111 protein-coding genes, 1 tRNA gene and 1 riboswitch (1 of these 113 running past the window's edge) are annotated in these 112,718 nt (G+C 61.3%); of the genes, 51 read left to right on the top strand and 61 right to left on the bottom strand.

Annotated features, from left to right (window positions below):
- Nucleotides 1-245, top strand: a 245-nt coding sequence (locus HJB83_RS27430) for an electron transfer flavoprotein subunit alpha/FixB family protein (protein WP_221131706.1), incomplete at its 5' end; no start/stop codon positions are given.
- A 252-nt stretch (nt 246-497) separates the two neighbouring features.
- A complete protein-coding gene (locus tag HJB83_RS27435) occupies nt 498-1,379 on the top strand; it encodes a 3-hydroxybutyryl-CoA dehydrogenase (protein WP_207581986.1) in 882 nt (293 codons plus the stop codon).
- A 383-nt stretch (nt 1,380-1,762) separates the two neighbouring features.
- Here the strand turns inward: HJB83_RS27435 and tlpA are convergent, their stop codons facing one another.
- Entirely contained in the window at nt 1,763-2,425 is a 663-nt protein-coding gene (tlpA, locus tag HJB83_RS27440; protein WP_207581987.1) for a thiol:disulfide interchange protein TlpA, read from the bottom strand.
- 26 nt (nt 2,426-2,451) lie between these two features.
- Between tlpA and argH the strand changes: the two genes are divergently transcribed.
- The 4 genes from argH (at nt 2,452) to HJB83_RS27460 (ending at nt 8,519) form a co-directional block, all read left to right on the top strand.
- Entirely contained in the window at nt 2,452-3,855 is a 1,404-nt protein-coding gene (gene argH / locus HJB83_RS27445) for an argininosuccinate lyase (RefSeq protein ID WP_221115546.1), read from the top strand.
- Nucleotides 3,856-4,005: 150 nt separating this feature from the next.
- Entirely contained in the window at nt 4,006-4,200 is a 195-nt protein-coding gene (gene lptM, locus HJB83_RS27450) for an LPS translocon maturation chaperone LptM (RefSeq protein ID WP_221131705.1), read from the top strand.
- An 11-nt stretch (nt 4,201-4,211) separates the two neighbouring features.
- Nucleotides 4,212-5,480: a diaminopimelate decarboxylase gene (gene lysA / locus HJB83_RS27455; RefSeq protein WP_221131704.1), complete on the top strand. Its 1,269-nt coding sequence runs from the start codon at nt 4,212-4,214 to the stop codon at nt 5,478-5,480.
- A gap of 369 nt (nt 5,481-5,849) precedes the next feature.
- Nucleotides 5,850-8,519: a TIGR02302 family protein gene (locus HJB83_RS27460; protein ID WP_221131703.1), complete on the top strand. Its 2,670-nt coding sequence runs from the start codon at nt 5,850-5,852 to the stop codon at nt 8,517-8,519.
- A 204-nt stretch (nt 8,520-8,723) separates the two neighbouring features.
- On the opposite strand, the gene HJB83_RS27465 is transcribed toward HJB83_RS27460, so the two are convergent.
- From HJB83_RS27465 to HJB83_RS27475, 3 genes are all read right to left on the bottom strand, one after another.
- A complete protein-coding gene (locus tag HJB83_RS27465; RefSeq protein ID WP_003582627.1) occupies nt 8,724-9,083 on the bottom strand; it encodes a response regulator in 360 nt (119 codons plus the stop codon).
- Nucleotides 9,084-9,235: 152 nt separating this feature from the next.
- Nucleotides 9,236-9,778, bottom strand: coding sequence for a hypoxanthine phosphoribosyltransferase (hpt, locus tag HJB83_RS27470; protein ID WP_207581992.1), 543 nt, complete (start codon nt 9,776-9,778; stop codon nt 9,236-9,238).
- Nucleotides 9,779-9,913: 135 nt separating this feature from the next.
- On the bottom strand, nt 9,914-10,564 hold the full coding sequence (locus HJB83_RS27475; protein WP_221131702.1) for a hypothetical protein: 651 nt from the start codon (nt 10,562-10,564) through the stop codon (nt 9,914-9,916).
- Nucleotides 10,565-10,770: 206 nt separating this feature from the next.
- Here HJB83_RS27475 and ftsE point away from each other — a divergent pair, with 206 nt between their 5' ends.
- The 4 genes from ftsE to HJB83_RS27495 all read left to right on the top strand — a co-directional run bounded on the left by ftsE (nt 10,771) and on the right by HJB83_RS27495 (nt 14,216).
- Nucleotides 10,771-11,430 (top strand): cell division ATP-binding protein FtsE, encoded by a 660-nt coding sequence (gene ftsE, locus HJB83_RS27480; protein WP_003567051.1) that lies wholly within the window; start codon nt 10,771-10,773, stop codon nt 11,428-11,430.
- A complete protein-coding gene (locus tag HJB83_RS27485) occupies nt 11,423-12,436 on the top strand; it encodes an ABC transporter permease (RefSeq protein WP_221115544.1) in 1,014 nt (337 codons plus the stop codon). The genes ftsE and HJB83_RS27485 overlap by 8 nt, the downstream gene beginning before the upstream one ends.
- A 67-nt stretch (nt 12,437-12,503) precedes the next feature.
- A complete protein-coding gene (locus HJB83_RS27490; RefSeq protein WP_221131701.1) occupies nt 12,504-13,220 on the top strand; it encodes a YdcF family protein in 717 nt (238 codons plus the stop codon).
- A 198-nt stretch (nt 13,221-13,418) separates the two neighbouring features.
- Nucleotides 13,419-14,216, top strand: coding sequence for a 1-acyl-sn-glycerol-3-phosphate acyltransferase (locus tag HJB83_RS27495; RefSeq protein ID WP_207581996.1), 798 nt, complete (start codon nt 13,419-13,421; stop codon nt 14,214-14,216).
- Nucleotides 14,217-14,275: 59 nt separating this feature from the next.
- On the opposite strand, the gene HJB83_RS27500 is transcribed toward HJB83_RS27495, so the two are convergent.
- Complete coding sequence (locus tag HJB83_RS27500) at nt 14,276-14,806, bottom strand: gamma-glutamylcyclotransferase (protein WP_207581997.1); 531 nt, start codon at nt 14,804-14,806, stop codon at nt 14,276-14,278.
- 50 nt (nt 14,807-14,856) lie between these two features.
- On the opposite strand from HJB83_RS27500, the gene HJB83_RS27505 reads away from it, so the two are divergent.
- On the top strand, nt 14,857-15,873 hold the full coding sequence (locus HJB83_RS27505) for a DUF2125 domain-containing protein (protein ID WP_207581998.1): 1,017 nt from the start codon (nt 14,857-14,859) through the stop codon (nt 15,871-15,873).
- A gap of 13 nt (nt 15,874-15,886) precedes the next feature.
- On the opposite strand, the gene HJB83_RS27510 is transcribed toward HJB83_RS27505, so the two are convergent.
- From HJB83_RS27510 to HJB83_RS27525, 4 genes are all read right to left on the bottom strand, one after another.
- On the bottom strand, nt 15,887-16,306 hold the full coding sequence (locus HJB83_RS27510; RefSeq protein WP_207581999.1) for a GNAT family N-acetyltransferase: 420 nt from the start codon (nt 16,304-16,306) through the stop codon (nt 15,887-15,889).
- Between the two features lie 9 nt (nt 16,307-16,315).
- Nucleotides 16,316-17,242: a prephenate/arogenate dehydrogenase family protein gene (locus HJB83_RS27515; RefSeq protein ID WP_207582000.1), complete on the bottom strand. Its 927-nt coding sequence runs from the start codon at nt 17,240-17,242 to the stop codon at nt 16,316-16,318.
- Nucleotides 17,239-18,336: a histidinol-phosphate transaminase gene (gene hisC, locus HJB83_RS27520; protein WP_207582001.1), complete on the bottom strand. Its 1,098-nt coding sequence runs from the start codon at nt 18,334-18,336 to the stop codon at nt 17,239-17,241. The genes HJB83_RS27515 and hisC overlap by 4 nt, the downstream gene beginning before the upstream one ends.
- A gap of 88 nt (nt 18,337-18,424) precedes the next feature.
- Nucleotides 18,425-19,201: a class I SAM-dependent methyltransferase gene (locus HJB83_RS27525; protein WP_207582002.1), complete on the bottom strand. Its 777-nt coding sequence runs from the start codon at nt 19,199-19,201 to the stop codon at nt 18,425-18,427.
- A gap of 53 nt (nt 19,202-19,254) precedes the next feature.
- Here HJB83_RS27525 and gloB point away from each other — a divergent pair, with 53 nt between their 5' ends.
- Together gloB and HJB83_RS27535 are read left to right on the top strand one after the other, a co-directional pair.
- Nucleotides 19,255-20,025: a hydroxyacylglutathione hydrolase gene (gloB, locus tag HJB83_RS27530; RefSeq protein ID WP_164007856.1), complete on the top strand. Its 771-nt coding sequence runs from the start codon at nt 19,255-19,257 to the stop codon at nt 20,023-20,025.
- Nucleotides 20,025-20,447 (top strand): cupin domain-containing protein, encoded by a 423-nt coding sequence (locus HJB83_RS27535; protein WP_221131700.1) that lies wholly within the window; start codon nt 20,025-20,027, stop codon nt 20,445-20,447. Before gloB ends, HJB83_RS27535 begins: the two co-directional genes overlap by 1 nt.
- Nucleotides 20,448-20,449: 2 nt before the next feature.
- Here HJB83_RS27535 and HJB83_RS27540 read toward each other — a convergent pair whose 3' ends face one another.
- Together HJB83_RS27540 and HJB83_RS27545 are read right to left on the bottom strand one after the other, a co-directional pair.
- Entirely contained in the window at nt 20,450-21,337 is an 888-nt protein-coding gene (locus HJB83_RS27540; RefSeq protein WP_221131699.1) for a DMT family transporter, read from the bottom strand.
- Nucleotides 21,338-21,367: 30 nt separating this feature from the next.
- On the bottom strand, nt 21,368-22,144 hold the full coding sequence (locus tag HJB83_RS27545; protein ID WP_207582005.1) for a DUF3108 domain-containing protein: 777 nt from the start codon (nt 22,142-22,144) through the stop codon (nt 21,368-21,370).
- A gap of 241 nt (nt 22,145-22,385) precedes the next feature.
- Here HJB83_RS27545 and rpmB point away from each other — a divergent pair, with 241 nt between their 5' ends.
- Nucleotides 22,386-22,691, top strand: coding sequence for a 50S ribosomal protein L28 (gene rpmB / locus HJB83_RS27550; protein ID WP_007632672.1), 306 nt, complete (start codon nt 22,386-22,388; stop codon nt 22,689-22,691).
- A 111-nt stretch (nt 22,692-22,802) separates the two neighbouring features.
- Entirely contained in the window at nt 22,803-23,438 is a 636-nt protein-coding gene (locus HJB83_RS27555; RefSeq protein WP_207582006.1) for a VUT family protein, read from the top strand.
- Between the two features lie 129 nt (nt 23,439-23,567).
- On the opposite strand, the gene HJB83_RS27560 is transcribed toward HJB83_RS27555, so the two are convergent.
- The 5 genes from HJB83_RS27560 to HJB83_RS27580 all read right to left on the bottom strand — a co-directional run bounded on the left by HJB83_RS27560 (nt 23,568) and on the right by HJB83_RS27580 (nt 29,061).
- Nucleotides 23,568-24,134, bottom strand: coding sequence for an adenylate kinase (locus HJB83_RS27560; protein ID WP_221131712.1), 567 nt, complete (start codon nt 24,132-24,134; stop codon nt 23,568-23,570).
- Between the two features lie 57 nt (nt 24,135-24,191).
- A complete protein-coding gene (locus tag HJB83_RS27565; RefSeq protein WP_221115538.1) occupies nt 24,192-25,211 on the bottom strand; it encodes an esterase-like activity of phytase family protein in 1,020 nt (339 codons plus the stop codon).
- A 16-nt stretch (nt 25,212-25,227) separates the two neighbouring features.
- Nucleotides 25,228-27,129, bottom strand: a complete 1,902-nt coding sequence (gene cobT, locus HJB83_RS27570; RefSeq protein ID WP_221131698.1) for a cobaltochelatase subunit CobT — start codon at nt 27,127-27,129, stop codon at nt 25,228-25,230.
- Between the two features lie 12 nt (nt 27,130-27,141).
- Complete coding sequence (gene cobS, locus HJB83_RS27575) at nt 27,142-28,134, bottom strand: cobaltochelatase subunit CobS (protein WP_221115536.1); 993 nt, start codon at nt 28,132-28,134, stop codon at nt 27,142-27,144.
- Nucleotides 28,135-28,443: 309 nt separating this feature from the next.
- Complete coding sequence (locus HJB83_RS27580; RefSeq protein ID WP_221115535.1) at nt 28,444-29,061, bottom strand: J domain-containing protein; 618 nt, start codon at nt 29,059-29,061, stop codon at nt 28,444-28,446.
- A gap of 102 nt (nt 29,062-29,163) precedes the next feature.
- On the opposite strand from HJB83_RS27580, the gene HJB83_RS27585 reads away from it, so the two are divergent.
- A complete protein-coding gene (locus tag HJB83_RS27585; protein ID WP_221115534.1) occupies nt 29,164-29,448 on the top strand; it encodes a BolA family transcriptional regulator in 285 nt (94 codons plus the stop codon).
- Nucleotides 29,449-29,600: 152 nt separating this feature from the next.
- Here the strand turns inward: HJB83_RS27585 and HJB83_RS27590 are convergent, their stop codons facing one another.
- Genes HJB83_RS27590 through HJB83_RS27600 form a run of 3 tightly spaced genes read right to left on the bottom strand, consistent with a single transcriptional unit; the run spans nt 29,601 to nt 32,628 of the window.
- Nucleotides 29,601-30,914, bottom strand: coding sequence for an HlyC/CorC family transporter (locus HJB83_RS27590; RefSeq protein ID WP_207582013.1), 1,314 nt, complete (start codon nt 30,912-30,914; stop codon nt 29,601-29,603).
- Nucleotides 30,911-32,041 (bottom strand): 3-dehydroquinate synthase, encoded by a 1,131-nt coding sequence (gene aroB, locus HJB83_RS27595; RefSeq protein ID WP_207582014.1) that lies wholly within the window; start codon nt 32,039-32,041, stop codon nt 30,911-30,913. The genes HJB83_RS27590 and aroB overlap by 4 nt, the downstream gene beginning before the upstream one ends.
- A complete protein-coding gene (locus HJB83_RS27600) occupies nt 32,038-32,628 on the bottom strand; it encodes a shikimate kinase (protein ID WP_207582015.1) in 591 nt (196 codons plus the stop codon). Before HJB83_RS27600 ends, aroB begins: the two co-directional genes overlap by 4 nt.
- Nucleotides 32,629-32,776: 148 nt before the next feature.
- Between HJB83_RS27600 and HJB83_RS27605 the strand changes: the two genes are divergently transcribed.
- The 5 genes from HJB83_RS27605 (at nt 32,777) to HJB83_RS27625 (ending at nt 36,751) form a co-directional block, all read left to right on the top strand.
- A complete protein-coding gene (locus HJB83_RS27605; protein ID WP_204330089.1) occupies nt 32,777-32,953 on the top strand; it encodes a hypothetical protein in 177 nt (58 codons plus the stop codon).
- A 5-nt stretch (nt 32,954-32,958) separates the two neighbouring features.
- The gene (xerD, locus tag HJB83_RS27610) at nt 32,959-33,912 is read left to right on the top strand and encodes a site-specific tyrosine recombinase XerD (protein WP_207582016.1); all 954 of its coding nucleotides are present in this window, start codon (nt 32,959-32,961) and stop codon (nt 33,910-33,912) included.
- Between the two features lie 62 nt (nt 33,913-33,974).
- Complete coding sequence (locus HJB83_RS27615) at nt 33,975-34,928, top strand: acetyl-CoA carboxylase carboxyltransferase subunit alpha (protein ID WP_221115533.1); 954 nt, start codon at nt 33,975-33,977, stop codon at nt 34,926-34,928.
- A 348-nt stretch (nt 34,929-35,276) separates the two neighbouring features.
- Nucleotides 35,277-36,521 (top strand): murein L,D-transpeptidase family protein, encoded by a 1,245-nt coding sequence (locus HJB83_RS27620; protein WP_221115532.1) that lies wholly within the window; start codon nt 35,277-35,279, stop codon nt 36,519-36,521.
- 5 nt (nt 36,522-36,526) lie between these two features.
- Nucleotides 36,527-36,751 (top strand): sulfurtransferase TusA family protein, encoded by a 225-nt coding sequence (locus HJB83_RS27625; RefSeq protein ID WP_221115531.1) that lies wholly within the window; start codon nt 36,527-36,529, stop codon nt 36,749-36,751.
- On the opposite strand, the gene HJB83_RS27630 is transcribed toward HJB83_RS27625, so the two are convergent.
- Together HJB83_RS27630 and HJB83_RS27635 are read right to left on the bottom strand one after the other, a co-directional pair.
- On the bottom strand, nt 36,748-37,911 hold the full coding sequence (locus HJB83_RS27630; RefSeq protein ID WP_221131697.1) for a GTP-binding protein: 1,164 nt from the start codon (nt 37,909-37,911) through the stop codon (nt 36,748-36,750). The two genes, HJB83_RS27625 and HJB83_RS27630, sit on opposite strands and share 4 nt — an antisense overlap.
- Nucleotides 37,912-37,935: 24 nt before the next feature.
- Nucleotides 37,936-39,069 (bottom strand): D-alanyl-D-alanine carboxypeptidase family protein, encoded by a 1,134-nt coding sequence (locus HJB83_RS27635; RefSeq protein WP_221131696.1) that lies wholly within the window; start codon nt 39,067-39,069, stop codon nt 37,936-37,938.
- 184 nt (nt 39,070-39,253) lie between these two features.
- Between HJB83_RS27635 and HJB83_RS27640 the strand changes: the two genes are divergently transcribed.
- From HJB83_RS27640 to HJB83_RS27655, 4 genes are all read left to right on the top strand, one after another.
- Complete coding sequence (locus HJB83_RS27640; RefSeq protein WP_221131695.1) at nt 39,254-40,417, top strand: M20 aminoacylase family protein; 1,164 nt, start codon at nt 39,254-39,256, stop codon at nt 40,415-40,417.
- Between the two features lie 53 nt (nt 40,418-40,470).
- A tRNA-Arg gene (locus tag HJB83_RS27645) sits at nt 40,471-40,547 on the top strand.
- 217 nt (nt 40,548-40,764) lie between these two features.
- Nucleotides 40,765-40,944 carry a hypothetical protein gene (locus HJB83_RS27650; RefSeq protein ID WP_221131694.1) on the top strand — a complete coding sequence of 60 codons (180 nt, stop codon included), beginning with the start codon at nt 40,765-40,767 and terminating at the stop codon, nt 40,942-40,944.
- Between the two features lie 3 nt (nt 40,945-40,947).
- Nucleotides 40,948-41,328, top strand: a complete 381-nt coding sequence (locus HJB83_RS27655) for a hypothetical protein (RefSeq protein WP_221131693.1) — start codon at nt 40,948-40,950, stop codon at nt 41,326-41,328.
- A 234-nt stretch (nt 41,329-41,562) separates the two neighbouring features.
- On the opposite strand, the gene HJB83_RS27660 is transcribed toward HJB83_RS27655, so the two are convergent.
- A complete protein-coding gene (locus HJB83_RS27660; protein WP_221115524.1) occupies nt 41,563-42,081 on the bottom strand; it encodes a DUF2937 family protein in 519 nt (172 codons plus the stop codon).
- Nucleotides 42,082-42,327: 246 nt separating this feature from the next.
- Between HJB83_RS27660 and HJB83_RS27665 the strand changes: the two genes are divergently transcribed.
- Nucleotides 42,328-42,594 carry a hypothetical protein gene (locus HJB83_RS27665; protein WP_221131692.1) on the top strand — a complete coding sequence of 89 codons (267 nt, stop codon included), beginning with the start codon at nt 42,328-42,330 and terminating at the stop codon, nt 42,592-42,594.
- 144 nt (nt 42,595-42,738) lie between these two features.
- Here the strand turns inward: HJB83_RS27665 and aac(6') are convergent, their stop codons facing one another.
- Nucleotides 42,739-43,191: an aminoglycoside 6'-N-acetyltransferase gene (gene aac(6') / locus HJB83_RS27670; protein WP_221131691.1), complete on the bottom strand. Its 453-nt coding sequence runs from the start codon at nt 43,189-43,191 to the stop codon at nt 42,739-42,741.
- A 260-nt stretch (nt 43,192-43,451) separates the two neighbouring features.
- On the opposite strand from aac(6'), the gene HJB83_RS27675 reads away from it, so the two are divergent.
- Nucleotides 43,452-43,604 (top strand): hypothetical protein, encoded by a 153-nt coding sequence (locus HJB83_RS27675; RefSeq protein ID WP_207582037.1) that lies wholly within the window; start codon nt 43,452-43,454, stop codon nt 43,602-43,604.
- Nucleotides 43,605-43,650: 46 nt separating this feature from the next.
- On the opposite strand, the gene HJB83_RS27680 is transcribed toward HJB83_RS27675, so the two are convergent.
- A complete protein-coding gene (locus tag HJB83_RS27680) occupies nt 43,651-43,941 on the bottom strand; it encodes a BON domain-containing protein (RefSeq protein ID WP_221131690.1) in 291 nt (96 codons plus the stop codon).
- 89 nt (nt 43,942-44,030) lie between these two features.
- Nucleotides 44,031-44,681, bottom strand: a complete 651-nt coding sequence (locus HJB83_RS27685) for a hypothetical protein (RefSeq protein WP_221131689.1) — start codon at nt 44,679-44,681, stop codon at nt 44,031-44,033.
- Here HJB83_RS27685 and HJB83_RS27690 point away from each other — a divergent pair.
- Entirely contained in the window at nt 44,680-44,820 is a 141-nt protein-coding gene (locus HJB83_RS27690) for a hypothetical protein (RefSeq protein WP_221131688.1), read from the top strand. The two genes, HJB83_RS27685 and HJB83_RS27690, sit on opposite strands and share 2 nt — an antisense overlap.
- Nucleotides 44,821-45,063: 243 nt before the next feature.
- Nucleotides 45,064-46,254 (top strand): 1-deoxy-D-xylulose-5-phosphate reductoisomerase, encoded by a 1,191-nt coding sequence (gene dxr / locus HJB83_RS27695; protein WP_221115519.1) that lies wholly within the window; start codon nt 45,064-45,066, stop codon nt 46,252-46,254.
- Between the two features lie 51 nt (nt 46,255-46,305).
- On the opposite strand, the gene HJB83_RS27700 is transcribed toward dxr, so the two are convergent.
- From HJB83_RS27700 to hemA, 7 genes are all read right to left on the bottom strand, one after another.
- Nucleotides 46,306-47,391, bottom strand: coding sequence for an ABC transporter ATP-binding protein (locus HJB83_RS27700; protein ID WP_221131687.1), 1,086 nt, complete (start codon nt 47,389-47,391; stop codon nt 46,306-46,308).
- 11 nt (nt 47,392-47,402) lie between these two features.
- Nucleotides 47,403-49,325: a glycoside hydrolase family 127 protein gene (locus HJB83_RS27705; RefSeq protein ID WP_207582042.1), complete on the bottom strand. Its 1,923-nt coding sequence runs from the start codon at nt 49,323-49,325 to the stop codon at nt 47,403-47,405.
- Between the two features lie 19 nt (nt 49,326-49,344).
- On the bottom strand, nt 49,345-50,208 hold the full coding sequence (locus HJB83_RS27710) for a carbohydrate ABC transporter permease (protein ID WP_221115516.1): 864 nt from the start codon (nt 50,206-50,208) through the stop codon (nt 49,345-49,347).
- Nucleotides 50,205-51,122 carry a carbohydrate ABC transporter permease gene (locus tag HJB83_RS27715; RefSeq protein WP_207582044.1) on the bottom strand — a complete coding sequence of 306 codons (918 nt, stop codon included), beginning with the start codon at nt 51,120-51,122 and terminating at the stop codon, nt 50,205-50,207. The genes HJB83_RS27710 and HJB83_RS27715 overlap by 4 nt, the downstream gene beginning before the upstream one ends.
- A gap of 75 nt (nt 51,123-51,197) precedes the next feature.
- A complete protein-coding gene (locus HJB83_RS27720; protein ID WP_207582045.1) occupies nt 51,198-52,436 on the bottom strand; it encodes a sugar ABC transporter substrate-binding protein in 1,239 nt (412 codons plus the stop codon).
- A 40-nt stretch (nt 52,437-52,476) separates the two neighbouring features.
- Nucleotides 52,477-53,454: a LacI family DNA-binding transcriptional regulator gene (locus HJB83_RS27725; RefSeq protein ID WP_207584390.1), complete on the bottom strand. Its 978-nt coding sequence runs from the start codon at nt 53,452-53,454 to the stop codon at nt 52,477-52,479.
- 359 nt (nt 53,455-53,813) lie between these two features.
- On the bottom strand, nt 53,814-55,028 hold the full coding sequence (gene hemA / locus HJB83_RS27730) for a 5-aminolevulinate synthase (protein ID WP_207584391.1): 1,215 nt from the start codon (nt 55,026-55,028) through the stop codon (nt 53,814-53,816).
- A gap of 130 nt (nt 55,029-55,158) precedes the next feature.
- On the opposite strand from hemA, the gene HJB83_RS27735 reads away from it, so the two are divergent.
- The 4 genes from HJB83_RS27735 to HJB83_RS27750 all read left to right on the top strand — a co-directional run bounded on the left by HJB83_RS27735 (nt 55,159) and on the right by HJB83_RS27750 (nt 64,299).
- Nucleotides 55,159-55,356, top strand: coding sequence for a hypothetical protein (locus HJB83_RS27735; RefSeq protein WP_221131686.1), 198 nt, complete (start codon nt 55,159-55,161; stop codon nt 55,354-55,356).
- The gene (locus tag HJB83_RS27740; RefSeq protein WP_007632613.1) at nt 55,353-55,610 is read left to right on the top strand and encodes a YMGG-like glycine zipper-containing protein; all 258 of its coding nucleotides are present in this window, start codon (nt 55,353-55,355) and stop codon (nt 55,608-55,610) included. Before HJB83_RS27735 ends, HJB83_RS27740 begins: the two co-directional genes overlap by 4 nt.
- Before the next feature lie 170 nt (nt 55,611-55,780).
- A complete protein-coding gene (locus tag HJB83_RS27745) occupies nt 55,781-57,709 on the top strand; it encodes an autotransporter assembly complex family protein (RefSeq protein ID WP_207582047.1) in 1,929 nt (642 codons plus the stop codon).
- Between the two features lie 167 nt (nt 57,710-57,876).
- The gene (locus HJB83_RS27750) at nt 57,877-64,299 is read left to right on the top strand and encodes a translocation/assembly module TamB domain-containing protein (RefSeq protein WP_221159693.1); all 6,423 of its coding nucleotides are present in this window, start codon (nt 57,877-57,879) and stop codon (nt 64,297-64,299) included.
- A 6-nt stretch (nt 64,300-64,305) separates the two neighbouring features.
- Here the strand turns inward: HJB83_RS27750 and HJB83_RS27755 are convergent, their stop codons facing one another.
- Nucleotides 64,306-64,743 carry an Lrp/AsnC family transcriptional regulator gene (locus tag HJB83_RS27755; RefSeq protein WP_207582048.1) on the bottom strand — a complete coding sequence of 146 codons (438 nt, stop codon included), beginning with the start codon at nt 64,741-64,743 and terminating at the stop codon, nt 64,306-64,308.
- 123 nt (nt 64,744-64,866) lie between these two features.
- Here HJB83_RS27755 and rocF point away from each other — a divergent pair, with 123 nt between their 5' ends.
- From rocF to HJB83_RS27775, 4 genes are all read left to right on the top strand, one after another.
- Nucleotides 64,867-65,802, top strand: a complete 936-nt coding sequence (gene rocF / locus HJB83_RS27760) for an arginase (RefSeq protein ID WP_221131685.1) — start codon at nt 64,867-64,869, stop codon at nt 65,800-65,802.
- 14 nt (nt 65,803-65,816) lie between these two features.
- On the top strand, nt 65,817-67,016 hold the full coding sequence (gene rocD / locus HJB83_RS27765; RefSeq protein WP_207582050.1) for an ornithine--oxo-acid transaminase: 1,200 nt from the start codon (nt 65,817-65,819) through the stop codon (nt 67,014-67,016).
- Between the two features lie 248 nt (nt 67,017-67,264).
- Nucleotides 67,265-67,741, top strand: a complete 477-nt coding sequence (locus HJB83_RS27770; RefSeq protein WP_007632607.1) for a chemotaxis protein CheW — start codon at nt 67,265-67,267, stop codon at nt 67,739-67,741.
- 283 nt (nt 67,742-68,024) lie between these two features.
- Complete coding sequence (locus HJB83_RS27775; RefSeq protein WP_221131684.1) at nt 68,025-69,794, top strand: PAS domain-containing methyl-accepting chemotaxis protein; 1,770 nt, start codon at nt 68,025-68,027, stop codon at nt 69,792-69,794.
- A gap of 148 nt (nt 69,795-69,942) precedes the next feature.
- Here HJB83_RS27775 and HJB83_RS27780 read toward each other — a convergent pair whose 3' ends face one another.
- The 9 genes from HJB83_RS27780 to soxR form a co-directional block, all read right to left on the bottom strand.
- Entirely contained in the window at nt 69,943-70,188 is a 246-nt protein-coding gene (locus HJB83_RS27780; protein WP_164007762.1) for a formate dehydrogenase subunit delta, read from the bottom strand.
- The gene (gene fdhD / locus HJB83_RS27785) at nt 70,178-71,002 is read right to left on the bottom strand and encodes a formate dehydrogenase accessory sulfurtransferase FdhD (RefSeq protein ID WP_164007760.1); all 825 of its coding nucleotides are present in this window, start codon (nt 71,000-71,002) and stop codon (nt 70,178-70,180) included. The genes HJB83_RS27780 and fdhD overlap by 11 nt, the downstream gene beginning before the upstream one ends.
- 37 nt (nt 71,003-71,039) lie before the next feature.
- On the bottom strand, nt 71,040-73,919 hold the full coding sequence (gene fdhF, locus HJB83_RS27790; RefSeq protein WP_221131683.1) for a formate dehydrogenase subunit alpha: 2,880 nt from the start codon (nt 73,917-73,919) through the stop codon (nt 71,040-71,042).
- A 66-nt stretch (nt 73,920-73,985) separates the two neighbouring features.
- On the bottom strand, nt 73,986-75,542 hold the full coding sequence (locus tag HJB83_RS27795; protein ID WP_221115511.1) for an NADH-quinone oxidoreductase subunit NuoF: 1,557 nt from the start codon (nt 75,540-75,542) through the stop codon (nt 73,986-73,988).
- Nucleotides 75,539-76,018, bottom strand: a complete 480-nt coding sequence (locus HJB83_RS27800; RefSeq protein WP_221131682.1) for a formate dehydrogenase subunit gamma — start codon at nt 76,016-76,018, stop codon at nt 75,539-75,541. The genes HJB83_RS27795 and HJB83_RS27800 overlap by 4 nt, the downstream gene beginning before the upstream one ends.
- A 136-nt stretch (nt 76,019-76,154) precedes the next feature.
- On the bottom strand, nt 76,155-77,048 hold the full coding sequence (locus tag HJB83_RS27805) for a LysR family transcriptional regulator (protein ID WP_221131681.1): 894 nt from the start codon (nt 77,046-77,048) through the stop codon (nt 76,155-76,157).
- Between the two features lie 172 nt (nt 77,049-77,220).
- Nucleotides 77,221-77,562: a helix-turn-helix transcriptional regulator gene (locus HJB83_RS27810; protein ID WP_221115509.1), complete on the bottom strand. Its 342-nt coding sequence runs from the start codon at nt 77,560-77,562 to the stop codon at nt 77,221-77,223.
- A 102-nt stretch (nt 77,563-77,664) separates the two neighbouring features.
- A complete protein-coding gene (locus HJB83_RS27815) occupies nt 77,665-78,435 on the bottom strand; it encodes an SDR family NAD(P)-dependent oxidoreductase (RefSeq protein ID WP_207582058.1) in 771 nt (256 codons plus the stop codon).
- A 110-nt stretch (nt 78,436-78,545) separates the two neighbouring features.
- Nucleotides 78,546-79,010 carry a redox-sensitive transcriptional activator SoxR gene (soxR, locus tag HJB83_RS27820; RefSeq protein ID WP_207582059.1) on the bottom strand — a complete coding sequence of 155 codons (465 nt, stop codon included), beginning with the start codon at nt 79,008-79,010 and terminating at the stop codon, nt 78,546-78,548.
- Nucleotides 79,011-79,093: 83 nt separating this feature from the next.
- Here soxR and HJB83_RS27825 point away from each other — a divergent pair, with 83 nt between their 5' ends.
- The 7 genes from HJB83_RS27825 (at nt 79,094) to HJB83_RS27855 (ending at nt 85,639) form a co-directional block, all read left to right on the top strand.
- The gene (locus HJB83_RS27825) at nt 79,094-79,669 is read left to right on the top strand and encodes an NADPH-dependent FMN reductase (RefSeq protein WP_207582060.1); all 576 of its coding nucleotides are present in this window, start codon (nt 79,094-79,096) and stop codon (nt 79,667-79,669) included.
- Nucleotides 79,670-79,831: 162 nt separating this feature from the next.
- Nucleotides 79,832-79,945: riboswitch (TPP riboswitch) on the top strand.
- Nucleotides 79,936-80,568 carry a YkoF family thiamine/hydroxymethylpyrimidine-binding protein gene (locus HJB83_RS27830; protein ID WP_207582061.1) on the top strand — a complete coding sequence of 211 codons (633 nt, stop codon included), beginning with the start codon at nt 79,936-79,938 and terminating at the stop codon, nt 80,566-80,568. It overlaps the preceding riboswitch by 10 nt.
- A gap of 89 nt (nt 80,569-80,657) precedes the next feature.
- Nucleotides 80,658-81,464 (top strand): ABC transporter permease, encoded by an 807-nt coding sequence (locus tag HJB83_RS27835; RefSeq protein WP_207582062.1) that lies wholly within the window; start codon nt 80,658-80,660, stop codon nt 81,462-81,464.
- Entirely contained in the window at nt 81,461-82,267 is an 807-nt protein-coding gene (locus tag HJB83_RS27840; protein WP_207582063.1) for an ABC transporter ATP-binding protein, read from the top strand. Before HJB83_RS27835 ends, HJB83_RS27840 begins: the two co-directional genes overlap by 4 nt.
- Before the next feature lie 74 nt (nt 82,268-82,341).
- Entirely contained in the window at nt 82,342-83,352 is a 1,011-nt protein-coding gene (locus HJB83_RS27845; RefSeq protein ID WP_207582064.1) for an ABC transporter substrate-binding protein, read from the top strand.
- 161 nt (nt 83,353-83,513) lie between these two features.
- Nucleotides 83,514-84,734, top strand: coding sequence for an acyltransferase (locus HJB83_RS27850; protein WP_221131680.1), 1,221 nt, complete (start codon nt 83,514-83,516; stop codon nt 84,732-84,734).
- Between the two features lie 167 nt (nt 84,735-84,901).
- On the top strand, nt 84,902-85,639 hold the full coding sequence (locus HJB83_RS27855) for a sugar transferase (RefSeq protein WP_207582066.1): 738 nt from the start codon (nt 84,902-84,904) through the stop codon (nt 85,637-85,639).
- A 115-nt stretch (nt 85,640-85,754) separates the two neighbouring features.
- On the opposite strand, the gene HJB83_RS27860 is transcribed toward HJB83_RS27855, so the two are convergent.
- The 8 genes from HJB83_RS27860 to HJB83_RS27895 form a co-directional block, all read right to left on the bottom strand.
- The gene (locus tag HJB83_RS27860; protein ID WP_207582067.1) at nt 85,755-86,162 is read right to left on the bottom strand and encodes a F0F1 ATP synthase subunit epsilon; all 408 of its coding nucleotides are present in this window, start codon (nt 86,160-86,162) and stop codon (nt 85,755-85,757) included.
- Entirely contained in the window at nt 86,162-86,401 is a 240-nt protein-coding gene (locus HJB83_RS27865) for a hypothetical protein (RefSeq protein WP_207582068.1), read from the bottom strand. Before HJB83_RS27865 ends, HJB83_RS27860 begins: the two co-directional genes overlap by 1 nt.
- Nucleotides 86,401-87,837 (bottom strand): F0F1 ATP synthase subunit beta, encoded by a 1,437-nt coding sequence (atpD, locus tag HJB83_RS27870; protein ID WP_207582069.1) that lies wholly within the window; start codon nt 87,835-87,837, stop codon nt 86,401-86,403. The genes HJB83_RS27865 and atpD overlap by 1 nt, the downstream gene beginning before the upstream one ends.
- 23 nt (nt 87,838-87,860) lie before the next feature.
- Nucleotides 87,861-88,745 (bottom strand): F0F1 ATP synthase subunit gamma, encoded by an 885-nt coding sequence (locus HJB83_RS27875; RefSeq protein WP_207582070.1) that lies wholly within the window; start codon nt 88,743-88,745, stop codon nt 87,861-87,863.
- Nucleotides 88,746-88,773: 28 nt separating this feature from the next.
- A complete protein-coding gene (gene atpA / locus HJB83_RS27880) occupies nt 88,774-90,303 on the bottom strand; it encodes a F0F1 ATP synthase subunit alpha (protein WP_207582071.1) in 1,530 nt (509 codons plus the stop codon).
- On the bottom strand, nt 90,303-90,869 hold the full coding sequence (locus tag HJB83_RS27885) for a F0F1 ATP synthase subunit delta (RefSeq protein ID WP_207584393.1): 567 nt from the start codon (nt 90,867-90,869) through the stop codon (nt 90,303-90,305). Before HJB83_RS27885 ends, atpA begins: the two co-directional genes overlap by 1 nt.
- A gap of 255 nt (nt 90,870-91,124) precedes the next feature.
- The gene (locus tag HJB83_RS27890; RefSeq protein WP_207582072.1) at nt 91,125-91,514 is read right to left on the bottom strand and encodes a DUF4345 family protein; all 390 of its coding nucleotides are present in this window, start codon (nt 91,512-91,514) and stop codon (nt 91,125-91,127) included.
- 77 nt (nt 91,515-91,591) lie between these two features.
- Nucleotides 91,592-93,808 carry a primosomal protein N' gene (locus tag HJB83_RS27895; RefSeq protein ID WP_221115506.1) on the bottom strand — a complete coding sequence of 739 codons (2,217 nt, stop codon included), beginning with the start codon at nt 93,806-93,808 and terminating at the stop codon, nt 91,592-91,594.
- 212 nt (nt 93,809-94,020) lie between these two features.
- Between HJB83_RS27895 and HJB83_RS27900 the strand changes: the two genes are divergently transcribed.
- Nucleotides 94,021-94,953: a dihydrodipicolinate synthase family protein gene (locus HJB83_RS27900; RefSeq protein WP_221115505.1), complete on the top strand. Its 933-nt coding sequence runs from the start codon at nt 94,021-94,023 to the stop codon at nt 94,951-94,953.
- Nucleotides 94,954-94,971: 18 nt separating this feature from the next.
- Here HJB83_RS27900 and HJB83_RS27905 read toward each other — a convergent pair whose 3' ends face one another.
- Together HJB83_RS27905 and HJB83_RS27910 are read right to left on the bottom strand one after the other, a co-directional pair.
- Complete coding sequence (locus tag HJB83_RS27905) at nt 94,972-95,448, bottom strand: GNAT family N-acetyltransferase (protein ID WP_221115549.1); 477 nt, start codon at nt 95,446-95,448, stop codon at nt 94,972-94,974.
- An 81-nt stretch (nt 95,449-95,529) separates the two neighbouring features.
- Nucleotides 95,530-96,480 carry a GNAT family N-acetyltransferase gene (locus HJB83_RS27910; protein ID WP_221131679.1) on the bottom strand — a complete coding sequence of 317 codons (951 nt, stop codon included), beginning with the start codon at nt 96,478-96,480 and terminating at the stop codon, nt 95,530-95,532.
- A 139-nt stretch (nt 96,481-96,619) separates the two neighbouring features.
- Between HJB83_RS27910 and HJB83_RS27915 the strand changes: the two genes are divergently transcribed.
- The gene (locus HJB83_RS27915) at nt 96,620-97,555 is read left to right on the top strand and encodes a tyrosine recombinase XerC (protein WP_221131678.1); all 936 of its coding nucleotides are present in this window, start codon (nt 96,620-96,622) and stop codon (nt 97,553-97,555) included.
- A gap of 136 nt (nt 97,556-97,691) precedes the next feature.
- Nucleotides 97,692-98,765: a TraB/GumN family protein gene (locus HJB83_RS27920; protein WP_221131677.1), complete on the top strand. Its 1,074-nt coding sequence runs from the start codon at nt 97,692-97,694 to the stop codon at nt 98,763-98,765.
- An 8-nt stretch (nt 98,766-98,773) separates the two neighbouring features.
- Here HJB83_RS27920 and HJB83_RS27925 read toward each other — a convergent pair whose 3' ends face one another.
- The 7 genes from HJB83_RS27925 to HJB83_RS27955 all read right to left on the bottom strand — a co-directional run bounded on the left by HJB83_RS27925 (nt 98,774) and on the right by HJB83_RS27955 (nt 105,923).
- Complete coding sequence (locus HJB83_RS27925; protein WP_207582078.1) at nt 98,774-99,274, bottom strand: cytochrome b; 501 nt, start codon at nt 99,272-99,274, stop codon at nt 98,774-98,776.
- 176 nt (nt 99,275-99,450) lie between these two features.
- Nucleotides 99,451-100,197 (bottom strand): ribonuclease activity regulator RraA, encoded by a 747-nt coding sequence (locus HJB83_RS27930; protein ID WP_221115502.1) that lies wholly within the window; start codon nt 100,195-100,197, stop codon nt 99,451-99,453.
- Between the two features lie 21 nt (nt 100,198-100,218).
- On the bottom strand, nt 100,219-101,382 hold the full coding sequence (locus HJB83_RS27935; protein ID WP_207582080.1) for a mandelate racemase/muconate lactonizing enzyme family protein: 1,164 nt from the start codon (nt 101,380-101,382) through the stop codon (nt 100,219-100,221).
- 33 nt (nt 101,383-101,415) lie between these two features.
- Nucleotides 101,416-102,513, bottom strand: a complete 1,098-nt coding sequence (locus tag HJB83_RS27940) for an ABC transporter ATP-binding protein (RefSeq protein ID WP_207582081.1) — start codon at nt 102,511-102,513, stop codon at nt 101,416-101,418.
- Nucleotides 102,514-102,524: 11 nt separating this feature from the next.
- Nucleotides 102,525-103,415 carry a carbohydrate ABC transporter permease gene (locus HJB83_RS27945; protein ID WP_207582082.1) on the bottom strand — a complete coding sequence of 297 codons (891 nt, stop codon included), beginning with the start codon at nt 103,413-103,415 and terminating at the stop codon, nt 102,525-102,527.
- Complete coding sequence (locus tag HJB83_RS27950; RefSeq protein ID WP_207582083.1) at nt 103,415-104,371, bottom strand: carbohydrate ABC transporter permease; 957 nt, start codon at nt 104,369-104,371, stop codon at nt 103,415-103,417. Before HJB83_RS27950 ends, HJB83_RS27945 begins: the two co-directional genes overlap by 1 nt.
- A 73-nt stretch (nt 104,372-104,444) precedes the next feature.
- Complete coding sequence (locus HJB83_RS27955; protein WP_207582084.1) at nt 104,445-105,923, bottom strand: sugar ABC transporter substrate-binding protein; 1,479 nt, start codon at nt 105,921-105,923, stop codon at nt 104,445-104,447.
- Nucleotides 105,924-106,129: 206 nt separating this feature from the next.
- Here HJB83_RS27955 and HJB83_RS27960 point away from each other — a divergent pair, with 206 nt between their 5' ends.
- Genes HJB83_RS27960 through HJB83_RS27975 form a run of 4 tightly spaced genes read left to right on the top strand, consistent with a single transcriptional unit; the run spans nt 106,130 to nt 110,685 of the window.
- A complete protein-coding gene (locus HJB83_RS27960; RefSeq protein WP_207582085.1) occupies nt 106,130-106,840 on the top strand; it encodes a GntR family transcriptional regulator in 711 nt (236 codons plus the stop codon).
- 48 nt (nt 106,841-106,888) lie between these two features.
- Entirely contained in the window at nt 106,889-108,055 is a 1,167-nt protein-coding gene (locus HJB83_RS27965) for a mandelate racemase/muconate lactonizing enzyme family protein (RefSeq protein ID WP_221131676.1), read from the top strand.
- A gap of 51 nt (nt 108,056-108,106) precedes the next feature.
- Complete coding sequence (locus HJB83_RS27970) at nt 108,107-109,468, top strand: mandelate racemase/muconate lactonizing enzyme family protein (protein WP_221115501.1); 1,362 nt, start codon at nt 108,107-108,109, stop codon at nt 109,466-109,468.
- Between the two features lie 17 nt (nt 109,469-109,485).
- On the top strand, nt 109,486-110,685 hold the full coding sequence (locus HJB83_RS27975; RefSeq protein WP_221115500.1) for a mandelate racemase/muconate lactonizing enzyme family protein: 1,200 nt from the start codon (nt 109,486-109,488) through the stop codon (nt 110,683-110,685).
- Between the two features lie 197 nt (nt 110,686-110,882).
- Here HJB83_RS27975 and lpdA read toward each other — a convergent pair whose 3' ends face one another.
- On the bottom strand, nt 110,883-112,289 hold the full coding sequence (lpdA, locus tag HJB83_RS27980; protein WP_221115499.1) for a dihydrolipoyl dehydrogenase: 1,407 nt from the start codon (nt 112,287-112,289) through the stop codon (nt 110,883-110,885).
- 26 nt (nt 112,290-112,315) lie between these two features.
- Nucleotides 112,316-112,718, bottom strand: partial view of a LysE family translocator gene (locus HJB83_RS27985; RefSeq protein ID WP_221115498.1) — the 3' portion only. 236 nt of this gene lie beyond the right edge of the window; the window shows 403 of its 639 coding nt (coding positions 237-639); its start codon lies off the right edge, out of view; its stop codon occupies nt 112,316-112,318.

The raw sequence follows: 112,718 nt of genomic DNA on the forward strand, positions 1-112,718 counted from the left end.
CTGCCGTCGATGCCGGTTATGCGCCGAACGACTGGCAGGTCGGCCAGACCGGCAAGGTGGTGGCGCCTGATCTTTACATTGCCGCCGGCATCTCCGGCGCCATCCAGCATCTGGCCGGCATGAAGGATAGTAAGGTCATCGTCGCCATCAACAAGGACGAGGAGGCGCCGATCTTCCAGGTTGCCGACTATGGCTTGGTCGCCGACCTGTTCGAGGCCCTGCCGGAATTGGAAAAGGCGCTCTGAGCGCATGCCGCGCAAAACTGTGCAGCGGTTTTGCGGATAACGACATGCGTAAAGCGAAGACCTAAAGCGCGAGAAGCGAATCGAAAGATTCGCAACGCGCTTTAAACGCGTCAAATGCTTTTCTTTCGCACTTGCGAATGACTGGAAAATTATCTTTTATCGGGCTACTACTGCTGCCGGGCGATCCTTCGTCCGGCAGTATTGCTAAAAAATGCGGCAGCGCGGGGGCGAATGCCGTGCGGGGGTTTGGAGATGAATGCGGTGTTGAAGAATATTGGTATTATCGGTGCCGGCCAGATGGGCTGCGGCATCGCGCATGTTTCGGCCGCCGCAGGTTACAGGGTTCACATTTACGATCTCTCCCAGGATCGCATCGAATCCGGCCTTGCCACCGTCAACGGCAACCTTGCCCGCCTGGTGACGAACGGCAAGATGACCGAAGAGGAACGCAAGTCGACTTTGTCGCTCATCACAGGCTCGTCCGATGTCAATGATCTCGCCCCGTCCGATCTCGTCATCGAGGCCGCCACCGAGGATGAAACGGTCAAGCGCAAGATCTATGCGCAGGTTTGTCCGGTCCTGAAGCCCGAGGCGCTGCTTGCCACCAACACCTCTTCCCTTTCCATCACCCGGCTAGCTGCCGCCACTGACCGCCCCGAACGCTTCATGGGCATACATTTCATGAACCCGGTGCCGGTGATGAAGCTGGTCGAACTGGTGCGCGGCATCGCGACCGATGAAAAGACCTTCTCGGCCGCCAGGGAATTCGTCGGCACGCTGGAAAAGACCATCACCGTGGCCGAGGATTTCCCGGCCTTCATCGTCAACCGCATCCTGCTGCCGATGATCAACGAGGCGATCTATACGCTCTATGAAGGCGTCGGCACGGTCGATGCCATCGATACGGCGATGAAGCTCGGCGCCAACCATCCGATGGGGCCGCTGCAGCTTGCCGATTTCATCGGCCTCGACACCTGCCTTTCGATCATGCAGGTGCTGCACGACGGCCTGGCGGACTCGAAATACCGTCCCTGCCCGCTGCTGGTGAAATATGTCGAGGCGGGCTGGCTCGGACGCAAGTCCGGACGCGGCTTCTATGACTATCGGGGTGAAGTGCCGGTCCCGACGCGCTAGAGCTTGAAGCCGAAAAGTGTGAGCGGTTTACTTATGACATCATGCTCTAGCTCTTTAATGTAGAACGATGATTTTAGGCCGACCGGGCCTAAAATCATCCTGTTCTAAGCGGGTGTCGCCCGAAAGGGCGAATGGACGGCCCGCCCGCGAAATGCTTTCTTGCCGTGAACGGGAGGGAACGCCATGTCGACTGAAACACCAATGTTCCTGCTGCAATGCTGCGTGCTCATCGGGCTTGCGGGTGTCTTCCTCATTAAAGGAGACGGAGACTCCTGACGGGCTCCTTAATGCATGCCGCCCGGAAGTGTAAGCGATTCGCAACGACATGCATCAAAACAAAGAGCTAAAGCGCGCCGCATGAATCAAATTTGATGCGACGCGCTTTAGGATCCGATCGCGCCCTTGATCAGCGTCTTGGCATCTTCGCTGTCCCAGGCAGCCGGGCCGTTCATCGCTGAAATCAGGCAGCCCTTGTCGTCGAGCAGCAGCGTCACCGGCAGGCCGAAAGCGAGACCTTCCTTCTTTAAGCTATTGAAGACGCCGATCGTATTGTCGCGGTAAAGCTGCAGCGCATCGACGCCGATCTCGCTCAGGAAGGCCTTCGGCTTCTCGTCGTCACCGGTATCGATATTGACCGGTACGACCTGGAACTTGTCGCTCCCCATACCCTTTTCCAGCGCGTTCAGCGCCGGCATCTCCTCGCGGCAGGGCACGCACCACGTGGCCCACAGATTGAGAAGCACAGTCTTGCCAGTAAAATGATCGAGCGTCATCGCCTTGCCGTCAGGGCCGTTGAATGTAACCGCAGTCAGCTTGCGCGGTTCGTTGGCGGCGACCATGGCGGCGACCTGCCCCTTCATCAGCGGCGTCAGATTGGCAGCGCGTTCCCTAGCCAGCGCGCATTCGGCCGAAGCGGTATTGCCGATGCCATTGCCAATCCCCGTCTCCTTCACGTATACCGCTGCCGCACCGGCAACAACGCCTGCAACGGCGGCGATTGCGATCAATTTTACGGACGGCAGGCCGAAGGGTTTTCTCGTCGTCATTTCATTCTCCAGGACGGGCATCTTCCATGGCCGAGAGCAAAACCGAAACCAAATCCTCCAACCAGATGTGGGGCGGGCGCTTCGCTTCCGGCCCGGACGCGATCATGGAGGAGATAAATGCCTCGATCGGTTTCGACAAGAAGCTATTCGCGCAGGATATCCGCGGCTCGATCGCCCACGCGACCATGCTCGCCCATCAGGGGATCATTTCCGCTGACGATAAGGACAAGATCGTTCACGGGCTAAACACGATCCTGTCAGAAATCGAAAGCGGCAATTTCGAATTCTCGCGACAGCTCGAAGACATTCATATGAATGTCGAAGCGCGCCTGGCGACGCTGATCGGACCGGCAGCCGGCCGGCTGCACACCGCCCGCTCGCGCAACGATCAGGTAGCGCTCGACTTCCGCCTCTGGGTGAAGGAAGAGCTTGAGAAAACTGAACGGATGCTGACCGGCCTGATCGCCGCCTTCCTCGACCGCGCCGAGGAACATGCCGAAAGCGTCATGCCGGGCTTCACCCATCTGCAGACCGCCCAGCCCGTGACCTTCGGCCATCACTGCATGGCCTATGTCGAAATGTTCGGCCGTGACCGCTCGCGCGTGCGCCACGCCATCGAGCACCTGGACGAAAGCCCGATCGGCGCGGCAGCCCTTGCCGGCACCGGTTATCCGATCGACCGCCATATGACTGCCAAGGCGCTCGGTTTCCGCGAGCCGACCCGCAACTCCATCGATACGGTCTCCGACCGCGACTTCGCCATCGAGTTCCTGTCGATCGCCGCAATTGCTGGTATGCACCTTTCGCGTCTGGCGGAAGAGATCGTCATCTGGTCGACCCCGCAATTCGGTTTCGTCCGTCTCTCCGACGCCTTCTCGACCGGCTCCTCGATCATGCCGCAGAAGAAGAATCCGGATGCCGCCGAACTGGTGCGCGCCAAGACCGGCCGCATCAACGGCTCGCTGGTGGCCCTTCTGACGATCATGAAGGGCCTGCCTCTCGCCTATTCCAAAGACATGCAGGAAGACAAGGAACAGGTGTTCGACGCGGCCGAGAGCCTGGAACTGGCGATTGCCGCCATGACCGGTATGGTGCGCGACATGACCGTCAACACCGCGCGCATGAAGGCGGCGGCCGGTTCCGGCTACTCGACGGCGACCGATCTTGCCGACTGGCTGGTGCGCGAAGCGGGCCTCCCCTTCCGTGATGCCCATCACGTCACCGGCCGCGCCGTCGCACTTGCCGAAAGCAAGAGCTGCGACCTTGCCGAACTTCCGCTCTCCGACCTGCAGGCGATCCATCCCGACATCACCGACAAGGTCTACGACGTGCTGACCGTCGAGGCCTCGGTCGCCAGCCGCAAGAGCTTCGGCGGCACGGCGCCGTCCGAGGTACGCAGGCAGATCGCCTTCTGGCGCGCCCGTAACTGAAATGTCAGGCGGCGAAAGCCGCCGCGATCTTGTCGTCTACGCGGGAAGACCGTCCAACAATCAGGGTGCACAAGGCGGATAAACTTCGCTATGAAGATCTCCATCATCCGCCATGAATGATGCCATCAAATGCCGCCGAAGAGGATATCCATGCAGAAGAGCTTGCCGCACCTCATCCGCCTGACGGCGGTTCTCGCCGTCATCGGCCTTGCCGTTGCCGGATGCGGGCGCAAGGGCGACCTCGATCCGCCGAGTGCTGCGGCAACCAAGGAAGGTGACGTTTCCAAGCCGACGAAAAGGCCGGGAACCGTCGACAAGCCCTTCCTTCTCGATCCCCTTCTTTAAGGCACAAGCCCGTGAACCATTTCGAGTACCGCGACGGCGTCCTATATGCCGAGAACGTCCCCGTTCCCGAGATCGCCAAGGCGGTCGGCACACCCTTTTATGTCTATTCAACCGCAACGCTGGAGCGCCATTACCGCGTCTTTTCGGAAGCCTTCGCGGACATGGACTCGATGGTTTGTTATGCGATGAAGGCGAACTCGAACCAGGCGGTGCTGAAGACACTCGGCCGCCTCGGCGCCGGTATCGACGTCGTCTCCGAGGGCGAGCTGCGCCGCGCGCTCGCTGCCGACATTCCCGCCAGCCGCATCATGTTTTCGGGTGTCGGCAAGACGCCGCAGGAGATGGATTTCGCTCTCGAGGCAGGCATCTACTGTTTCAACGTCGAATCCGAGCCCGAGCTCGAAATCCTCAATCAGCGCGCCATCAAGGCAGGGACGAAAGCGCCGGTCTCCTTCCGCATCAACCCTGACGTCGATGCAAAAACCCATTCCAAGATCTCGACCGGCAAGAAGGAAAACAAATTCGGCATCTCCTGGGAGCGTGCCCGCGCCATCTATGCCCATGCCGCCAAGCTGCCGGGCATCGAGGTCACCGGCATCGACATGCACATCGGCAGCCAGATCACCGAATTGCAGCCCTTCGACGACGCCTTCAGGCTGTTGCACGATCTTGTCGCGACGCTGCGCGCCGACGGCCACACCATCGATCACGTCGATATCGGCGGCGGTCTCGGCATCCCCTATAAGGACGACAACAATCCGCCGCCGCTGCCGGATGCCTATGCGGCCATAGTCAAGAACCAGTTGCGCGGCCTCAACTGCAAGATCATCACCGAACCCGGCCGCCTGATCGTCGGCAATGCCGGTATCCTGGTGACCGAGGTTCTCTATGTGAAGGATGGCGGCGAAAAGACCTTCGTCATCGTCGATGGCGCGATGAACGATCTCATCCGCCCGACGCTCTACGAGGCCTATCACGAGATCCGCCCGGTGACGATTTCGGCGGCGAACGCCCCGCGCATCCGCGCCGACGTCGTTGGCCCCGTCTGCGAGACCGGCGATTATTTGGCACTCGACCGCGAGATGGCGATGCCGAAGCCCGGCGACTTGATGGCCGTCAGCACTGCCGGCGCTTACGGCGCGGTCCAGGCCGGCACTTATAATAGCCGGCTGCTGGTGCCCGAAGTTCTGGTCAGAGGCAGCGATTTCCATACGATTCGCCCGCGCAGAACCTATGCCGAACTGATCAGCCTCGACTCCGTTCCGGCCTGGCTCGATTAAAGCATGATGCCGAAAAGTGTGTACGGTTTTCTCATGACATCGTGCTCTAACTATTTAATTTAGAACAGGATTCAGATTTTAGGCCGAGTGGGCCTATCATCACCCTGTTCTAAAGCGTGTCGCGCAAGAGTGTGCAGCGCACGACTGCGTAAAACAAAGACCTAAAGCGTGGGGAGCAATCTGAAAGATCGCGACGCGCTTTAACCAGCCATCACTTTTTGGCGAATTAACGTGAAAAGCCGGTATGGCCGGTCGCTCGCCCTCGCCTTCGCCACAAAGAGTGTTATCCTTGTCAGCCATGAGCGTATTGCCCTGCAATCGCCGGAAGCGCCCTCTGTTTCAGAACGCCAGATCGCGGAGACCGGACCGATGACAAGCCCCTCAAGGCAGAGGAAAGGTGCATTTGCGCTCCGCCCCTCGCTTGCCCGGCTGGTGACGACAAAACGCCTGCTGGCGCGTGTTGTGCTGTTTTTCGAGCAGTTGCTGCCACCTTTGATGCCGGTTCTGGCAGTGATCGCCTTCTATCTCTCCGTCTCCTGGTTCGGCATCTTTCGCAGCGTGCCTGACTGGCTGCGCATCCTGCTGCTGATTGCCTTTGCCGCTGCTTTTGTCGTCTCGCTCCTGCCCTTCCGCACTTTGCGCTGGCCGAAGGTCGCCGAAGCCGACCGCATGCTGGAAGAGCGCAACGGCCTGCCGCACCAGCCGGTCACCGTCCAGGAAGACGAGCCGGCCTTCGATACGCCCTTCGCCCGGGCGCTCTGGCGCGAGCACCAGACGCGCATGGCCGAAAAGATCGCGGCACTCGATGCCGGACTGCCGCGGCCTGATATCGCCGTGCATGACCGTTTCGCGCTGCGCGCCGTGCCGGCGCTGCTGCTGGTCACCGCCTTTGCCTATTCACTGTCGATCAACGGCGGTTCGATCGGTGACGCGTTGCAGGCAGCACCCGAGCACGTCACCGTCGATCCGGCCGTGCGCATCGACGCCTGGGTGACGCCGCCCTCCTACACCGGCCGCGCCCCGGTCTATCTGACCGCTGACGGCAGCGAGCAGGGGTCGATCGGCATTCCGCAGTTTTCCGGCCTCACCGTGCGCGTCAGCGGCGGCAAGACAGCCGAAAAGGTCGTATTCCGCAAGGCAAACGGCGAGGCGCAGGATATCGCCGTGCAGGCGGATACCAAGCCGCAGCAGGCGGCGGCATCCGGCAGTCAACAGCCGAATACGGTCCCAACCGGCCAGGTCCCGGCCAACCAGGCTCCCGTCGCCCAGACCCATGTGATGAAGCTCGAGGAGAATGGCGCCCTCGAAGTCAACGGTCGCCGCTGGAGCTTCGAGGTTCTCCCCGACAAGGCGCCGGAAATTGCTTTCGACGGTATGCCGAAACCCAGCGTCAACGGCGCGCTTGAAATCGGCTTTACCGTCAAGGACGACTACGGCGTCCAGGAGGCGCATGCGGAGATCGTTCCCGTCGAAACCGATCCGACGGCGACGCCGCTCTATCCCTTGCCGGAATACCGGCTGGATATTCCCCGCCGTAACGCCCGTGACGCCAAGGGCGTGACCAGCCGCAACCTGACCGAACATCCGCTTGCCGGAAAGCGCGTGCGCGTGACGCTCGTCGCCAAGGATGGCGCCGGCCAGACCGGCCGCAGCCCGCCGTATGAGATGACCTTGCCGTCGCGGCCCTTCAACGAGCCGCTTGCCGCCGCCGTCGCCGAAGAACGGCAGGTTTTCGCGCTCGACACCCGCAAGATGCCGCAGGCGATCGCACTGAACGAGGCGCTGACCATCCGTCCCGAGGAGACCATCCCCAAGCTCACCAACTATCTCCTGCTGGAATCCGCTTTGACGCGCATGAAGCTCGCAAAGGGTGAGGATGCACTCAAGGATACGGCCCAATATCTCTGGGAGATTGCACTCGGCATGGAGGACGGCGATCTTTCGCTTGCCGAGCGCAAGCTGCGCGAAGCCCAGCAGAAGCTTGCCGACGCATTGGACCGCAACGCCCCCGACGCCGAGATCAAGAAGCTGATGGATGAGCTGCGCAAGGCGATGCAGGACTATATGACCGAGCTTGCCCAACGCATGCAGAACGCGCCGATGCAGCCGAACCAGAATGCGCAGAACATCCTGCGCCAGCAGGATCTGGAACGGATGATGGACCAGATCGAGAATCTCGCCCGCTCCGGCAATCGTGACGCCGCCCAGCAGATGCTGTCGGAATTGCAGCGGATGATGAACAATCTGCAGGCCGGCCGCCCGCAGCGCGGCCAACAGAGCCAGGAAAACAGCGAGGCCCGAAAGCAGATCGACAAGCTCGGCGAGATTCTGCGCGACCAGCAGAAGTTGATGGATCAGACCTTCCGCCTCGATCAGCAGCTCAGGGACCGCATGCAACGCGGCGAACCCGATATGGGTGAAAACGATCCGCTGCTCGACGAGATGAACCCCGGAGAAAACGGCGAACCGCAGGATCAGCAGCAGGGCCAGCAAGGCAAAGACGGCCAGCAGCCCTCCGACCAGATGACCGCCGAGCAGTTGCGCGAGGCATTGAAGCAGCTGCGCGCTCAGCAGGATGCGCTCGGCAGGCAGCTCGGCGAATTGCAGAAGGGCCTCGGCGAGATGGGCATGAAGCCTGGCCCGGGCTTCGGACAGGCGCAACGCGAGATGGAAGGCGCCGGTCGCGAACTCGGCCAGGGGCATGGCCAGCCGGCCATCGAAGGCCAGGGCCGCGCGCTCGAAGCACTTCGCCAGGGCGCCCGCGACATGATGAACCAGATGATGCAGGCGCAACAGGGCCAGCAAGGGCAGGGTCCGAACGGCCAGATGAGCCAGGGCGGCGACCAAAATGGCCGCGACCCGCTCGGCCGGCCACGCCCCCCGGGACCGGATTTCGGCGACAACAGCGTGAAGGTTCCCGACGAGATCGACGTTCAGCGCGCCCGAGAAATCCTCGACGCGATCCGCGAGAAGCTCGGCAACAATCCGCCGCAGGAAATGGAACGGCGGTATCTCGAACGGTTGCTGGACATCCAGTAAGCTGACGCCACCGTGACATGACACGCGCACCGGCGCAGGGATTTTAGGCCGGATCGGCATAAAATTTGAATCCGGATCTCATCAAGAAAACGAGCGGAATACCGTCCAAAAACCGTACTCAGTTTTCACCGTCATGCTCTGATACATGTCATCACGACGTGTGCAGCTGTTCCGGGATGACGACATGCATGAAAATAGAGAGCTTTAAGCGACCAGCGCTCGGGCGACCGCTTTGCGGATATCGGGAAGCGCGAATGGTTTGGCGACGACGTCGATAATCTTTTCGGCAAGATCGTCGGCCCGTTCGCGCTGCTCGGCATAGCCGGTCATCAGCAGGATCTTCAGGCCGGGAAAGGCGTCTTTTGCCTGATGGGCGAGTTCGATGCCGTCCATCACGGGCATGCGGATATCTGAAAGCAGCAGATCGTAGACCCCTTCCCTGAGCTTCTCCAGGCCCTCGGCCCCGTCGGCCGCCTCATCGGTCTCGTGGCCATCAAGCCGCAGGGCTCGGGCTACGAAGGACCGCAGGGAGTCCTCGTCTTCCGTGATCAGAATTCTTGCCATATGTGCATTGCTCCGTGGTCAGCCCCGCGACGGAAATCACCAGGATTTCCTTTTCGATCGGTAAAGATCAGGAAGCGATGGACGAGATGGTTAACAACCCGTCTCGGGCGGCAAGGCAGCGGCGGACGTCTTTCGAACCACTTTGAAGTCGCTCAGGCGTCCCCGGTAACCACGCCGACGAAGGGCAGTTCGCGAAAGGCATAGGCGACATCCATGCCGTAACCGACGACAAAATAGTCAGGGCATTCGAAGCCGACATAATCGGCCTCCAGCTTTTCCTTGCGCTTGACGCGCTTATCGAGCAGCACGGCGATCGTGACGTTGCGCGCGCCGCGCTCGAACAGCAATTCCTTGGCAAACAGCAGCGTCCGGCCGGATTCGAGGATATCGTCGATCAACAGGACGTCGCGGCCATGGACGTCGCTGTCGATATCCTTGACGATGCGCACGCCCTGCGAAACCGTGCCGATGCCATAACTCGACAGCGTGATGAACTCGACCTCCGGTGCAAGCCCGCTATCGTGCAGGGCGCGGATCAGGTCGGCGGCGAAGATGAACGAACCCTTGAGCACGGCGATGACAAGCAGGTCCTGGGTCGGGCCATTGGCGATCTCCCGGGCCATCGAATGATTGCGCTCGGCGATCTGCTCGGCAGTAAAGAGCGGCTCGATATTTTTTCCGCGCACGACAGGCATAAGGGCTTGCTCCATGAAAAGAAGGGTAAGCCGTTAGCACATATGCGAGCGTGAAACAGCCTCACCCGCCATGAAATTAACCAGATTGGCGCGCGTTGCGGCGGGAAAATCACCCAATCCACGTTCGAGCGCTCTCTATGGCAGGAACGACAGCCGGACCTCCGGCAGTTTTCCGCCGGCATGCTGGACACGGGCCGAGAAACCCCGGCTCTGGCCGCCATAAATGACATCGGCCGGCGGATTGATGATGATGCTTGCGGTCAGTCGCTCGTCGGTCACGAGATCGGCACGGATCGGACGCACCGTCTGCGTCGTGCCGCTGTCATTTTCGAGGATGCCGTTGATGACCAGCACGCGCATGCCGTTCGCGTCGCGCGGCGCCACCGTCACATGGGTGAAATGCAGCGGCGCTCCGGAATAGGCCCGCTCGGCGGCAAGGCCGGAAAAGCCGCCCGCAAGCCCGAAGACCAGCACGGCGAGCGCCAGCACCAGCCCTGCGAAGCTCCGCATCGACGCGCGCTGCAGGAAGGCTTCCACGTCCCGCAGAACAGTTGCAGTCACTGGCGTCAGCGGCGGCTGTGCTGCGTGTGCGCCAGCAGCGCGCTTGCGGTTGTCGTTATAGGTTCTTGCGGTAAATTCCTTCGGTCGGACTTTGCCGAGCGTCACGAATTCGGCGTCGGAAATATCGGCAGGACGCGCCGCACGGTACTGGCGGGCGGCGGGTTCCGGCGGCAGGAAATCATAGGCCTGGCCCGGTGTCCGGCGACTGAAGGAGGATGCTTCCATGGTGGCTGCCTCGCAGATGTCCACATGGTTTCGCTGCCAGGGGAAATCTTGGCATTGAAACGAATCCCGCTCAGTCGTAAATTTTAATGGTTAATGCTTCGCAAAGATCGCCATCAAACGGGCGTCTTTCCGGCAAAATTTACCGGCTGTTAACGGTGTTGGTTAACAAGTCACGCGGTGAAACCCACAACAGACTGAGCTGCACGTTGATCCATTTCGAGAATGTCGGTTTGCGCTATGGCATGGGCCCGGAAATCCTCCGGGACCTGACCTTCGACATTCCGAAGAAATCCTTTCAGTTCCTGACAGGCCCATCGGGCGCAGGCAAGACGTCGCTGCTGCGGCTGCTGTTCATGTCGCTGCAGCCGACGCGCGGCCTGATCCGCATGTTCGGGCGCGACATTTCCGAAATCCCCCGCCCGGAACTGCCGTTGCTGCGCCGCCGCGTCGGCATCGTCTTCCAGGATTTCCGCCTCCTCGATCATCTGACAACCTATGAGAATGTCGCTTTGCCCTTACGCGTGCGCGGTAAGGATGAGAGCTCCTACAAGACCGACGTCCTGGAACTGTTGAAATGGGTCGGCCTCGGCGAACGCATCAACGTGCTGCCGCCCGTGCTCTCGGGCGGCGAGAAGCAGCGCGCCGCGATCGCCAGGGCGCTGATGGACCGGCCGGAGGTGCTGCTTGCCGACGAACCCACCGGCAATGTCGACCCGCCGATGGCCAAGCGCTTGCTCAATCTTTTCCTCGAGCTGAACCGCCTCGGCACCGCAGTTGTGATCGCCACGCATGACCTGGCGCTGATGGAACAGGTGGAAGCTCGCCGCATGATCCTCTCGGGGGGGCATCTCGATATCTATGACTGAGCTCCCATCCAGAAACCCGGACAAGGCGCCTGGTAAGGCTGAGCAGAAACGACCGGAAATGCGCGTGCGTCCGACCGCGCCGATCCTGCCGCCATCCAACATCCAGGGCAGCGCGTTGATGGTGGTCATCGCAATCATGGCCTTTCTCGCCTGCCTGACGCTCGGCGGCGTCAGCATGGTGCGCTCGACGGCAGCAAGCTGGGAGAGCCAGATCTCCCGAGAGATCACCATCCAGATCAAGCCGGACGACAATCTCGACATGGAAAAGGCGCTGACCCAGGCACGCGACCTGGCGCTGACCTTCGTCGGCACCAAGAGCGGCCAGATCGTCGACGAGGCGGCGACCGCCCGCCTGCTCGAACCCTGGCTCGGCCCCGGTCTCGATCTCAAGGATCTGCCCGTTCCCCGCCTCGTCATCATCACCATCGACGAGAGCAATCCACCGGATTTCGATTCGATGCGGGCGTTGCTGAAAGACAGCATCCCGCAGGCAAGCCTCGACGATCACCGCACCTGGGTCGACCGGCTGGTGTCCATGGCGCACACGACCGTCATGATCGGCACAGGCATCCTGCTGCTGGTTTTCACGGCGATGGTGCTCACCGTCGTCTTCGCCACGCGCGGCGCGCTGTCGGGCAATCGTCACGTCGTCGAAGTGCTGCATTTCGTCGGCGCCGAAAGCTCCTTCGTCGCCACCGAATTCCAGAAGCATTTCCTGAAGATCAGCCTCAAGGGCTCGGCAATCGGCAGCGCCCTTGCCGCCCTCTTCTTCGCCACCGCCGGTTTCTGGCAGAGCCGCACGCTCGCCACCCCGGAAACGGACCAGGCGACGGCGCTCTTCGGCACCTTCTCCGTCGGCGTGCTCGGTTATGCCGGCATCTTCGCAACGATGATCGTCATTGCGCTCCTGACCACTATCACCGCGCGACTGACCGTCATGCAGACGATCTACGAAATCGATACATTACGCTCGGACCCGACACGCACCGACGGCATCGCGAGTTGATCGTGACCATGCCGTTTTGCCATGAAAGCGTCTGTTCCGTGCCGCAATCAGCGTATAGTCACGATTCATGACCATGGGAGATACGACACCCAACCCGATTCATCAGGACCCCGAGCTTGACCGCCCGGCGGGTTTGCAGCCGCGGCGCGGGCTGATCCGCCGCCTGCTGCGTTGGGGCGGCTTTGCCTGCGTGCTGGCGATCGCCCTGTTGTTCGGCGGTTTCCTGCGTTTCGCCGATTCCGTGACGACGCTTAAGCCTCCGGCCGAGCCGAAGGCAGATGCGATCGTCGTGCTGACAGGGGGTTACCAGCGCATCGATCAGGCCGTGGAGCTGCTGCAGAAAGGTGCCGGCAAGCGTTTGCTCATTTCCGGCGTCCACCCGACGACCACCCCGGCGCAGATCCGCAAGATGACGCAGGGCTCGGCCGATCTCTTCTCCTGCTGTGTCGATATCGGCCACGATGCGATCGACACGATCGGCAATGCCGAGGAAGCTTCGAACTGGATCCACGCCAAGGGATACCGCAGCGTCTTGATCGTCACCAACAACTACCACATGCCGCGAAGCCTCGCGGAGCTCTCCTATGTCGATCCCGATATCGAGTTCATCGCTTATCCCGTGGTCAATTCGGATTTGAAGAGCCGCAACTGGTTCACCGACCCGAATGCGATGCGTGTCATGCTTGCCGAATATGTAAAAGTGCTGCTGACCGGCGCCCGCAACATCACCGGCTTCGGTCGCCACACCGGGCTGCGCTCGGCAAGCGCGTCGAGCGAGAACTGACGCTTTTGCTAGAGCATGATGCCGAAAAGTGTGAGCGGTTTTCTCACGACATCATGTTCCAACTCTTTAATTTAGAGCAGGATTCAGATTTTAGGCCCGGCCTAAAATCTGAATCCTGTTCTGGGACGTCATCAAACGCTTTTTATGCCGAGCAATATCGTGTAGGCCGGTCGCGTGAGCATGCCTCGGGAAAGTTTCATGATCGCCCTGCGTTCCGTCCTCTTCAACACGATCTTCTACGCCAACCTCATCATCCGGATGATCGTTCTCTCGCCATACTATTTCCTCGCGCCGCGCCTGACCGCCTATGCGATCCCGAAGAATTGGGCACGCTCCAACCACTGGCTGATGCGGGTGATCGTCGGCACCACCTTCGAGATCGAAGGCCTGGAGAACCTCCCGGACGGCAGCTACATCCTGGCGCCGAAGCACCAGTCCTTCTGGGATACCTATGCGCTGCTGCCCTGGCTGAAGGACCCGGTCTACATCCTGAAGCGCGAGCTGATGTGGATTCCGCTGTTCGGCTGGTATGCGAAGAAGCAGCGGGTGATCCCGGTTGATCGCGGCGCCCGTGGCAAGGTGATGGTGGAGGTGTTGAAGCGCACGAAACAGGAGCTTTCGACCGGCCGCCAGCTGATCATCTATCCTGAGGGCACCCGTCGCCCGCCGGGCGCCGAGCCGGTCTATAAGTATGGCATCGCCCGCATGTACCGTGATCTCGCCATCCCCGTAGTGCCGATCGTCATGCATCCCGGTCTCTTCTGGCCGCGGCGCAGCATTCGTCGTTATCCCGGCCATTTCAAGGTGAGGATCCTGCCGCCGATCATGCCGGGAATGGATCCGGACGCGTTTTTCGCCCATCTGATCGAGGTGTCGGAGCGGGCAAGCGACGCGCTTCTGCTCGAAACTGTCGAGGCAAATCCGCATCTGCCGCTGCCGCCGACGGCGGTCGAAAGGCTGGCCGAGCTGCGCAGGCTCAAGACGGCGACCGCCTGAAGCATGTCGCGCAAACTGCGCAACGGTTTTTGCGATAATAATCGCGACGCGCGTGAGGATCAAGCGGCGCGCAGCCGCTCCACTTCGTCGACGACCTGCTCCAGCCAATGGTCGCGAATGCCCATCTGCTTCAGATGCATCGCGGTGTTGAAGACATAGGCATCATTCGGGCCTGACTGACCCTTGGCCTGGCTCACCACCCTCGCCGCCTCAAATGCGTCGAGCGTACCGGCATATTGCTCATGGTCGCGATCAGCAATGTAGGTAACCGCCTCCACCCTGCAGCCTCCCGCAAGCTGCAGCCGCACTCGGCGCTCCAGGTAGACATTGGTAACCAGTTCGCGGGCGCGGAGATAATCGATCACCTCATCCCATTTTTCCGGGGAAATGCGGAAAGCCATGCCGCGGCAGGCGCCGCCTCTGTCGAGGCCGAGAACCAGGCCCGGACTGTCGCGCGTACCGCGATGGACAAAGGAACGGACGCAGAGCGAACGCCTGTAGCCGTAGATCAGAGCCTCTGCCCGCTCCATGAACTCGAAGCCCGGATTCCACATCAGCGAACCGTAGCCAAATACCCAAATTTCGTCCATATCGCACGCCAGACCGGAATCACATTTGCGATTCACCATTGGAGAACATCATGGCAGCGTCAAGCCAATCCGGTAGCAGCCAATCCAGCAGCAGCAAGAAATTCTGGTTGCTGGGTGGCGGCGTCCTCCTGGTGATCGCGCTTTATACCGGCGGCTGGTTCTATGCGGCATCGACGCTGAAGACCACGGTGCTGAAGGCGATCGCGCCGCGCGACCAGGCAGGCGTCAGCGCCGAATGCTCCGATATCGAATTCCGCGGCTATCCTTTCCGTATCGGCCTGTTCTGCTCCAAGATCGATGTCGACGACCATGTCAACGGCGTCTCGGCCACCTTCGGCGCGTTGCGTTCGGCAGCGCAGGTCTACGCGCCCGGCAATATCGTCTGGGAGCTCGATTCGCCGGCCGCCATCCGCACCAGCAATGGCCTTTCGATCTCGGCCCAATGGGCAAACCTGCAAGCGAGCCTGGCGACGAGGTTGCGGGGCATTAACCGCAGCTCAACGGTCATCGAGGGCCTGAAGGCGACGGCGGTTTCCTCCTACACCGGCCAGACCATCAGCTTCGATGCCGCTCGCACCGAAATTCATCTGCGTCAGAACGGTGCCGATCTCGACGGCGCGATCTCCGTGCAGGATGCCAACACCGCGATCAAGGACTGGCCGCAAATCTTCCCGAAGCTGTCGGCCAGTATCGATCTGACCGTCGCCGGTAAAGCCGGCCTGATCGACGGCAGTGATCCGAGCGGCCTCAACGGTGCCGCCGGTGAGCTGCGCCGCATCGTCGCCGACATCGGCGACGGCAAAGTGATGACGCTGACCGGCCCCTTTTCCTTCGACGAGCAGGGTCTGCTCTCCGGAAAATTCAAGCTGGAAATCGAACAGCTCGGCCCCTGGGGCGACAGCCTGAAACAGGCCTTTCCGGATATCGCCTCGACCGTCAACACGGCGACCAAGCTCTTGAAATCGCTTGCCGGCGGCAAAGACAAAGTCTCCGTCGATCTTGTCGTCGATCACGGCAACGCCACCGTCAGCGGCTTCATCCCGCTCGGCCGGATACCGCCGATCTGACCTATGGCGCCTCTCAGCTTATCCGCTTGACGAAGAAGACCTCCGCCACCGACTGCAACCCAGGCAGCTCGATCGCGCCGGTTTCGGTAAATCCGTTGCGGCGATGCCAGTCCTGAGGTCGGCTTTCGTCGCATTCGCTCGAGGTCATCAGCAGGCGGGCGCCGTCGCCGCGCATCGCCCCTTCCCAGGCAACAAACAGCGCCGTTCCGACGCCTGAACGGCGGTGGCCGGGAAGGACGCGGATCATCTCCATGTAGGGAATTCTGCCCCAGAAGCGGGAGAAGCGCAGGAAACCGACGATCTCGCCGACTTTCCTGGCAACGAGATATTCGCCAAGCGCCACGCATCGCGACACCCAGGCTTCACCAGCGCTGGCATCCTCGCGAACGAGCCAATCGATATCCGCCTGGCTGGCGCGCGCCACCTCAACCATCGCGGATGGCTACTTCTTGTTATCCAGCGCGTGGCGGCCGAAATCAGGCGCGTCGACATCCTGGCCGGCCTGGACGATCGAGCGGCGGATGGCGCGCGTGCGGGTGAAAAGTTCGAAGATTTTGTCGCCCTCGCCCCAGCGGATCGCGCGCTGCAGAGAGGCGAGATCCTCCGAGAAGCGCGCCAGCATTTCGAGGATCGCATCACGATTGTGCAGGCAGACGTCGCGCCACATCGTCGGGTCGGAAGCCGCAAGTCGGGTGAAATCGCGAAAGCCCGAGGCGGAGTATTTGATGACTTCCGACTCGGTCACCGTCTCCAGATCGTCGGCGGTGCCGACGATGTTGTAGGCGATGATATGCGGCAGGTGCGAGACGATCGCCAGCACCTTGTCGTGATGCTCCGCATCCATTTCGTCGACCTTCGAACCAAGCGTTTCCCAGAAGCTGCGCAGACGCTTCAGCGCCGTCTCGTCGGTACCGGCGACCGGCGTGAAGATGCACCAACGGCCTTCGAAGAGTCCCGGGAAGCCGGCATCGGGGCCGGATTTTTCGGTGCCGGCCAGTGGATGGCCGGGGATGAAATGCACATTATCAGGCATATGCGGCAGCATCTGCGCGATGACCGAGGCCTTGGTGGAGCCGACATCGGTGACAACAGCCCCGGACTTCAGGCTAGCCGCTATCTCCTTCGCCACGCTTTCCGAAGCGCCGACCGGCACCGAGACGATTACCAGATCGGCATCCCTGACGGCATCGGCCGAAGACGTCGTGTAGCGGTCGCCGAGACCGAGCTCCTCGGCACGCTTCAGCGTATCGGCGCTACGCGTCGCGACGACGATCTCCCGTGCAAGACCAAGCCGCCTGATGTCGTAGGCGAGTGAAGAGCCGATCAGGCCGATACCGATCAGCGCGATACGATCGAACTGGACGTTCATGCCTTGCGTCCCATGAATTCGGTGAGCGCGGCGATGACGCCACGGTTGGCCTCTTCGGGGCCGATGCTCATCCGGAGCGCATTGGCAAAGCCATAGCTGCGCACGGCGCGCAGGATGTAGCCGCGGCTCGTCAGGAGATCGTCGGCATCGGCGGCGCGCTTGCCGTCGATCTCGGGGAAATGAATGAGGACGAAATTGGCGACGGACGGCGTCACCTTCAGGCCGATCGCTTCGAGCGCCTGGGTCAGCGTCTCCACCCACATCTGGTTGAAGGAGACGGCCTGCTGGATGAAGGCCTGGTCGCGGATCGCCGCGGCACCGGCGGCGATTGCCGGCGCGTTCAAATTGAAAGGCCCGCGCACGCGGTTCACAGCGTCGACGATCTCGGCCGGCGCATACATCCAGCCGACCCGCAGCGCCGCCAGTCCGTAGGCCTTCGAGAAGGTGCGGGTCATCACCACGTTGGCATTGGAAGACACGACCTCGATGCCGGCTTCATAATCGTTGCGGCGCACATATTCGGCATAGGCGGCATCGAGCACCAGCACGACATGCTTCGGTAGCCCGGCCTGCAGGCGGCGGATCTCGCTGACTGGGACATAAGTGCCGGTTGGATTGCCGGGATTGGCGATGAAAACGATCTTGGTCTTTTCCGTCACCGCGGCAAGGATCGCATCGACATCGACGGTGTGATCTTTTTCCCTGACGACGACAGGCGTGGCGCCGGCGCCCTGGATCTGGATCTTGTAGACCAGGAAGCCGTGCTCGGTGATGATGCCCTCGTCGCCGGCGCCGAGATAGACATGGCAGAGCAGGCCGAGCAGTTCGTCGGAACCGTTGCCGCAGAGAATGTTTGCCGGGTTGAGGCCGTGCACGGCAGCGATCGCCTCGCGCAATTCAACCGCCTGCCCGTCGGGGTAACGCTCCAGATTGTCGGCAACCGCCTTGAACGCATCGATCGCCTTCGGACTGGCGCCGAGTGGCGTTTCGTTGGACGAAAGCTTGTAGACGCGGGCAACACCCGGTGCATGTTCCTTGCCCGGCACATAGGATGCGATATCGAGAATACCGGGACGCGGAACAGGCTTGCTCATCTCAACGCTCATGGATCGACCTTGGAACTGCCGGAAATTACCAGTCGCATTAAAGCGGAATGCGGTTCTTGTCGAGAGCCGGGCGGCGTCACCGGCTGCGTGTGGTCGGCACGCCATGGGGTGCCAGAACCGGCACGAAGACGCGGCGGGAGGCTCGCGCCGCAACCGGCAGCCCCTGATAGAGCCGCTTCTGCGCCTCGACGATGATGACGCCTGAGAAAGCCGGCCACAACGTCCGCCCGATCCGCTCGAAGGCGCGGCGAAGGCGCAGGATGGTCCTGAGCTTCGAGGGCGGGAAGAACAGCGCTTCGGCCGTCGCGCCCGGGGTGAAATTCGTTTCGCGCAGCAGATGCGTCAGCTGACCGCGGGAATAGGGCCGGCCCGAGCCGAACGGCGTGTGTTCCATCCGCGCCCAGACGCCGCGTCGGTTCGGCACGACGATGACAAGCCGTCCGCCTGGCGCCAGCACCCGCCAGAGTTCCTTCAGCGTCTCGCGCGGGCTTTCGGCGAATTCCAGCGAATGCACCATCAGCACCCGGTCGATCGAGGAATCCGGCAGTGGCAGTTCCTCGTCGAAAATCAGCGCCGTCGACGAGAGCGATCCCATCGGCCAGTTCACCGCGCCCTGCCCGGCCGGCATGAAGGCGAAGGTGCGCTCGGTATCGGCCTGGAAGCGGTCGAGGAAGGGCACGGCATAGCCGAGACCGACCAGACGCTCCTGCGGCAGCCGCACCCAGAGCGAAGACAGCGCCATGGCGATCGACTGCTCGGCAAGGCGCCCAAGCTCGGAGTGGTAGAACTGGCGTAGGTCGACGATATCGGCGTGCATTGCGATAAATGTTATCAGCGGGCGGTTGGACTTCAAGGCCGGAACCTCTACATTTCCGCGAGACTCGCATGACAAGGGATTATTGAACGATGAAACCTTTGGAATTAGACGTTTTTCTCTGCCGCACCGACAATTTCGGCGTTCTCGTCCACGATCCGGAGACAGGCTTTACCGCGGCGATCGACGCGCCGGAAGAGGCGCCGATCCTGCAGGCGGCGACGCGCCGCGGCTGGAAAATCACCCATATCTTCACCACCCATCATCACACCGACCATGTCACCGGCAACCTGGCGCTGAAGGAGCAGTTCGGCTGCGAGATCATCGGCCCGATCAACGAGGCGATCGCCATTCCCGGCCTCGACCGGACGATGGCCGATGGCGACAGCTTCCTTTTCGGCGATCACACGGTCAACGTCATCGAGACGCCCGGCCACACCGCCGGCCATATCTGCTATCACTTCGTCGACGACAAGCTGCTCTTTGCCGCCGATACGCTGTTTGCGCTCGGCTGCGGCCGGCTGTTCGAACGCCCGGCCGCCGACATGTGGCATTCGCTGCAAAAACTGGCCGTGCTGCCCGATGAGACCGCCGTCTATTTCGGCCACGAATACACCCTGTCCAATGCCCGCTTCGCACTGACGGTCGATCCCGACAACGAACGCCTGAAGAGCCGCGCCGCCGAGATCGAGGCCTTGCGCGCCGACGGCAAATTCACCATCCCGACGACGCTGGGGCTGGAAAAGGAGACCAACCCGTTCCTGCGCGCCGCCGATCCGGCGATCCGCCGCAATCTGCTGATGGAAGGCAAGACCAACGAGGAAGTCTTTGCCGAGATCCGCAAGCGCAAAGACAATTTCTGATGTCTCCCGAAGACATCATCCGCGAACTCGCCATGCAGCCGCATCCGGAAGGCGGCTGGTACGCTGAGACGTTCCGCGATACGGCGGGCGGAGAACGCGGCCACTCGACGGCGATCTATTATCTCCTGACCAGAGGACAGCGCTCGCACTGGCATCGCGTCCATGATGCGGTGGAGGTCTGGCATTATTACGCCGGCGCGCCGCTCTCGCTGCATCGCTCTGAAGATGGAACGGCAAGCGAGGCCCTGACGCTTGGAACCGACCTGGCGGCCGGCGAGCGGCCGCAGGTGATCATTCCGGCCAATTGGTGGCAGTCGGCCGAAAGCCTCGGCGATTTCACCCTGGTCGGCTGCACTGTCTCACCGGGCTTTACGTTTTCGAGCTTCGAGATGGCGCCATCAGGCTGGACGCCCGGCGGCTGAACTCATTCCGCCGCAGCCGGCGGCTGGATCTTGCGGCGGAACATGTCCTGGGCGGCGAGCACCGCCCCGCCGGTGACGAGCAGGCAGGCAAGCGCGATGCGCCAGCTCGGCTCGGCAAATCCGAACAGCGTCAGGATCAGCGTCGAAAGCAGCGGTGCGGCATAACTCGCCGCGCCGAGGATCTGGATATCGCCGTTCTTGACGCCGTAATCCCAGGCGTAAAAGGCAGCCCCCACCGGCAGGAGCCCGAGCCCGGCGACGGCGAGCCATTCGAAACCCGTTGCCGGCCAGACCGTCGTCTCCAGGCCGAGATGGCAGAACAGCGACAGGATCGAGGTCGCAAGGCAGAAGCCGGTGACGACATCGGTGGAGACGGCGTCGAAACGCCGGGTCAGTAGCGAGTAACCGGACCAGGTGAAGGCGCAGAGAAAAGCGGCGGTGTAACCGACGGCATAGGCGCCGTTAAAATCGATGCCGTTGCGGCCGACGATCAGGAAGGTGCCGCACAGCCCGGCAAGCGCACCGGCCACATGATGCCAGCGCAGCCGTTCGCCCGGCAGCAGCGCCGAGCCGACGACGATCAGCAGCGGCCAGAGATAGGCGATCAGCCCCGCCTCCACCGCCGGTGCGTTTCTGAGCGCGGTGAAATAAAGGAAATGATAGCCGAACAGCCCCGAAATACCGGTCACCCAGACCTTGGCCGGCTGCTTCAGCAGCGTCAGCCGTGACGGGTTGAGGGCAAGCACGGCGAGGCCGGGAATGCTGCCGATCGCAAAGCAGACGGCCGAAAGCTGGAACGGCGGCATCTTGCCGGAGGCGGCCGTCAACAGCGCCAGGAACGACCACATCAAAATGGCGGTAAAACCGATCAACGTCGCGCGAAGCTTCACCCATCCCCCTTTGACGGAGGATGATCTCCGTCAGCTGCTGCCGTATTTGACGGCAGTGATCGTCACCATTCCATATTCGGTCGGAATGCGCACGTAGACGGGAGCGTATACATTTGCCGCGTCCGACTTGGCAAACCAGATTTCCATCCGGTCGCTCTTGCTGAGATAGACGATGTCCTTGCGGCCCTTCTTGTAGCCCGAGCGTGGCACGAAGCGCACGCTGCAGACGGTCGCCTTGCCCTTGAAGCCGTTGGTCGAGAAATCCTCGTCGCCCTTCGGCGACAGCACCAGATCCATGCGCGTCTCGCCGTCGAAGATCGGCAGCGTCTGCGAGCAGACCTTGGTGTCGCCGGTGAAGATCAGGCCGGAGATCGGATCGAGCACCGAGCGCATGTCGCGCGGCGTCACGTCGATCCAGTTCTTCGGACGCTTCGGCGGCGGTGTCGTCGTCGCCGAGACGATGTTGCCGTCGCGGTAGCTGACCTCGTAGACCCGGGCCTTCTTGCCGCTCTTGTAGTAGAGCGAATATTTCGACGCCTGCAACTTGTCGTCGCGCACGACGCCGGTGACACTTGTTTTGGCCGAAATCGTCGTGACCAGATCGGCAAGCCCGGCGGAGTTGATGCTGCCGGCGATCTTGTAGCTATGATCGTCCTCGATCTGCGTCAGGAACGCGGCGCGGGCGATCGGCAGGCCGGCAAGCGTCACCCGGTATTCCGTCCGATGCTGGATTTCGGCCGCCGCTGCCGGTATGGCAAGCAGCGCGGCGATCGCCGAAATGAAAATCCGTCTGCTCGAATGAGCCATGAATCAAGCCTTGTCTTGCCGCGCGCTGGCAGCCTTCGCTCAGCGCTCTATACTCCTGCCGCGAAGGGAAGAAAACAGCAGCTTTTTGACAGAATTGCGGGAAAGGCCAAGGTTTGGCTTGACGCGCGCAGCCTGCCTGACTATAGAACCGCAACTTTCCAATCATGCCCGTTGGATTGCGCGCCCGGTTTTGACCGGGATGGCAATTCGATGGCCCGACAAAAACAAGAATAGGTGTTCCATGTCCCGCGTGTGCGAATTGACCGGCAAGGCCGTCCTGACTGGTAACAATGTCAGCCATGCCAACAACAAGACCAAGCGCCGGTTCCTGCCGAACCTGTGCCAGGTCACGCTGATTTCCGACGCCCTCAACCAGCGTTATCGTCTTCGTGTTTCGGCTGCTGCTCTTCGCTCCGTCGAGCATCGTGGCGGCCTCGATGCCTTCCTGCTGAAGGCCAACGAAACCGAACTGTCGATGCGCGCGCGCCTGCTGCGTCGTCAGATCGTCAAGAAGACCGCCGAAGCAGCTGTTGCTGTTGCTGCGTAAGCTTCTGCCCTTCTTTCATACGGCTTTAAAGGCTTGAACGGATGATACCGGACAAGCCTTTTGCTTTGCCGGATCGTCGCTCCAACTGGTGGCATCACCCAGGATAAAAAAATGCCGAAGACCCGCTATACCATCGCCTATGTCGCGCTGATGACACTCGTCGTCGTCGCTTCCAACTTCCTCGTCCAGTTTCCGCTGAACGCCGAAGTCGCCGGCGTCAACCTTGCCGACATCCTGACCTGGGGCGCCTTCTCCTATCCGATCGCCTTCCTGATCACCGATCTGACCAACCGCCAGTTCGGCCCGCAGGCAGCCCGCAAGGTCGTCCTTGCCGGATTCGTCGTCGGCGTGACGCTCTCCTTCTTCACGTCAGTGCCGCGCATCGCCATCGCCTCCGGCTCTGCCTATCTCGCCGGCCAGCTGCTCGATATCGCCGTCTTCAACCGCCTTCGCCGCCAGGCCTGGTGGCGCGCGCCGCTCGTCGGCTCGCTGATCGGCTCGGCGCTGGATACGGTGATGTTCTTCTCGCTGTCCTTCGCCGCGTTTTTCGTCTTCCTCGGCCCGAACGAGCCCTTCGCGCTGGAAGCAGCCCCCGTCCTCGGCGTCTTCGCCACCGAGGCTCCGCGCTGGATTTCCTGGGCGATCGGCGATTTCGCCGTCAAGATGATCGTCGGCCTCGTCATGCTCTTGCCCTACGGCGCGCTGATGAACGTGCTGCGGCCGATGCAGGCAGCCCGCGCCAGATAAAGCGCGTCGCGATCCTTCAGATTCGCTCTTGGCGCTTTAGCCCATTGTTTTTACGCATGTCGTTGCGGCAAAAGCGCTTCGCGCTTTGAAAACCGCTGCACACTTTTGCGCGACATGCTTTCATTCAACTCACCGACGCCGCCGGACCGCACCGGCAGCGATGGCCGGATGCAGAAGGACCGCTGCAGCCAGCTCGTCGATACCAAGCGACGAATCGAGCCGCAACACCGGCGCCGTCTGCGTTTCCAGCCATTGCTCATGCGCCGCAAGGCTGCGGCGTTCGGGACCGGCTGTGTCGTAACTTGCCGCCCATTCCAGGAATTGCCCGCTTTTTACTTCCATGTCGCCGCCGGGCCCAATCCTGTTTCCATATCGGGCCACCTCCCGCGCGCGGATGCGCGCCATACGAAGCTCCGGCTCGATCCTGAGGAACACGATCAGATCGTAGAGGGGCTCCAGCGGGGTGCCCCACTTCAGCGCCGATCCGGAAAGAACCCAGCCACCAGGCCGTCGCTTCTCCTCAAGCAGCAGCCGAATGCGCTCACCGGCATCCCTCGGCGTCGTGAACGGCGGATCGGTTGGCAGCCAAAAGAAATCGTCTGTATCGAGATGGGCGATATCGAGCCTTACGGCCAACGCACCGCCGAGCGATGTCGTGCCGGAACCGGACGCACCCATGACGTGGATATGCACTATGATGTCCTCCGAAGGCTGCCGACCGATGCTCCGGCATGACCGCCGACGCGTATGACGTCAGTCTGACGCTTTGTGTGCGGTCTGTTCGGTCAGCCGGAATTCCAGCATTAGATTGCGCTGTAGGATCGAATGATTGTCGTCCGACACCAGGACGATATGGGTGGTACCGTCGGCGGCCTGGAACGTGTCCAGCCCTTCCATATTGTCGATCTGAGAATTGAAATTGCCTTCGAGCAGCAATTCGCCGTCGACGACGGCGCCGGGCCTGATATCGCCGCCCTTGATGCGCCGAATCCGCATGCCGATGCCTTCGGCCATATTGAAGCGACGTTCCAGCAGCAGCAGGTCGCCGTTCGGCAGGAAGGCGCCGTCGGTGATGTCGAAGCTGCCGTCCCGCGCCACTGAGAAACGCCCTTTCAGCGGGCCGTTCAGAATAGCCGCGACCCGGTTGCCGTCGCTATCGAGACCGCGTTCGGAGACGATAACAACGCCGCCCTTGAGCGGGCTCGATGCCGGCGCCACGGCAATGGTCTCGATGCCGCGGTTGTCGCTCAGCATCTTCCGCGGGATGAGGATGGGCAGAGTGGCGATCGCGCCGGAATCGGCAAAACCCGGATCGGGATAGATATCGACGCGGTGATCCTGCTCGAAGGAGACCAGGATCCTGTTACCATCGAGCGCCAGGCCCTCGGCATCCATATGCCCCTTGCCCTCGAAGCTGCGCCCGGCGATGTTCTTCATCGGGGTGATCTCGACATTGGAGAGACCGGAAAGCCTGCCCTTGAGGTCGCGCTCGATGCTGCCCGTCAGCCATTGACCGGTATCGAGCACGACGACGAAATGTTGCTGGTCCGGCCGGAAGCGGATGGCGGAAAGCGAGCCGAACAGGGCTCGGCTGGAAACCATCTCCAGTCCGCCGAGAAATTCCAGCGACCCGAAGTTCGTCTGCGAAGAGCCGATCCTGAAATCAGAGATTTGCCGGCTAATGACAGGCACGTCGCGCGCCGATGCGGGGCACGCGCCAGCGGCGATGCAGAGGGCAATCGACACTGCGCGGTAAAGGCGCTTACCAGCCATGCTTCCTTCCAGCCGGTCAACCGGCACGGCGTATCCGGCTGCCACGCGACGGGGCGGATTTATCTTCGAACAGCGAGGCAAGCTGCTCGGTCATCGCGCCGGCAAGCTCGTCGGCATCGACGATCGTCACGGCGCGGCGATAGTAACGTGTCACATCGTGACCGATGCCGATCGCCAGCAGTTCGACAGGCGAGCGCGTCTCGATCTGCTCGATGACGGCGCGCAGGTGCCGCTCGAGATAATTGCCTGGATTGACCGACAGCGTCGAATCGTCGACCGGCGCCCCGTCCGAAATCATCATCAGGATGCGGCGCTGCTCGCGGCGTGCGAGCAGACGATTATGCGCCCAGATCAGCGCCTCGCCGTCAATATTTTCCTTGAGCAGGCCCTCGCGCATCATCAGCCCGAGATTGGCCCGTGCCCGCCGCCACGGCGCGTCGGCCGATTTGTAGATGATATGGCGCAGGTCGTTGAGGCGACCCGGCGTCTGCGGCTTGCCGCCGGCAAGCCAGCCCTCACGTGCCTGCCCGCCTTTCCAGGCCTTGGTGGTGAAGCCGAGGATCTCGACCTTGACGCCGCAGCGCTCCAGCGTGCGGGCGAGAATATCGGCGCAGGTGGCGGCAACCGTGATCGGCCGGCCGCGCATCGAGCCGGAATTGTCGATGAGCAGGGTGACGACGGTGTCGCGGAACTGCGTGTCGCGCTCCATCTTGAAGGACAGCGCCTGCATCGGATCGATGATGATACGCTGCAGCCGGGCCGGATCGAGATAACCCTCTTCCAGATCGAAATCCCAGGAGCGGTTCTGCTGCGCCATCAGCCGGCGCTGCAGCCGGTTGGCCAGGCGGCCGACCGCGCCCTGCAGATGCGCCAGCTGCTTGTCGAGGAAGGCGCGCAGGCGCTCCAACTCGGCGGCATCGCAGAGTTCCTCGGCGGTGATGATCTCGTCAAACGCTTCGGTAAAGACGTGATAATCGACCTTCTCGTTGAAATCGGCAAAAGGCGTGTTCGGACGGCGGGTCTCGCCCGGCGTTTCCGAATCGTCCTCGCCCTCTTCCATCATGTCGTCGTCGGAAATTTCGGCGCCTTCGGTCTCGCCGTCCTCCATCTGCTCGTCGGCGACTTCACTGTCTTCGACGGGGGCGGCGTCGGTGCCGGCATCCTCGTCGACCTCGTCCTGATCCTGCTCGTCGCCGCTCGGCTGGTCTTCCTGATCCGACTGGTCGTCATTATCGGCGTCGCTGTCGTCGTCGCCGTATTCCTCGGCCATTTCCATGGCCGACAGCATGTTGCGGATGACCTTGGCGAAGGCCTGCTGGTCGTTGATCGCGCTCGACAGATTGTCGAGTTCGGACCCTGCCTTGTCCTCGATGAAGCCGCGCCAGAGGTCGAGCACCTTGCCGGCGGAGGCGGGCGGGCGCTGGCCGGTCAGCTTCTCGCGCACCATCATCGCAACGGCTTCACCGACCGGTGCGTCTTCCTGGCGTTCGATGCCGGTGAAATTCGCCTTGGAATATTTCTCTTCGGTCATGGAGCGCAGGTTCGACGCCATGCCCTCCATGCGCAGCGCGCCGATCGATTCGACGCGCGCCTGCTCGACGACATCGAAGATCGCCCGGGCGTCCGAGCCCTGCGGCGCCATCGTCGAATGCACCTTTTCGTCATGACAGGCGAGACGCAGCGCCATGGAATCGCCAAGCCCGCGGGTGACCGCCAGCTCATGCGCCGTCGGCCGCTTGGAAAGCTCCGGCAGCCGGATGCGCTCGCCGGTCATCCCCGGTCGTTCATTGGCGAAGGTCACCTCGACATCGCCGTCGCCGGCGATCGAGCGCACGCAGCCGGTTATCGCCCGGCGTAATGGCTCGACGTCGACAGGGGCGCCGGGCTTTGCTTTCGAATTGTCACCGCGAGCTGCCATGATCGGTCGGTCTCAGGCTCCGAGAACGATATTGGCGGCACTTTCCTTCAGCTCGACGCCGAAGGCCCGCTGATAATGCTCGGCGACCAGAGGGCGCTCCAGCTCGTCGCACTTGTTGAGGAAGGTGACGCGGAACGCGAAGGCGAGATCGCCGAAGATCTCGGCATTCTCGGCCCAGGTGATGACGGTACGCGGGCTCATGACCGTGGAGAGGTCGCCATTCATGAAGGCAGCGCGCGTCAGGTCGGCGACGCGGACCATCTTCGACACGGTGTCGCGACCTTCCCTGTCCTTGCCGAAGCTCTTCACCTTGGCGGCGACGATATTCACTTCATGATCATGCGGCAGATAGTTCAGCGTCGTCACGATCGACCAGCGGTCCATCTGCGCCTGGTTGATCTGCTGCGTGCCGTGATAGAGGCCGGTGGTATCACCGAGGCCGATCGTATTGGCGGTCGCAAATAGGCGGAAGGCCGGGTGCGGCCGGATGACGCGGCTCTGGTCGAGCAGCGTCAGGCGGCCGGAGGATTCGAGCACGCGCTGGATGACGAACATCACATCGGGACGGCCGGCATCATATTCGTCGAACACCAGCGCGACATTGTGCTGATAGGCCCAGGGAAGGATGCCGTCCTTGAATTCGGTGACCTGCAGCCCGTCCTTGACGACGATCGCATCCTTGCCGACAAGATCGATACGGCTGACATGGCTGTCGAGGTTGATGCGCACGCAGGGCCAGTTAAGCCGTGCGGCCACCTGCTCGATATGCGAGGACTTGCCCGTGCCGTGATAGCCGGAGATCATCACGCGGCGGTTATGGGCGAAGCCTGCGAGAATGGCGAGCGTCGTGTCGCGGTCGAACAGGTAGTCGGTGTCGAGGTCCGGCACATAGGCGTCGCCCTTGCTGTAGGCGGGAACGCGGATGTCGGAATCGATGCCGAAGGCCTCGCGGACCGAAACGGTGGTATCGGGCAGTTCTGAAATATCAAGTTCGATCTTGCTCATCATGTCTCCAAGGCGGGTGAAGCCACCCGGCCATACTGTCTCAGGCCATGTCGCAACCGTGACGCCGCGATTTTATTCCGCGCTCGTCCAGGTCGGAACGTCGGCGATGCTTCTCCGGGACTGAAACGAAACCTCGGCGGGATAATGACCGCGTGCGAGCATTCTTGAAAGAGTCCCGGACAAGAAACGCCGCGTCCGGAAGGTCGGCGGAGGCGATGTCGGGAAAACGCACAAATATGAGCCGCGTTTGCCTGCGGCCTCAGCCGATTTGGACCATACCCGATTGAAGCCTAAGAGCAAGGACGGGAACTAACAAAAACCGTTCTGCTTCAACAATTGATAGGCCTGGATGACGGCGCGGAAACGCTCTTCCGAGCCGCGGTCGCCGCCATTGGCATCCGGATGGTGCTTCTTGACCAGTTCCTTGTAGCGGCTCTTGATCTCCGCCGACGTCGCATTGGCATTGAGGCCCATCGTATCGAAGGCCTTGCTTTCCAGCGATTTCAGCTTGCGCGCCTGGGGAAAACGCGGCCCGCTGCCCTTGCCGCCTTCCTTGACGAAGCCGAAGGGATCGCGAACGCGTGTATAGGCGCCGGAGCGAACCTCCGAATGCAGCGGACTGTCCTTCGCCGCCTTGTTGACGCCGACGGTCCATGTCGGCCGGTGGCCGGTGATCGCCTCTTTCTGGTAGCGAGCGATCTCGCCGTCCGAAAGACCGGAGAAATAATTATAGCCCTTGTTGTAGTCCTTGACGTGCGCGAAGCAGAACAAAAAGAACTGGCCTTCCGCATTGCGTCCGACAGGAGCGCGATGCACGCCTTTCTTGTCGCAGCCGTCCCACTGACAGGTAGGCGGAGCCTCCTCTGCCTCAGGCTCGCGTTTGCGACTTGTTCGGATGCGATCGAAATATTTGGAATCAAGTGTCATGACGGCGCTAATTATGGGGCTGTCGCGACGCGACAACAAGAATTGACAAATGGGTTTGTTGCTGGCTTGGTGGGAACCTTTTTCGCGAAACAGCAAGATCGGATGATGACCCTGAGAACCCGCATCGAAGAAAAGCTTGTCGAAGCCTTCGCCCCCGAACGCCTGAGCGTCATCGACGAAAGCGATCTGCATGCCGGCCATCAGCCCGATATCACCGGCACCGGCGAAACCCATATGCGGGTGAGGATCGTCTCAGTCAAGTTCGCCGGCATGTCGCGGCTGGCGCGCCACCGGGCGATCACCGACCTGTTGAAACCGGAACTCGATGCCGGCCTGCATGCGCTGGCGGTCGAACCGGCAGCACCTGACGAGCCGACCCGCTGGTAGCGGCACAGCAGCTTATATGGATACCTGTAACCGCTAAAGCGCGCCGCGATCTTTCAGATCCGCTTCTCGCGCTTTAGGTCTTTGTTTTTACGCATGTCGTTATCGCAAGACCGCGGCACACTTTTGCGCGACATGCTCTAATCCAAGCCGGATCAGGCCGGTTTCGCGCCGTCTTCCCCGGCCGGGCGAATGCGCAGCTTGGTGATGCGGTTCTTCTCCCGCTTCATGACGACGAAACGCTTGCCATAAAAGGTGAAGGCCTGGCGCTCTTCCGGGATGGTCATCGATTCATGGATGACGAGGCCTGCAATCGTCGTCGCCTCCTCGTCGGGCAGGTTCCAGTCGAGCGCGCGGTTGAGGTCGCGGATCGGTACGCCGCCGTCGACGACGACGGAACCGTCGGCCTCCTGGCGCACGCCCTGGATCTCGATATCGTGCTCGTCGGAAATATCGCCGACGATTTCCTCAAGGATATCTTCCAGCGTGACGATGCCCTGCACCTCGCCATATTCGTCGACGACGACGGCGAAATGCTGCTTGCGCCGCAGGAAGGCGTTGAGCTGATCTTCAAGATTGGTGCTGTCGGGCACGAACCACGGCTTCTGCGCGATCTTGACGATATCGAGGTTCTGCGGCTCCATGTTCGGCTCGGCAAGCGCCCGCAACAGGTCCTTGGCGTGCACGACGCCGATGATGTTGTCAATCGTGCCGCGCCACAGAGGCATGCGCGTATAGGGACTTTCGAGAATGGCGCGCACCACCGCTTCCGGCGGATCGTCGGCGTTGATCGCCCGCATCGCCGTGCGGTGGACCATGATATCGGAGAGTTCCAGCTCGCTGAGATCGAGCACGCCGCCGAGACGGTCGCGATCGGCCTTCACCACCGATCCCTCGCGGTGCAAGAGGTCGACGGCGCCGCGCAGTTCCTCATGCGCCGTCAGCATCGACGTCTCCCGCGACAGGTTGATGCCGAACAGCGCAAGGATCCGGCGGACGATCGCGTTGACGAAGGAGGAAAGCGGGCCGACGACGAGGACGAAGAGCCTGGCCGGAGCCGCAATGGCGAGTGCGAAACGGTCGGGTGTCGAAATCGCCCAGCTCTTCGGCAGCACTTCAGCGAAGATGACCAGGATGACGGTCATCGCAAGCGTCGCCAGCGCCACGCCGGAATTGCCGAACAGCCCGAGGAACAGGCTGGTGGCGATCGAGGAGGATAGGATGTTGGCGAGATTGTTGCCGATCAGCAGCGCGCCGATCAGCCGGTCGCGCCGCTCGATCAACTGCCGGACGAGGCCGGCGCGTTCGTCGCCGTTGGCTTCAAGCGTATGGATGCGGCTGCGCGAAACCGCGGTCAGCGCCGTCTCGGAGCCGGAAAAGAAGGCGGACATCAGCACGAGCGCCGTGATCGAAAGGATCTCCGGCCAATATGTTGCAAGAAATGCCAGAGCGCCTTCGACAGTTGTCACGGATGTTTTTCCCGGAGAAAGCTGATCACCTCGGAGGCCGGAACGTCGTCGGCGACGAAAGACTGGCCAATGCCGCGCGTCAAGATGAAGGTGAGCTTGCCGCTCTTGACCTTCTTGTCCTGGGCGATCGCATCCATCAGCGTTTCGGCCGGCGGTAGCTCGCCCGGAATGTCGGACATGCGGGTCGGCAGGCCGACCTCCTTGAGGTGCCGCTCGACGCGCCGCGCATCGTCGGGGCTTGCAAGGTTCATCCGTGCGGAGAATTCGTGTGCCAGCACCATGCCGATCGCAACGCCCTCGCCATGCACGAGGCGGGAGCTGTCATAGGCGGTCGCCGCCTCAAGCGCATGGCCGAAAGTGTGGCCGAGATTGAGCAGCGCCCGCGGGCCGTTCTCGCGCTCGTCGGCAACGACGACATCGGCCTTCGCCTGACAGCTGGCGGCAATCGCCTCGATGCGGGCGGAACCGCCTGTAAAAACCGACGTCCAGTTGGCTTCCAGCCAGGCGAAGAAATCCGGCTTGTCGATCAGCCCGTATTTGGCGACCTCGGCGTAACCGGCGCGGAATTCGCGCTCGCTAAGCGAATTCAGCACATCGGTATCGGCCAGAACCAGATCCGGCTGATGGAAGACGCCGATCAGATTTTTGCCGTGGCGGGAATTGATGCCGGTCTTGCCACCGACGGAGGAATCGACCTGCGACAGCAGCGAGGTCGGCACCTGCACGAAGCGCACGCCGCGGCGGACGATGCCGGCGGCAAATCCAGAAAGGTCGCCGATGACGCCGCCGCCGAGCGCGATGACGCAATCATTGCGCTCGACACGGGCTTCGAGCACCTTGTCGCAGACAGTTATCAGATGTTCGAAGCTTTTGGTCTTCTCGCCGGCCGGCAGGACGACCTCAGCCGAGGCAATGCCCGCTTCATCAAGACTTGCGACGAGCGCCTTCAAATAGAGCGGAGCGACATTTTCATCAGTGATGATCGCCGCCTTGCGGCCCTTGAGCCGGGAGGCGATCTCGGCGCCGGCCCGTGCGATCAGCCCCGGACCGATCAGGATGTCATAGGCGCGCTCGCCGAGCGGCACATGCACCGTCTGGACGGCGGAGGCGGAGGGTATCGCATTCATGACGCTGCACTTTCATTCTGAGCTTCGATCACGGCCGTCAGCACCTCGTCGGCCATGATTTCCTTGCGCACGTCGCGCGAGAGCACGGTGAGGTCGGCCTGCGCGTAGATCGGGTAGCGCGCATTCATCAGGCCTTCGAGCGTCTGCTTCGGATTTTCGGTCTTGAGCAGCGGCCGCGTATCACGCTTGGCGACCCTGTCCCAGAGCACGTCGAGATCGGCCTTCAGCCAGACGGACAGGCCGCCCTTCTTGATATGCCTGCGCGTCCGGTCGTTGATGAAGGCGCCGCCGCCGGTGGAGACGACCCGTGGCCCGCTCTTCAGCAGCCGTTTCATCACCCGCGTTTCCAGCGCCCGGAACTCCACTTCGCCATAGGCCGCGAATAATTCGGCGATCGTCATGCGTGACACCCGCTCGATTTCGTGATCGCTGTCGATGAAGGGAATCCCGAGCTGGGTGGCGACGATCCGGCCGACCGAGGATTTTCCAGCGCCCATCAGGCCGACAAGGATGAGATTACGTGAACCGAGCGCGGCGCGAGCTCTGTCTTTCAAGCTGTCAGCAACGGTCAGCAGTGGTTCACTCATCGGTCCATTCACACTTTGTTTGCAAACCGTATCGACAAATGCAGCTGGAGCGTCAAGTCGCGGACAAGGGAATCATGGCTTGAATACCGCTTCTTGCACTTGCAGATACGCTTCTTATAACAGAAGCAGAGCATGAAGGAGTTGCCGGATGCCGACCCTGTTCCGTTTTCTGTTCGTCTGCGCGATCCTCGCCGGGACGGTCTACGGAGCGATGTGGGCGCTTGTGACCTTCGTCGAGCCCGAGCCGCGCGACGTGACGATCCGCATTCCGTCCGAGCGGGTCAATCCGCCCGCGACGGGGGCGATCGCTCCGACCAGGAAGTGACCGAAATGGTGGATCTCGGCCGCGTCCATGTGGAATCCTTCCTGGAGATGATGAGCGCCGAGCGCGGCGCGGCCGCCAACACGCTGCAATCCTATGAGCGTGACCTCGAAGATGTCAGTTCCTTCCTGCACGAGCGTCGCATACGGCTCACCGAGGCTGCCTCCGCCGATCTCTCCGCCTATCTTTCCTCGCTTGCCCGAAAGGGTTTCAAACCCTCGTCCCAGGCGCGCCGGCTTGCCGCCATGCGGCAATTCTACAAATTCCTCTACGCCGAGGGCCTGAGAACCGACGACCCCACCGGCATTCTCGACGCGCCGAAGAAAGGCCGTCCGCTGCCGAAGACGATGGGCGTCGACGAGGTCGGCAAGCTGCTTTCACAGGCTGAGGCCGAAGCGGGGGATACGGCGCCGGGCCAGCTGCAGCGCCTGCGCATGCTGGCGCTTCTGGAGCTGCTCTATGCCACTGGCATGCGTGTCAGCGAACTGGTTACGCTTCCCGCCCGTGTGCTCGACCAGGAAGGCCGTTTCCTGATGATCCGCGGCAAGGGCAACAAGGAGCGGCTGGTGCCGCTGTCGCATTCGGCGATATCAGCGCTGAAATCCTACGGGCGCCTGCTGGCGGCGGAAAATGCCGTGGCGAAGCAGCCGCAGGAAAGCCCGTGGCTGTTTCCCGCCGCCTCGAAGGAGGGCTACCTGCCACGCCAGGTTTTCGCCCGCGACCTGAAGAACTTGGCAATCCGCGCCGGGCTGACGCCGTCGCTGATCTCGCCGCATGTCATGCGCCACGCCTTTGCCAGCCACCTGCTAGCCAATGGCGCCGATCTGCGCGTCGTGCAGGAACTCCTCGGCCATTCGGACATTTCGACCACACAGATCTACACGCATGTCCTGGAAGAGAGGCTGCAGCAGCTTGTCCAGACGCATCACCCCCTTGCCAAACAGGCGAAAAAGCACGAATAGGACCGGCGACAAGGGGCGGAGCCAGGAAAACGCCCCGGGCACAAGGAACGGAAACGCACCTCATGCACAATTATCTCGACTTCGAAAAGCCGATCTCCGACCTCGAAGGCAAGATTATCGAGCTGAAGAAGCTCGCCACGGAAGACGAGAGCATCGACACCACCGATGAAATCGGCAGGCTGGAGGTTCGCGTCCGCGAGGCGATCGTCGAAATCTATTCCAAGCTCAATCCCTGGCAGAAGACCCAGGTCGCCCGCCATCCGCAGCGGCCGCATTTCGTCGATTACGCCAAGACGCTGTTCCAGGAATTCACGCCGCTCGCCGGCGACCGCAAATTTTCCGAGGATGCCGCGATCCAGGCGGGCCTCGCGCGCTTCCGCGGCCAGCCCGTCGCCGTCATCGGCCAGGAAAAGGGCAACGACACCAAGAGCCGCCTGAAGCACAATTTCGGCAGCCCGCGGCCGGAAGGCTACCGCAAGGCGATCCGCATCCTCGAAATGGCCGATCGTTTCGGCCTGCCGGTGATTTCGCTGGTGGACACGGCTGGCGCCTATCCCGGCGTCGGCGCCGAAGAGCGCGGCCAGGCCGAGGCGATCGCCCGCTCGACGGAAAAATGTCTCGGCGTCAAGGTTCCCCTCGTGTCCATCGTCATCGGCGAAGGCGGCTCGGGCGGCGCGATCGCCATCGCCACCGGCAACAAGGTCTATATGCTCGAGCATTCGATCTACAGCGTCATCTCGCCGGAAGGCGCCGCCTCCATCCTCTGGCGCGATTCGACCCGCGCCCGGGAAGCGGCGACCAACATGAAGATCACTGCCGAGGACCTGAAATCGCTCGGCATCATCGACGGCATCATTTCCGAGCCGCTGGGCGGCGCCCATCGCGATCCCGACAGCGTCATTGCCGCGACCGGCGACATGATCGCCAATGCGCTCGGCGAAATGGCATCGCGTTCCGGCGAGCAGCTGCGCAACGAGCGACGCCAGAAATTCCTCAATATCGGCCGCAATCTCTAGAACAGGATGATTTTAGGCCCGGTTGGCCTAAAATCTGAATCCTGTTCTAAATTAAAGAGTAGAGCATGATGTCGTCCGAAAACCGCGCACACTTTTCGGCATCATGCTCTAAAACAGCCGGAAATCGCTGAGACTTTTCGGCATCATGTCCGAGACAAGTTCGGCTTTCGCCGATTGGGGCCAAATCTTGGCCACATTGATACTATCTGTAACATTCGCGCTTGCGGGGATGTTCGGGGCACGTCATAGGCTGGTAAGGTTTTATAAAGTATAAGCCGCCTATGATTCCTTCCAATGCCCGAACTCCATAGGCGGACCGGGTCGCTTTATCTTTATGGGCTAGTTTGGATGCGCATACGTCATTTTGCCTATGTTTCCCTCATGGCGCTGGCTCTTGCCGGCTGCAATGATGCGTTGGATACCGCGCAGGTCGATCTCTCCAAGGTCAAGAACAAGGTCGAGCAGCCGCTTCCTGCCCATATCCTCACCGCCATGTCCGCCAAGGGCATGGACCGCAATTCGCCGATCATGATCCGCATCTTCAAGGAAGAAGGTGCCATGGAGATCTGGAAGGCGAAGACCGACAACCGTTTCGACAAGATCGCCGATTACAAGATCTGCGCCTGGTCCGGCCGTCTCGGTCCCAAGGTAAAGACCGGCGACCGGCAGGCGCCGGAAGGTTTTTACGACCTGACGCGCGCCAACCTGAACCCCAACTCGAAATATTATCTGGCGATCAACACCGGCTTCCCGAACCGCTACGACGCGGCGAACGGCCGCAGCGGCTCCGATCTGATGATCCATGGCGCCTGCTCGTCCTCCGGCTGCTATTCGATGACTGACCAGCAGGTGCTTGAGATCTACGCCTTCGCCCGCGACGCCTTCAAGGGCGGCCAGTCGACCGTGCAGCTGCAGGCCTTCCCCTTCCGCATGAGCGCGGAAAACATGGTCAAGCATCGCCTCGACTCGAGCTACGACTTCTGGAAGATGCTGAAGGTCGGCTACGACAATTTCGAAGTGACCAAGCGCCCGCCCGAGGTGAACGTCTGCGAGAAGAAATACGTCTTCAACCAGCAGGCAACCGATGGCGGCGCCTTCAATGCCGCCGGCAAGTGCCCTGCTATGTCGACACCGCCGGCGCTGACGGCAGCGCTTTCCGCCTACGGCAAGACCTATGATGCCGACTATGCCAAGGCGATGGGCAAATTCGACGGCATGGCCTGGTATGATCCGTCCGAAGCCGAGCGCAAGGCGGTGGTCGCCAAGACCCGCAAGGGCCGCGAACTCGCTTATGCCCCGACCGGCACCTCGCTGGAAGCCGGCCGCATGGTCAAGGTTGCCGACCTCGAAGACATGATGGCCAAGCGCACCGCGCAGGGCATTGCCGCCAAGACCGCGCCGGGCGCCACACCTCTCGCCGCTGCACAGCCGCAGCCAATGGCAGTCGCTGCTGCGACCCCTGCGGCCGTCGCGACCCCAGCAGTGGTGCCGGTGCCGATGCCGAACCCCCTGGCCTATACGGCACCCGAACCGCAGGAAACCGCAGAAGTCGCGGCAAAGAAGCCGTTCTGGAAATTCTGGGCGCGGAACTGAACGGCTTGAACCCCGTTCTCTACGATCTTCGCGGCCTGAAATGCCCCTTCCCCGTGATCAAGACACGCAGGAAGCTTGCCGCCATGGCAAGCGGCACGCTCATCCGCGTCGACACCACCGATCCGCTGGCGGTGATCGACATGCCGCATTTCTGCAATGAGGACGGCCACGAGCTGGTCGAGACCGAAAAGACCGAAAACGGCCACCGCTTCCTGATCCGAAAGGGCTAAATCCGCATACCGGGAATGGCGAGCGGATTGTCGGACAGCGCGGCGCGATCGGGCATGTCGATGCGCGGCTTGCCGAGAAAGGCGTCGAACAGATCCTTGACGAAGGCTTCCGGCAGGTCCTTGGTGATCAGCACCATGCGCGTGCGCCGATCACCGGGGTCCGGCCAGGCGGCAAGCCGCACCGGCGGATGGAAGATGCTTTGGACGCCATGCAGCACCAGCGGCCGGTCCGGCCGGTCGGAGACGGAAACGATTGCCTTCATCCTCAGCAGCTTCTCGCCATGGGCGGAGCGCAAGAGATCGATGAACATGTCGAGCGCCATCGGATCGATCGGCTTTTCCTCGACGATCGAGAAAGAGCGGATCGAGGCATCGTGACGGTTGACGTCATGCGGGTCCTGATGCGCGTGATCATGGTGGTGATGGTGGCCGTGGTCTCCATCATGATCATGATTGTGATGATTGTGATGCGCCTCGTGCGCATTCTCGTCCTGCAGCCAGCGGCCGACATCGGCGATCTTCGTCGCCGGATCGTAGATGCCGTTGACGAGCACCGCGGCACTGCCTGCCTCGGTGCTGTCGGCATCCATCATCGTCGCGCGCGGATTGAGCGCCCGCAGGCGCTTTTCCAGAGCATCCCCTCCAGCTGTCCCGCCGGCCATCGCTTTTTTCGAGACGATCAGCCGGTCGGCGACCGCCGCCTGTTTGCGCGCTTCCTCGTGATTGTCGAGCGTCTTTAGCCCGTTTACCGCATCGACGACGGTAACGACGCCATCGAGTTCGAAATTCGTCGCAATGACGGGATTGCCCATGATTGCCTGCATGACCGGAGCAGGATCGGCAAGACCCGTCGTTTCGATGACGACACGCTTCACCGGCTTGACACGGCCGGTCTGCACGGCGTCCATCAGGTTTGCCAGCGTATCCACAAGCTCGCCGCGCACGGTGCAGCAGAGGCAGCCGTCTGAGAGTTCGATGATCGAATCGCCGGAGCTTTCGACCAGCAGATGATCGATGCCGACATCGCCGAATTCATTGATGATGACGGCTGCATCCTTCATCACCGGATCTTTGAGGATGCGGTTGAGCAGCGTCGATTTGCCGGCGCCGAGAAAGCCGGTCAGGATGGTGACCGGAATCCTGTCGTTGAGCGCGCTCATGTCGTTTTACCTTGAAAACCTATCTCAGAAAGATGTCGGGCGCGGCATCGGCACCGGCACGTTGGCTATCGCTCCGGCCGTATCGCCGGTCGCCACCTTTTCCGGCTGCTGAGCCGGTTGCGGATCCTGGCCGGGAATGAGACCGGCAAAGACAAAGCGCGGATCGTGGTCCATTTCCAGGATATAGGGCGACTGCACCCGCATGCGGCCGACCTCGTCGCGCGTTTCGCTGCGCACCTTGGCGCCCTTGGCGCTGCAGATATCGGCGGTGATGTCGGAAACCTGGTCTTGTCCCTGCCCATAAGGCTTCAGCGAACCCAGCGTGTCGCTGCCGGGAAACGGCGTGGTGAAACCCTTCTGCAAAAGGTTCGCCGTCGCATCGGCGCGCGCTGCGAGACTGTCGGTGCCGAGCACCACCGAGACGAGCGTATGGCCGTTGCGCGTCGCCGAGCCGATCTGGTTGAAGCCCGAGGCGCAGATGAAGCCGGTCTTCATGCCATCGGCGCCGGCGAAGCGGCCGATCAGCATGTTGAGGCTCGGCACATTCTGCTGGCCATTGGTGAAACCCTCCAGCGCGAAGTACCCGGCATATTGCGGAAAATCGCGGCGCAGCGCCACGGTCAGTACCGCAAGGTCGCGCGCCGTCGTATACTGCCCTTTGCCGGGCAGGCCATTCGGATTGACGAAATGCGAATCCGTCATGCCGAGCTTCAGCGCCTCGCCGTTCATCCGCGTCACGAAGGCTTCCTGGGTGCCGCCGACCGCTTCGGCGACCGCGACGGCAATGTCGTTGGCCGATTTCACCATCAGGATCTTCAGCGCGCTGTCGAGCGTCAGCTTCTGGCCCGGCTTGAAATACATCTTGGCGGCCGGCTGCGCGGCGGCGCGCTTGCTCATGACGATAGGCGTATCGAGGCTGATCTGGCCGGCGCGGATCGCGTCGAACACGGTATAGACGGTCATCAGCTTGGTCAGCGAGGCCGGATACCACTTGCGGAAGGCTTCTTCATGCTCGAGCACGCGGCCGGTCTGCACATCGACGAGAATATGCGGATTGGCCTGAGCAAGCGGAATGGAGGCAAGAAAACCGGCAGTCGCGGCGACCACGAAACTCAACGGCCGCAAAGCGGCAAACAAACGGAAGTGGCTCGTCGACACGGTTCGTCCTTCGGATATTAGGAAAATCTCGAAACCTTCACCTATTTATCCTATATGGCTATGACATGGCAAAGGTCATTGACTAAGTAATTTCCACAGCCTCACACGCAGCCTCACACCCCGGGGCCTCACACCCTTGTGATGCGATGAAAGATTGTCGGGATTTCATAACAGGAACGCGAATATGCCGATTTTGAACAGAGCCGCGGAATTGCAGGACGAAGTCGCCGAATGGCGCCGCCACATCCACGCCCGGCCCGAACTGCTTTTCGCGGTGGAAAACACGGCCGCCTTCGTTGCCGAAAAACTCAAGGAATTCGGCGTCGACGAGATCGTCACCGGCATCGGCCGCACCGGCGTCGTCGGCCTGATCAGGGGCAAGGGCGAAGGCCGCCGCACCGTTGGCCTGCGCGCCGACATGGACGCCCTGCCGCTGACCGAAATATCAGGCAAACCCTGGGCTTCGAAGACGCCCGGCAAGATGCATGCCTGCGGCCATGACGGCCACACCGCCATGCTGCTCGGCGCTGCGAAATATCTGGCCGAGACCCGCAACTTCAACGGCAATATCGCCGTCATCTTCCAGCCCGCCGAAGAAGGCGGCGGCGGCGGCAACCTGATGGTCAAGGACGGCATGATGGAGCGCTTCGGCATCGAAGAGGTCTACGGCATGCACAATCTGCCGGGCCTGCCGGTGGGCCAGTTCGCCACGCGCAAGGGCGCGATCATGGCGGCGACCGACGAATTCACCGTCACCGTCAAGGGTCGCGGCGGCCACGCTGCCCAGCCGCACCGGACGATCGACCCGATCGCCATTAGCGCCCAGATCGTCGCCAACCTGCAGATGATCGCCTCGCGCACCGCCGATCCGATCAGCTCGGTCGTCGTCTCGGTCACCAAGTTCAATGCCGGTTTCGCCCACAACGTCATTCCGAACGATGCGACCTTCGCCGGCACGGTGCGCACCCTCGACGCCGAGGTGCGCACGCTGGCCGAGACGCGGTTCCGCCAGATCGTCGAGGGCCTGGCCGCAGCCCACGGCGCCGAGGCCGAAATCAGCTTCCACCGCAACTACCCGGTCACTGTCAACCATCCCGACGAGACAGAGCATGCGGTGGCCACCGCCAGCGCCATTGCCGGCGAGGGCAACGTCAACGCCGAGATCGACCCGATGATGGGCGGCGAGGATTTCTCCTACATGCTGAACGCCCGCCCCGGCGCCTTCATCTTCATCGGCAACGGCGACAGCGCCGGCCTGCATAACCCGGCCTACGACTTCAACGACGAAGCCATCGCCCACGGCATCTCCTACTGGGTCCGCCTCGCCGAACAGCGCCTCGGCGTCTGACAACAATTAAGGCTTGGCTTCCCGCCAAGCCTTTTGTATGCATGGCATTCAGTGGTCCCGTAGCTCAGCAGGATAGAGCACCAGATTCCTAATCTGGGGGTCACGCGTTCGAATCGCGTCGGGATCACCATTTTGTCAATGACTTAACTAAAAGACCGTTGCTGCGTGTCACTGCCATTCTTCTCCGTTGCCAGCGATCCCACAGGAAAACGACGAATCCATGCAACACGGTGCGAGAACAGCATGGCTTATGCGTAAGCTGTAGTTCTAGAAGAGAACGGATCAAACACACAAAACCGACGCGGCTTCGGCACCTGAGAACGTGATATTTTCACAAAGGAAGTCGGATGGAATTTCGTCTCGTATTTGATGGTGACCTTCGTCCCCGAAAACGATCAAACCTTGAAGACATCCATCGAATCCGGATGGCGATTCATCCTCAAGTAGCGGCGTTGTGGCAGCATGAGCCGCTTTGTCACCTTCCGGAATGGCAAGGCGAGAAGAAACCAGGCAATTTAAGCGCTTAAACCGTGATCGATGAACAAGTCTTCATTGCGATTGCCTCAGAAGGCCTATTCATCCACGCCGAATTAGATATCCTCCTACTGCGCGCTCAGCCGCCGGGTATGCTCGTGTCAAACCTTGGAGATATAGATAATCGCATCAAGACACTTTTCGATGGCCTAAGAGTGCCAACCAAAAGTGAAGTGAACAACTTGAGAACAAGCGGCGTTACGATGCCCGAGAGAATTTTCTGCCTTATGGAAGACGACAATCTGATCAGCAAACTCAGTGTTTCTACCGATCGTCTACTCGGAGAGTTGAACGATGCTAATCGAACACTTGCGATCATAAATGTGAAGCTTCGTCCGACACGCGTGACCATGGATAACTTAGGCTTGATCGCATGACGGGGACTGACTTCACTGAGACTGCATCGGGTCAAATTTTGGCGGGCGCACACTCTATCTGAGCGCTGCGACAGAATCGCGATAATCAAGCCCGTAGTCTGACCTATCGGCACTGCTGCAGCCGCCTACTATCACAGTGCCTAGATATGCTCTGCGGTAATTGGTCTATCGCCAGCACGCGGCTAGTGCGAAAACCGTTCGATCTTCGGCGCGCCGCATTTACCGCCGCTTGGTTCAGGGCACCTGGCGATCGACCCTCCCCGTCCTCACCACCCGCCGCGTGCCCAGCCCCAACAGCGCGGCCACCATCCAGCCGCCGATAAAACCGATCGCACCCCAAACAAGGCCGGCGAAACTGACGGGCACACCCGGCACGAAATCCCGCCAGGTATTGGCGAAAACGACATCATCCGGCTCGCCCAACAGCACGAAGGGCTTGGCGACGGGGGCGGCGGTGCCGAGTTTCAGCTGCTGCGACAGCAGCGTTTCGTAGCGCGCAATCGTGCTTTGCATCGAGACGCCGCGGTCGCGCAGGAAATCGTCGGAGGATTGTGCATAGGTGTTCAGCGCCTGCTGTCGGTCGAGGTGGTGTGCGGCTGCCTGTCTGTTGAAATCCTCGACGATGATGCGCAATTCGTCGATCGCCCCGCCGATCCGCTGGCGGTATTGCTGGGCAAATTCCGGCGCCTGCGAAAAGACCGTGCCGCCGGCAAGCCCGGCGACGATGGCGATGATCCTGGCGATTGGTCCCATTCTCGATGCCTCCGGCTCTCCTCAGCGCCAACGCGCGTCGCGATCTTTCAGATACGCTGGTCGCGCTTTAGTTCTTTGTTTTACGCATGTCGTTATCGCAAAACCGCGGACACTTTTGCGCGACATGCTTTAACGATCCGCGGCCGCAAAGGTTTCGCAACGACACAATCGGTAACGCTATGTGATTGAACCGACAGCGCTTCCGGCGAGTTGCTCCCGTGACCAACTCAGAAAGAAAGACTTGTCATGAAACAGATTATCCTTGCCTGCACACTCGCCGCCGCATCCATTTTTTCCGCCATGCCGTCCCAGGCGGCCAGCGTCACCATCACCACGGATGACGCACGGCCCTACTATCGCCATGCCGAACGGCCCCACTATCGTTATGCGGAACGGCCCTATTATCGGGAGCACGTGAGGCAGCGCCACGTGTCCCGCGATTGCTTCACCAAGACGGAAAAAATTCGCCGTCACGGCCATACGGTCATCGAGGAAACCCGGGTCTGCCGATAGGCGATCCAAGCACGAAGCCCGGCTGATCAGCCCAGCCCCTAACGGAAATGTGGAATACTTTCTGTAGCAAATATCTGTCGCGAAACTCCAACTTTTGCGAGTGAGTTTCGCGACAAGCCATCCTCGTGGAAGGGCAACACCGGCCTACAGTGGCTTTCGGAAGAACACGACGCGCTGTGTCTCCTCAAATCCTAAAGCGGTATGGAGCGCATGGCTGGCTGAATTCTCAAGCGGCGCGTCAGAGCCAAACTCAACACACCCAAGCGGCTTCCCCCAATCGGCAACAGCATTGCACAGCAATCGTGCGATACCTTTTCGCCTGTCAACGGGCCGGACATAAATCCCTTCGAGGAATAGAACGGGCGAGCTGCTGCATCCATTCACATAATCATGTCGCAAAGTGGCTTCAGCAAACCCGACAGCTTCATTCGCAGCATTTCGAGCGATGAACGCGACGGCTTCTCCACTTTCTGAAAGAAACGCCCGGCCCAACTCAGCTCGATGATCGTCAAGCGAGTGATGCGACCATAGCGCAACGCGAAGCTGCGCCCATGGCTCAACATCTTTTATAGTCCCAATCTCGATAGTCGATTCCATATTGCGGCTGCCTTCTTGTCGCAAAAATCCCAATTAACGCGACAGTTTGGGACAGGTGTGTGCGCAGAATGCTTCACGAAGATATTTCCGGCAAGATGAACCGCCCCAAACACCCATGCCACAGGGATTCGGCACCAGTATCTACTTGGATTCCACATTTCGGTTAGGGGCTGGGCTGATTAGCCGGGCTTTTTATTTGATCTCTTGATGCGGAACTTCGCCATATCAGCCGCGTTATTCGCCAAAAGGGAGTGAGTGTCATGCGTATCAAGATGAGTCTTTTGGCAATCGCCTATGTCGCCGTCAGCGCCGTGCTGCTTGCCATCGCCTATCACCCGCACGGGTCGGTTGCCCTGCAGAAGACCGATCGTATGGCCGGTTCGTCCTTCCTCGTCGAGCGCTTCGCCGGTTGATCGGCTGAGCGCTCATTGAGAGAGGACGACGCGAAAGCGCTCCCCGTCAATGCCGATCATTGATCGGAGGTCCGCCGAGCAGGATCCGGTTCTGCACCGAATGCACACCTTCGACGGCCTTGGCAACCACGGTCGCCCGTTCGATCTCGCCGACCGTGCCGACGGTGCCGGTCAGCACGATCTGGTCGTTCTCCATCGTCACTTCAACATCGGCCGCATCGATGCCCCCGGCAATCGCCAGCGCATTGGCGACGGCCGCTTCGACCGATGCGCGATTGGAAATTTCCGCTTCCATCTCGGGCTCGAGCCCGTGAAATGTCTGCTCCTTGAAAACCATGATCCGTTCCTCCTTAAAGCCAGGGCGTCGATCCCGGGCGTCAAACCTGCGGAGGAAACGCCCGTCGGCCGGATTTGGTTGCAGCGCCGCTACCAGTTGAGGCGATAGCGCAGATTGACGCTGCCGGCCTCGCTCGCCGAAAACGGATTGTTGACCGAGGCATCGAGATTGAGGTTCGGCAGGATCGCCTGGTTGACGGCAACCGTGCTCGAAAAGTCGCCGCTGGCATTGCTGACGCCTGCGCCCGCCGAAAGCGACGTTCCCGTCCAGGGATAGATCAGCTTCAGCGCCTGCGAGGCCGTCACCGAGGCTTGTTTGATATCGACCGCGTCATATTGGACACTGATGGATCGGCTCGATTGCATGTCGAGCGAGTCCGACAGGATCCAGCTGCGTGAGCGGCTGAGCGTCAGCGCGCCGCTGCCGCGCAGCGTATCGACGTTGATGCTTGCGCCCCGCTGTGATTGGCCTGCCGGCGTAACGCTGGTCCTGTCGATCCGGCCCCAGAGCATCGCCTGTCCGGAATCGGGCAGCGGCGCCCCGCCTTTGGTCGACGCCAGGCCAATATCGGCACCGGCGCTGGTTTCCCATTCCGCCGGCAGACGAAAACCCATCGTCGCCTTGTAGGACCGGTCGGAGAGTTTGGCCGGCGACCAGATCAGCAGATCATCCGCCCTCGTCGCAGTGGCGAGCGAGGTTACGATGGCAAAAACAATGCACGCTATTTTGAATGTCGTCATGAAGTCCGAACGTTTCCAGACATGGCGCCGCAGCGCCGAAACCGACGCAGCAACGCGTCTGAATGCGCTCGCAGCGAACGCGATGAAGGATTGCGGCCAAGCCGCCTATCCCGGTTTCATCCTCGATTTTAATGTTTGACCGGAAAGGCCAGCGGCACCTCAGTGCCTGTGCTTCTTGGGACGCCTCGGCGCCCCGAATTGACCATGCGGCCGTGAACGGCGCGACGGAATTTCGATTCCGCCAGCAACGCTACAAGGATCACACCCAGCCGCCGCTCTGTAAACCCCTTGAGGGATGAAATCTGCTGCACCGCACACTTGCCGCCCCCTCCAAAGCCTAGTAGAGCCTCAGCCTACGAGAGAAACTTTCGCGAAATTGCATATGATGACCGGCAAAACCGCGCCGCGGCGCCTCAGCATCTTCGGATCGACCGGCTCGATCGGCCAAAACACCCTCAATGTCGTCGATCACCTGGGCGGGCGGGAGAATTTCGAAATCTCCGTACTAACAGGCAACGGCAATGTCGAATTGCTGGCCCGGCAGGCGAAATCATCCGGCGCGCTGATGGCGGTGACGGCAAACGACCGGCATTACGAATCACTGAAGAGCGCACTTTCGGGCAGCGGCGTTGCCGTCGCGGCCGGAAAATCCGGCCTGATGGAAGCCGCAGACCGTGAAGCCGACTGGGTGATGGCGGCCATCGTCGGCACGGCGGGGCTGGCACCGACCCTTGCCGCCGCACGCCGCGGCGCCGATATCGCCCTTGCCAACAAGGAATGCCTGGTCTCGGCCGGCGATCTCTTCCTGGCAACGATCCGGGAAGGCGGCGGCAGGCTGCTTCCCGTCGACAGCGAGCACAATGCGATTTTCCAGGTGCTGGAAGAAAACCAGCGCCACGCCGTCGAGCGCGTCATTCTGACGGCCTCCGGCGGCCCCTTCCGCACCGCCTCGCGCCAGGAGATGGCCGGCGTGACGGTGGAAACCGCACGCGCCCACCCGAACTGGTCGATGGGATTGAAGATCTCGATCGACAGCGCCTCGATGTTCAACAAGGCGCTGGAGATGATCGAAGCCCGGCATCTCTTCAGCCTGAAGCCCGAACAGATCGAAGTCATCTTCCATCCGCAATCGATCATCCATTCGATGGTCGGTTATACCGACGGATCGGTGCTGGCCCAGCTCGGCGCCCCCGATATGCGCACGGCCATCGGTTATGCCTTGGCCTTTCCGCGCCGGCCGAACCTGCCGATCGAGCGGCTGGATTTCGCCAAGCTCGCCAGGCTGGATTTCGAGGCGCCGGATGAGCTGCGGTTTCCGGCATTGCGGCTGGCGCGCCTGGCGATGACGCGCGGCGGCGTTCAGGGCGCGGTGCTGAACGGCGCCAAGGAAGTGGCGCTCGAAGCCTTCATCGAAGGGCGGCTGTCCTTCCTTGCCATGGCCGAGATCACCGAAAGGGTGATGGACGACCTAGCCGGCCTGCCGCCGGCAGCCGATATGGACGATGTCTTCGCCGCCGACAGGCAGGCGCGGCAGCGGGCGTCGGAGCTGATGACCCTCGCGGTCGCCGAGTGAAGGTCCGAGCCGGACGCTCGCCGAGCGGCCAGCTTGCCATCGTCAACGCTATTACCGCAGCCGGTTGCCACCCTCATCGAACAATCGGCAATCCGACCGCTCGAACAGCAGGCTGACCTGCTCGCCCGCCGCAATGCTGATCGGCGAGCGATGCTCGACGGTGAGCGACTGACCATCGGCAAGCTGGCAATAGAGATATTGCGTTCCGCCGAGATACTCCGAAAAATCCACCTTGGCCGTCAGACTGCCCGCCAGGTCCGACGCCACCGTCAGATGTTCCGGCCGCAGGCCGAGCGTCACCGCCGCACCCACCGGCCTGTCTGCCGGCGGCAGGCCGCTTTCGATCTGCTTGCCGGCGACTTCGACCAGGCTTCCCTCGCCCCAGCGGGCATTCAAGAGGTTCATCCGGGGCGAGCCGATGAAGCCCGCGACGAAAGTATTGGCGGGGTTCTCGTAGATTTCCCGTGGCGTTCCGGCCTGTTCGACGCGGCCGTCGCGCAGCACGACGATCTTGTCGGCGAGCGTCATCGCCTCGGTCTGGTCGTGCGTGACATAGATCATCGTATTGCCGAGCTCGCGGTGCAGGCGGGCAATCTCGATGCGCATCGAAACCCTGAGTTCCGCATCGAGATTGGACAGCGGCTCGTCGAACAGGAAGACATCGGGCTTGCGCACGATCGCCCGGCCGATCGCCACACGCTGACGCTGGCCGCCGGAAAGCTGCCCGGGCCGCCGGTCGAGAAGATGGTCGATCTTCAGGATGGCCGAGGCTGCCTTGACGCGCGTCTCGATCTCGGCCGCATTGGTACGCGCCATCTTCAGCCCGAAAGCCAGATTGTCGCGCACGCTCATATGCGGGTAGAGCGCATAGGACTGGAAGACCATGGCGATACCGCGCTCGGACGGATCGAGATCGGTGACGTTGCGTCCCTTGATCTCGACCTCGCCGTCGGTGACATCTTCCAGGCCGGCGATCATCCGAAGCAGCGTCGATTTTCCACAGCCCGACGGGCCGACGAAGACGACGAATTCACCTTCTTCGATCGTGAGGTCGATCCCGTGGACCACCTGCAGATTGCCATAGCTTTTTCGCACGTCCTGGAGCACGACGCTCTTGTTTGCCATACCGTTCGTCATCCCCAAACGACCTACTTGTCCGACTGGACCCAGACGAGCATCTCTCCCGGCCCGCGGTTGTCCCAGAGATGATAGGGCACGAAACGCGCGGTGGCGACCTGCCTTTCCGCCGGCGCCTGGCGATAGAGCGGTGTTCCCCAGTTCCGCGTCTCCTCGCGCTCGACCTTGAGATCAAGGGCGACGGCATCGTTGAGATCCCTAAGCACGACGGTTTCGGCGGCCGGGAGCTCGCGGGGCAGGATGATGGCGTTGAGATCTTCGCCATTGTCGGTCGTTTCGACGCAATAGACCAGCGGGCCGCGCATCAAGGCGACGCGGCCGGCATCCTGGCGCACCTTCGGATTGGCATATTGCGGGCGAAGTGCCAGCGGCAGATAGAGATCGATACGATCGCCGTCGGCCCATTGGCGGTCGATCCTGGCATATCCGTCGCGGATATTGGCGTCGAGATCGAGCACTGCTCCATTGACGCTGAGAGTGGCACCCTCCGCCCAGTCCGGAATGCGCAGCGACAGCGCGAACCTTGCCGGCGTCTTGAGTCTTGTGGTAAAGGCCACCGCGCCGTCCCAGGGATAGTTGGTGGTCTGCTCAAGTTGCCCTTCAGCGCCGTTGGCAAGCTTCAGCCGTGCGGTGCTTTCGCCGTAGAGATGCACGGCAATTTCATCGTCGGCGACGGCATACATATACGAGCCGATCGAGGTCACCAGCCTGGCAATATTCGGCGGGCAGCACGGGCAATGGTGCCATTTCCAGCGATGGTGTTTGCCGGCACTTTCGAGCGGATTGTCATAGAAGAAGGTCTTGCCGTCGGTCGAAAGCCCCGGCAGCGCGCCGTTGTAAAGTGCCTGTTCCATGATATCGGCATAACGACGATCCGGGCCGCGCCCGAGCATGCGGCTTGCCCAGAACACCAGGCCAACCGAGGCGCAGGTTTCGGCGTAAGCCGTGGCGTTGGGCAGGTCATAATAATCGGTGAAGCCTTCATTGGAGGCGGCCGGGCCGATGCCGCCGGTGATGTACATCTGCTTGGTGGTCAGATCGTCCCACAGTGTTTCCAGCGCCGCCGTCAGGCTGTCGTCCTTATATTCGGTGGCGATATCGGCCATGCCGGAATAGAGGTACATGGCGCGCACGGCGTGGCCGACGACCTTGGTCTGCTCGCGCACCGGCTGGTGCGCCTGCGCATATTCATAGGTTTTCTGATGATAGTCGGACAGGCTGCGGCCGTCGCGGCTGGCTTCCGCCGTGAAGAAATGCGGCTCGGTGCCGCGCTCGTCGATGAAGAATTTCGACAGTTCGAGATATTTCTTTTCGCCGGTGACGCGGGCAAGCTTGACCAGCGCAAGCTCGACCTCTTCGTGGCCGCAATAGCCGGGGAACTGGCCTTCACCATGGCCGAATATCGTGATCATGTAATCGGCAAAGCGGCACATGATATCGAGCAGCTTGCGTTTGCCGGTTGCCTGATAATAGGCGACCGCGGCTTCCATCAGATGGCCGGCGCAATAAAGCTCGTGATGGTCGCGCAGATTGGTCCAGCGGCGGGCGGGCTCGACACGCTGGAACCAGGCGTTCAGATAACCGTCCTTGTCCTGCAGCCTTTCATACATGTCGATGATTTCGTCGGCCCGCGCTTCCAGCTTCGGGTTCGGGCGGCGATAGAGCGAATAGGCGATGGTCTCGATCGACTTGCCGAGGTCGGAATCCCAGAACATCTGCGTCGTCCCGCCCCAGGGCTGGATGGGGATGACGACGCCGGGGCTCGGCTGGGAGACATCGATCGCCGTCAGCATGCCGGCCTCGACGCAGCGGTCGAGCAGGGTCTCGGCAGTGGAATTGCAGACGGCGTCCTGCCATTTGCCCCAGAAGCCGCCGAGCTCCACATCGGGAACGGCGACGGGACGAAACTGGCGGTCGTTGCTTGATTTGGTCATGAGCTCGATTTTCCCTCAGTTATTTCACCGCGCCGGCCATCAGCCCGCGCATGTAGTAGCGTTGCAGGAGCAGGAAGACGATCAGGCAAGGGATCGTCATGACGACGACACCGGCCTGGACCGCTCCCCAGTTGATGGCGCCGAGCCGTCCGGCGCGAACCGCCGTCATCAGCACCGGCAGGGTGTATTTCTCATTGCTGGAGAGCAGCACCAGGGCTGCCAGAAACTCGTTCCAGGCATTGAGGAAGGCAAAGATCGCCACCGTCGCCACACCTGGAAGCACCAGCGGCAGCAGAACGCGGACCAAGAGCCGGAGGTCACGCGCGCCATCGATGCGTGCTGCCTCCTCGATCTCCTTCGGCACCGCATCGAAGGCGTTGCGCATCATGAAAACCGAGAAGGGCAGCTGCAGCGTCACATAGACCAGCGTCAGCCCGAGCAGCGAATTGTTGAGGCCGAGTTTTGCCAGGATGATGAAGAGCGGTGTCAGGATCGACTGGAACGGGATCATCAAAGTGGTGATGATCAGCACGAAGAGCGCATTCTTCAGCGGGAACCGATAGCGCGAGAAGCCATAGCCGGCGAGCAGGCTGACGCCGACGGTGAGCACCACGGTGGCGACCGAGACGAACAGCGAGTTGATCATATGCTGCCAGATGCCGGCGCCGAACGTATCGAGCAGCGCGTAGGAATCGATGCTGACACCGGATGTCGGCCACGGCGGCAAGGGCGGCAGGCTGGCCTCCGTGCCATGCCGGAAGGAGGACAACAGCGTGATCACGAAGGGGGCGAGAAAGAAGATCGAGATGGCGATGCCGGTGAGATGATAGGCCGACTTCACGCGGAAGGCTTTGCGCGCCCGGCGTTCCCTTGAGGTGATCATGGACGCTCCTCCCCGACGCGCAGCAGCCAGAGCTGCACGATGCTGATCGCCATCAGGATGGCGAGCAGCACGATCGACAGCGCTGCGCCATAACCGAGATTGAACGACACGAAGGACTGATTGAAGATGTAGTAGACCACCGAGATCATCTTGTTCTGCGGTCCGCCCGACGTCATGATGTAGAACTGGTCGAAGGCGAGAATCGAGCCGGTGACGGAGACGATCAGCGCCAGCGCGATCGTCTTGCGCATCAGCGGCAGCGTCAGATGCCGGAAACGCTGCCAGCGGCCGGCGCCATCAATGCGGGCGGCCTCGGTCAGCTCGGACGGAATGGCCTGCAGCCCAGTCAGAAGAATGATCATGGTGAAACCTGCGATCTTCCAGACGACCATCACCACGATCGTCAGAAAGGCGGTGTCGAAGGTCGCTAGAAGATTGGGGCTCTTTTCGACCAGGCCGAGCGCTTTCAAGGCCGGGCCGATGAAGCCGCTATCGACATTGGCAAGCCAGACCCAGAGCAGCGAGGCGGTGGCGAGGCCGACGACAACCGGCAGGAAGATCACCGTGCGATAGGCGCTGACGAACTGCCGTTCCTTCTCGACGAAGATCGCCAGCGGAAAGGCGACGGCGAAGATGGCGACGGTGACGATGAGCGTATAATAGGCGGTGAAAGAGAGCGCCGTCATGAAGCGGGTGTCGTTGACCATGCGGTAATAATTGTTGAAGCCGATCCAGCGCGATGCCCCCATCAGCGGCCAGTTGTGAAGGCTCATCCATCCGGTGAACAGCACCGGCATGAGGAAGAAGACGATGACCAGCGCCATGGCCGGCGCGATATAGGCAAGGCCGCGCCAGTTCGATTGACGTCGTCGCCTGCGCCGAGGCAATAGAATCTCTGGACCGGAACCGGTCATCGAAACGCTCCGCATCTGTCGGTTGGGATTTGGCCGGGAAGCTGCCACCGCTCCCCGGCCGCGGCCGGGAGAGAGTTATTGGCCGCTATCGATGATCGATTGCATTTCCGACTGGGCGCTCGAAAACGCGCCGTCGACATCGTCGCCGAAGATCGCGGCGTTGGTGAAGCTCGCCCACGGCCCGTTGGCGCTGTTGATCAGGTCGTTGAACTGCAGCGTATAGGGGGTCTTGGCCACACTGATCGCTTTGAGGCCGACCTGCATGCGCGGGTCGAGACCTTGCAGCACCTTGTCGGCGATATCGCCGCGTGTCGGCAGGCTGCCGTACTTTGCCATGATCTTCTGGCCGTCCTCCGAATAGACATATTCGAGGAAGCCCTTCACCGCGTCGATCTTCTTCGTGCCCTTGGTGATGACGAAATTGTCGCCGCCGGCAAAGGACGACGGCTTGCCATCGACGCCCGGAATGAGGGTCACGCCGAAATTGATATCGGGATGCTCGGTCACCAGCGTGCCGATGGCAAAGGCGCCGAGGGTCTGCTGGCCGATCTTGCCATTGGTGAAGGTCAGGAAATTGGCGCCGGTGTCGCTGGCGGCACCCGCCGGCACCAGGTCCTTCTTGATCATGTTGCGGTAGATATCGACGGCCTTACGCATCTGCGGCGTATCGAGCGTCGCCTTTTTGCTGTCGGCCGACAGGATATCGGCGCCCGCACCCCAGGTGAGCGGCGTGAAGGTGAAGATCATGCAGCCGCCGCAGCCGCCGCCGGAGAAATAGAAGCCGTAGGTATCGTCACCGAGCGCCCGGATCTTCTCGGCGTTGGCGGTGATTTCATCCCAGTTGGCCGGCGCCTTTTCCGGGTCGAGACCGGCTTTCTTGTAGAGATCCTTGTTCCAGGCAAAGACCGATGTCTCCACCGAAAGCGGCAGGCCGTAAATCTTGTCCTGATAGGTGCCGAGGCGGACATGCGACGGCGATAGCGAGTTGAAATAGGGCAGCGATTTTGCCCAGTCCGTCAGGTCCTCCAGCTGGCCGGCGGCAGCAAAGGCAGGATTATAGATCAGATCCATCGACAGCGCGTCCGGCGCCTGCCCGCCGGCAATCGCCGTCGCATATTTCTGCACCAGTTCGGAGAACGGCACCTCGGTCATCACGACCTTGTTCTCATGGCCGGAATTATAGGCTTCGACGACTTTCTTGAAGGCGTCGCCGATGCCGGATCGAACCCACATTTCGACATTTTCAGCCGCCGACGCAGCCGAAAACAGACATAGACTGGCGATGCTGGTCGCCGCCAAAAGACGCTTGATCATGACACTCCTCCCGATATGGCGCATCTCCCTGCGCCTTTGCTCATTCCCTCGAGGTCTTACCCCCGCATGACTGCCGGACGATCAGCCGGCACGGCAATTTCCGCACGCCCGGCTCGACCGGCCGTCCTTCCGCAAGCGCCAACACCGTCAATCCGGCCTGCCGCCCGAGCTCCTTCAACTCCATATCCACCGTCGTCAGCGGCGGCCGGGTCTGGGCCGCGACAATCTCCCAATTGTCGAAGCCGATCACCGAGACATCCTGCGGCACCTTGACGCCGCGCTCGCGCAGCGCATCGGCGGCACCACGGGCAATCTGGTCATTGCCGCAGAACAGTGCGTCGGGCTTTTCTCCCGGCCTCTGCCAAAGCTGCTCCACCGCCTCGTGGCCCCAGCTTTCCGACCAGACGCCGTAGAGCACCGGCTCGCGGTGGCCTGCCACCGCATGGTAGGCGCCGGCCCGCTCGCGCACCGAAAAGAACTCTTCCGGCCCGGTGATATGCGCAATCCGCCGCCGCCCGACCTTGGCCAGCCATTCCACCGCCAGTCTCGCGCCCTGTTCGTCGTCCGAACGGAAGGTAACGCTGTTCTGCGTCCCCTCGGTGAAGGCGTAGACGACAGGCACATGCAAGTTCGACAGATCGACAGGCAGACGCCTGTCCAGCCGCTTTCCCGTGGCGATGATGCCATCGACCTGCTTGTCGAGCATCGCATCGACATGGATCTGGGCGAGCGCCGGATCGTCCTCGATGGCGCAGAGGAAAACCGAAACCCCATGATCGACCAGAGCGTCCGAAATACCCGCCATCACAGGCAGGGTGAAACGGCCGTAGGTGTCGTTGGTCAAGAGCCCGATAGTGAAGCTGCGTTTGCTGAGAAGCCCTCTCGCCAGCGCATTCGGCCGATAGCCGATTTCGCCGGCGATCCGCTTCACCCGCTCGCGCGTTTCCGCGCCCATCCGGCCGGTGTCATTGAGCGCCTTCGACGCCGTCGAAATGCTCACCCCGGCAGCCGAGGCCACCTCATGGATGGTGATCCTGCCTCTTTTTCCTCCCGCTATGTTCAGAGTTTCCTCCTTCTGAAGTGGCTTGAGAAAAGCTTTTACCAACTGCTGTGTCAAGTGAGAAAAGGTTTTCTCACGCAAACCGGGAGATCCGGATCAGGGAAAGACCGTGCGCGGATAAGTGCAAACGCAAAGGAGGATCCGAGCGCATCGATCGAACCGATGGTGATATATCGTGGTCTTGAGACCTAAGCAGCGCGAGTGAAATTCCAGGCGGGCGCAGGGAAGTTGCAGGGGCGCCCTTGCGGAAACAGGACGATCGCAGTCAGGACCTCCAATGGGAGGTCCTGAACTATGACGGAGCGATCATCGAAAAATCAGGCGACGTGCCTTGCCAGCGCGCAGCGCGACCAGAGCGAATGCAGCGCCTCGACCAGATGGGCGATATCGGCGTCGGAATGCAGCGGCGTCGGGGTGATGCGTAGCCGCTCGGTCTTCTTCGGCACGGTGGGATAGTTGATCGGCTGGACATAGACGCCGCAATTGTCGAGCAACAGGTCGGAGATCCACTTGCACTTGGCCGCATCGCCGACCAGCACCGGCACGATATGGCTCGGATTGGGCACATGCGGAATGCCGCGCTGATCGAGCAGCGCCCTGAGCTTGCGGACCCGGTCCTGATGGCGGGCGCGCTCGAACTGGCTGACCTTCAGGTGCTGGATCGAGGCGACCGCACCGGCGGCAAGCGCCGGCGGCAGCGCCGTGGTGAAGATGAAGCCCGAGGCAAACGAGCGGATGAAATCGCAAAGGGCTGCCGACGCGGCGATATAGCCGCCCATCACCCCGAAAGCCTTGCCGAGCGTGCCCTCGATCACCGTCAGCCGGTCCATCAGCCCCTCGCGCTCGGCTATGCCGCCGCCGCGCGGGCCGTACATGCCGACCGCATGCACTTCGTCGAGATAGGTCATCGCGCCGTATTTGTCGGCGAGGTCGCAGATTTCCTTGATCGGGGCGATATCGCCATCCATCGAATAGACGCTTTCGAAGGCAATCAGCTTCGGCGCCTTCGGATCGGCGGCCTTAAGCCTGGCTTCGAGATCGGCGACGTCATTGTGCTTCCAGATCACCTTGTCGCACTTGGCATGACGGATGCCCTCGATCATCGAGGCATGGTTCAGCGCGTCGGAGAAGATGATCAGGCCGGGAATTTTGGCGCCGAGCGTGCCGAGTGCCGCCCAGTTGGACACATAGCCCGAGGTGAAGATCAGTGCCGATTCCTTGGCGTGCAGATCGGCAAGTTCACGTTCGAGCATGACGTGATAGTGGGTGGTGCCAGAAATATTCCGGGTGCCTCCCGCACCCGCGCCACAGTGGTCGATGGCGCTTTTCATCGCCTCGATCACCTTCGGGTTCTGGCCCATGCCGAGATAATCGTTGGAGCACCAGACCGTGACTTCTTTTTCGCCATCGGCCGTATGGCGCGTCGCGCGCGGGAAATTACCGCGGTGGCGCTCGAGATCGGCAAAAACGCGGTAGCGGCCCTCGGCATGCAGCCCGTCTAGCTCGTTTTTGAAAAACGCTTCGAAATCCATCTTATGCTCCAGTATCGCGCGGCCGTTCTTGCCGACCGGACGTCCGCGCGTCAATGCTTACCCTTTGCTTTACCATCAACTGCGGCAAATGGCCCAGTTTTTTGAATGATTCCAGATAAAAAATCTGCATGTGGCGATCAATGAAATTGATCCGGCAGACCCGGCAGAGTTTGCCGATCGCCGCAAGCACGACGACGGCCGGTATCGCAAAAAAATCGGCGCGCCGGTGGACAACCCTTTCTTCCGACATAGTTTTCGGTCTAGCCTGAGAAAAATAAAAGGGACGACCTTTGCCCGTTGGGCAACAACCTCGGAGAAAAAAAGATGAAGAAAGCTGTCATACTCGCATTGGTCGGACTGTCGATCGCAAGCTGCACGCCGACCCAACAGGGCGCCGGCATCGGCGCTGCCTCAGGCGCCGTCATCGGCGGTGTAGTCACCGGCAATGTTCGTGGCGCTGCGGTCGGCGCCGCTATCGGCGGCGTATCCGGCGCGCTGATCGGCAGCGTCGCCGAACAGCCCGGCCAGTGCTACTATCGCGACCGCTACGGCCGCCGCTACATTGATAGCTGCCCGCGCTGAGAACCCCTTACAAACCGTCACATTCAGGAAATCCCGGACACACCTCCGGGATTTTTTGTACTAAATTAGAGCGCGGGCAATTTAAAATGGTACACCCCGCGCGTTTTTGTCGCTAAGCTGTTCACGGCTGGGCAACGAAGCTTCATTGTAGACGTAACCAAAAGCGGCGTATGCGGATTAGAGGGACAAGCCCGAAAACAGGTACTGCGTATCGGCGAACAGGCACCATGATGGTGGTCGCAGCGGCAGCTGCGTTCTCACCGGTCCTGATCGGCGACGCTTACGCCTTCAAGCTTTTCGGCATCACCATCTTCGGCAAGGACGAAGACGAAGGTCAACAGGTGCCCGATCCGGTGCGCTACCATGTCGACCTGAAGGCCGATACCGCCGATCCCGACCTGAAAGAAGCGCTGGAAAACAGTTCCCGTCTTGTCGGTGACCAGAAGCAGCCGGTTTCGGGCGATCTCGGCGTCGTCGTCAAGGCCCGCGACGACCGTGAGCGGCTGATCGCCACCCTGTATGAAAAAGCCCGTTATGGCGGCGTGGTGACGATCACCATCGACGGCAAGAATATCGACGACCTGCCGCCCAACCCGACATTCGACCGGTCCGCGCCGGTCCCGGTCACCGTCGACATTGCGCCCGGCCCGATCTTCAAGGTCAGGGAGGTGCAGTTCGGCGGCGATGCCGCAAACCACAATCCCGCCGATTACGATCTGGCTCCGGGCGCTCAGGCCGGCTCGCTTGCCATCATCAAGGCCGGCGACAAGATCGTCGAGCAGTTGAAGAGCGAGGGCCGGCCGTTTGCCAAGCTGACCGAACGCAAGGTCGTCGCCGATCACAACAGCGATACCGTCGATATCGTGCTTGCGGCCGAAGGTGGCCCGGTCGCCCCGATCGGCGATGTCGGCATCACCGGCGAGAAGACCGTCAAGCCAGGTTTCATCCAGCGTTATTCCCGGCTCGACAAGGGCGAAGCCTATTCCCCGGAGACGCTGAAGAAAGCCGGCGAGCGGCTTCGCGCCCTCGGCGTCTTTTCAAGCGTCACCATTCATGAAGCCGATGCGCTGGCGCCGGATGGCACCTTGCCGATGACGATCGAGGTCTCCGAAGGCAAGCGGCGCTATTTCGGCGTCGGCGCCCAATATTCGACCACCGACGGCTTCGGCGTTCAGGGCTATTGGGGCCACCGCAATCTGTTCGGCGAAGCCGAAACGCTGCGGATCGAGGGCTCGGTCTCGCGGCTTGGCGAAACCACGGATGTCGGCAACCTCGACTATTCCGCCGGTATCCTTTTCACCAAGCCCGGCGCTTTCTTCCCGGCCGCGACGCTGAAGGCCGGCATCGTTGCCAAGACCGAAAATCCGGATGCCTATAATGCAACGCTCGTCACCGCCTCGCTCGGCCTGTCTTACGAGCTGACCGACCGGGACACGATCTCGGCGAGCGGCGAGGTCAGCTGGGAACGCGACGACGACGCCTTCGGCACCAACGACTATCTGACCTTCACCCTGCCGCTGCAATATGACCGCGACGCACGCGACGACAAGTTCAACCCGACCGAGGGCTATCGCGCGACATTTTCGGCTAAGCCCGGTTACGAGATCTTCAACGCCACGCCCTATGCGGCATTCCAGGGCTCGATCTCCGGCTATCTGCCGTTCGGCGCCGAGGACGGCGTGGTGCTGGCCGGCAAGGTCGCCGCCGGTGTCCTGATCGGCGGCGGCGGCATCGAGAACATTCCCGCCACGCAGCGCTTCTTTGCCGGCGGCGGCGGCTCGGTGCGCGGATACAGCTATCAGGAAATCTCGCCCTATAACGACAATGGCGATCCGACCGGCGGCCGCTCCTATGTGACCGGTTCGCTGGAGGCCCGCATCAAGATCACCGATACGATCGGCATCGTGCCTTTCATCGATGTCGGCACGGTATCGGACAGCACCTTTCCCGGCTTTTCCGATATCCGCGCCGGCGCCGGCGCCGGGATACGATATGCGACGCCTTTCGGCCCGCTGCGGCTTGATTTTGCCATGCCGTTGAACAAGTACGAAGATGGCACAGATTATGGAATCTACGCCGGCATCGGCCAATCCTTCTAGAACAGGATGATTTTAGGCCCGGTCGGCCCAAAATCTGAATCCTGTTCTACATTAAAGAGTTAGAGCATGATGTCGTCCGAAAACCGCTCACACTTTTCGGCATCATGCTCTAGAATTGCCGATTCCGATTTGTGAGCCATCATGAAAACGGGGTAGTGTCCGCGCCGATGCAAACGCTGGCAAAAATCGTCAACTGGATCCTACGGCTCACCGCCTATGGCGTGGGCGCGTTCTTGATTCTTGCCGTCATGGCACTTGCGATCTTCGGCTTCACCGCCTTTGGCGCCCGCATCGTCACCGAAAAGATAGCCTCCACGCTTTCCAACCGGGACATGACGATTACCGTGCGTGAACCGCAAGGCCTTTTGACCGGCGGGCTTCGCGCCGCAGAGATCTCGATCTCCGACACCAGAGGCGTGTTTGCGGAAATTCATGGCATCGCGATCGACTGGAATCCGCTGGCGCTGCTGACTGGAACCTTCCATGCCAAACGTTTCGAAATCGAAACGATCGACGTGCTGCGCGAGCCGGTGCGCACCCTGCCCTCGCGGCCCGGAGCAGAAAATGCCGGCGGTTTCAGCCTCCCGATCAAGGTCGACATCGACCGCGTCGCGCTGCCCGACATCAAACTGGCCGCACCCTTTGCCGGGCGCGCTTTTGCGCTTGCTGCCGAAGGCAGTCTTTCAGCGAACGGCGATGGCGGCGAGGCGGTCGTCAATGTCAGCCGTCATGACGTCCCGGATGCGCGGCTCGCCGCCGACATCGCCTATGCGCCAGCCGAAAACCGGCTGCGGCTGAAGGCGCAGCTGTCTGAACCTAAGGGTGGGCTGCTGGCGGGCTTTCTTGGCCTGCCTGATGATCCTGCCGTCAACATCGATCTCGACGGCCAAGGACCGATATCCGACTGGAAAGGCAAATTGCAGGCGGCCCTCGACGGACAGCAGCGCGCCGCAATCGAAGGCCGGCATCAGATCAGCGCAGACGGACTGCACCATCTCGACCTCAAGGGCGGCGGCGACCTGAGCTCGCTGCTTCCCTCGGCTTTCCGGCCGCTTTTTGCCGGCCAGACCAATATCGATCTTGCCACCACCTTCGACAACCACGGCAAGATCGATATCCAGACCGGCAATATCGCCACCGGCAGCGTCGTCATCGCCGCCTCAGGCACCCTCGATCCGGCCGGCAACAACAGCCTGAACGCCAATCTGCTCGGCACGTCGGGGCCTGTCGATTTCCGCTGGCCGCTCGCCGAAGGCGAAGCGCGTTTCCTGATATCGGGCCTCAACCTGGGCCTGACCGGCGATGCGCAGGCGGCCCGGTTGAATGTCAGCGGCTCGCTCGATACCGCAACCTTGCCTCAGGCCGATATCGGCAATGTCAAGCTGACGGCAAAAAGCGACGCCTTCAATCTCGCCGCCCGTTCCGGCAGCATCCAGCTGCGCCTCGTTGCCGGCGACGCGACCTTTGCAGAGCCGAACCTCAATCGCGCCGTCCAGGGCCCGGTCACGATCGCCTCGCCTCTGCAGATAACGCCCGGCAGCATCGGCTTCAACGGCACCACCGTCGAAAGCGCCAATATCAACGGCAGCCTCAACGGCTCCTATCGGCTGACGGACCAAGTGCTGACCGGCAACGCCAAGCTCACCATCGCACCGACAGCCCTGCCGGCTGCGGTGACGGCCAGGTTCGACGGACCGATCTCGCTCGAAAGCCAGGTCGTCGGCACCATCCCGTCGAAATTCGCGTTGTCCAACCTCGTGCTCAAGTCCGGCACGCTTGAGGCCGCCGGCAGCGTGGTGCTCGACGGCTCGATGTTGAATGCCGATCTCTCCGGCCGGCTGCCTGACGTCGGCAAGCTGATCCCCGGCGCCATCGGTGGAGCGGCTTATGCGTTGAGAGTTGGCGGTGAGCTTCCCACAATCTCCGTGACGGCCAATCTCAAGGCCGCCAGCCTGCATATGGCCGACCGCACGCTCGGCAATCTCAATATCGACCTGTCGGGTGTCGCCGATCCTAAGGCGCCGCAGGGCAGGATCGCCGCCACCGGCACGATCGACGGCCAGCCGATCGGCATCAACGGCGACATCAGTTCGCAGGACGGCAGCATTATCCTTCCGGCGCTGACCGCCGATATCGGCGGCAACCGGCTGACCGGCAATGTCGAATTCTCGCCCTCCCTGGAGCCGACAGGCGCACTGACCTTCGATTTCCCCAATATCGGCCTGCTCGCTGCACTCGGCGGACAGAAGGCCGACGGCGACCTCAAGGGTTCGCTCGGCGTCACGAGCAACAGTGGCAAGATCGCGCTCAAGCTGCTGGCGACCGGCGCCTCGATCCGCCGCGATACGCTTGCTATCGTCAAGCCGGATATCGACGTCACGGTCAGCGATCTCAGCGCCCTTGCGGTAAACGGCACGGTCAAGGCCGACGAGGTGAATGCCGGGTCGAACAGGCTTGCCGGCCTTTCGCTCGGCTTTACCAAGCAGCAGAACCATACCGATTTCGATCTCAATGCCGCCTATGACGGCAATCCGGTGCTGGCGGCCGGCAATATCGAGGCGGCAGGCGGCACGATCGGCGTAAACCTCGATCGCTTCTCGGCCAGCCCGCGCAATATCCCGGTCGAACTCGCGGCACCGACACAGGTCGCAATCGTCGGCGGCACCGCCAATCTGAACGGGCTGACGCTGAAGACCGGCACCGGCACGGTGAGCGTCACCGGTTCGGCCGGCGAGACGCTGAAGCTTGATGCCGACATCCACGAACTGCCGGCAGCGCTTGCCAACGGTTTCGTGCCGAACCTTTCGGCCGGCGGCACGATTTCCGGAACGATTGCAGTGACGGGAACGCCGGCCGCACCTGTTGCCGACTTCAAGCTCGACTGGAAGGATGCGACGACCGGCCAGACCAAGGGGGCCGGGATCGGGCCGCTCGGCATCACCGCCGGCGGAAAATTCGCCGACAACAAACTCGGTTTCGACACCGCAGTCGCGGGAGATGACGGCCTTTCGCTGAAGGCCGCCGGCAATGTCGCACTCGCCGACCCGAAGGCGCCGGTCCTGGACGTCGACGCCGATATCGTCAATCTGCCGGCCCGCATCGCCAATGGTTTCGTTCCCGATCTGGCCGCCGAAGGCACGATTACCGGAAAGGTCTCGGCCGCCGGCCTCCTCAATGCGCCGACCGCCAATTTCGATCTCGATTGGAAAGATGCTGCGACCAGCCAGTCGAAACGCGCCGGTCTTGCCGATCTCGCGATGAAGGCTTCAGGAAAATTCGCCGACAACAAACTCGACTTCGACGCGGCGATATCAGGCGCCGACAAGCTGTCGGTAAACGCAACCGGCAATCTCGCCATGACAGGCACGACGATCGGCAACGTCAAGCTCGATGCCGCGCTGGCGAATGTCCCGGCAGCGATCGCCAATAGCTTCGTCGCCGATCTCGCCGCCGAAGGCATGATCTCGGGAAAGCTCTCGGCCGCAGGTTCGCTTGCCGCCCCGACCGCCAATTTCGACCTTGATTGGAAAGGTGCTGCAACGAGCCACACCAAGCGTGCCGGCATTGCGGCCCTTGGCGTCACCGCATCCGGAAAATTCGCCGACAACAAGCTGGATTTCAACGCGGCAGCAAGCGGCGCCGACAGCCTCTCGCTCAGGGCAAACGGCAATGTCGCCATCACAGGCACGACGATCGGTAACGTCAACGTCGACGCCGCACTGGCCAATGTCCCGGCCGGCATCGCCAACGGCTTCGTCGGCGATCTTGCAGCGGAAGGCGCCATTACCGGAACGGTCTCGGCCACCGGATCCCTTTCCGCTCCGGCCGCCGATTTCGACCTCAATTGGAAAAACGCCGCGACCAGCCACACGAAACACGCCGGCCTTGCCAGCCTCGACGTGACCGCATCGGGAAAATTCGCCGAAAACAAGCTGGATTTCGATACGGCAGTTAGCGGCGATAATGGCCTGTCGCTGAAGGCCGCAGGCAATGTCGCGCTTGCCGGCACGGCGATCGACAGCCTCAAGCTCGACGCCGCGATCGCCAAGGTTCCGGCCGCTCTCGCCAACGCCTTCGTTCCGGATCTCGAAGCAGGCGGCACGATCTCAGGCACGATATCCGCCGCCGGGACTCCTGCAGCACCGAATGCCGACTTCAAGCTCGACTGGACCGATGCCGCAACCCGGCAGACGAAGAGCGCTCATCTCTCCGGCCTGGCGCTGACCGCATCGGGACACTTTGCCGACGACAAGCTCGATTTCGATGCCGATCTCGGCGGCAAGGATGGCCTCTCGCTGAAAGCCACCGGCAATGTCGCCATGTCGGGCACGTCGATTCGAAACCTCGACGTCAAGGCCGACCTTGACAACCTGCCGGCAGCCCTTGCCAACGACTTCGTCCCCGGTCTCGCCGCTGAGGGAACGGTGTCCGGAACGGCATCCGCCTCCGGCGCGCTGCCCAAACCCGCCGTCGATTTCAGGCTCGACTGGAAGAACGCCGCAACCGCTCAGACCAGAAGCAGCGGCCTTTCCGGCCTGAGTGCCGCGGCATCCGGAAAATACGCCAATGACAGGGTCGACTTCGATGCCAACCTCGCCGGCAAAGACGGGGTGTTGGCCAAGGCGACAGGCGGTGTCACGATCGCGGGAACAGCGATCCGGGATCTTTCGATCAATGCCGATATTCCGGCGCTGCCAGCCAATATCGCCAATGCATTCGTTCCAGGTCTCGGCGCCGATGGCACGCTTTCGGCGAGCGCCGTCACGTCGGGAACGCCGGCAAATCCGATCGTTGATTTCAAGCTCGACTGGAAGGATGCCGCGACCAGCCACACCAAGGCTGCCGGCCTTTCCCGCCTGGCGCTGACGGCAACGGGAAAATACGCCGGTGACCGGCTCGATTTCGATGCCGCCCTCAACGGCAGCGGCGGCATTGCGCTTAAGGCCGCCGGCAATCTCGCCATTGCAGGCACGACGATCCAGTCGATCGACGTCACGGCCAACGCTGCCGATCTTCCGGCTGCCATTGCCAACGGCTTTGTTCCGGGCCTTGCAGCCGAGGGCGCGGTCTCGGCGACGGTCAAGGCCACCGGCGCGCTATCGGCGCCCTCAGTCGATTTCAAGGTCGACTGGAAGAACGCCGCGACGAGCCAGACAAAAGGCGCCGGCCTTTCGCCATTCACCATCGGTGCATCCGGCAAACTTGCCGGAAACAAGCTGACGGTCGACACCAGCCTTGCCGGCGACGCCGGCATGTCGCTGAAGGGTGGCGGCAGTGTTGTGATCACAGGCAATCGCGCCATCGACATGCGCTTCAACGGCAATCTTCCTTTCGCCGTGCTCGGCGCGCCGCTGGCGCAACAGGGCCTCGTCGCCGACGGCGTCGCCACCGTCAATCTGCAGGTTGGCGGAACGGCGGCCGCACCCGTCATCAACGGCACCGTCTCGACATCAGGCGCAAAGCTCGTCGACGTCCGGCGCAATCTCGCCGTCAACAATCTGGCGGCAACCGTGAGCTTCAACGGCAGCCAGGCCGTGATCTCGCGCCTCAGCGGCAACGTTGGCGGCGGCGGCACGATTTCGGCAAGCGGCACCATCGGCATCCAGCCGGCCGGTGGCTTTCCCGCCGACATTTCGATCAAACTCGACAAGGCGGTCTATGTCGACGGAACGCTCGTCGTCTCCACGGTTAACGGCACGATCGCCCTGCGCGGGCCGATGATGAATTCGACGCTGAGCGGCAAGCTTCGTCTGGACAAGACCTCGATCACCATCCCAGAAAAATTGCCGACCTCGCTCAGTGAAATCGATATCCGGCATAAGAATGCGCCGCGGGCGGTGCTTGCGCAGCTGCGCGACGACGGCGAGCGGAAACCCGGCGAAAAATCCTCGACGATCACCCTCGATCTCGAAATCGACGCGCCCTCGCATATTTTCGTGCGCGGCCGCGGCATCGATGCCGAGCTCGGCGGCGGTGTGACGATCCGCGGAACGGCGGCAGCGCCGATCGTGACCGGCGGCTTCACCATGCGCCGCGGTCGCTTGACCATTCTCAACCGCCGCCTGGATTTCACCGACAAGAGCCGGATCACCTTTGCCGGCAACTTGACGCCGGCGCTCGATATGGAAGCAACCTCCGCTTCCGGCTCGACGACGCTGACCGTCGACGTGGCTGGCCTTGCCACCGACCCCGCGATCACCTTTTCCTCCTCGCCACAGCTGCCGCAGGACGAGGTGCTGGCGCAGCTGATCTTTGGCCAGTCGATGTCAAAGCTCTCGCCGGTGCAGATCGCCCAGCTCGCCGACGCCGTCAGCCAGCTGGCTGGCAACCGCTCCAACTCGCTTTTCGAAGGCCTGCGCAACCAGCTCGGCGTCGACGATCTCGACATCAGCACCGATTCCAAGGGCCAGACCAGCGTCAGCGTCGGCCGCTATCTCAACGACCGCACCTATTTCGAATTGCAGCAGGGCGGCTCGGCCGGCGCCAAGGCGATAATCAACCTCGATGTCGGCCGCGGCGTCAAACTGCGCGGCGCTGCCGGCGGCAATGGTGCGGGAGAAGCGGGCATCGTCTACGAACGGGAATATTGAGCCGGCTTAGAAACCCGTCTTGCTCGTCTTGAGAAGGATGTTGGTCTCGGTTGAGTTGATGCCATTGATCAGCCGGATGCGGCGCAGCGTCTCGTCGAATGAGGCAAGGTCGCGATCCTCGAGTTCGGCGACGAAATCCCATTTGCCGTTGGTGCTGTGAAGCGCGCGCACTTGCGGCACCCCCCTCAACTGATCGGCCACCCTGTCGGCGAGCTTGCCGAGCACCTCGATCATGACGATGGCGCGCACCCCGGCGGACCGGGTCTCGTGACCGGTGCGGATGGTGAAGCCGACGATGGTGCCGCCGGCGACCAGCCGGTCGATCCGGGCGGCAACCGTTGCCCGCGATGCGCCGGTCATCGCCGCAAGCGAGGAGACGGAAATCCGGGCATTGTGGCGAAGTGCACTCAGAAGCTCAGTATCGAGATCATCCACGCTAATCACTTTGTCAAAAGTGGTTTATCAATATGCGCAATCATACTCCATTTCTGACATTTTTCCATCTTTTTGCCGCCAGCCGTTTAACCCACTATCGCCTCAAACAGGCCTCAACACGGAGCCCCTTAGATGAATGCCCAATCGCAATCTGTCACCCTCATCGGCGCGCCGCTGGAAGAAGGCTCCGGCCGCAGGGGCGCTGCCATGGGGCCTGCGGCCCTGCGCATTGCCGGCGTCGACCAGACATTGATCGAGCTTGGCCATGACGTCGCCGACATCGGCGATCTCAGGATCGTGCCGGCGATGGATCTGCCGAACCATCCGAAAGCCCATAATCTTAGGATCGTCGGCGCCTTCACGCGGGCTCTCGAAAGCAGCGTCCACGACGTGGCCGCCTCCGGCCGTTTTCCGCTGATCCTCGGCGGCGACCATAGCCTTTCCATGGGCACTGTCTCCGGCATGGCCCGTTACGCCGCCAGCAAAGGCCGGCCGCTCTTCGTGCTTTGGCTCGATGCCCACACCGATTTCAATTCCCCGGCCACCTCGCCCTCCGGTAATATTCACGGCATGCCCGTCGCCTTCTTCTGCGGCGAGGCGGAGTTTGCCCAGATCCTGCCGAAGGATCGCCCGTTCGTTGACCCGAAGAATGTCTTCCAGGTCGGCATCCGTTCGGTCGATGCGCGCGAACGCGAGGAGATCCACGAACATGGCGTCAACGTTTTTGATATGCGCGCCATCGACGAGCAGGGCATCGGCGCCATCATGCGAGAGATCGTCAGTGTCGTCGCCAAGGCGAACGGCCTGCTGCATGTCAGCCTCGACCTCGATTTCCTCGACCCCGAAATCGCCCCCGGCGTCGGCACGACAGTGCCTGGCGGCGCGACCTTTCGCGAGGCGCATCTGGTGATGGAAATGCTTTCGGACAGCGGCCTCGTTTCGTCGCTCGATCTCGTTGAACTCAATCCGTTTCTCGACGATCGCGGCAAGAGCGCCCGCATTCTGGTGGAGCTGACGGCAAGCCTCTTCGGCCGCCGCATCTTCGATCGCCCGACACGCGCTGCATAAAAAGGGGAAGAACCATGAACACCTCGGAAAAACTGATCGCCACCGAACAGCGGCTCGGCGCCAACAACTACAAGCCGCTCGACGTGGTGCTGACGCGCGGTGAAGGTGTTCATGTCTGGGATACCGACGGCAATCGTTATCTCGATTGCCTCTCGGCCTACTCCGCCGTCAACCAGGGCCATTGCCATCCGAAGATCCTCGCCGCCATGGTCGAGCAGGCGGGCAGGCTGACACTCACCTCCCGCGCCTTCCGCAACGATCAGCTCGCCTATCTCTACGAAGAACTCGCGGCCCTCACCGGCTCGCACAAGATCCTGCCGATGAATTCCGGCGCCGAGGCGGTGGAAACTGCCATCAAGGCGGTTCGCAAATGGGGATACGAGGTCAAGGGCGTACCGGAAGGCAAGGCGGAGATCATCGTCTGCGCCGATAATTTCCATGGCCGGACGCTGAGCATCATCAGCTTCTCCACGGACCCCGACGCCCGCACCGGCTTCGGCCCCTACACCGCCGGTTTCCGCATCATTCCCTTCGGCGATGCCGAGGCTTTCGCCGCCGCAATCAACGGCAATACGGTGGCCGCCCTGATCGAGCCGATCCAGGGGGAAGCCGGCGTCGTCATCCCGCCGGCCGGCTATTTCACCCGCATCCGCGAGCTCTGCACGGCAAACAACGTCACCCTCATTCTCGACGAGATTCAGACCGGCCTCGGCCGCACCGGCAAGCTGCTGGCCGAGGAACACGAAGGCATCGAGGCCGATGTGACGCTGATCGGCAAGGCGCTGTCCGGCGGCTTCTATCCCGTCTCGGCCGTGCTTTCCAATTCCGAGGTTCTGGGTGTGCTCAAGCCCGGGCAGCACGGCTCGACCTTCGGCGGCAATCCGCTCGCCTGCGCGGTGGCGCGCACCGCCCTGAAGGTACTGACGGAAGAGGGCATGATCGAGAACGCCGCTGATATGGGCGACTATTTCCTCGAAGGCCTCAAGTCGATCCGTTCGAACATCGTCAGGGACGTGCGCGGCCGCGGCCTGATGATGGCCGTCGAGCTGGAACCCGAAGCCGGCGGCGCACGGCAATATTGCCATGCGCTGAAGGAGCGCGGCCTTCTCGCCAAGGATACCCACGACCATACGATCCGCCTCGCCCCGCCCTTGATCATATCAAGGGAGCAGGTGGATTGGGCGGTCTCGCAGATTGAAAAGACGATCACCTGAGCCGGATCGTCGAGTTGTTCGGCGCCGGTCACGCATTTGCAGGCGCCGGCTTCCACCCGAGGCAGAAAACCTTTGCAATCTGGTCTGCCAATTTAGATTTGGGCAACACTCTTCCGTTACTGTCGTCAATAACCGTAACGATGCTTCGCACAAAGCAAAGTCATCGCGTGGTGTGAAGGCAAAGCTGGTCCGTGCCAATGGTGGCGCGCCTGCTTCTGCCCTGGCTTACGACAGTTGGGAAGAATTCTATGGCCACGATCAATTCCACTAGCTTCAGCGGCGATACGCTCGAGATCATTGCCTTCCGCCTGCATGATCAGGAATTCTGCGTCAAGACCACGACCATCCGCGAAATCCGTGGCTGGGCGCCGTCGACGCCGATCCCGCATGCGCCGGCCGATGTCATCGGCGTCATGAACCTGCGCGGCTCGGTGATCCCGATCATCGACCTCGCTTACAAGCTCGGCATGAAGAGCACCGTTGCCAACGAGCGTAGCGCCATTGTCGTCGCCGAAGTTCACAGCATGGTCATCGGCATGCTCGTCGACCGCGTCTCGGATATTCTCACTATCTCGTCCAGCCAGGTCCAGCCGGTACCTGAGGTGACCGCGTCCTTCGACCGCGCCTATTGTGAAGGCATCATCGCTTCGGAAAACGGCATGATCTGCTTCCTGAACCTTGCCAAGATGTTCAAGGAAAACGAAACAGACGAACTGGCCGCGTGATCCGCTCAAACTATTCAACTATTGAAAACCGCCCACTTCGGGCGGTTTTTTATTGCCGCCCCGAGCAGATTGGCTGTGTCAGCGTCGCATCATATTATTAGCAATATCTTTTATACGCAATTTTAACCACGCTCCCTCAGCATGGTGATGCATACGGATGATAAGTCTCCGGCGCAGTGGGAGTGATAACCGACTACCGGTTCGTCCCGGCTCCGCATACCTTGTCCGCCCCCTCGCTTCTCCGGCCGAAACAGCAAAAGCTGTGCATCTCAAAGGGACAGGAATGTTTGGTCTTACCTCCGATTCGAAATACATTCTTGACGCCATCTCCAAATCGCAGGCGATCATCGAATTCGATCTCAAGGGAAATATTCTCACGGCGAATGAGAATTTCTGCAACGCGCTTGGTTACCGTCTGAACGAGATCGTCGGCAAGCATCACAGCATGTTTTGCGAGCCGGCCTATACAGCGACGCCCGAATATCGCGCCTTCTGGGCGCGGCTTGGACGCGGCGAATATGACGCCGGCGCTTATAAGCGGCTCGCCAAGGGCAACAGGGAGATATGGATCCAGGCTTCCTATAACCCTGTTTCAAAGGGCGGAAAGCCATACAAGGTGGTGAAGTTTGCCGCCGATATCACCGCCGCGAAGAAGCAGGCGGTCGAAGATTCCGGCAAGCTCGAAGCGATCTCGCGCTCGCAGGCGGTGATCGAATTCACCCCGAAGGGCGAAATCCTGACCGCCAATGAAAATTTCTGTCAGGCCATGGGATATTCCCTGGCCGAAATCACCGGCAAACATCACAGCATCTTCTGCGACCCGGCATATACCCGCACCGAGGATTACAGCAGCTTCTGGCGACGTCTCGCCAATGGCGAATTCATCGCCAACGAATTCGTCCGTGTCGGCAAGGGTGGCCGCGAAATCTGGATTCAGGCCGCCTATAACCCGATCGTCGATGCCGACGGCAAGGTCTACAAGGTGGTGAAGTTCGCAACCGACGTCACCCAGCGGATGAGCGCGATATCCCTGCTCGCCGGCGCGCTGCGTCAGCTTTCCGAAGGCGATCTGACGAGGACGGTGGACACACCCTTCGTCCCCTCGATGGAGCAATTGCGCCAGGATTTCAATACCGCGGTCAGAGGTCTTGCCGAGACGATGAAGACGATCGGCGAGAATGCCAGTGCGATCGCCGCCGGCTCGAGCGAGATCGGCGGATCGGCGGATTCTTTCTCCAAGCGGACGGAACAGCAGGCCGCATCGATCGAAGAGACCGCAGCCGCGCTGGAGGAGATCACCACCACCGTCAACGATTCCAGCCGCCGCGCCGATGAGGCGGGCCGCCTCGTCGCCGTGACCAAGCAGGGCGCCGAGCAGTCGGGCGTCGTGGTCCGCAACGCCGTCGCCGCCATGGACCAGATCGAGCAGTCCTCGCGCGAAATCACCAACATCATCGGCGTCATCGACGATATCGCCTTCCAGACCAACCTCCTGGCGCTGAATGCCGGCGTCGAGGCAGCCCGCGCCGGCGAGGCCGGCAAGGGCTTCGCCGTGGTGGCCCAGGAGGTCCGCGAGCTCGCCCAGCGCTCTGCCAAAGCCGCCAAGGAGATCAAGGCGCTGATCAATACGTCGAGCGATCTCGTCAAGAACGGCGTCGGCCTCGTCGGCCAGACCGGCAAGGCGCTCGAGCAGATCGTCACACAGGTCGGCGATATCAACGGCAACGTCGTCGCCATCGTCGAAGCCTCAAAGGAACAGGCAACCGGCCTTAAGGAAATCAACCAGGCGGTCAATACGCTAGACCAGGCAACCCAGCAGAACGCCGCCATGGTCGAGGAAAGCACCGCCGCCAGCCATAACCTGGCAAACGAAGCCGAAATGCTGCGGCTCCTGCTGGCCAGGTTCCGGCTGCCCGGTCAGACCCGGATACAGGCCCAGCAGACTGCCGGCAGGCTAGACGCGAGACAGCCAAGCTCGCCGGCGCTGCATCTGGTTTCGCGTGTCGCAAAAGCACACGGCGGTACTGCCGCACAGAGCTGGGAAGAGTTTTGATGTCAGTCTTCCGGCACATCGCCATTATACGGTGCCGCCACACGGCGGCACTTTGATCATACGGCACGGCATACGCGGTAAAGAACGCCGCAGGAGGCCGATGCGCAGGCAGGTGCCCCTGCCCCCTTCCTGCATGAGCCGATCAACACTACCGGGCCTGGTTTGCTTCCGGCGCGGGCTTTCGGATCAAGGGAGCGGCCTGCAGCACCAGTGCATCCAGGCCGTTCTCAGGGTTCTCCAGGATTTCGAACAATTGCCGCCGCATGCGCGGCTCCCAGAATTTGTTGATATGGGTGGCGACGCCCTCGACGGCTTCGCTTGCCGGCTGGCTCTTGAAAAAGGTGGCGATCTGGTTTGCCATGTAAACCAGCTTGGTCTTGGTATCATGCGACATCGGCAATGCTTCCGGGCGAGATGCGGTGCGGGTGGGTGAAAATCTCGAAATCCTCGCCGCGCACCAGGGCGACGAGCGTCATGCCGGCCTCTTCGGCCGTGCGGATGGCAAGCGCTGTCGGTGCGGATATGGCGATGAGCACGGGAGAACCAAGGATCGCCGCCTTCTGCACCATCTCGACCGAGAGCCGGCTGGTTACGGCGACGGCGCCGTTCCGGCCGTTTTCGCCGGCGTCGATGACGGCGCCGCAGAGCTTGTCGAGCGCATTGTGCCGGCCGACATCTTCCCGCACAGCAACCAATCCCTTGGCCGGGAGATAGAAGCCGGCGCCGTGTACCGCCCGGGTCTCCCGATGCAGCGGCTGTGCCTCGTTCAGCAGCGAAACGGCGCGTACGATATCGGCATGCGACAGCGTCAGCGGCGATGCCGAGACATCCGGCACCGGCCGCACCGCCTGCTCGATCGATTCGATGCCGCAGAGCCCGCAGCCGACCGGGCCGGCCATGCTGCGGCGTCGTGCTCGCAGGCGATCCGCGACGTCGTCGACAAGGCTCACCTGCACATCGATCCCCTGCTCGCCTTCGACGATCTCGATGGCCGCTATCTCGGCGCGTTCGGTGATAATCCCTTCGGTCAGACTGAAACCGACGGCGAAATCCTCGAGATCATCGGGCGTCGCCATCATCACCGCATGCGAGCTGCCGCCATAGGAAAAGGCAATCGGCACTTCTTCCGGCACGATGCGAGAGCCGGAGTGCATGAGGCCGTTGCGGCGGGCGGTTTCGGGAGCACGGGCGGTGGTTTGGAAGGTCATGATGCAAATCCCTCCTTGCCAAACCACCCCCGCATCGTCACTCCGCTGCCTCGAGCTTGCCGGCGATACGGCGCGATTGCCGCGCCTGCTCGTCATATTCGCGCTGCCACTCGCTCGGCCCGTTGGAGGGCGACACCTGCACCGCCGTCACCTTGTATTCCGGGCAATTGGTCGCCCAGTCGGAGAAATCGGTGGTGATGACGTTCGCCTGCGTATTGGGATGATGGAAGGTCGTGTAGACGACACCCGGCGCAACACGATCGGTAATCAGGGATCTCAGCGTGGTGTCGCCGGAGCGGCTGCCGAGCTTTACCCAGTCGCCGTCACGAATGCCACGCTGCTCGGCATCGTGCGGATGGATCTCCAGCCGGTCTTCGGCGTGCCAGACAACATTTTCGGTCCGCCGCGTCTGCGCCCCGACATTGTACTGGCTGAGGATGCGGCCAGTGGTGAGCAGCAGCGGGAAGCGCGGGCCGGTGCGCTCGTCGGTCGCGACATACTCGGTGCGGATGAACTTGCCCTTGCCACGCACGAAGCCGTTGACATGCATGATCGGCGAGCCGAGCGGGTGCTTTTCGTCGCAGGGCCACTGCACCGAACCCAACTTATCGAGATAGTCGTAGGAGACCAGCGCGAAACTGGGCGTCGTCGCAGCGATCTCGTCCATGATCTCCGACGGATGGCTGTAATTCCAGTCGAGCCCCATCGCCTGGGCAAGTTTCTGCGTCACCTCCCAGTCGCCATAGCCGTTGCGCGGCGACATCACCTTGCGCACGCGGTTGATGCGGCGCTCGGCATTGGTGAAGGTGCCGTCCTTCTCGAGGAAGGTCGAGCCTGGCAGGAAGACATGGGCATAGTTGGCGGTCTCGTTGAGAAACAGGTCCTGCACGACGACGCATTCCATCGCCGCAAGCCCGGCCGCGACATGTTTGGTATCGGGATCGGACTGGAGAATGTCCTCGCCCTGGACATAGAGGCCCTTGAAGGAGCCGTCGACTGCCGCATCCAGCATGTTCGGAATGCGCAGGCCCGGCTCATTGTTGAGCTTCACGCCCCAGAGCTTTTCGAAGATATCGCGCGTCGCATCGTCGGAAACGTGCCGGTAGCCCGGCAGCTCGTGCGGGAAGGAACCCATGTCGCACGAGCCCTGCACGTTGTTCTGGCCGCGCAGCGGGTTCACGCCGACGCCGGGACGGCCAATATTGCCGGTCGCCATCGCCAGATTGGCGATGGCGATGACCGTGGTCGAGCCCTGGCTGTGTTCGGTTACGCCGAGACCGTAGTAGATCGCGCCGTTGCCGCCCTTGGCATAGAGCCTTGCCGCACCGCGCAGATCCGCCGCCGGCACGCCGGTGAAGATCTCGGTCTGCTCGGGGCTGTGCGCAGGCTCGGCGACGAAGGCGGCCCAGTCCTCGAATTCCGACCAGTCGCAGCGCTCGCGGATGAACGTCTCGTCATAGAGACCTTCGGTGACGATCACATGCGCCAGCGCCGTCATGACCGCGACATTGGTGCCGGGCTTCAGCGGCAGGTGGTAGGAGGCTTCGACATGCGGCGAGCGGACGATATCGGTGCGGCGCGGATCGATGACGATGAGCTTGGCGCCCTGGCGCAACCGCTTCTTCAGCCGCGAGCCGAACACCGGATGGCCGTCGGTCGGATTGGCGCCGATGATGACGACGACATCGGACTGTTCGACGCTGTCGAAATCCTGCGTGCCGGCCGACGTGCCGAATGTCTGGCCGAGACCGTAGCCGGTCGGCGAATGGCAGACGCGGGCGCAGGTATCGACATTATTGTTGCCGAAACCGGCGCGAACCAGCTTCTGCACCAGATAGGTTTCCTCATTGGTGCAGCGTGAGGAGGTGATGCCGCCGATCGCATCGCGGCCGTATTGATACTGGATGCGGCGGAATTCTGACGCCACATGCGCGAAGGCCTCGTCCCAGCTTACCTCCCGCCAGGGATCGCTGATCTTTTCGCGGATCATCGGATTGAGGATGCGATCCTTGTGGGTGGAATAGCCGTAAGCGAAGCGGCCTTTGACGCAGGAATGGCCGCGATTGGCCTGGCCGTCCTTCCAGGGCACCATGCGCACCAGTTCCTCGCCGCGCATTTCCGCCTTGAAGGAGCAGCCGACGCCGCAATAGGCGCAGGTGGTGACGGCCGAATGCTCGGGCTGGCCGATCTCGATGACCGACTTCTCCGTCAGCGTCGCCGTCGGGCAGGCCTGGACGCAGGCCCCGCAGGAGACGCATTCGGAATCGATGAAGCTTTCGTGTGCACCCGATGAAACGCGGGAGCCGAAACCACGCCCCTCGATCGTCAGTGCAAAGGTGCCCTGCACTTCCTCGCAGGCGCGCACGCAGAGCGAACAGACGATGCACTTGGAGGGGTCATAGGTGAAATAGGGATTGGACTCGTCCTTCGGCATCCATTGCAGATTGATATCACCGTTGTTGCGCGCTTTGACGTGGTTGTCGCCCTCATAACCGTAGCGTACGTCGCGCAGGCCAACGGCGCCCGCCATGTCCTGCAATTGGCAATCGCCATTGGCAGCGCAGGTGAGACAGTCGAGCGGATGGTCGGAGATATACAGCTCCATCACGCCGCGTCGGATATCCTTCAACCGCCCCGTCTGCGTCTGCACCACCATGTTTGCCGCCACCGGCGTCGTGCAGGAGGCAGGCGTACCGTTGCGGCCCTCGATCTCGACGAGACAGAGCCGGCAGGAGCCGAAGGCGTCGACCATATCGGTGGCGCAGAGCTTCGGCACCTGGATGCCGGCCTCCATCGAGGCGCGCATGATCGAAGTGCCTTCCGGCACGCTGATCTGCTGCCCATCAATGGTGAGCGTCACCATGGTTTCGGATTTCGAAGCGGGAGTGCCGTAGTCGATTTCATGGATGAGAGACATGGTCGGCCTCCTGTACGGAAATGGAATTGAGCAAGTCAGGGCATGCGGCTGTAGCTTGGAAGGTCATCACTCAGCCGCCTCCACCATCGGCGCCGGGGAAAAATCCTCCGGGAAATGCGTCATGGCGCTGATGACGGGATAGGGGGTGAAACCGCCAAGCGCGCAGAGAGAGCCGAATTTCATCGTGTTGCAGAGATCGGCCAGCAGCGCCCGGTTCTTCTCCGGCTCGATGCCATGGGCGATCTTGTCGGCCGTCTCGACGCCACGCGTCGAGCCGATGCGGCAGGGCGTGCACTTGCCGCAGCTTTCGACGGCGCAGAATTCCATGGCGAAACGCGCCTGCTTCAGCATGTCGGCCGTGTCGTCGAAGACGACGAGGCCGGCATGGCCGATCAGTCCGTCCTTGGCGGCAAAGGCTTCGTAATCGAACGGCGTGTCGAACAGTGCCCGCGGGAAATAAGCCCCGAGCGGCCCGCCGACCTGCACCGCCTTGACCGGCCGTCCCGTCGCCGTGCCGCCGCCGATCTTGTCGACGATATCGCCAAGCGAAAGACCGAAGGCCGTTTCGTAGAGACCGCCATATCGGACATTGCCGGCGATCTGCAGCGGAATGGTGCCGCGCGAGCGGCCCATGCCGAAATCGCGATAAAAGGCGGCGCCCTTCTCCATGATCACCGGCACGGAGGCGAGCGAGATCACATTGTTGATGACGGTCGGACAGTCGAACAACCCCTTATGCGCCGGCAGCGGCGGCTTGGCGCGCACGACGCCACGCTTGCCTTCGAGGCTGTTCAGCAGAGCCGTTTCCTCGCCGCAGACATAGGCGCCCGCACCGGTGCGCACCTCGATATCGAAGGCGCGGCCCGAGCCGAGCACCGATAGTCCGAGTATGCCCGCCTGCCGCGCGATGCCGACGGCCTCGGTCATTACGGTGATCGCGTGCGGATATTCCGAACGCGTGTAGACGAAGCCCTTCGTGGCTCCGGTGGCAAGTCCTGCTATCGCCATGCCCTCGATCAGCACGAAGGGATCGCCCTCCATGATCATCCGGTCGGCAAAGGTGCCGCTGTCGCCCTCGTCGGCGTTGCAGACGATATATTTGCGCTCGCCGGCGGCATCGAGAACGGTCTTCCACTTGATGCCTGTGGGAAAGCCGGCGCCGCCGCGCCCGCGCAGGCCGGAATCGGTGACTTCCTTGACGACATCGGCTGATGTCATCGAAACGGCGCGGCGAAGGCCGGCAAGGCCGCCATGCGCCTCATAATCGGCAAGCGACAGCGGATCGATGATGCCGCAACGGGCAAAGGTCAGGCGGGTCTGCTGTTTCAGGAACGGGAGGTCTTCAACCTCCCCGAGACAGAGCGGGTGATCGCCGCCATTGACGATCCCGGCATCGAACAGAGCAGGCACATCCCTCGCCTTCACCGGTCCGTAGCCGATGCGCTCACCGGCAACCTCGACTTCAACAAGCGGCTCCAGCCAGAACATTCCGCGCGAGCCGTTGCGCACGATCTCGGCATCGAGGCCGCGGGCGACGATCTCCTGGGCAATCGCCTTTGCCACCTTTTCGGCCCCGAGCGCCAGCGCTGCGGCATCGCGCGGAACATAAATCCTGATTGTCATCGGCGTGCCTCCGCAACGAGTTCCATTGCCAGCTGATCGTCGATCCGGCCATAGACCTCGCCGTCGAGCATCGCCGACGGCGCGCAGGCGCAGAGCCCGAGACAGTAGACCGGTTCCAGCGTCACGCTGCCGTCGGGCGTCGTCTGGTGAAAATCGATGCCGAGCAGCATCTTGACGCGTTCGGCCAGCGCATCGCCGCCCATCGACTGGCACGCTTCCGCGCGACAGAGCTTCAGCACATGGCGGCCGGCCGGATGGTCGCGATAATCGTGATAGAAGGTCACCACGCCATGCACTTCAGCCCGGGAGAGGTTCAACTCCTCGGCAATCACAGGCAGGGCTTCCTGCGGCACATAGCCGAATTCTGCCTGAACCTCATGCAGAATGGGAAGAAGCGGCCCTTCAAGGAAGCGAAGATCGGCGATGATGGTACGGGTGCGTGCAGCAATATCGCCTTCGGCGATATGAATGGTCATAAGGCAGCCCTCCCGGCGGCTTACTCGTTGCGGAATAGCGGCCTCCCCCGGCCGAGTGCCATTCCTCGGGGACAACATCGCAAGGAAGTAGCTGACGATCAATAACGCTATCACGTCGGTTGATAGGATTTTCCTATCAAAGTTCTTCATCCCGCACGAGTACCCGCGCCTCGTGCAGCAAGGCCGACACAAGCGGCGTGAACGGTTCGCGATAAGGCGCGACGAGGCCGACCAGATGATGCGCCTCCGGCTCGACGATCGGGATCATCCGAATTTCCACTGGAAATCCAAAGGATTTCGCGACGTTGCGCGGCATGATGCTCGCCCAGCGCCCGGTCCTGACATGCGAGAACAGCACGATCATCGAGTTGGATTCGAGCGTCGGATGTACCGTGGCGCCGGCTTCCGTCAGGTGCCGGTTGATGATGCGACGGTTCTGCATGTCGGCCGTCAATAGACAAAGCCGAAGATCACCAACCTCGCGCCAGGTCACGTTGTCGCGATCAGACAAAGGGCTGCCTGCAGCCGTAATCAGATTATAGCGCTCGGCATAAAGCGGAACCGTCGTAACACGGCCGAGCGGTTCGTTTTCGAGATAGGTGATGCCGGCATCAATTTCGAGATTCTCGAGCATGCTCAGCACCTGCAGCGAATTGCGCGAGACGATCGAGAAGGTCACGCCGGGGTGCCGTTCCTGAAAAGGCGTGGTGATACGCGAAAGCATGGCAAGCGCGGTCGGAATGGCGGCGAGGCGAATGTGGCCGGAAAGGCCGCGGCGCGCGGCGCGCATCTCTTCGCGCATGGTGCGGGCATCGCCGACGATGCGCCGGGCCCATTCCAGCACGCGCTGGCCTTCCGGCGTCAGCCCCTGGAACCGCGAGCCGCGCTGCACCAGCATGACGCCCAATTGATCCTCGAGCTGCCGGATAGCCGCCGAGAGCGTCGGCTGCGAGATCCCGCACTCCTCGGCGGCACGGCCGAAGTGCTTTTCATTGGCAAGGGCGATAAAAAATTCCAGCTTGTCGATCATCCGGTCTCCCGCGACATTTCGCGTCCGGCCTCATCTTCGACATAGCAGCCGTGCTTCGCAAGGGCGGGTACTAATGCATGCCGCCAAAAGTGTGCAGCGGTTTTGGGACGACGACATGCATAAAACAAAGAATTAAAGCGCGTCGCATGAATCAAGTTTTATGCGACGCGCTTTAACAGTTTTCCGCAGCCGGAAAAAGATCGAACAGCGATTCGAGAAAACCCAGCACGTTGACATTGCCGATGCTGTAATAAACCTGCCTGCCCTGACGGCGCGTATTGACCAGGCCTTCGAGCCTCAAACGCGCAAGTTGCTGCGAGACCATCGCCTGCTGTATGCCGAGAATATTTTCGATTTCACCGACCGTTCGCTCCTCTTTCGCCAGTATGCAGAGGATCAGAAGTCGGGTGTGATGCGCCAAAGCTTTCAGCAGGTCGCTCGCTTCATGGGCTTTTCCAGCGAGTTTATGCAACTCCTGGCCGGTCATACCCGGCTCCGGTTTAGGCAACGGCATTCGATATCTCGGAAGGAGGCGGTGAGGTAGATCAGTACAATAGCATATTCGCACAAGCGAATTGGTCAATAGTGATGAAATGCCAAAAAAGGTCCAAGTAAATCAGCAGATAAGCTGTCCGCCATTGATCTCGATCACCTGGCCGGTGATGTATCCCGAGAGTGAGGGAGCTGCCAGGAACAGATAGGCGGGAGCGCAATCCTCCGCCGTGCCGAGTCGCTGCAGGGGGATGGATTTCCGGGTCTGCTCCAGCTTTTCTTTGGAGGAATAGCGCTCGTGGAAATCCGTCTCGATCGTTCCCGGCGAGACGCAGTTGACGCGGATGCCATCCGGGGCAAGCTCGCGGGCGAGCGCCTTGGAATAGGTCGCAACAAAGGCCTTCGAGGCCGAATATATCGAAGAGCCGGGGCTTCCGCCGGTCAGCGCCGAAATCGAAACAGTGTTGATGACGGCAGCGCCCTCGGCCGCCTTCAATGCCGGCAGCAATGCCCGCGTCAGCGCCACCACCGAAGTCTGGTTGAGCCGTATGACTGCCTCATATTCTGCGTCGGTCAGCGTGGCAGCGGGAAACCGGCCAAGCATGGTGCCGGCATTGTTGACGAGCACATGCACCCTGTCGAAGAAAGCGAGGACATCGTCGGCAAATTGCGCCGCCCCACCGATGGCGGAGAAATCGGCGTGCAGCAGCAGCGCCCGTCTTTCCGATTCAGCAGTCAGCAGGAAATCCGGCAGATCCCGTCCCGGCTTGCGCCCGGTATGGACAATCACCTTCGCGCCGCAGTCCAGAAACTGCCGGGCAACTTCAAGGCCGATGCCGCGGCCGGCGCCGGTCACGACGACATTGCGATTTTCGAACAATCTGGGATGAAACACGAAGCCGTCCTCCTCGCGGACAGTGCCGCCGGTTGCGTCACTCGCCCTTAACATATGAGCGCACCGACCGAAAGAAAGGCGCGCACTGATCTTTCCGGGGAAAACCAGGACTAGTTTTCGGCCTCCAGAAGCCGCGCACCCGGCCCTTCCTTGCCAAGCCGGTCGCAGGGATTACGCAGCGGACAGCTTTCGATCGACAGGCAGCCGCAACCGATGCAGCCGGTCAATCGGTCGCGCAACAGGCTGAGCCGCCTGATTCGCGCGTCGAGATCATCCTTCCAGCGCGCCGACAGCGTCTGCCAGTCGGCAACGGTCGGCGTTCGTCCCTGCGGCAGGGACTCGAACGCTGACTGGATTTCCGAAAGCGGAATGCCGACACGCTGCGCCACCTTGATGATGCCGAGACGGCGAAGCACATCGCGCCCATAGCGCCGCTGGTTGCCGCGGGAGCGGATGCTCGAGATCAACCCTTTGGTCTCGTAAAAATGCAGCGCCGAGACGGCGAGGCCGCTGCGCTCCGCCACTTCACCGACTGTCAGGAGCCTGCCGAGCGGCGTCGCAGGAATCGTATCCATCGCCTATTGACCTCAATATTAGTTGAGGTTTTATACCTGTTGCTCCTGCAATCGTAAAGTCCAATCGCAACAAGGAGCGACACATGAAAACACCCACCAGGCTGGCGGTCATCTACGGGAGCACGAGGGAAGGCCGCATCTGCGACCGGGTGGTCAAGTGGCTGACGGAGGAGCTCATCCGCTTCCCGCAATTCGATATCGACATCATCGACCCGCTGGATTTTGCGCTGCCGACCACCCGCGAATTGGCACATCCCGAAATCGCCAGGCTCGCCGAGCGGCTCGGCATGGCGGACGCGTTCATCATCGTCACGCCGGAATACAATCACAGCTTCACCGCCTCGCTGAAATTCGTCATCGATTTCTTCTTCGAGCCTTGGCAGGGCAAGCCGGTCGCCTTCGTTTCCTATGGCGGTATTTCCGGCGGCCTGCGCGCGGTAGAGCAGCTGCGCCTCGTCTTTGCCGAACTCCACGCCGTCACGATCCGCGATTCGGTCAGCTTCGCTGCGCCATGGAACCGCTTCGACGCGGAAGGCAGGCTCGACACTCCCGACGACGCGCTGCGCTTGCTCGGCCGAATGATGGCAAGGCTGGAATGGTGGACACGGGCGCTCGCCACCGCCCGTATCGATCGTCCCTATGCCGATATCGCCGCCTGAGACAGAAAGCTCCGGTTCCGTTCCCAGCAGGTACGGAACCTCTGGGAACACCCGGGCAGGACCTCGGTCCGGGTGTTGTCCGTCATATCAGGTTCATTACGACCACGCGGACGGGTCTGCAATTTTGCGGTTGCGGGAAGAAAACCGCGATGATAGTTTCCGCCGAAATAACAGGGGAGCTCCGTATCGCCGGGGCTGAGATGCGAGGCGCAAGCCTCTGGACCCTTCAAAGCTGATCTGGGTAATGCCAGCGGAGCGAGGTTCAGATGTTCTCAGGCGCACAAGTGTCACTCTATCCGATGTCCGGCAATTTCGTCGGCATCATTCTCGATGCCGTCAAGGCGTTCGACCCCTATCGCGACCGGCTTCGCATCGAGACCGATGATATCTCCACCCTGCTGGTCGGCCCGCCTGATGTCCTCTTCGCGGCCATGCGCGATCTTTTCGTCGTCGCCGCCAATACCGGCGAGCATTGCGTGCTGTCCGCCGCGGTCTCACGCGGCTGCCCAGGTGAGCCCGACGACGCCATCTGCGGCGTCAAGCCCTCTGCCGGCCGGGCGGAGCCGCTTGCCGACCGGATTACATCAGCCCTTGCCGCCGTTGAAACCACCACGGAGACCGGACAGCCGGCAGCCGCGCAATTCTCGCTCTACGTCATGGGAACCGGCAGCCATATGGACGAGATCTATGGCTGCATCGATTTCTTGAAGCGCTCCGGCACCTTCGACCACGCCAAGAATTTCTGTACCCGGCTGGGGGGAGATGCCGGCGCCGTCTTCGCGACCATTCATGAGGCCTTCTATCGCTTCGGCGACCCGGTGGGACACGTGACGCTCGACATCACGGTCTCCGCCAATACAGCGCCGCGCGTCTTAGCAGACGCGCAAGGGACGCCGTAACACTTTAAATTGCTGCATAATTTTCCCTTAAATCGATTCCGATTTAAGGAATTATGCAGTGCCCGACGAAAGCCTGAAATCGAACGCTGATGACATCGCCACAACCATCGGATTCGCGCCTTGCCGCGCTCCGCGCCGCTCTCTACCGGGGCATACCGGCCTTTCTCGCGGGCTGCGCGTTTTTGGCGGCATGGGAACTCTATGTCGATCTTTCCGGCATCAAACCTTCCATCCTGCCGGCGCCTTCGCGCATTGTCATCCAGGGCTGGCTGAACCGTGAGGCGCTGATATCAAACACCTGGCCGACGCTGGGTGCGACACTCGGCGGTTTCGCGCTGTCGCTTGCCTTCGCCTTCGCCGCTTCGATCCTGATGGATTTCGTGTCTTTCATGCGCCGGGCATTGCTACCGATTTTCATCGCCAGCCAGACGCTGCCGCTGGTGGCGATCGCGCCCCTTGTCGTCCTCTGGTTCGGTTTCGGCCTGTTGCCGAAGATCCTGCTGGTGGCGCTCGTCACCTTCTTTCCGCTGTTGGTCGCCCTGCTGCAGGGCTATCAATCGACCGACCGCGACATCGCCGAATTGCTGAACTCGATGAAGGCGAGCCGCTGGCGGATTTTCCGCCTGGCGCGGCTTCCCTCCGCGCTGCCCTATTTCTTCGCCGGCCTCAGGATCTCGATCACCTATGCCGTCGTCGGCGCGATCTTTGCCGAATATGCCGGCGCCGCCCGCGGCCTCGGCATCTATATCCTCAACGCCAAGAACAATTTCCGCCCCGATCTCGTGCTTGCCGCCGTCGTTATCAGCGCCGCGCTCACACTCTGCCTCTTCGGGCTGACGCTATTGATCCAGCGCCTCGTCATGCCCTGGCAACGATCCCAGGAGTCGCGGCGATGAGCGATACGATGGTCGAACTGCGCAACATCTCGAAGTCCTTCGACGGCATGAAGGTGCTGGGCGATATTTCGCTCACTGTGGCAAACGGCGAGTTCGTTTCGATCGTCGGCCCGTCCGGCTCAGGAAAGTCGACGGTGCTCCGATTGCTGACACAGGCGCTTCGCCCCGATTCCGGCACCGTGCTTTTCAAGGACGCGCCGCTGGAACGGGCGCCGCATTCATTCGCCTTCATGCCGCAGCGCGATGCGCTGATGCCCTGGCGCCGGATCATCGACAATGCGGCACTTGGCCTCGAAGTGCGTGGCATGAGCCGCCGCGCTGCCCGCGCCACTGTGGCGCCACTGTTTGAGCGCTTCGGCCTTGCCGGTTTTGAACACCATTATCCATCCGAACTATCAGGCGGCATGCGCCAGCGCGCCGCCCTGCTGCGCACTGTCGTCCAGACCCAGGACATGCTGCTGCTCGACGAGCCGTTCGGCGCGCTCGACGCGCTGACGCGCACACAGATCCAGGAATGGCTGCAGAGCATGTGGACCGAACACCGCTGGACGGCGCTGCTGATCACCCACGACGTCCGCGAGGCCGTGTTCCTCTCCGACCGGATCTACGTGCTTTCGGCCCGCCCGGCGCGTATCATCCGCGAATTCCACGTTCCCCTGCCCCGTCCGAGAAGCCTTGCCGATCTCGGCTCGCCGGCGGCCCAGGCGATCGAAACCGAAATCCTGCAAACACTGCTTCATCCGCTCGAACAGGATGATTTTAGGCCGGTCGGCTTAAAATCTGAATCCTGTTCTACATTATAGAGTTAGAGCATGATGTCGTGAGAAAACCGCTCACACTTTTCGGCATCATGCTCTAGAGACCTGAGGAGGTCACCATGCTGCTTCTCACCCGTCGCCAGACGATCTTAGCCGCCATCGCCGCAAGCCTTGCCGGCCGCCCGGCCTTCGGCCAGTCAGCGCCCGCAAAGGTGCGCATGGCGCTCGATTGGACACCCAACACCAACCATATCGGCATCTATGTCGCCAAGGCGAGGGGCTTCTATACCGCCGCCGGCCTCGACGTCGAGATCCTTCCCTATGCCGACACCAGCGCCGGAACGCTGGTGTCGAACGGCGTCGCCGATTTCGGCATCAGCAGCGAGATCGAGGCCCTCATGCAGCGCGCCGCCGGCGGCGACGTGAAGATGGTCTACGGCGTCGTCCAGACCGAAACAGCGCGCCTTATCTACAAGGGCGGACGCGACGACATCAAAAGCCCTAGAGATCTCGACGGCAAGACCTATGGCGGCTTCGGCGGAACCTGGGAGAGCGCTTTGATCTCCGCGATGATCCGCAACGATGGCGGCAAAGGCGAGGTCAAGACCGTCACGCTCGGCACTTCCGCCTACGAGGCGCTGGACAATGGCTCGATCGATTTCACACTGGAGATCTACACCTGGGAAGGCATCGCCGCCGAGCTGGAAAAACGCAAGATCGGCCGCTTCCACTATGCCGACTATGGCGTTCCCGACGAACAGACGACGGTCATCGTCTCCAGCGACGCCTATCTCTCGGCAAATCAGGAAAATGCCCGCGCTTTCATTCAGGCAACGCGAAAGGGTTATGCCTATTCCGTCGATCATCCCGACGAAGCCTGCGAGCTGCTGATATCAGGAAGCAACGGCGCGCTGATGAACACGGAACTGGTGAAAGCTTCGCAGAAGGCATTGATCGACGGACACTTCCTGAAGTCCGAGGCCGGCGTAATCGGCACCCTCGACCCGGCCAAGGCCGATGCCATCGGCGGCTTCCTGGTCGCGAACGGCATCCTGGTCGACGCGAATGGCGCCGTACTCAAGGAGAAGCCGGACTTCTCCGCCTATTATACCAACGAACTGCTGGCCTGAGCCATTCCCGCCTTGCCCATCGCGGTTTTCCGCGGAAAAGCCCTTGGGCACTGCATAATTTCTTAAATCGGAATCGATATAAGAAAAAATTATGCAGTTATTCAAAGTGTTACAGTGCCACGCGTCTGAAAGGCGCGCGGCGCTGTAAGGCGAGGGACAAGATGCGCCAACAGGAGAGACTGGCCGGAGCGGACTTTCTGCGCGCGGCAGCCTGTCTGCTGGTGTTCGCCCACCATCTCGCGCTCCGGCTGGATATGCGCAGAATTCCCGACGAACTGGGACCCACCGCAAACATCCTCCGCTTCGGCAATTTCGGCGTTGCCATCTTCTTCGTGCTTAGCGGCTTTCTTCTTGCCCATCCCTTCTGGCGCGCGATCGACGACGGCAGCACCATGCCCAGCCTCCGCCATTACACAATCCGCAGGGCGGCACGCATCGCTCCGGGCTTCTGGGTGGCCGCAACCGTCAGCTTCACCCTCAGCCTGACGCTGCTTGCTCTGCCGCTGACGGCGGAGCTCGCCTTCCGCTATGTCTCCGGGCTACTGTTCATGAGCCAGTGGCATTGGCGCACATTCTTTCCCGTCGAAGCCGACGGGCCGCTCTGGTCCATTCCCTTCGAGGTCACCAGCTATGTGCTCCTGCCTCTCTGCTTTTTCCTGCTATTTCGTTTGCCCATCCTGAGGCAGCGTCCGTTGCTTGCCCGCTTTGCCTGGCTCTGCGTCATCACAGCTGTACTCTTGGCCCATGTGCTGATCCTCACCGTCTTTCCGCTCGACGATATCGGACGCGGCTGGCAATACGGCTTCCAAGGCGGGGCAAAGGAGTGGATGCCGCGATATAATCCGATCGGCTTCTTCGCCATCTTCGCATTGGGCGCGCTTGCCGCCGGCGTCGAAGTCATGCTCCCAAGAAGGCCCTCCGCCTGGTTCGATGCCGCAGCGCTGCTGGCCCTCGCTGTTGCCGGTTACCGTCTCGTCATATCGCCCGGCGGCTCCGCCGAAGCTTACGGCTGGCTCGAAATCCCCTATGGCTTCCCGGTCTTTCCGCTGGCGATCGCAACGGCGCTCGTTTCGCTCTGCCATTCGCAACGCCTCGGCAGGCTGCTCGACAACGCGCCTGTCCGCTACATCGCGAAAATCTCATTCGGCATCTATATCTGGCAGGAAATCATCCTGATATCGATCCAAAGGCTCGACCCGGGCTCATTCGGCGTTTCCTCGGAAATTGTCGTCACCGGCTGGCTGCAGTCTTGTGGATTGGCAGCCGCGCTCGTCCTTCTGGTCGCAAGTCTCAGCTATCATATGCTGGAAAAGCCTGCGATCGATGCCGGCAATCGCCTGACATCCCGCCAATCCAATCGGGCTACTCCTTTTAAAGTATAATTCTCCAGCAAGCTCAACTACTGGCATTATCTTTGAAAGGAAATACTCCCATTTTTGGTCTCATTCGGGTTAGCAATTTCTTATTTAGACCGATGACAAACGATACGAGAGCATGTATTTGTCTCTCTTCAGTTCAGTATCGCATCTAAACTTGTGGACCTTGCGTTATGAATGCTTTTACTTCGAAGACGAATTCACGCTTCGATCCGTCTCAGCGTCAGGACAAAACCAAGACCCTGGTTATCGCCAACTCCAACATTCGCCAGCCGGATAGCTTTTCCCTTGTCGAAAGAAAGATGATCGTGCGGCTGGGCACGAAGCGGATGTTCGATATCGTCGCCTCGGTCAGCGCCCTCATCGTGCTGGCGCCGTTTTTTCTGGCAATCGCTGTCTTCATCAAACTCGACGATGGCGGTCCGGTATTTTTCCGCCAGATCCGCTGGGGGCTCCACGGCCGGAAGATCACGGTGTTCAAGTTCCGCTCGATGCGCGCCGACGCTTGTGATCCGAGCGGCATTCAGCAGACCGTCAAGGGCGACAGCCGGATGACAGCTATCGGCGCGGTGCTTCGCAGGACCAACATCGACGAGCTGCCGCAGCTTTTCAACGTCCTGTTGGGCGAGATGTCGCTGGTCGGTCCGCGCTGCCATGCTGTCAATATGCGCGCAGCCGGTAGGCTCTACGAGGAGCTGGTGCCGGACTACCACCAACGCCACATCATGCGCCCGGGCATCACCGGCCTGGCGCAGACACGCGGCTGGCGCGGCCCGACGGCACGGCCATTGCAAGCGCGCGCCCGCATCGCCTGCGATATCTACTATGTCAGGCATTTCAGCCTGCTGCTCGACTTGAAGATTCTCTTGAAGACGCTCGTCATCGAGCTGCGTGGCGGCACCGGCTACTGAGACGGCTACGTCTTCCTTTGAAGCCGCCGATGGACATTGCCTGACCATTCCGAGGTATGAACCAACAAAAAAGGCGGCTGTTGTAGCCGCCTTTGATCGTTGCAGTCGATTGCGATCAATCCTGCTGGACGACGCCGCTCAGATGCGTCAGCTCCATGATGAAATGCTCGAGCTTCGACTTGTGCTCATGCAGCTCGGTATTCTCGAGTTCCGCGCGGGCGGCCTCGATGCGACGGGTCAACTCGTCCTTGTGAAGTTCCTCGACCGGAACAGCGGATTCGGCAAGCAATGTGCAGCCGGTCGGCAGGATATCGGCAAAACCGCCGAATACGACGTAATCCTGCTTCTTGCCGGAAGCCGAACGGACGCTTACTACACCAGGCTTGACCGTCGTCATTGTCGGCGCGTGGTGCGCCATGACAGTCATCTCGCCCTCGGTTGCGGGAATGACGACCTCAGTCACCATCTCCGACAGCAGCAGACGCTCCGGCGAAACGAGCTCAAAGTTGAAATTGTCAGCCATCAGTGACTTACCTTCTCGGCTATGGCTTTCGCATCTTGCAATTGGGTCCCGCAAAACGGGCAGTGCATTATCGCTTGGTCGAGATAACCGAGGCCTTCTTCGCTCTGGACAAGGCCCACCACCATCATCAGCACACCATTATCGGCGCGATAGACGGTCGGCGCTGCCGGCTCCGGAAGATCCGCCACGACCCCTTTCAGGGAGTCGCAGCAGAATATCTCGTCTAGCGCGTCGCTCATCAAACAGCTGCGAGCTTCTTGGCCTTTTCGATCGCTTCTTCCATCGAGCCGACCATGTAGAAGGCAGCTTCCGGCAGGTGATCGTATTCACCGTTGACCAGGCCCTTGAAGCCCTTGATCGTGTCTTCAAGAGCAACCAGCTTGCCCGGCGAGCCGGTGAAGACTTCGGCGACGAAGAACGGCTGCGACAGGAAACGCTCGATCTTGCGGGCGCGAGCAACAGCGATCTTGTCCTCTTCGGACAGTTCATCCATGCCAAGGATGGCGATGATGTCCTGCAGCGCCTTGTAACGCTGCAGCGTCGACTGAACCTTACGGGCGACGTCGTAATGCTCTTCGCCGACGACCAGCGGATCGAGCATGCGCGAGGTCGAGTCGAGCGGATCGACGGCCGGGTAGATGCCCTTTTCGGCGATCGAGCGCGACAGAACCGTCGTTGCGTCAAGGTGCGCGAACGAGGTTGCCGGCGCCGGGTCGGTCAAGTCGTCGGCCGGAACGTAGATGGCCTGGACCGAAGTGATCGAGCCGGTTGTCGTCGTAGTGATGCGCTCCTGCATCTGGCCCATGTCGGTGGCAAGCGTCGGCTGATAACCGACGGCCGACGGGATGCGGCCGAGCAGAGCCGACACTTCGGAACCTGCCTGGGTGAAGCGGAAGATGTTGTCGACGAAAAACAGAACGTCCTGGCCCTGGTCGCGGAAGTGCTCGGCGACCGTCAGGCCGGTCAGAGCGACGCGGGCGCGAGCGCCCGGCGGTTCGTTCATCTGGCCGTAAACCAGCGCGGCCTTCGAGCCTTCGCCGCCGCCATGCTTGTTGACGTTCGATTCGATCATTTCATGGTAAAGGTCGTTGCCTTCGCGGGTGCGTTCACCGACGCCCGCAAAAACTGAATAACCACCATGCGCCTTGGCGACGTTGTTGATCAGTTCCATGATCAACACGGTCTTGCCGACGCCGGCGCCGCCGAAGAGGCCGATCTTGCCGCCGCGTGCATAGGGGGCGAGAAGGTCGACGACCTTGATGCCGGTGACGAGGATCTGCGCTTCCGTCGACTGCTCGACATAGGACGGTGCATCCTGGTGGATGGCGCGCTTGTGCGCGGTGACCAGCGGACCAGCCTCGTCGACCGGTTCACCGATGACGTTCATGATACGACCGAGCGTCTCGTTGCCGACCGGAACCATGATCGGAGCACCAGTATCGCTGACTACCTGGCCGCGGACGAGACCTTCGCTTGAGTCCATCGCGATGGTACGGACTTCGTTTTCGCCAAGGTGCTGTGCAACTTCGAGAACCAGACGGACGCCGTTGTTGCTGGTTTCCAGCGCGTTCAGGATCTTCGGCAGTTCGCCTTCGAAAGCAACGTCGACGACGGCGCCGATAACCTGTGTGACTCTGCCGACAGAGCCGATCTTGGGGGTAGCTGCCTCAGCCATTTTCTGACCCTCTTTTCCTAGCCTCAGAGCGCTTCCGCGCCCGAAATGATTTCAATGAGTTCCTTGGTGATCTGCGCCTGACGCTGGCGGTTGTAGCTCAGCGTCAGTTTGTTGATCATCTCACCGGCATTACGCGTCGCATTGTCCATAGCGCTCATCTTCGCACCCATCTCGCCTGCGACATTCTCAAGGAGCGCGCGGAAGATCTGAACGGAGATGTTGCGCGGGATCAGATCTTCGAGGATCGATGCCGGATCCGGCTCATATTCGTAGACGGCGCCGGCATGCTCGGCATCTTCGTTCTGCGCCGCACCCGTCGAAGCCGGAATGAGCTGCTGCGCCGTCGGGATCTGACTGATCACCGACTTGAACTCGGAATAGAACAGCGTGCAAACGTCGAATTCGCCAGCTTCGTACATCTCGATGATGCGCTTGCCGAGCTGATCCGCATTCTCGAACCCAATGCGCTTGACGTCGCGCAATTCCTTGCGCTCGATGATCAACGAAGCATATTCGCGGCGAAGGATGTCGTAACCCTTCTTGCCGACGGTGAAGATCTTGACCGTCTTGCCCTCGGCAAGCAGCCTGCGCACATGATCGCGGGCAAAGCGCGCGATCTGCGAATTGAAGCCGCCGCACAGACCGCGTTCGGCCGTGCAGACCACCAGCAGATGAACCTGGTCCTTGCCGGTGCCGGTCATCAGCGTCGGTGCGCCGTCCGCATCGGTGACGGCCTTGGCGATGTTCGCCAGAACCGCACCCATGCGCTGCGAATAGGGCCGGGCGGCCTCGGCCGCCTCCTGCGCACGCCGAAGCTTCGCCGCGGCGACCATTTTCATCGCCTTGGTGATCTTCTGCGTCGCCTTGACGGAGGCGATCCGGTTTTTCAGATCCTTAAGTGAAGGCATCCGTGATCCGTCCTAACTTAGGGCCTGATTACGCGAAAGACTTTGCGAAGCTATCGAGAGCAGCGGTGAGCTTGCCCCTGGTATCGTCGCTGATTGCCTTTTCAGTGCGGATCGCGTCGAGGATGGCGGAGCCTTCCGAACGCAGATAAGAGAGGAAGCCCTGCTCGAATTTGCCGACCGAAGCGACTGGCAGCTTGTCGAGAAAGCCGTTGACGCCGGCAAAAATCACCGCGACCTGTTCTTCCGTCTTCAGCGGCGAGAACTGCGGCTGCTTCAGGAGTTCGGTCAGGCGCGCACCGCGGTTCAACAGGCGCTGCGTCGCAGCGTCGAGGTCCGAACCGAACTGGGCAAAGGCGGCCATTTCGCGATACTGGGCGAGTTCACCCTTGATCGAACCCGCAACCTGCTTCATCGCCTTGATCTGTGCGGCGGAACCAACGCGGGAAACCGACAGACCGACGTTCACCGCCGGGCGGATACCCTGGTAGAACAGGTCGGTTTCAAGGAAGATCTGGCCGTCGGTGATCGAGATCACGTTGGTCGGAATGAAGGCCGACACGTCGTTGCCCTGCGTTTCGATGACCGGAAGAGCGGTCAGCGAACCGGCGCCCTGGTCGTCGTTCATCTTCGCAGCGCGCTCGAGCAGGCGTGAGTGCAGGTAGAAAACGTCGCCCGGATAGGCTTCGCGGCCCGGCGGGCGGCGCAGCAGCAGCGACATCTGGCGGTAGGAAACGGCCTGCTTGGACAGGTCGTCGTAACCGATCAGCGCATGCATGCCGTTGTCGCGGAAATATTCGCCCATGGCGCAGCCGGCAAACGGAGCCAGATACTGCATCGGAGCCGGATCGGAAGCAGTCGCCGCGACGATGATCGAATACTTCAGCGCGCCGCGCTCTTCGAGCACCTTGACGAACTGAGCGACGGTCGAGCGCTTCTGGCCGATGGCGACGTAGACGCAGTAAAGCTTTTCGCCTTCCGGACCGTTGTCGTGAATGGCCTTCTGGTTGAGGAAGGCGTCGAGAAGGATCGCGGTCTTGCCGGTCTGACGGTCGCCGATAACCAGCTCGCGCTGGCCGCGGCCGACCGGGATCAGCGCGTCGATAGCCTTGAGGCCGGTCGACATCGGCTCATGAACCGACTTGCGCGGAATGATGCCGGGTGCCTTGATGTCGACACGCGAACGGCGCGTCGCATTGATCGGGCCTTTGCCGTCGATCGGGTTGCCAAGCGCGTCGACGACGCGGCCGAGCAGTTCCGGACCGACGGGAACGTCGACGATGGCGCCAGTCCGCTTGACGGTGTCGCCTTCTTTGATGTCACGGTCGGAGCCGAAGATGACGACGCCGACATTGTCGGATTCGAGGTTCAGCGCCATGCCGCGGATGCCGCCGGGGAACTCGACCATTTCACCGGCCTGGACATTGTCCAGACCGTAGACGCGGGCGATACCGTCACCGACGGAGAGAACCTGGCCGACTTCCGAGACTTCTGCCTCTTTGCCGAAATTTTTGATCTGGTCTTTGAGAATTGCGGAAATTTCCGCGGCGCGGATATCCATCAGCCAACCTCTTTCAATGCGAGCTTAAGAGTGGAGAGTTTGGTACGAAGAGACGTATCAATCTGGCGGGACCCGACCTTGACGATCAGACCACCAAGAATTGACGGATCAACCGTGACGGCAATCGTCACGTCTTTGCCGGTAACGCTCTTGAGTGCCACCTTCAATTCGGTTTCCTGCGCTTGCGAAAGCGCGTGTGCCGAGGTGACCTCGGCGGAGATTTCACCGCGATGGTTCGCGGCGATGATACGGAAGGCCTTGATCATGCCCGGCAGGGCAAACAGGCGGCGGTTGCGCGCCACGACCTTCAGGAAATTGGCGAAGAAGCCGCCGATTCCGGCCTTCTCGCTGATGGCGGTGATCGCCTTCAGCTGGTCCTCGGCAGAGAAAACCGGGCTTGCGACGAAACGCTTTAGGTCGGCGCTCTCATCCAGCATCGCCTGGAAACGGTCAAGATCGGCGGTGACGCTGTCGACAGCGCCCTGCTCGAGCGCCAGATCGAAAAGCGACGACGCATAGCGCTCGGCAACACCAGATGTAAGCTGGGACGTGTCTGCCACTGGCACAAATTTCCCTGATTTCAACCCAAAATCCGGCTCTCGGCGGGCGCCGAACCTATGATCTTGAATTCGTTTTGATTTCCCCCAGAAATCACAAGAGAAGCCTCTTGCTTCTTCCGAAATTCGGGGTCCGTCTAACATAGGATGTTCGGACTCGCAACACGCGTAACGCCCGAATACGCCTTTCACATGAATTTCTGTTGGCAAAATTGCGCAATGGCCTGAAAGCCGGCCGGGGAAGCCGCCGGCCGGCCGATAGATTCACGTCTGGGTGAAGCCGAAAACATAGAGCAGTGGCAGCGCCGCCAAAGCAATTTGCACAACCAGGAGTAAATAGTTGACGAGATTACTCCCCTTATCGGACAGGATCGATATGATCCGGGCAAAGGCCGCCATCGCAAAGGAGGCGCCGAGCGCCATGTAGATCCAGTTTTGGGCGAGCATGATCGCCGACAGGCCGAAGCCGAGATAAAAACCGCCCATCGAGCGTCCCTCGCCATATCCTTCCGGCCGCCCGTCCTGCGCCTGCAGGCCGAGAAGACGGAAAGTAGGGCCTGGCGCAAACATCATGATGAAGCCGGCGAGCGCCGTGAAAGCGGCTGAGCAGAACGCTAGCTGCTCGCCGAGTTCGGTCGGAAAATAGAATTCCATGCATCGCCCCAAATCACCCGGAAGAATTAGTGTTTTATGACATGGGCCGGAAAAGGAGGAAATGGCGGCGTTATGATTTATAGGAAACTTTGCGGATCAATATCGAGCTGCACCTGTACCGACCCGCGCTCCTTGGGCGATTGCGACAGCATCGCCCGCAAAAACCCCTGCATGTCCGAGTTGCGCCGGCCGTGCACCAGGAGGCGGAAGCGATGGCGGCCGCGCACCAGCGCCAGCGGCGCTTCGGCCGGGCCAAGCACCGAAATGCCTGAAACCTGCGGCGCCGCATTGCGCATGCCGCGCGCATGGTTTTCGGCATCATGGCGGGTCTCGGCCGAAACGATGATCGAGGCGAGCCTGCCGAAGGGCGGCAATATAGCGCGTTCGCGTTCGGTGATCTCGCGCTCATAGAAGGCGTCGGAATCGCCTGAGACAATCGCCTGCATGACAGGGTGCTGCGGCTGATAGGTCTGCAGCAGCCCATGGCTCTTGAGACCGGTGCGCCCGGCCCGGCCCGTCACCTGCGACAGAAGCTGAAAGGTGCGCTCGGCGGCGCGCGGGTCGCCATTGGCCAGGCCGAGATCGGCATCGATGATGCCGACCAGCGTCATCAGCGGAAAATTATGCCCCTTGGCGACGAGCTGGGTGCCGATGACGATATCGGCCTCCCCCTTGGCGATCGCCTCCAGCTCCAGCCGCAGCCGCTTGACCCCGCCCACGATATCCGAGGAGAGGACGATCGTTCGCGCCTCCGGGAAATGCCGTTCCACCTCCTCGGCAATGCGCTCGACGCCTGGCCCGCAGGCAACAAGATGGTCGAGCGTGCCGCATTCCGGGCACGCCTCCGGCGTGCGCTCGGCATGGCCGCATTGATGGCATTGCAGCTGCTTTCGGAAGCGATGCTCGACCAGCCAGCTCGAACATTGCGGGCATTGGAAGCGATGGCCGCAGACCCGGCAGAGCGTCAGCGGCGCATAACCGCGCCGGTTGAGAAAGAGCAGCGCCTGTTGGCGTTTCTCCACCGTCTTGCCGATCGCCCGGATCAGCACCGGCGACAGGAAGCCGCCGCGTTCCGGCGCGTGCCGGCGCATGTCGACCAGATGCAGGTCCGGCAGCGCCGCATCGCCGAAACGCGTCGGCAGGTGGACGGTGCTGTAGCGCCCGCTCTGCCCATTGACCTGGCTTTCGACCGACGGCGTCGCCGACACCAGAATGACGGGAAAATCGCCGATCCGGCCGCGCACCACAGCCATATCGCGGGCATTGTAGAAGACGCGGTCCTCCTGCTTGTAGGCAGGATCGTGCTCCTCGTCGACGATGATCAGACCGAGATCCTCGAACGGCAGGAACAGCGCCGAGCGGGCGCCGGCGACGACGCGCACCTCGCCGGTCACCGCCTGGCGCCAGACCTTTTCGCGCATGCGCGGCGCAAGATCGGAATGCCATTCGGCTGGTTTCGCCCCGAAGCGATCCTGGAAACGCTCCATGAAACTTGCCGTCAGCGCGATCTCCGGCAGCAGAATCAGCACCTGCTTGCCGCGTTTCAGCGTTTCGGCAATCGCCTCGAAATAGACCTCGGTCTTGCCGGAGCCGGTCACCCCGTCGATCAGCGACACCGAGAATTCGCCCTTGCGGACGTCGGAAACGATCTCCTCGGCTGCCGCCTTCTGCGGCCCTTCGAGGCGTGCGGCGGCAAAATCCGGATCCGGCATCGCCACCACCGGCGGCGGCGGCAAAAATATCGTATCGAATATGCCAAGCGTGATCAGCCCGTCGACGACGCTGGTCGACACACCCGCCGCATGCGCAAGGCCGCTGCGGGTCCAGGACAAGCCGTCGGAGGCCGTGTCGAGCACCCGGGCGCGCGCCGGCGTCATCCGCTCCGGTTCGCCGCCGACGAGATTCAACCCCTCCACCATCGGCTCCGGCTCGAAGGCATTTGGCGCCCTGAGCGCCATGCGGGCGACGAGGCCGGGCGGCGAGAGCGTATAGGTCGCGACCCAATCGATGAATTCCCGCATCTCCCGAGAAAGCGGCGGGCAGTCGAAGACATGGCTGATCGGCCGGAGCTTCTTCGGATCGACCCCATCCTCGCCGCCGTCCCAGACGACGCCGATGACCTGCCGCGACCCGAGCGGCACCTGCACGACCGAGCCGGGCTCGACCGCCATGCCATCAGGCACCGAATAAGAATAGGGTTTTGGCGCCGGCATCGGCACCAGCACGGGAACCGTTCGGTTCGCGGGCGGTGCCCCGAAAAGCGCGCCAAAGAGATCGGACGAATCTGTGCTCATCGGGCGAGACCATGCCCGCAAATCGATGCAATTGGAACCGCAAAGACGGGACGCACATCGGGCGCAGAATCCGGCGCAGGAAGATTCCGCGCGATCGCCCGTTCCCATACGGAAAGCTTGCTGGACGAGCGATTGGCCGCATACATTGCCGAAAAGATCTTTGTTCGAAATGCCGAAGCGCTGTTCTTCGGCCGTTGAATTGGAGAGCACCAATGGCCAGACTGACCGAAGATGCCAAGGGCGTCTACGTGATCGCCGTAACCCCGTTCACCGATGACGGCGCGCTCGATCTCGCCAGTATCGACAGCATGGTCGATTTCTACGAGGGCGCCGGCGTCACCGGCCTGACGGTGCTTGGGCAACTCGGCGAGGCCCCGAAGCTGACCGCGGAGGAATCGCGGACCGTGGTCGAGCGTGTGCTGAAGCGCCTCGACGGACGTCTTCCCGTCGTCGTCGGAGTTTCGGCGCCGGGGCTTGCTCCGATGCGCGAACTTGCCGAAGCCGTCATCGGCAAGGGTGCTGCCGGCGTCATGGTCGCGCCGCCCTGGACCGTCAAGACCGACGACCAGGCTTTCGCCTTCTACCAATCGGTCGGTGAAGTCCTGGGCGATACGCCCTTCGTGCTGCAGGATTATCCGCTCACCACCAACGTGACGATCGCGCCCAAGGTTATCGAGCGCATCGTCAATGAGGTGCCGAATTGCGTCATGCTCAAGCACGAGGATTGGCCGGGCCTTTCAAAAATCACCGCGCTTCGCGCCGCCAGCGACAAGGGCACCATGCGGCGCATCTCCATCCTTTGCGGCAATGGCGGACTTTTCCTGCCCGAAGAGATGGGCCGCGGCGCCGATGGCGCGATGACCGGCTTTTGTTATCCTGAGATGATGGTTGGCGTCGTCGGGGCCTATGCGGCCGGTAACCTCGATCGTGCCCATGCGATTTTCGATGCCTATCTGCCGCTCGCCCGCTACGAACAACAGCAGGGCATCGGCCTTGCCTCGCGCAAATATGTGCTCGCCAAGCGCGGCGTGATCAAATCCGCCACCCTGCGCAAGCCGGGCGCCAAGCTCTCGGCGCTCGATGTTGCCGATGTCGAGCGGTTGCTGGCGCGTCAGGCCATCCGCCTCAAGGAGATCGGTGCGTGAGGCTTAAAACGTGAAGAATCAGCCCGAAACATCATGAGGCCGACCGGAGGGAATGTGGGGGAGGATTTCGAGACAATGTGTATCGCCGTCCCGCTCGTAGAGCTGAAATCCAAGCGCCTGCCAAAATTTGGCCGCGTCGGCATTTCCCGCATGAACGGTGACGATACTGCAGAAGGCCCGCGCATGATCCAGCAGAGCCAGGGCCAGCATCCGCCCGATGCCATGCCGGCGTATCTCTGGACGGATGTAAAAACGTCGCATTCGCAACGCTCCGGATAGGGTGGGTTCGATGGTCAGGCCTCCGATACCGGCGAGCGCCTTCCCGACATAGGCGCCGAGCAGCCTTTCGCCGTCACGCTCGAATCTGAGGTCTCCAGCCGACCATCCGGCGATAACGCGGCTGATATGGAGATGGCCCTCTTGCCGGGCCTCGCTTTCGAGGTCTGCGATCTCCCGCGGCAATCGATCGCGGATCACGCGGATATCGACCGTCATGGCAAAGCCGATGGATTTAAAGTCCTTTGTTTTATGCATGTCGTCATCCCGGAACCGCAGCACACTTCCGGACGACATGCATTAGAGTGCAGGAACGGAAAGCTTGCGAGGCATCGCCGCAGCCGGCGGGCCGACCGGCATGAAAGTCGCGTCGCCATTGGCTGCCATGTCGTGCACCGTATGCTTCTCCAGCGCCTTCGTCACGTCGTTGAGGTCGCCGTCCAGATGTTCGGCCGGAATGAGATTGCCGATGACGAAATCGAAGCGATCGCCGCGTTTGTTCAACAGTTCGTGGAACACCGTCATGTCGCGAAGCTCCGTCGACCATTTCGCCAGCCAGTAGAACAGGCCGGAATTACGCGCCGTCATATGGACGGGAAGGATCGGCAGATTGTATTTGCGCGCCAGCCCGACGGCCGAGGTTTTCCATGGACGTTCGTTGAGCCGGCCGTTCGCCCAGTAGGCGATGCGGCCTGACGGGAAGAGCACCGTCGCCTTGCCTTGCCGCACAGCGTGATTGGTCAACTGCAGCGTTTCGCGTGCCTTGAGCTTGCTCTTGTACTCCTCCCGCCATTCGACGGGGATGATCATCTCGGCAAACCGCGGATTGACGCGGATGGCATCGCGATTGGCGAAAAACATCATATCCGGCCGACGCGCTTTCAGCAGATCGAACACGGCGACACCATCGGCGATGCCTGTGGGATGGTTGCTGACGAGGATGAAGCCACCGGTATCGGGGATGCGTTCGCCATTGGTGATGCCGATATCGAGTTTCAGCACGTCGCTCAGATATTCGAACGACTGGAAGCCCGGCATCTTGGCGACGGCATTGGCGAATTCGATCGCCTTGTTGTAGCGCAGCAGCGTGTAGAGAAACGGCCGCATAACCGGCCAGAGCGGATTCTTCACGATCCTCTGGCCGCGTTCGGCAATCAGCCTATCGACGATATGACCGGGTTTTCCCTGTGAAACGAGAGCGATCGCTTCCGCGAGCTGTCCGAAAGCCGTCATGGAATCGCGCCGTGCCATGAAAGATCCTGTCTATGGGTATAAAGCTATCGCAGTAAAATATGATCTAGGGATGACAAGGGTTTGGCCGGCATTAGCAATTCCATAACCGTTCCTGCTCCAAATTGGCGGACTTGAAGGCAAATTCAAGGCCAGCGATGTGAATGAACTGCTTGTTATCGCCGATTCGCGCCTGATGGCGGAACGGGCCGCGTGGCTCGAAAACCTCGCCAGCGAGCGCCGTCTTTCCGAGCACACGCTCGATGCCTATGAGCGCGACACCCGCCAGTTCCTAACCTTCCTGACCGGCCACCTCGCCGGCCCGGCGACGCTTGGCGATATAAGGGAATTGCGCCCCGCCGATTTCCGCGCCTTTCTCGCAGCCAGGCGCAAGCAGGGCTCCGGGGCCCGCTCGCTCGGCCGCAATCTTGCCGGCCTTCGTTCGCTGCTGCGCCACTTGGAAAAGAAGGGTCTGGTCAATGCCGCCGGCGCGGGCGCGATACGCTCGCCGAAACAGCCGAAATCGCTGCCCAAGCCGCTGTCGGACACGCAGGCGATCACCGTCGTCAGCAATGAAGCCCAGCTCCATGACGAACCCTGGATCGCCGCGCGCGATGCGGCTGTCATGACGCTGCTCTACGGCTGCGGCCTACGCATCTCCGAAGCGCTGGGTCTCGTTCCCTCCGACCTGCAAAAGGGCGCCACAGCGCTGCGCATCACCGGCAAGGGCAACAAGACGCGGCTGGTGCCGCTGCTGTCGGTGGTTTTCGACGCCGTCGAGAAATACCGCACGCTCTGCCCCTATCACCTCGAACCCGGCGAGCCCCTTTTTCGCGGCGCCCGCGGCGGCAAGCTGCAGCCGGCGATCATCCAGCGCGCCATGCAGAAGATGCGCAGTGCCTTCGGCCTGCCGGAGACCGCGACACCCCATGCGTTGCGCCATTCCTTCGCCACCCACCTGCTTGCTGGCGGCGGCGATCTGCGCACCATCCAGGAACTGCTCGGCCACGCCAGCCTTTCCACAACGCAGGTCTATACCGGCGTCGATGCGTCGCGGCTGCTCGAGGTGTATGATCGGGCGCACCCGCGCGCTTAGAACCTTTTCTGGTCAGATTGAAAATTCTGCCGGAGCAAGAACGACTCTAAGCTTTCGTTAACGCATTCTCTTAAAGGAATATGCGCAAGCCGGGCGTAGAGCATGAAACCACAAGGCATGTGACCGGAACATCATCATGACGACATCGATCGGCCGCCGGACTTTTCTCGCAGCACCCGGCAATCTGCTGCTCTGGCTGATTGCCGCCTTTCACATGCTGCTTCTTGCGGCCCTGTTTGTGGCCTTTCTGGCTGCGCGACCGGCTGCGGCCGAAGAGGCGGCCTGCACCGGCCGCAATCTGATGGTCGAGCTGCAGCAGAACGACCCCGCCCGCTATGCCGAGGCGCTGAAGGAAGCCGACGCAACCCCGAACGGCAAGGGCATCTTCTGGAAGATCGAGAAGCCGGGGCTTGCGCCGTCATGGCTGCTCGGCAGCATGCACGTCACCGATCCGCGTGTTCTGGTCCTGCCGCCGCGCGCCCAGGCAGCCCACGACGCCGCCGACACGATCATCATCGAATCCGACGAGATCCTCGACGAAAGGAAGGCGACCGCCGCCCTGCTCGCAAGGCCGGAGCTGACGATGTTCACCGACGGCACGACGATCGACAAGCTGCTCTCCCCCGAGGACTACAAGCGCCTCGAAGCCGGTTTGAAGCAGCGCGGGATTCCGCTCAGTGCCGTTTCCCGCATGCGGCCTTGGATGATTTCGAGCGCCGTTGCCCTGCCGGCCTGCGAGATCGCCCGCAAGGCGAAAGGCGTGCAGTTCCTCGACCAGAAGATTGCCACCGACGCGGTTGCCGAAGGCAAGCAGGTGAAGGGGCTGGAAACCCTTGCCGAACAGATCCAGGCCATGGCCGACCTGCCGGTCGAATTCCATCTGAAGTCGCTGATCGAGACGCTGGAGCTCGGCGACAAGATGAGCGATGTCGTGGAAACAATGACCGACCTCTATCTCTCCGGCGAGATCGGCATGACCATGCCGATGCTGAAGACCGTGACGCCGAAGAAGGAAGGCGAAGATGACGACTATGCCGCCTTCGAACAGCGCGTCATCCTCGACCGCAACAAGGTGATGGCCGAGCGCGCCGCCCCGATCCTCGACGGCGGCAACGTCTTCATGGCGGTCGGCGCCCTGCACCTGCCCGGCAAGGCCGGCGTCATCGAACTGCTGCGCCGGCAGGGCTTCACGGTCAGTGCGGTGAACTGAACCAGCAATCAGCCGAACGTCATGCGGCGCAGCACATTGGTTTTCCAATAGAAATGATGGACGAGCGCGCCGGCGACATGCGCCGCGATCAGCGCCCAGAGAATGATCTTCAGGATATCCGCGTGGAGCGAACCGGCGGGATTGATGCCGAAATAGTAGGCGGCGATGCCCGTAAGCGGCATGGCGAAGATCAGGATATAGAGACCGGCATGGGCAAGCCGCGCGGCAAGACGGAAGATCGCCGGTTCCTTGGCGGCCTCGGCCGGCACGCCTTTGGTAACACGCAGCCCGAGCCGGACGATCGCAAGCAGCAGGATGGCGATGCCGACATAAGCATGGATATTCGCCGACGAAACCTGCTCCGGCGTCGGCACCTGCCCCCTGCGCATCAGCCGATGCCAGACATTCATGCCGTCGGGAAACAGCAGATTGAAGAAGATCAGCAGCGCCACCGTCCAATGAAGGAAGCGCTGGCTGAGACTGTAAGCCATGATGGACGGCTGCTGCATTTTCTCGACCTTCGTCAGATGTTGATCTCAGCGATTCTCAACAACCAGACTAGAGCATGATGCCGAAAAGTGTGCGCGGTTTTCGGACAACGTCATGCTCTAACTCTTTAATTTAGAACAGGATGATTCCAGGCCAACCGGGCCTAAAATCATCCTGTTATAGGGTAATCCATTGGCTAGGTTGTTCCCAAGCGGTTTGTCTTGCGCCACTCTTCGTACTCTCCGCGGGCATCGTCATGCAGCGGATAGTAGCGCTGCAACGACCCGCCTTCCATAAGCTTCACTCGCGAGAACTCCTCCCAATCGTGATGCTTTTGCGATTCTTCGATGACCTTCGAGGCCATTGCGACCGGAAGCATCACCACACCGTCATCGTCGGCGACGATGATGTCTCCGGGGATTACCGTGACACCGCCGCAGGCAATCGGGACGTTGACGGCGTTGGGATAGATGCCGGTCTGCACATGATAGTTGGGTGTCCAGCCGCGCAGCCATAAAGGCAGATCCAGCTTCTCGACATTGGGCCGATCGCGCATGCAGCCATCGATCACGATGCCAGCGCCGCCTCTGCCTTTGAAATAGGTCGACATCATATCGCCGAAGACGCCAGAACTCATGTCGCCGCGCGCATCGACGACGACCACATCGCCCTCCTGCACGTGATAAAGCACATGGCGGTGCAACTGCGTCTCCGGACCTGCATACTCTCCCTCGTTAAAAAGGTCCGGCCGCTGCGGCAGGAATTGAAGCGTCAGGGCGGGCCCGACGATCGACTTCCCGTGATTCTGCGCCACGGGACCGACCATGTGCGGATTGCGGAAGCCCATGTGGCCAAGCGTGCCGGCAACGGTCGCGGCGCCGATTTCTTTCAGTGCGTCGATCAACTCTTTGGGCGGTCGCGTAATGTCGGGCGTATGTGTCATTTTGTGCTCCGGTGGATGAAACTACCAGTTGGTGACAGAACCGTCGCGGCGCTTCAGGTGAGGCGCTTCCCAGAAACGAAAGCTCTCCGCCTTGACCGCCTCTTCGTTGACCTCGACGCCGAGCCCCGGCAGATCGTTGACCGGATAGTCGGGACCGTCGAGCCGTGGTTGCACGGGGAAGAAGTCGGAATTATCGAAGCCCAGCTTCGCTTCGGGCGCCCTGGTCTCGAGCCAAGCGAAATTCGGTACCGCGGCGGCGAGATGGATGGTCGCGGCCGTGCAGACGGGGCCGAGGGGATTGTGCGGCATCAGGTCCACATAGTGCGCCTCGCTCCAACCAGCGACCTTCATCGCTTCGGTGAGCCCGCCAACATTGCAAACATCGAGCCGGTTGAATTGATGTATGCCACGCTCGATGTAGGGCAGGAATTGCCACTTGCTGGCAAATTCCTCGCCGATGGCGAACGGGATGTCGGTCATCGTGCGCAGGGATTCGTAGGCCTCGGGTGTCTCGTCTCGTATCGGCTCCTCAAGGAAATCAAGCACGCCACGGCCGAGCTTGTTACAGAAGCTCGCCGCTTCTGCCACCGACAGCCGATGATGGTAATCGATGCCGAGGACGACCTCGTCGCCCAGTGCCTGGCGCGCCTTGTTTAGCATAGCTGCGGTAGCGCCGATCGACTCCCGCGGCTCAAAGACGTCCTTGCTGTTTTGCCCGATGGGGAAGAAGCGGATCGCCTGCCACCCTTGTGCGCGTAGTTCGCGGGCTCGCTCGATGGCAACATCGCCCTCGGCCTCGTCACCGGTCGAGGCGAAGGTCGGAATGCGGTCGCGCTGTTTACCGCCCAGCAATTCGTAGGCCGGCACCCCCAGCGCCTTGCCCTTGATGTCGTGAAGGGCAATGTCGATGGCTGAAATCGCCGCCTGCAGAACGCGCCCTCCTTCGAAGTATTGGCTGCGATAAACTTCTTGCCAGATCCGACCAATCTGCATCGGGTCGCGGCCGATGAGAAACTCGCGATAGTGCTCGATCGCGCCGGCCACGGCCTTCTCGCGACCGCTCAAGCCGCTCTCGCCCCAGCCGAAGATGCCGTTGTCGGTCTCGACCTTGACCAGCATCTGGTTGCGCGTTCCTACCCATACTGGATAGGGCTTGATCGCCGTGATTTTAAGCTTCGTAGTCATCAACGCCCTCGTTTCACACACATCGGCTTGGTCTCAGTTGGCCTTGAGGGCCATTTCTGTTTCGCCGTCGAACAAATGCATCCGCTCTTGATCGAACTCGAGCCAAATCTGTTCGTCGGGCGCGACGGCAATGGTCGGCGGCACGCTGACATTGACGATGGCGCCGGACAGCAACGCCTGTACGAAGGTGACGTCCCCGGTCGGCTCCACCGTGTAGGCCTTTGCCGGGATGCTTCCAGGCATCGCACTCTTGTGCAGCTTGATCGTCGAGTGACGTGCGCCGAGGACGACTTTCTTGGTGGTTGCCCTGGCGACCTTCTGGGCGTTGTTTGGCGAGAGTTCGAGGCACCAGCCCTCCGCGCTGGTCAACACGGTGTTGCCGCTTGCCGTTGATGCTTCCAGCGGAACAAGGCTCATCGCCGGGCTGCCGACGAAGCTGGCGACGAACATGTTCACCGGATGGGCAAAGACCTGCGCCGGTGAATCGTATTGCTGCAGGTAGCCGCCATTCATCACCGCCATCCTGTCGGCCATCGTGACCGCTTCGAGCTGGTCGTGCGTCACGTAGATGATCGTTGCTTTGAGGTCCTGGTGGAAACGCTTGATCTCCGACCGCATCTGCACGCGCAGCTTTGCGTCGAGGTTGGAGAGTGGTTCATCCATCAGGAATACCGCTGGATCGCGAACGAGGGCACGGCCCAGCGCCACGCGCTGCTGTTGCCCGCCCGAAAGTTCGCGTGGCTTGCGCTCGAGCAGCTGCGTCATATCGAGCACGCGCGCTGCTTCCTTGACCCTCTTGTCGATCTCGTCCCTTGGCAGTTTGCGCATCTGCAACGGGAACGCCAGATTTTTGTAGACCGATTTCTGCGGATAGAGCGCGTAGTTCTGGAACACCATTGCGATGTCCCGGTCCTTGGGGTCGAGGTCGTTGACCACCCGGTCGCCGATGACGATGTCGCCGGATGTGATGGGGATGAGCCCTGCCACAAGATTGAGTGTGGTGGTCTTGCCGCAGCCTGAAGGGCCGACGAGCGCAACGAATTCGCCGTCGTTGACCGTCAGCGAAACATTGTTGACAGCTTTGAAGCTGCCATAGGTCTTGACCAGATCTTTGAGGACCACGTGGGCCACCGGCAACTCCCCTAGTGCTTGACTGCGCCTTCCGTGAGGGCGCGTACGAAGTATCGTTGCAGGACAAGGAACAGGACCACGACGGGCACGCTCATCATGAAGCTGGCCGCCATCAGACCCGGAAAGTCCGTTGTATTTTCCGAGAAGAAGCGCTGAATGCCGACCGGCAGCGTCAACTGATCGTTCTTGGAGAGGAAGGTGTAGGCGTAGATGTACTCGTTCCACGCGCCAATGAAGGAATAGATCGCCGTGGCGATAATTCCTGGCGCCGAGAGCGGCATCACGATCAGGAAAAAGGCCTGGAACCGCGTTGCCCCGTCGATGCGCGCCGCCTGCTCGAGTTGCACCGGGATATTGTCGTAGAAGCCCTTGAGGAGCCAGATTGCCAGCGGTAGGCCGAATGTGAGGTAGGTGAGGACGAGCGACCCATGCGTGTTCACCAGCCCGATCGCGCGCATCAGGATGAAGAGCGGCACGAGAAAGATCACTGCCGGGAACATGTTCCGAAGCAAGACGGCGAAGAACAGAAAGTTCCGGCCCGGGAAGGTGAAGCGTGAAAACGCGTAGGCCGCAGGAACTGCCACGATCACCGAAAGGATGGTCGTGGCGGTGGAGACGAAAAGGCTGTTCCAAAAGAAGCGCAGGAAGTCCTGGCCGACGCTGTTTTGCGGATCGAGCAGCTTTTGGTAGCTGGCGAGGGTGGGGTGGTCTGGCCACCATTGCGGCGGGAATTGCATGGCCGCGAAGCCGGACTTGATCGAGGTGATCAGCATCCAGATCATCGGTAATGCGGTGTAAAGCAGCATGAACACAAGGAAGATGCGTCCGCCCCACCGCCATCCATCGATGCGCATACGGCGACGCGCCCGGCCTCGATGAGCAGTCTCGGCAATCGTGCTCATCAACTCCCGTCCTTTTGCTCGTTGCCGCTCAGCGCACGGACGTAGAAGTAGCCGAGCGACATCAGGATCAGGAACAGCAGCACCGAATAGGCCGATGCCACTCCCCAGCGCTGGCGGCCGAAGGCGAGTTCATAAATATGGGTGATCCAGATATGCGATGCATTCGACGGCCCGCCGCCGGTCATGATCCAGGGGATGATGAAAGAATTGAAGTTGGCCACTGCCAGCAGAAGGATCGTCACAGTCGAGACGTTTCTCAAGTGCGGGAAGGTGACGTGCCAGAACCGCTGCCATGCATTGGCTCCGTCGACTTTTGCGGCGCGTAGCAACTGGTCGGGAACCGTCTGCAGGCCAGCCATCATCATGATCATGGCAAAGGGAAACTCTCGCCAGATATTGACGACGATCAGCGAGGGCAGCACCGTGCTGACGCTGTCGATGAAATTCGGCGGCCGGTCGGCCAATCCGAGGCCGACCAGCACCGCCCCAATGATCCCAAAGTCCGAATGGTAGATCCACTTCCAGATATAGGACGCGGCGACCGCGCTGATGACCCAGGGAATGATCAGGACGGCGCGCAGGATGCCACGGCCGACAAAGTCACGATGGAGCGCCAGGGCGCTGGCAAACCCCAGGACAAATGAGATGAAAGTGGATCCCAGTGTCCAGATAAGAGTGTTCGAGGTGACCTTCCAGAACACCGGACTTGTGAGGATGGAGATGTAGTTGTCGAGGCCGATGAAAATCTTGTCCCGCAGCTGCAGGCCAGGCGGTGTGTTGAAGAACGACAGTTCGATCGTGTAGTAGATAGGGTAGGCTATGACGATGAGCATCACGGCGATCGCAGGAAGCACGTACGCGTAGTCAGCGCGATGCTGCCAAATCTTTCGCAGCACGCCGGACCTATCGAGTTGCGGTCTTCGTCGAGCCTCGGCCTTGCCAGTCAAGATCGTCACAGTGCCGCGCCCTTATTCTTCGGAGCAAACCGGCTGCAATCGAGGCGCAGCCGGTCAGATCGTCTGGCTTGGACTAGAGTCCGCCGTCCATCAGGTCTTTTACCTTCTTGGCTGCGTCATCAGCCGCTTGGTCGACGGTCATGGCTCCGGTCAGGGCATTCTGCAGCATGTCCGGGACGATGATGTTCATGATCTCGGGGGACTGTGGCAGCGCCGGGAACGGGATGCCGTATGGAAGCATCGAGGTCGTGACATCAAGGAACTTGATACTATCAAGACGTTCCTTCATCCATTTGGTCTTGAAGCCGTTAAGGTTTCCCGGGTTCGAGCCGGCATAGGCCATCTTCAGCGACCATTCGGGGCTCGTCCACATGCAGATGATAGCCTTTGCAGCCGCCTCGTCTACCTTGCCGCCCTCGACATATTCGGGCTTCAGGATGTGAATGTTGGAGCCGCCAAACACGACGGCACGCTTGCCGTCGGGGCCAGTCGGAATCAGGCCGTAGCGCATGTTGTCGATTACGGTCTGCGCCTTGTCCTTGTCGGTATCCGTCGCCTTTTTCTGCAGGTCGAGCATGACGTTGTAGTCGGACGGGTGCGAGATCATCATGCCGAGCTGGCCAGCGAGGAAGAGCGGCTGGTTGTCGGCCTGCTGGTTGGTGAGCGCCGAAACCGGAACCGACTTGTCGCGAACATACATATCGTAGGAGGCTTGCAATGCCGCCTTGCTCTGCGGACTGTTGAGTTCGACCTCCTTATAGGTCGGGTTGGCGGTAGCTTCGTCGAAGACGCCACCACCATAGGCCCATAGCTGCGGCATGAAACGGTACGGCGTATTGCCGGCATTCTTGCGAGCCACGAGACCGTAACCGGCAATGCCGAGCTTGTCGTGGATCTGTTTGGAATCCTTGACGACGTCGTCCCAGGTTGCCGGAGCCTTATCCGGATCGAGGCCTGCACGCTTGAAGATGTCGGCGTTCCAGATGAACGCCATCGTCTCGTTGTTGGTGGGAATGCCGTAAGTCACCCCCTCCCAGGTTACAGCCTTCATTGCGCCCGGCCAGAAATCCTCGGTCGAATACCCTACATCCTCGGGTTTGAGCGGCTGCAAATAGCCCTTTGAGGCGAACTCGGTGCCGCCCAGGATTTGCAGGCGGACCGCCATGGGCGCAGCATTGCCAAGGAGCGCGGTCCGGAACTTGTCCAGCAGGTCATTATAGGTGAGGGCTTGTTCCTCAAGCTCGATGTTTGGATAGGTTTTGCGGAAGGTCTCGAAGAACTCCTTGTAATACTGGCGCAGGAGGTCGGGGTCGCCCTCGAACACGCCCTGATACCAGAAAGTCAGTCGCCCCTTATAGTCGAGCGGAGTGACCTTGGCGCAATCGGCCGCCGTGTCAAAATCCTGTGTGCCAGCAATCGAACGCACATATTGCGGCGACCACTTGCTCAAGTCGACCGACGCTCCGAGCGCCGACGCGGACATCAACGACATCATCAAAGCAGTGGAAACAGTGCCGCGCAGGACGGCACCACCGAATGAAATCCTCGACATAGGTATCCTCCAGGTTCTCCCATGCCGCTCTGCATCGAGGCGAGCGGTCTTTGCTCATTGGCTGCGGGTCGTTTTCAGCCAATGTATCTCTTTGGACAGATCATACGTTTTCAGATCGAAGATTGCCTGTCAACTGGAGAAATCGTACATTGTTTAGATAATCGTCGCGTGATATCGAAGCAATATATGTATTGATGGGGACAGCTTTGGCCGAAACAAGCGATTTTAAAGCGCAGCCACCCGAGGGGATCGACGCTATCGGGGCCTCCAGCGAGGGCGCCTCGCTTTATCAGTTGATCAGGGACGACATTATTGAAGGGCGGCTCGCTGCCAACGAACGGCTTGTCGTCACCGATCTCGCCCGGCGCCACGGCACCTCGACCAACCCGGTGCGAGAGGCTCTGCAACTATTGCGCGGGGAGGGCTTCGTCACCCTCGTTCCCAACCGCGGGGCGCGCGTCCGGCCCATAGATCAGGATTTTGTTCGGGACATCTACGAAATAGGAGTCTTGATCGAGCCGGCACTGACGCGATGGTTCGTGAATATGGCCACCGTCGAGGACATTGCTGAACTCGAACGCATCCAGGGCTTGATCGAAGAGAACAACTTCGCCGACACGTTCAGGCACAGCGAGCTGGACACCGCCTTTCACACCGTAATGTACCAAAGGCACTACAACCGCCATGCCGCCGAGCTTTGGTGGAAGCATCGCGAAGTGCTTCGAGCCGTGAGCCGGCGTTTCAACTTCACGCTCGCCCGGCGTGCCGCGATCCTTAGCGAGCATCGCGAGCTCATCGCGCATGTAAAAGCGGGAAATGCGAACGAGGCAGGCGAACTCATCGCACGCCATGTCGAGGGCTCCGGCCGGCACATCCTCGAACACATGCGTGCGCGAAACGCCGCTCGGGCAGGATAGAGGCCTCGAATATCGTTATCCCGACCACTTCAGATAAAGGCAGTTGAGATGAAAATCACCAGCGTTCGGCCGTGGCTGATCAAGTCCGATGCTTCTTATTGGGGAGAGTATCTGTTCGTCGAAGTGACGACCGACGAGGGGGTGAGCGGCTGGGGAGAAATCACCACCACGACAAGGCTCGCTAATCGCGCCCTCTGCACGATCCTGCGGCAGATCGGTGCCGCTGTGACAGGCGAGGACCCGGCGCGTATTGAGTATCTGTGGCACAAGATATTCCGCAGCTTCACCTACATGGGCAGTCGGGGTGCCGCAGTCGAATGCGTGAGCGCCATCGACATAGCCCTCTGGGATATCCGAGGCAAAGTCCTCGGTAAGCCGGTTTACGAACTGTTGGGTGGACCGGTACGCGATGAAATTGCGCTCTACACCCATCCCAACCAGGCCAAATTTACCAGCAACGAGGCTGTGGTCCGCGAAATTCGAGACATTGTCGAGTCCGGCCACACGGCGCTCAAGTTCGATCCTTTCCCCCACCAAGGCCGCACCGCCGATGGACAGTTTCGCGAACAGCGGGACGGCTACCTCGATGGCAGCATGACCCGCAAAGATGAGCGCGAAGCCGCCGAACTCACTGCTCTGATCCGCGAAACGGCGGGCTCTGATGTCGACATCCTCATCGATGCGCACGGCCGGTTCGACGTTCCCACCGCCATTCGCCTTTGTCGAAGCCTCGAGGAAGCTGGTCAGATCGACTGGTTCGAGGAGCCCTGTCCACCGGAGAGCCTCAACGCTCTCAGACAGGTCCGTGAGAAGGTCAGCGCCGCTATCTCGTGGGGCGAACGCGGCCACACGAAGTGGGATTTCGTGCCGGTGCTCGAAAACAAGCTCGCTGACTACATCATGCCTGATGTCACATGGACCGGCGGCATTACCGAACTCAAGAAGATTTCTGCCCTATGCGAAGCCTACTACATCCCGGTCTCGCCGCATGACGCCGCAGGGCCGATCAATGTGGTTGCGGGAGCGCAGGTGATGATGACCGTTCCCAACTTCTACAAACTCGAAACGTCGGAGTGGAACCTGGGTAAATACGATCACCTCATCGACAGACCACTCGATGTTTCGAACGGTAGCCTCAAGCTTACGCCCAAGCCCGGTCTCGGCGTCGAAATGAACCGCGACTACCTTCAAAACCACGAGATAGAGCTGGACTAGCAACCCAGCGTGCACGGCGATGAGCCCAGCCGACCAAAACGAGGATAAATTATGCCAGAGGCAGATGGAGCCGACGAGGCGCTCAATCGGGTGAACACGCATTCCAAGCCGTCCGATCTTCGCATCACCGACATGCGGGTAGCCGAAATTGTCGGCGCGCCGTTCACCTCAGTGCTGCTTAAGATTTACACCAGCCAGGGCATCGTCGGGCTTGGCGAGGTGCGCGACGGCGCCAGCGCCACCTATGCGCTGATGCTGAAGAGCCGGTTGCTTGGCGAGAACCCTTGCGACATCGACCGCCTGTTTCGCCGGATCAAGCAGTTCGGCGGGCACGGACGGCAAGGCGGCGGCGTATCCGCGGTTGAAATCGCGTTGTGGGATCTTGCCGGCAAGGCCTATGGTGTCCCTATCTACCAGATGCTCGGCGGCCGGTTTCGGGAGAAAGTGCGCGTCTACTGCGATACCGACGCCACCGTGCCGAGCGGCACCGAGACCGGCAAGCGCCTCAAGCAGCGCATGGAACTCGGCTTCACCTTCCTCAAGATGGATTTGGGACTGATGCAGATCGCGGATGTGCCCGGAGCCGTCGTCTTTCCTGCCGGCTCATTGGAAGGATACCGCGACGGTCCCAGTCGCGGGCCGCTGAAGACCATTGAAGAGCGGCGTGTCCGCAACGCTGCGTACGATTTGCATAACGTCCAGCACCCGTTTACCGGCCTCCACTTTTCCGACAAGGGCCTCGACCTGCTTGAGCAATACATCGCCGAGGTTCGTGAGGTCATCGGCATGGATGTGCCGCTCGCCATCGATCATATCGGCCATATCTCGATGCAGAACGGCATTCGCCTCGCCCGGCGAATTGAAAAATACGTGCCGGCCTGGCTCGAAGATGTGATCCCATGGCAGTATACCGAGCAATACCGACAACTGCAGGACGCCACCACGGTGCCGATCTGCACTGGCGAGGACATATACCTCAAGGAGGGCTTCGAGCCTCTGCTCAACAGCGGCGGCGTCTCCGTTATCCACCCGGACCTGCTCACCAGTGGAGGCATCCTCGAAACCAAGAAGATTGGTGATATGGCGCAGGACCAGGGCGTCGCCATGGCCATCCATATGGCAGAAAGTCCAATCGCCGCAATGGCCGCGGCACATGTCGCGACCGCGACCGAAAATTTCATGGCGCTCGAATACCATTCCGCCGATGTCGACTGGTGGGACGATATCGTCACGGGCCTTCCCGGGCCGCTGGTGAAGAATGGCTTCATCACTGTTTCGGACAAGCCCGGCCTGGGGATTGACGACGTTGTCGACGAGGTGATCTCGCAGCATCTGCAGCCGGGCGTCACCGGCATTTGGCAGCCTACGGATCACTGGGACGATGAGTATTCCTGGGATCGCACCTGGAGCTGAGGCGAAAAGGAACGAAGATGAAGATCACTGATCTCCGCTGCGCCGTTATTGGCAAACACCCGATCGTGCGCATCGTTACGGACGAGGGCCTCTATGGCTTGGGCGAAGTCGAATTCACCAAGTCCTACCTCAAGCCCTTTGTGCTGCATTTCCACGAGGCGCTGGTCGGCGAGGATCCGACCGACGTCGAGAGAGTCATGCTGAAGATCCGCCAACGCGGCTCTTTCAAGCCGTACGGCGCGGCGGTGAGCGCTATCGAGCATGCGCTGTGGGATATTGCTGGCAAGGCCGCGGGCGTGCCCGCCTATAAACTGCTCGGCGGCAAGGTGCGGGACAAGGTGCGCGTCTACAACGGCTCAGTTCGCCAGAAGCGCACCGGCGACCGGCCGGAGGATTACGCCGCTGACGTCAAATGGATGATGGAGCAGCCGCAGAACTTCTTCATGGTCAAGCAAGGAATCTCGTTCCACTCCAACATGAAGGACACCATCGAGGGCTTCCACTACGGCGTGACGCAGAACAAGGCCGGCTATCACGGCGCCATGGATCAAGGCGTGATCAGCGAGCGCGGTTTCAATCACATGCTCGACTGCGTGATCGCGATGAAGGAGGTGCTAGGCGACAAAGTCAGCCTGGCGCTCGACTGCGGCCCGGGCTGGATGCTGCCCGATGCAATTAAGTTCGCTCGCGCGGTCGAGAAGTACAATTTGATGTGGCTCGAGGACATGCTGACCGGCGACTACGTGCCGTGGGTCAATCCGCAGGCCTACCGGGAACTGACAACCTCCACCTCGACGCCAATCCACACTGGTGAGCAGATCTACCTGCGGCACAATTTCAAAGAACTGATCGAGACGCAGGCGGTACGCGTCATCGGCCCCGATCCAGCCGACGTTGGCGGCATTGCCGAGCTCAAATGGGTCGCCGAGCATGCCTACATGCATTCGATCCTGATGGCACCGCACGGCACCGCTAACGGCCTGCTGGGCCTCGGCGCGTTGATCAATGTCTGCGCCACGTTGCCGGCAAATTACGTCGCGTTCGAATATCCGACCGCTTCCGACCCCTGGTGGGAGGATCTTGTCATCGGCTTGCCGCCGCAGATCGTGAAGGACAGCATGGTGGACCTACTGGAAGCGCCGGGGCTGGGCGTCGATATCGACGCTGAACGAGCCAGGAGATATCTCAGGGAAGAGGATGCAGGCTTTTTCGACTGAACCTCCCTCCACCTGCCGTGCCCATCTTGTCGGGCGCAGGGGAATAGGGTTGTCAAAATAAGCGGCATCGACCTGCAAGCAGGGAATGGCGGTTCGATGCCGCCTTTGCGCACCGCGTCGAAAGCGCTGAAGGTTTAGTCTAAAAAAGCCGCCCGCCTTCCGGCAAGCGGCTGTATGCTTTGTTACGATATGTAGGATTACATATGGATCGGCTTGAAGAAGGTCGCGAGCGCGGCCTCCTTCACCGCTTCCGACATGGTCGGATGCGCGTGGCAGGTACGGCCGAGATCTTCCGACGAGCCGCCGAACTCCATCAGCACGGTGATCTCGTGGATCATCTCGCCGGCGCCGAAGCCGACGATATGGCCGCCGAGCACCCGGTCGGTTTCCTTGTCGGCAAGGATCTTGACGAAACCGTCTGTCGCCAGCATCGCGCGGGCGCGGCCATTGGCCGTGAACGGGAACTTGCCGACCTTGTAGGCGATGCCCGCGGCCTTCAGTTCTTCCTCGGTCTTGCCGACCGAAGCGATCTCCGGCTGCGTGTAGACGACGCTCGGAATCACCTCGTAATTGACGTGCCCATGCTGGCCGGCGAGAATTTCGGCGAGCGCCACACCCTCGTCTTCCGCCTTGTGCGCCAGCATCGGACCCTTGACCACGTCGCCGATCGCATAGATGCCGGCGACATTGGTCTTGAAGTGACCGTCGATCTCGACGCGGCCGCGATTGTCAAGCGTAACACCGGCCTCTTCCAGGCCGAGACCCGCCGTATAGGGCTTGCGGCCGGTGGCGATTAGCACGACGTCGGCGTCGAGCGTCACCTTGTCACCGCCCTTGGCCGGCTCGAATGTGATCTTGGCGCACTTGTCGCCCTTTTCGACGCCGGTCACCTTGGCGCCGAGATGGAAATCGATGCCCTGCTTGGCGAGCATGCGCTGGAACTGTTTGGAGACTTCGCCGTCCATGCCGCCGAGAATGGTGTCGAGATATTCGACGACGGTGACCTTGGCGCCAAGCCGCGACCAGACCGAGCCGAGTTCGAGCCCGATGACGCCGCCGCCGACGACGATCAGAGTTTCCGGCACCTTTTCCAGCGCGATGCCGCCGGTGGACGAGATGATGGTCTTCTCATCGATCTCGACCTGCACGCCGGGAATGCCGGCAATGTCGGAGCCGGTGGCAATGACGATGTTCTTGCCTTCGATCTCCTGCACCTTGCCGTCGTCGGCGGTGACGGCAACCTTGCCTGCCGAGACGATCTTGCCGCTGCCCTGGAAGGCATCGATCTTGTTTTTCTTGAAGAGGAAGGCGACGCCGTCGACATTCGACTTCACCGTGGCGTCCTTGTGGGCCATCATATTGCCGAGGTTGAGCGTCGGCGCCGGGACGTCGATCCCGAGAGCGCTCATGCCGTGGCCGGCCTGATGGAACATTTCGGAGGCATGCAGCAGGGCCTTCGACGGAATGCAGCCGACGTTCAGGCAAGTGCCGCCATAGGTCGCGCGCTTTTCGACGACAGCGACCTTGAGGCCGAGCTGGGCTGCTTTGACGGCGCAGACATAGCCGCCCGGGCCGGTGCCGATAATGATCACATCGTAGGACATTGCTTCTTTCCCTTTGGATTTTTCGTTTAGTCGGCCGCGCGCGACAGCGCGAGGCGGAAGCCGAAGCCGACGAGCGCCGCTCCGGTGATGCGGTTGAACCATTTGCCGCTGGCAATGAAGCGGTCACGGATCGCCTTGACCGTGAAGAAATAGGAAACGCCGGCAAACCAAGCGATCAGCGCCGTCGCCATGCCGATGCCGTACGAGAACTGGATCAGCGCCGGCGTGTCGTGATGCACGAGCGTCGAAAACAGCGACAGGAAGAACAGCACCGGCTTCGGGTTCAGCGCATTGGTGATGAAACCCATGCCGAGGCATTTCAGCATCGAGACCGGCTTGCGATCCTCGGCCGTCACCTCGATCTCCTGCACCTTGAAGCCGGGGTCGCGGAACGACTTGATGCCGAGATAGACCAGATAGGCGACACCA

The sequence above is a fragment of the Rhizobium sp. NZLR11 genome (genome assembly GCF_019685115.1).
In the GTDB taxonomy this organism is placed as follows: Bacteria; Pseudomonadota; Alphaproteobacteria; order Rhizobiales; family Rhizobiaceae; genus Rhizobium.

What these genes read in the sequence shown, in the direction of transcription:
- hemA (WP_207584391.1), bottom strand. Translation starts at nt 55,028, where the DNA reads ATGGATTTCGAAGCGTTTTTCAAAAACGAGCTAGACGGGCTGCATGCC.
- HJB83_RS27505 (WP_207581998.1), top strand. Translation starts at nt 14,857, where the DNA reads ATGGCAGCGTCAAGCCAATCCGGTAGCAGCCAATCCAGCAGCAGCAAG.
- HJB83_RS27640 (WP_221131695.1), top strand. Translation starts at nt 39,254, where the DNA reads ATGCCGATTTTGAACAGAGCCGCGGAATTGCAGGACGAAGTCGCCGAA.
- HJB83_RS27705 (WP_207582042.1), bottom strand. Translation starts at nt 49,325, where the DNA reads ATGACCAAATCAAGCAACGACCGCCAGTTTCGTCCCGTCGCCGTTCCC.
- HJB83_RS27580 (WP_221115535.1), bottom strand. Translation starts at nt 29,061, where the DNA reads ATGACACTTGATTCCAAATATTTCGATCGCATCCGAACAAGTCGCAAA.
- HJB83_RS27745 (WP_207582047.1), top strand. Translation starts at nt 55,781, where the DNA reads ATGCGGATTAGAGGGACAAGCCCGAAAACAGGTACTGCGTATCGGCGA.
- HJB83_RS27500 (WP_207581997.1), bottom strand. Translation starts at nt 14,806, where the DNA reads ATGGACGAAATTTGGGTATTTGGCTACGGTTCGCTGATGTGGAATCCG.
- HJB83_RS27895 (WP_221115506.1), bottom strand. Translation starts at nt 93,808, where the DNA reads ATGAGCACAGATTCGTCCGATCTCTTTGGCGCGCTTTTCGGGGCACCG.
- rocF (WP_221131685.1), top strand. Translation starts at nt 64,867, where the DNA reads ATGAATGCCCAATCGCAATCTGTCACCCTCATCGGCGCGCCGCTGGAA.
- HJB83_RS27545 (WP_207582005.1), bottom strand. Translation starts at nt 22,144, where the DNA reads ATGGCTCATTCGAGCAGACGGATTTTCATTTCGGCGATCGCCGCGCTG.
- HJB83_RS27495 (WP_207581996.1), top strand. Translation starts at nt 13,419, where the DNA reads ATGATCGCCCTGCGTTCCGTCCTCTTCAACACGATCTTCTACGCCAAC.
- HJB83_RS27660 (WP_221115524.1), bottom strand. Translation starts at nt 42,081, where the DNA reads ATGGGACCAATCGCCAGGATCATCGCCATCGTCGCCGGGCTTGCCGGC.
- HJB83_RS27775 (WP_221131684.1), top strand. Translation starts at nt 68,025, where the DNA reads ATGTTTGGTCTTACCTCCGATTCGAAATACATTCTTGACGCCATCTCC.
- HJB83_RS27630 (WP_221131697.1), bottom strand. Translation starts at nt 37,911, where the DNA reads ATGAGCGCGCTCAACGACAGGATTCCGGTCACCATCCTGACCGGCTTT.
- lptM (WP_221131705.1), top strand. Translation starts at nt 4,006, where the DNA reads ATGCAGAAGAGCTTGCCGCACCTCATCCGCCTGACGGCGGTTCTCGCC.
- HJB83_RS27620 (WP_221115532.1), top strand. Translation starts at nt 35,277, where the DNA reads ATGCGCATACGTCATTTTGCCTATGTTTCCCTCATGGCGCTGGCTCTT.
- hisC (WP_207582001.1), bottom strand. Translation starts at nt 18,336, where the DNA reads ATGAGCAAGCCTGTTCCGCGTCCCGGTATTCTCGATATCGCATCCTAT.
- rocD (WP_207582050.1), top strand. Translation starts at nt 65,817, where the DNA reads ATGAACACCTCGGAAAAACTGATCGCCACCGAACAGCGGCTCGGCGCC.
- HJB83_RS27510 (WP_207581999.1), bottom strand. Translation starts at nt 16,306, where the DNA reads ATGGTTGAGGTGGCGCGCGCCAGCCAGGCGGATATCGATTGGCTCGTT.
- soxR (WP_207582059.1), bottom strand. Translation starts at nt 79,010, where the DNA reads ATGGATACGATTCCTGCGACGCCGCTCGGCAGGCTCCTGACAGTCGGT.
- HJB83_RS27475 (WP_221131702.1), bottom strand. Translation starts at nt 10,564, where the DNA reads ATGGAAGCATCCTCCTTCAGTCGCCGGACACCGGGCCAGGCCTATGAT.
- gloB (WP_164007856.1), top strand. Translation starts at nt 19,255, where the DNA reads ATGAAACCTTTGGAATTAGACGTTTTTCTCTGCCGCACCGACAATTTC.
- lpdA (WP_221115499.1), bottom strand. Translation starts at nt 112,289, where the DNA reads ATGTCCTACGATGTGATCATTATCGGCACCGGCCCGGGCGGCTATGTC.
- HJB83_RS27490 (WP_221131701.1), top strand. Translation starts at nt 12,504, where the DNA reads ATGACCATGGGAGATACGACACCCAACCCGATTCATCAGGACCCCGAG.
- HJB83_RS27935 (WP_207582080.1), bottom strand. Translation starts at nt 101,382, where the DNA reads ATGACTACGAAGCTTAAAATCACGGCGATCAAGCCCTATCCAGTATGG.
- HJB83_RS27900 (WP_221115505.1), top strand. Translation starts at nt 94,021, where the DNA reads ATGGCCAGACTGACCGAAGATGCCAAGGGCGTCTACGTGATCGCCGTA.
- HJB83_RS27565 (WP_221115538.1), bottom strand. Translation starts at nt 25,211, where the DNA reads ATGGCTGGTAAGCGCCTTTACCGCGCAGTGTCGATTGCCCTCTGCATC.
- atpD (WP_207582069.1), bottom strand. Translation starts at nt 87,837, where the DNA reads ATGGCTGAGGCAGCTACCCCCAAGATCGGCTCTGTCGGCAGAGTCACA.
- HJB83_RS27930 (WP_221115502.1), bottom strand. Translation starts at nt 100,197, where the DNA reads ATGACACATACGCCCGACATTACGCGACCGCCCAAAGAGTTGATCGAC.
- HJB83_RS27780 (WP_164007762.1), bottom strand. Translation starts at nt 70,188, where the DNA reads ATGTCGCATGATACCAAGACCAAGCTGGTTTACATGGCAAACCAGATC.
- atpA (WP_207582071.1), bottom strand. Translation starts at nt 90,303, where the DNA reads ATGGATATCCGCGCCGCGGAAATTTCCGCAATTCTCAAAGACCAGATC.
- cobS (WP_221115536.1), bottom strand. Translation starts at nt 28,134, where the DNA reads ATGAGCAAGATCGAACTTGATATTTCAGAACTGCCCGATACCACCGTT.
- rpmB (WP_007632672.1), top strand. Translation starts at nt 22,386, where the DNA reads ATGTCCCGCGTGTGCGAATTGACCGGCAAGGCCGTCCTGACTGGTAAC.
- HJB83_RS27975 (WP_221115500.1), top strand. Translation starts at nt 109,486, where the DNA reads ATGAAGATCACTGATCTCCGCTGCGCCGTTATTGGCAAACACCCGATC.
- fdhF (WP_221131683.1), bottom strand. Translation starts at nt 73,919, where the DNA reads ATGTCTCTCATCCATGAAATCGACTACGGCACTCCCGCTTCGAAATCC.
- HJB83_RS27615 (WP_221115533.1), top strand. Translation starts at nt 33,975, where the DNA reads ATGCACAATTATCTCGACTTCGAAAAGCCGATCTCCGACCTCGAAGGC.
- HJB83_RS27585 (WP_221115534.1), top strand. Translation starts at nt 29,164, where the DNA reads ATGATGACCCTGAGAACCCGCATCGAAGAAAAGCTTGTCGAAGCCTTC.
- HJB83_RS27845 (WP_207582064.1), top strand. Translation starts at nt 82,342, where the DNA reads ATGCTGCTTCTCACCCGTCGCCAGACGATCTTAGCCGCCATCGCCGCA.
- HJB83_RS27905 (WP_221115549.1), bottom strand. Translation starts at nt 95,448, where the DNA reads ATGACGGTCGATATCCGCGTGATCCGCGATCGATTGCCGCGGGAGATC.
- HJB83_RS27855 (WP_207582066.1), top strand. Translation starts at nt 84,902, where the DNA reads ATGAATGCTTTTACTTCGAAGACGAATTCACGCTTCGATCCGTCTCAG.
- HJB83_RS27910 (WP_221131679.1), bottom strand. Translation starts at nt 96,480, where the DNA reads ATGGCACGGCGCGATTCCATGACGGCTTTCGGACAGCTCGCGGAAGCG.
- HJB83_RS27860 (WP_207582067.1), bottom strand. Translation starts at nt 86,162, where the DNA reads ATGGCTGACAATTTCAACTTTGAGCTCGTTTCGCCGGAGCGTCTGCTG.
- argH (WP_221115546.1), top strand. Translation starts at nt 2,452, where the DNA reads ATGGCCGAGAGCAAAACCGAAACCAAATCCTCCAACCAGATGTGGGGC.
- HJB83_RS27875 (WP_207582070.1), bottom strand. Translation starts at nt 88,745, where the DNA reads ATGCCTTCACTTAAGGATCTGAAAAACCGGATCGCCTCCGTCAAGGCG.
- cobT (WP_221131698.1), bottom strand. Translation starts at nt 27,129, where the DNA reads ATGGCAGCTCGCGGTGACAATTCGAAAGCAAAGCCCGGCGCCCCTGTC.
- HJB83_RS27800 (WP_221131682.1), bottom strand. Translation starts at nt 76,018, where the DNA reads ATGACCATTCATATCGCCGAAGGCGATATTGCTGCACGCACCCGTACC.
- HJB83_RS27970 (WP_221115501.1), top strand. Translation starts at nt 108,107, where the DNA reads ATGCCAGAGGCAGATGGAGCCGACGAGGCGCTCAATCGGGTGAACACG.
- xerD (WP_207582016.1), top strand. Translation starts at nt 32,959, where the DNA reads ATGGTGGATCTCGGCCGCGTCCATGTGGAATCCTTCCTGGAGATGATG.
- HJB83_RS27535 (WP_221131700.1), top strand. Translation starts at nt 20,025, where the DNA reads ATGTCTCCCGAAGACATCATCCGCGAACTCGCCATGCAGCCGCATCCG.
- HJB83_RS27685 (WP_221131689.1), bottom strand. Translation starts at nt 44,681, where the DNA reads ATGACGACATTCAAAATAGCGTGCATTGTTTTTGCCATCGTAACCTCG.
- tlpA (WP_207581987.1), bottom strand. Translation starts at nt 2,425, where the DNA reads ATGACGACGAGAAAACCCTTCGGCCTGCCGTCCGTAAAATTGATCGCA.
- HJB83_RS27850 (WP_221131680.1), top strand. Translation starts at nt 83,514, where the DNA reads ATGCGCCAACAGGAGAGACTGGCCGGAGCGGACTTTCTGCGCGCGGCA.
- aroB (WP_207582014.1), bottom strand. Translation starts at nt 32,041, where the DNA reads ATGAATGCGATACCCTCCGCCTCCGCCGTCCAGACGGTGCATGTGCCG.
- HJB83_RS27460 (WP_221131703.1), top strand. Translation starts at nt 5,850, where the DNA reads ATGACAAGCCCCTCAAGGCAGAGGAAAGGTGCATTTGCGCTCCGCCCC.
- HJB83_RS27605 (WP_204330089.1), top strand. Translation starts at nt 32,777, where the DNA reads ATGCCGACCCTGTTCCGTTTTCTGTTCGTCTGCGCGATCCTCGCCGGG.
- HJB83_RS27945 (WP_207582082.1), bottom strand. Translation starts at nt 103,415, where the DNA reads ATGAGCACGATTGCCGAGACTGCTCATCGAGGCCGGGCGCGTCGCCGT.
- HJB83_RS27795 (WP_221115511.1), bottom strand. Translation starts at nt 75,542, where the DNA reads ATGACAATCAGGATTTATGTTCCGCGCGATGCCGCAGCGCTGGCGCTC.
- HJB83_RS27715 (WP_207582044.1), bottom strand. Translation starts at nt 51,122, where the DNA reads ATGACCGGTTCCGGTCCAGAGATTCTATTGCCTCGGCGCAGGCGACGA.
- HJB83_RS27840 (WP_207582063.1), top strand. Translation starts at nt 81,461, where the DNA reads ATGAGCGATACGATGGTCGAACTGCGCAACATCTCGAAGTCCTTCGAC.
- HJB83_RS27675 (WP_207582037.1), top strand. Translation starts at nt 43,452, where the DNA reads ATGCGTATCAAGATGAGTCTTTTGGCAATCGCCTATGTCGCCGTCAGC.
- HJB83_RS27955 (WP_207582084.1), bottom strand. Translation starts at nt 105,923, where the DNA reads ATGTCGAGGATTTCATTCGGTGGTGCCGTCCTGCGCGGCACTGTTTCC.
- HJB83_RS27555 (WP_207582006.1), top strand. Translation starts at nt 22,803, where the DNA reads ATGCCGAAGACCCGCTATACCATCGCCTATGTCGCGCTGATGACACTC.
- HJB83_RS27485 (WP_221115544.1), top strand. Translation starts at nt 11,423, where the DNA reads ATGACTGAGCTCCCATCCAGAAACCCGGACAAGGCGCCTGGTAAGGCT.
- HJB83_RS27810 (WP_221115509.1), bottom strand. Translation starts at nt 77,562, where the DNA reads ATGCCGTTGCCTAAACCGGAGCCGGGTATGACCGGCCAGGAGTTGCAT.
- hpt (WP_207581992.1), bottom strand. Translation starts at nt 9,778, where the DNA reads ATGCCTGTCGTGCGCGGAAAAAATATCGAGCCGCTCTTTACTGCCGAG.
- HJB83_RS27865 (WP_207582068.1), bottom strand. Translation starts at nt 86,401, where the DNA reads ATGAGCGACGCGCTAGACGAGATATTCTGCTGCGACTCCCTGAAAGGG.
- HJB83_RS27700 (WP_221131687.1), bottom strand. Translation starts at nt 47,391, where the DNA reads ATGACGAACGGTATGGCAAACAAGAGCGTCGTGCTCCAGGACGTGCGA.
- HJB83_RS27830 (WP_207582061.1), top strand. Translation starts at nt 79,936, where the DNA reads ATGTTCTCAGGCGCACAAGTGTCACTCTATCCGATGTCCGGCAATTTC.
- HJB83_RS27465 (WP_003582627.1), bottom strand. Translation starts at nt 9,083, where the DNA reads ATGGCAAGAATTCTGATCACGGAAGACGAGGACTCCCTGCGGTCCTTC.
- HJB83_RS27665 (WP_221131692.1), top strand. Translation starts at nt 42,328, where the DNA reads ATGAAACAGATTATCCTTGCCTGCACACTCGCCGCCGCATCCATTTTT.
- fdhD (WP_164007760.1), bottom strand. Translation starts at nt 71,002, where the DNA reads ATGACCTTCCAAACCACCGCCCGTGCTCCCGAAACCGCCCGCCGCAAC.
- HJB83_RS27835 (WP_207582062.1), top strand. Translation starts at nt 80,658, where the DNA reads ATGACATCGCCACAACCATCGGATTCGCGCCTTGCCGCGCTCCGCGCC.
- HJB83_RS27805 (WP_221131681.1), bottom strand. Translation starts at nt 77,048, where the DNA reads ATGATCGACAAGCTGGAATTTTTTATCGCCCTTGCCAATGAAAAGCAC.
- dxr (WP_221115519.1), top strand. Translation starts at nt 45,064, where the DNA reads ATGATGACCGGCAAAACCGCGCCGCGGCGCCTCAGCATCTTCGGATCG.
- HJB83_RS27825 (WP_207582060.1), top strand. Translation starts at nt 79,094, where the DNA reads ATGAAAACACCCACCAGGCTGGCGGTCATCTACGGGAGCACGAGGGAA.
- HJB83_RS27750 (WP_221159693.1), top strand. Translation starts at nt 57,877, where the DNA reads ATGCAAACGCTGGCAAAAATCGTCAACTGGATCCTACGGCTCACCGCC.
- HJB83_RS27515 (WP_207582000.1), bottom strand. Translation starts at nt 17,242, where the DNA reads ATGAACGTCCAGTTCGATCGTATCGCGCTGATCGGTATCGGCCTGATC.
- HJB83_RS27740 (WP_007632613.1), top strand. Translation starts at nt 55,353, where the DNA reads ATGAAGAAAGCTGTCATACTCGCATTGGTCGGACTGTCGATCGCAAGC.
- HJB83_RS27770 (WP_007632607.1), top strand. Translation starts at nt 67,265, where the DNA reads ATGGCCACGATCAATTCCACTAGCTTCAGCGGCGATACGCTCGAGATC.
- HJB83_RS27680 (WP_221131690.1), bottom strand. Translation starts at nt 43,941, where the DNA reads ATGGTTTTCAAGGAGCAGACATTTCACGGGCTCGAGCCCGAGATGGAA.
- HJB83_RS27690 (WP_221131688.1), top strand. Translation starts at nt 44,680, where the DNA reads ATGAAGTCCGAACGTTTCCAGACATGGCGCCGCAGCGCCGAAACCGAC.
- HJB83_RS27920 (WP_221131677.1), top strand. Translation starts at nt 97,692, where the DNA reads ATGACGACATCGATCGGCCGCCGGACTTTTCTCGCAGCACCCGGCAAT.
- HJB83_RS27435 (WP_207581986.1), top strand. Translation starts at nt 498, where the DNA reads ATGAATGCGGTGTTGAAGAATATTGGTATTATCGGTGCCGGCCAGATG.
- HJB83_RS27925 (WP_207582078.1), bottom strand. Translation starts at nt 99,274, where the DNA reads ATGCAGCAGCCGTCCATCATGGCTTACAGTCTCAGCCAGCGCTTCCTT.
- HJB83_RS27890 (WP_207582072.1), bottom strand. Translation starts at nt 91,514, where the DNA reads ATGGAATTCTATTTTCCGACCGAACTCGGCGAGCAGCTAGCGTTCTGC.
- HJB83_RS27600 (WP_207582015.1), bottom strand. Translation starts at nt 32,628, where the DNA reads ATGAGTGAACCACTGCTGACCGTTGCTGACAGCTTGAAAGACAGAGCT.
- HJB83_RS27650 (WP_221131694.1), top strand. Translation starts at nt 40,765, where the DNA reads ATGGAATTTCGTCTCGTATTTGATGGTGACCTTCGTCCCCGAAAACGA.
- HJB83_RS27965 (WP_221131676.1), top strand. Translation starts at nt 106,889, where the DNA reads ATGAAAATCACCAGCGTTCGGCCGTGGCTGATCAAGTCCGATGCTTCT.
- HJB83_RS27710 (WP_221115516.1), bottom strand. Translation starts at nt 50,208, where the DNA reads ATGATCACCTCAAGGGAACGCCGGGCGCGCAAAGCCTTCCGCGTGAAG.
- HJB83_RS27720 (WP_207582045.1), bottom strand. Translation starts at nt 52,436, where the DNA reads ATGATCAAGCGTCTTTTGGCGGCGACCAGCATCGCCAGTCTATGTCTG.